The sequence below is a fragment of the Megasphaera sp. UBA4382 genome, assembly GCF_002391155.1.
GTDB classification, from domain to species: domain Bacteria; phylum Bacillota; class Negativicutes; order Veillonellales; family Megasphaeraceae; genus Megasphaera; species Megasphaera hexanoica.
Genome location: NZ_DGRS01000080.1, coordinates 1 through 92,241, shown reverse-complemented (window position 1 = coordinate 92,241; position 92,241 = coordinate 1). Strand labels below are relative to the sequence as shown.

Sequence of the window (92,241 nt, the reverse complement as noted above, 5' to 3'; positions counted from 1 at the left end):
GGAATCTGATGGCCCCACCAGAGCTGGCGGCTGATGCACCAGTCATGAACATTTTCCATCCAGTGATTGTATGTCTTGCTGAACCGTTCAGGAATGAACCGCGTCTTTCCTTCAGCGACGGCATCGATAGCGGCTTTGGTCAGTGGTCCCATCTTGACAAACCACTGTTTCGTCGAAAACGGTTCGACAATCGTCTTGCAGCGGGAGCAATGACCGACAGAGTGGGTCAGCGGTTCAATGTGATCGAGGAGGCCCAGTTCCTGCAAGTCAGCAACAACGGCTTTGCGGCATTCTTCCCGGGTCATACCATCGTATTTAGCTCCGGCTTTATCGTTCATCGTGCCATCGAGATTCATGATCATGATTGATTCGAGGTGATGGCGTTCGCCCATGGCAAAGTCATTGGGGTCGTGGGCCGGTGTAATTTTTACGGCACCCGTACCAAAACCGATATCAACATAATCATCGGCAATGACTTCGACTTCGCGGTTTACCAGCGGTACGATGACTTTTTTGCCGACGTATTTTTTCATGCGGTCGTCTTCCGGGTTGACGGCAACGGCCGTATCGCCCATAATCGTTTCCGGACGGGTCGTGGCAATCATGATGTAATCATCTTCACCGACGACAGGATATTTGACATACCAGAGGCTGCCCTGAACATCCGAATGGTCTACTTCGATATCAGACAATGCCGTATTGCAATGAGGGCACCAGTTGGTGATACGCTGTCCCTGGTAAATGAGGCCTTTTTCATATAAGGTGCAGAATACTTCACGAACGGCACGGGCACATACGGGATCCATCGTGAAGCGTTTGCGGCTCCAGTCACAGGATGAACCGAGACGGCGTACCTGTTTTTCAATGCGGCTGCCATATTTTTCTTTCCAGGCCCAGACCCGTTTCAGGAATTCTTCACGGCCGATATCATAGCGCGTCTTTCCTTCTTCTTTGGCCAGCTGCTGTTCTACTTTGACCTGGGTAGCAATGCCGGCATGGTCTGTTCCAGGGATCCAGGCAACATTGTAGCCTTCCATGCGTTTGAAACGGACGAGGATATCCTGCAACGTATTATCCAGTGCGTGGCCCATGTGAAGCTGCCCCGTAACATTAGGCGGTGGCATGACGATGCTGAATGGCTTTTTGCTCTTATCGGCATCCTGATGAAAATAGCCATTTTTTTCCCAGAAATCATACCAGGACATTTCAATGTCATTCGGTGAATAAGCTCCTAATTCTTCCTTATTCCATTTCATTTGTCTGTTCCCTCCAAAAAGTAAATAAAAAAAGCGCTCTTTCGTCCACTCTTAGGACGAAAGGCGCTTAGTTCTTCCGCGGTACCACCTAAATTGCCGCTCCACGCGGCCTCTTTATAAAACAGATAACGCCTGTCAGACGGGCAGGCCTTTCCTCCTGCCGGCTCACGGGTGACCCGCGATACTCTCTGCCAATGCTCTTTCACCTGTACGGCATCTCTCTGACGCAGATACAAACCGCTTCTTCCGCTCATCGCTTTTATGTTGGTAATAATTGTAGCAACTTTACCCATACCTGTCAAGGGATTTACTATACCTTTCCCTCTTTGAACAAGGTCATCATTTCCATGGTCAGGCTGACCTTTTCTACATCTTCCGGTACTTCATCCCGACTGATCCAGCGGGCAGTTGCCAGTTCTTCGTGATCTACACGCAGCGTATCTTCTCCGTCAAGGTCGCAGAAAAATCCGAACAGGAGCGTGTCGGTGAAACACCAGGGCTGGCTTTTATAGAACCGCAGATTTTTGACGCGGATTCCCACTTCCTCCATGACTTCCCGGTGAACTGTCTCCTCGATGGTTTCTCCAATTTCAGCAAATCCTGCGATGAGAGCCATATTCGTATATTCCCGGCCGGCATAGGTCGATACGAGGATCTTATTTTCATGGCGGACGGCCACGATGACCGCCGGATTGATACGGGGATAATTCATAATACCGCAGGATGGGCAATACAACATCCGCTCTTTTTTGCTATGCTGCAACGGCTGCCCGCAGCATCCGCATAACTGATGATGGCGGTACCATCCGGCCAGTGACAGACCGGTGACAGAAGCAAATGCCAGGTGCCGTGGTGCCGCATACCGCATATAGTGGATAGGCACATAGGCATATCCTTCTGGAGCTGGCAGAGTACGCCGGGCCAGGAAAAACTGCCTGTCGTCGATGGCAAACAGCCAGATAAAATTATCGGCCTTCCAGCCGGAAAAATCAGAAGCTGCCGGCAGAGTAAAGCTGTTTCCATCCTGCCGTATGAGAACACTTTTTTTATCATAGGACAAGATAAGGGCATTTTCTTCTATGAGAGCAGGCGTAAATTCGTTGTGATACGTATGGGGATGGATATCCTGAATCATATAAACTCCTTACAATGGAAATGAGGCTGTCCGGTGGCAGCCTCTCTCCGTTTTATACTTTAATTTACAAATCTGAATATTATTTCGGTATATCTACATAAGTAGCACCCTGATTATCCGCTTTGAGAATATGACCAAAAGATTGGATGCCATACCCGGCAAAAGTAGAAATCATCGCCTCTTCTACCTCTCTTTCCCGTCCGGTTGCAAATGCGATGAGTGTCGAGCCGGAACCACTGATGGTAGAACCCAGGGCACCGGCAGCGATAGCCGCATCCAGTACGTCCTGGCCGTGGGGAATCAGCTGGATCCGATAGGGAACATGGAGCTTATCCTGCAGGCTGTATTTTAGATAGTCATACCGTTTCGTAAAGAAGGAGGACAAAAGGAAACTGACCCGGCTGACATTAAAAACAGCACTTTTATAGTCAATCGTATCGGGCAGCGCCTGTCTCGCTTCTTCTGTAGAAACTTCAATTTCCGGACTGACCGTGATAAAAGACAAATCATCTTCTACAGGCACTGAATTGGTGATAGCTTTGTCATGGACAATGATAGACGATGTCAGTCCTCCATATGTTGCAGGCGCCACGTTATCGGGATGGCCTTCCATCGAATTGGCAATGATCAGTATATCTTCTTTGGTCAATTTCCGCCCTGTCAGGGCATCTCCTGCCATGATTCCGCCGACGAGGGCTGCCGAGCTGCTTCCCAGCCCGCGTGCCGGCGGGATGCGGTTAATCAGCGTCAGATGACCGGCCGGCAGCGGCTGTCCATTCCGTTTTGCCACGTATGCCATGGCTTCCGATACCAGATTTTCTGCGGGATCGGTCGGGATTTCATTCTGACCCATACCCTTGATTTCGATGGTTATCGCTTCCGCTCCCGGCCGTTCTTCAAACAGTATTTCATTATACAGGGTCAGAGCGATGCCGACGGCATCAAACCCGGAACCCATATTGGCCGATGTGGCCGGAATTTTTACATGTACTTTCTTGGTCATAAACAGCACCTCTAAATTTCAATGACTCTGATTGCATTGGCAACGCGGCGGACGCAGGAAAGAGATGTCACCTTTTTCAGTGAATCCCGCACCAGCCCATCGGCTGATGCATCGATAAGAATTACAATTTCGGCAATTTCCTTCGTTTCATCTTTCTGGATTAGAGAACGGATACTAATACGATTTTCAGCAAATATGCCAGAGATACTGGACAAGACGCCCGGTGCATTATCGACGATCATGCGCAGATAATAAGGAGCGCGGATAGAGCGTGGATCCGTCAGTTTCGTGTCATGCCAGACATATTTCCGTTTTCCTGTCACGGTAAGGTTAAAATGAAGAATGACATTCATGACATCGCTGACAACCGCACTGGCAGTCGGAAAAGCACCGGCTCCCTGTCCGTAAAACATGACATCACCGACGCAGTTGCCCCGTACATATACTGCATTATAGGCTCCGCCGACATTGGCCAGCGGATGGCTTCTGGGTATAAAGGCGGGGTGGACATTGAGGGAAATCCCATCGTCGTTCTGCTGTGCAATAGCCAGCAGTTTAACGACATAGCCCATTTCCGATGCATGTTCAATATCCTCATGGGTGATTTTCTCAATGCCTTCGACAGAGACATCGCGGAAAGTAACGGCAGAATGGAATCCCAATGTTGCCAGAATAGCGATTTTCCGGGCCGCATCATATCCACTGACATCATTAGTCGGATCGGCTTCGGCATACCCTTTTTCCTGGGCTTCCTTAAGAGCGGTTTCATAGGACAGGCCCCGTTCCGTCATATTAGTCAGGATATAGTTTGTCGTTCCATTCATGATGCCGATGATGCGTTCGATACGATTACTGTTGAGCGACGAATACATGGGACGGATAACGGGGATGCCGCCGGCTACACTGGCTTCAAACTGGAAATCGACATTGTTTTCCTGACTGAGTTTCAAAAGAGGAATCCCATAATCAGCAATTAGGTCCTTATTGGCACTGACTACGCTCTTCCCGCGCTTAAAGCACTGTTCGATGCATTCTTTTGCAAAATCAGCACTTCCCATAACTTCCACTACGATTTCTATTTCATCATCATTGATAATATCGTTGAAATCGGTAGTAAGAGCAATGGTATCCGGCAAATCCATCTGTTCATATTTCGGTAAATCACGGATGAGTATCCGTTTAATGCTGATATGCGTCTCCAGCTGTTCCTCAATGAGCTGGCCGTTGCGGCTCAATAAATCGACAACGCCTTTACCAACGGTACCGCAGCCTAACAATGCAATTGCAACGTGTTTCATACAGCCCCTCCTTAGGCCTGCCCGATGATATCGACTTTGCTGACTCCCGGCAGTTTATCTAATTTTTTCATTAATTCATCGGCAGAAATATTCATGTTCTTCGTTTCAATGGAAATACTGACATCAGCCATTCCCTGCAGGGGAATCCCCTGATTGATAGTCAGGATGCTGCCGTTGCTGGCTGCGACTGTATGCAGCACCTGGGAAAGTTCGCCCGGTTTATCAAAGATCAGAAGCGATAAGGTAACAATTTTTCCCTGTGTTACGTCGTGGAAAGGGAAAACATAATCTTTATATTTATAGTACGCACTGCGGCTTAAATCCATCATCTTTACCGCTTCATTGATGGTACGGCTCTGATGGTGCTTTAAGATTTCTTTGACGCGGATTGTCTTTTTAATAGCTTCTGGCAGGATATCTTCCCGGACCAGATAGAAGTTATGGTTCGTGTCCTTTTTCATCGTTCATCCCTCCCTAAAAAATAAGAAAACGTCGTCATCAATCCTGGCAGAAGTTTTGTCTTCGGCCGCCAGTTCAGTGTCTGCACAGCCTTTCCATTATCGAGTACGGACCGGTAAATATCGCCGTGCCGTGCGTCTTCATAGATTACGTCAGACCGTATCTGGGCAAAATACATCAATATTTCTTTCAAGGCATTGATGGTCGTTTCGATTTTCGTACTGATATTGTAAATGCCGCTGGGAACGCCGGCATCCATGGCAGCCATGCTGGCAGCCGCCGCATCCTTGACGTAAATAAAATCCCGTGACTGATTCCCATCGCCATAGATGGTCATAGCAGTTCCCGAGGCCAATGCCCGGGAAAACAGACTGACTACACCGGCTTCCCGGCTGCTTTCCTGCCGTTCGCCATACACATTGGCGTAGCGAAGGACGGCATACGGAAGGCCATACATACGGTAATACAAAGCGGCATATACTTCTCCTGCCGCCTTGGTCAGTCCGTAAAAAGATTGTGGCTGTACCGGTATCGTTTCATCAGCCAGTCCTGTTTCCTGATTTCCGTATACAGCGGCTGATGAAGAAAGAAGTATTTTCTTTACGTCATGTCTGCAGCAGTGTTCTAACACATTAATCAGTCCCAGTACATTGACATCGGCATCTTCCCGGGGATGGAGCATGGAATAAGATACCTGCGTCTGGGCAGCTTCATGAAACACTACATCAAAAACCGTTCCGGCAAACAGACGGTCCAGGGCTTCCGTATCACGGATGTCTCCCTGACAGAACCGGGCTGCTTTGTGGATATACTCTTTCCTTCCACTGTTCAGATTATCAAATACCGTTACATCATGACCGGCTTCTATTAAGGTGTCAACGAGGTGTGAACCGATGAAACCGGCACCGCCTGTAACCAATATATTCAATACATACCACTCCCTGTTCCGGTAGATTACGGCAGATTGCCGTAATGGATGAGTTCAATATGACGTTCTTCAATGAGCTTACGGATGCCCGGTGAAACAATAGCAGCCAATTCATCCTGCCAATGATATCCCCAATGGAATATCTGGCTCAAAACAGCCGTATGGCAGCCGGGATGCATCATCACTTCATGCACGCCAAAAGGCATCTGGCCAATGATATACCGCAGATTCGTTTCATTCATATTTCCGCCATCAGCCATGCCCCAGAAATAATCCGGCATGGTAAATCCGAGATTGCGCGCATCGCGACGGGCCTTCCTCGAAAAAAAAGTCAGCCCATCCCGGCCCAGGGCACGGACCGGATTTGCTGTCCACAACTTGAAGAAATACGATTCGTCAGGGATACGCAGCCGGTGAAGCCCATATTTTTTCATCAGGGCCTGTACGATCACCCAGACCTGGGGTAATACGTGCAGGTGCTGGTGGCTGTCCACATGGGTAATAGTAAGTCCCTGAGACATGATTTTTTCCATCTGCGCATCCAGTTCACGATACAGCTCCTGATATTGAATCTGGCCAGTATATATCCGTTTCATAAATTCGCCATAACTATCGGGGAATAGCCCCCGCCCATCGACAAGACTTGGGACTTCCTGCGGTGATAAAACCGGTGACAGGCCTCCGACCAGACAGAGGTGGATACCAATTCCCAGGCCCGGCCTTTTTTTTGCAACCGTTACGGCTTCAGGAAAAGCCGGACCGGATGCCAGAAGGGATGTGCTCCTCAGGATACCTGTATCAAAGCCTATGGCTACAGCTCGGTTCACTTCCTGATGGATGCCGAAATCATCTGCATTGATAATTAATCTATTCATAATCAGAATCGCCTTTTTTGAACTCATTCATTATTATACACGGACAATTGTTTATTTGCAAGAGACAACTTGTTTTTCTCTGAGAGACGCTTCAGGAAACGAACAGTTCAGTCTGCCAGCTCTTCATACTTTTTCCCGCCGTAACGCTGCCAGGCGGCTTCCAGAACACGGCGCTGCCACTCTTTCAGCGGAATACCTGTCTTTACGGCTGCAGCCCGGCAATCATCGTATTCTGCAGAAATATTGGTCACTATATCACCGGACCAGCAGATTTTACAATGAATCGTTTCGCCTGACACCGTCACCGTCTGTATAGACCGCCTGCAGGCGATGCGGCTGACAGGAAAGTAGCGGACACCTACAGAAGTCGTTTCTTTAAAAATAAGATCGGCTGCCTTTTCCAGGAGTTCTTCCCGGCATAACACGCAGAGCATGGACGCCATCCGGCATTTTTTCATGAGCATCGGCATGGCCCACACATCATTGACGCCCAGGTCCAGAAGACGGCGGAAAATGTATTCCATATTCTGGGGATTCATGTCGTCTATATTTGCTTCCATCTGCCATAGCGTTTCCATACGTGTCACCTCATCCGGTTCAATATATCTGCCAGACGGCCGGCACCGAACCCGTTATCGATATTGACGACAGAGACACCGGCTGCACAACTGTTGAGCATGGCCAGCAGAGCAGACAGTCCATGGAAATTGGCACCGTAACCGATACTGGTCGGTACGGCTATGACGGGCTGGCTCACCAGACCGCCGACGACGCTGGCCAGAGCACCTTCCATACCGGCGACAACGATGACCACGTTGGCTTTGCGTATGTCATCCGCCCGGCTGAGCAGACGGTGAATACCGGCGACTCCCACGTCGTAAATGCGCATGACTTTATTTCCCATGATTTCAGCCGTAAGAGCGGCTTCTTCTGAAACAGGGATATCACTCGTACCGGCAGTTACAACAGCAATGGTCCTGTCGCCATTGACGATGGTCGTGTCCTTGCGCTGATAAACCATGCGTGCCAGGTCATCATACTGTACATCGGGAAAATCGGGGAGCAGCCGTTCATACACTTCTTTAGACGCCCGCGTGCCAATGATGTTATCATACTTCTTCATTAAGAGTGTTAAAATCGTGACGGACTGTTCTACAGTCTTTCCGGCACAATATACGACTTCCGGAAAACCGCACCGTTCCTGACGCGCCAGATCGATATGGGCAAACCCAAGATCTGCCGTCTGCGCTGTATGAGAACTGTCTTTTTCCGCCAGGGCGGCCTGTGCTGCTTCTAGCGAGAGTGTTCCCTTTTTATACTCTTCCAAAATACTGGTTATATCCATACGGCATTACTCCTTAAATCCATTGATTTCCCATGCTTTATACAGGATGATGCCTGCCGAGAGCGATAGGTTGAGTGATTCGGTATCCTGTTTCATCGGTATCGTAATCAGGGCATCACATTGCTGCTGCAACTCGTGGGACAGGCCATTTCCTTCATTTCCAAAAGCTAAAATAACTGGTTTGTCGTACGGCGCATCGGTATACCGCACCGTTCCCATAGGGGCTGTCCCCAACAGGAGGCGTCCACTTTTCTTACGAAAGGCCATCAGGTCGTCCAGGGTGACGTGCTGTATGACCGGGACCTTGAATATAGCACCCATGGCACTGCGGATTGCCTTGTCATTGTACACATCGACACTGTCCTCGCTCAAAAGGACGGCAGCCCCATTGCTGGCCGCGGCCGTACGCAGAATCGTACCCAGATTACCCGGATCCTGGATATCTTCCAGATAGAGGACGGGCCGGTCAGCCTTCAGTGTATCCAGCGCCTGGAGCGTATATGGAAAAAGCGGCAGCATAGCCGCCATTCCCTGTGGATTTCCCGTATCTTTTATTTTATCATACACGCTGTCAGTTACATGAAAAAATGTCCATCCCAATGTTTCGCCCCGGGACAGGAATGTATCAAATCCTTCATGATGCATTCCCTTTTCTGTAACAAAGCAGATGCCATCCATGACACCTACCTGGATGGCGTCTGACAATAAGCGGAATCCCTCTGCCAAAAACCGGCTTTGTTCCTGCCGTCCTTTTTTCTTTTTAAGTGAATGGGCCATCCTGACCCACTGGTTCTCCCGTGAAGTTATTTCTTTCATCGTCTTCTCCCTGCATCCTGATAAATACAATCCACAGTCCGGGCCCGCCGGCCCTCTTATGTCTTAACGCAAAAAGAGACTGTCGTACAAAGTATTTCTCTTCGTATGACCGTCTCTTGTAGTCTGACTTACGGCATTACTGTTTACTATTATCCTGACGATTGGACTGAAGAAGGCTTTCCCGGTTCTGGCGGATACTGGTCAGCGTCTTTTCCAATGTCGATTCTACATACTTCAGTACGTCGCCGGCATACGTAATAGAACTGCTCTTGAGTTCATCAGAGGACTTCGTAGCACTCATGACAATCTGATTGGCATGTTCCTGCGCCTGCCGTACCAGTTCGCTTTCTTCCGTCAGTTTGGCAATGTAATCTTTGGCCTGGGCAACCATGCTGTCAGCATGACGCTGGGCATCGGCAATAATTTTATCCTTTTCAGCGAGAACTTTTTTTGATTCATCTAATTCCGCCGGCATGGATGCTTTCAAATCATCGATAATCTGGAGAAGTTCTTCCTCTTCGATCATCTTTTTGTTCGTAAAGGGCATCTTTGACGCATTCAGTACTAAACTTTCCAAATCTTCCAACAACTTATCAGAGTTCATGTTGTCCACCCCTATACCTTATATTTATCTTTAAATTTAGTTTTCAAGCGTTGTTCTACATAATCCGGCACCATGCCGTCCAGCTTGCCTCCAAAGCAGGCCAGTTCCCGGATTCCCGTAGAACTTACATACGAATATTTTGTATTGGCCATGATGAATACCGTTTCAATAGCCGGTTCGATCTGTTTCATGAGAAGAGCCCGCTGAAACTCATATTCAAAATCACTGAGTGCCCGGAGCCCGCGGATGATAATCGTAGCCCCATGAGACATGGCATATTCATTGAGCAGGCCTTCAGCACTGGCCACTTCAATATTCGGAATATGTTTAGTCGTTTCCCGCAGCATTTCTTCCCGTTCAGCCATCGTAAAGACAGGCTGTTTCGTCGGATTGCTGAAGACGGCAACAATCAGCTTGTCAACCAGTTTGCTGCCTCGTTCAAATATATCGATATGTCCGTTCGTCACGGGATCAAAACTGCCCGGACAGATTCCGATACGCACAATTATTCCCCTTCCTGACGGCGGCAGATAAAGCTGACGCGCGTTTCTTTTCCATAGGATTTTTCTCTGATAATGCTATACAACGGGTTCTCCGATATATCTTCATGACGGCTGTGCTCCATGATGACCAGGCCGTCAGCAGCCAGCAGCTGATATTGAAAGATAAAAGAAATTGTATCATTCACCAGATTTTTATCGTACGGCGGGTCGGCAAAAATATACTGGAACGTCCGTCCGCGCAACCGCGCCAGCGCACGCCCCATCTCCATACGCAGTACCTCATATTTCCCAGAAAAGCCGCACATCGCTGCGTTTTCCTGAATAAGGCGCTGGGTATAATGATCGATAAACACACAATGGGCAGCACCGCGGCTGAGGGCTTCCAGCCCGAGAGCGCCTGTTCCGGCAAAAATATCCAGTACGGATGCTCCTTCCAGGCCGTAATTAGTCAGAATATTAAACAAACTTTCCCGCGTACTGTCCAGTGTAGGCCGGGTCAGCATACCCTTGGGAGATTTCAATTGTCTGCCTCTGGCGCTTCCGCCTATGATTCTCACATCATCACCTGCTCGTACATGTTAATTATACACGTTTTTCCTTACATATCAAATATAAATCCTGAAACCGGAACAGTTATTTTTTGTGTATCCGTTCTACTTTCAATTCATTGCCATGAAGCAACCGCACGATATTGGCGCGGTGCCTGATAATGACAAACGCAGCTGCCAGAATACCGAATACTACGATTTCCAAAGGTTCATGGAACAAGTACATCGTCACCGGCACCAAAATCGCTGCTACAATAGAACCGAGAGAAACAATCCGCGAAAAAGCGACGACAATACACCAGACAGCAAAGACGATAAGTGTTTCCCACGGTGCCAGATAAAGAATGACTCCCAGGCCGGTGGCCACGCCTTTCCCTCCTTTGAATTTCATGAACAAAGAGCAAGAATGGCCCAGAATAGCCAGAAGGCCGCCGCCGATCATACATAATTCTATCTGATCCGGTGCCAGGAGGATTCCCGCCTGCTGGCCAAGCCAGACGCCGAGAATCCCTTTCGCCGTATCGAGGATAAGAACTGCCAGGCCGCCGGCTTTTCCCAGTACACGATAGGCATTGGTCGCGCCTGTATTATGACTTCCTTCAGTGCGGATATCGGTATGATAAAAGACATTGCCAATGACCAGGCCGCTCGGGAAGGAACCAGCGGCATAGGCCAGGAACAGACAGAGTATACCTTCTATCACGCGTCTTCATCTCCCTTTTTACCTCGCAGGATAAGACGGATAGGAGTTCCTTCAAAACCAAATGTTTCCCGCAGTTTGTTTTCCAGGAAACGGGTATAGGAAAAATGAATAAGCTGGGGATCATTAACGAATAAGACGAACGTAGGCGGTTCCACCGAAGCCTGGGTCATATAGTAAATCTTTAAGGGACGTCCGTTTTTAGCCGGTGCCGGATTAGTAAGCTGCGCGTCTTCGATGAGTTCATTGAGGACACTCGTCGAAACACGCATATGCTGCTGTTCCGATACGTACTGTACCAGATCGGCCAGACGGTTAACGCGCTGTTTGGTAAGGGCCGAAGCATATAGAATCGGGGCATACTGCATGAAGGCCAGTTCCCGGCGGATATCATCGGTATATTTCAGGCTGGTCTTGCTGTCTTTGGTCACCAGATCCCATTTGTTGACGACAATGATGCAGCCCTTGCCGGCTTCATGGATGTAACCGGCTATTTTCTTATCCTGCTCGGTTACGCCTTCTACGCCATCCAGTACGAGGACAGCTATATCGGAACGATCAACAGCCCGCAGTGCCCGTACCACACTATACCGTTCCACGGGCAGGTCGATTTTTCCCTTGCGCCGCATCCCTGCCGTATCGATGAGGATAAATTCATTTCCATTATAGGTCCAGTGTGTATCAATGGAATCGCGGGTCGTGCCGGGAATATTGCTGACGATGACCCGGTCCTGTCCCAACAGGGCATTGGTCAGGGAAGATTTTCCTACGTTCGGGCGGCCTACCAGTGCTACATGAATTGCATCTTCACTTTCTTCGTCAACAGGTACTTTTTTGATATATTTCAGCACTTCATCGAGAAGGTCACCGAGGTTCATGAGATTGACCGCAGAAATGCCGATAGGATCGCCCAACCCCAGATTATAAAATTCGTAAATGTTGATTTCCTGCTCTACACTATCGATTTTATTGACAGCCAGGATTACCGGCTTGCCACAGGAACGGAGAATATGGGCGATTTCCTCGTCCTGAGGCTGGATTCCCGTCTTTCCATCTACTACATAAATGATGACATCGGCTTCACGAATGGCAAGTTCAGCCTGATAGCGCATACTCGTAAAAAAGTGATTGTCCTGATCGACAAATTCAATGCCGCCCGTGTCAATCATGGTAAATTCCTGGCCCAGCCATTCAGCATCAAAATAAATGCGGTCTCTGGTGACGCCGGGGATGTCTTCGACAATGGAAATCCGTTTCTTTACGACGGCGTTGAACAGTGTCGATTTACCGACATTCGGCCGGCCTACAACGGCAACTAATGGTTTATACATAATTCTACTCCTTATTCTCCTGCCAATGATATAAAAGCTGCTTCAGTTCCGGCGCAAATTCACTGACGCCGACAGGTACGCCGGCCCGGGTTTCAAATTCACTAAGTGTCATATCGTCGAGAAAGATGTTTTCACCCTTGCGCAATGCCGTGCCGGGAATAATCAGGCCATCCCAGTCACCGGCCAGCTGCTGCCAGGCATGAAGCATATCCTGGGCTGTGAGGAGACCAGCCACATTAATCTGCCTGCCAAAATAGTGATTTTCTACGGGGACAACATTTACCTCCAGATTGGCAACCTGTACTTCCTGTACGAGCTGGCTGATAAAAGGAGCTGCCAGCGTGCCGGTCAGAAGAGCCAGCCGTTTCGGCTTGTCATAGGCCGTACGGACCTTGCCATCCCAGCTATGCCATTGTTGTTCAAACAGACGCAGCATCCCGATGCCATCTTCAATCTGTTCGTAGTTATCATAATACGCATTGTCCGGCAGCGGCATTCCGGCTTTCAGATAAAATTCGTCAGCCAGATAGACAAAGCTTCCCCTGCCTTCCCGGCGGCTGCGCTCTGTAAAAGGCCGGGAACGGTTTATAATGTCACGGGCTAGTTCCGGCGTAACCGGATTCAGAGGCATGCATTCAGAACGGAATTTCGTCATTCCCAGTGGCACGACAGCTATTCCCAGTACGTTAGGCCGGAGCGATTCCAGATCCCGTACGGTGCGGCTGAATTCTTCGCCATCATTATATCCCGGCACGAGGACGATCTGGCAGTACATATCAATGTCATGCCGCACCAGATTGCGGAGATGATCCATAATATCCTCTGTCCGTTCCTGCCGCATCATGCGCCGGCGGAGCATGCCATTCGTCGTGTGGACGGAAATATGGAGCGGTGACAGATGGTACTGGGTAATTCTCCGGAGATCTTCTTCAGACAGGTTAGATAAGGTAATGAAACTTCCCGTCAGGAAAGACATACGATAGTCGTCATCCTTGACATACAAAGATGGGCGCATCCCCTGGGGCATCTGCGCAATAAAGCAGAATATGCAATTGTTCCAGCACTGGCGTATATGGTCAAAAACGGCATTTTCCATAGTAATGCCCACGTCTTCGCCAAACCGCTTCTGAAAATAGCAGTCCCGCAGGCTGTCGCCGTTTTGTACGACCAGATGCACTTTTTCGTCAGCAAGGGCAAAATTCAGATCGATCAGGTCCTCTACAGGCTGGCCATTGACCGAAACGATAGTATCACCAGCTTTCAGACCTTCTTTCTGAGCCCGGCTGCCCTCCTGCACACTGGCTATGACTGCATGTAACGTATCCGACATATGTATATCCTTTCCTGAAACACCTTATGATCCATTCCTGTCCAAAAAAAAGGATAACCGGTACACGCCGGCTATCCTTTTTCCAGGAATACTTATTTATCTTCTACAGCGTCGCCAATTGTGGCCGATTCTTCCTGCTGATTTGCTGTTTCGAGATAATTGCGGACTTCCCGTTCTTCGTCATCTTTCTGCAGAGCGAGTACGCTGAGAGAAATCTTCTTCTTATCTGTATCAATACCGATGATCTTGACATTTAAAATATCGCCAATATTCAAAAGGTCTTTTACAGAAGCACCGCGTTTTTCCGTCAGTTCGGAAACGTGGAGGAGCCCCTGCAATTCCGGATCGATAGCGAGGATAGCACCGAAAGGCAGCAGCTTTTTGACTTCGCCCTTGACGACATCGCCAACTTCGAATTTTTCGATAGCGGCAATCCAGGGGTTCTTCTGCAGTGCTTTCAGGGACAGGGAAATACGATCGCGTTCTTTATCGAATTTCTGTACGAGGACCTGCAGTTTATCACCCTGTTTGAGTACGGCATCAACGGAGCTGATCCGTTTCCAGGAAATATCAGAAATGTGAAGCAGTCCTTCTACGCCACCGAGATCGATGAACGCACCATAAGGCATAATCTTGACGACCGTTCCTTCAAGGACAGCGCCTTCTTCAATGTGTTTCAGGGCTTCTTCGCGTTTTGCTTCCCGTTCTGCTTCAAGAACAGCTTTACGGGACAGGACAAGGCGGTTTTTATGTTCGTCAATATCGATGACTTTTACCTGGAATGTCTGGCCTACGAGATAGTCCAGCGATTTGACAAAGCGGATATCGCCCTGGGACAGGGGGATGAACCCGCGCAGAGATTTGATGGATACGACGAGGCCGGCTTTATTCGTTTCTTTACCGGTACATTCGACGAGCTGGTCATTTTCGAATGCTTCGCGTACTTCTTTCCAGTCTTCAACTTTCTTCATCTTGACGAGGGAAACGACAATCGCACCTTCTTCTTTGATGTTGTTGGCGATTTCAACAGTCAGTTCATCACCGACTTTGACAAAATCACTAGCTTTTTCCGGTGCCGGTACAGCCATTTCCTTTTTCGGCAGGATTGCTTCTGCTTTCGTGCCGATGGAAACATAGGCAGCATCATCGTTCACAGAAATAACCGTGCCTTTTACTACGTCGCCTTTCTTTGGATTTTCTTCATAATCATACTTGTCCAACAATTCTTCACTCATTACTTCTGTGGCTTCTGCTTGCAAATTTTCCATAATATTAACAACCTCCTGTATTATCCAATCCGGCGTGGAAGCGCCGGCTGTAATGCCTATATTTTTCATACCTTTGAACCAGGCCGTATCTAATTCAGCTGCTGTTTCAATATGGTATGTCGGGCAACCCTGTTCTCTGCACACCTGTGCAAGGCGACCGGTATTGGCACTGTTTTTCCCGCCAATCACGATCATCGCATCCATTTTCCCTGCCAGATCAATCGCCGCCTGCTGCCGCTGCTGCGTCGCCGTACATATTGTCATGTACACCGTAAGGTCCGGAATTTTATCTGCCAGTATCTGTTCAATGCGTTTAAATTGCTCCTGGGAAAAGGTCGTCTGTACGACCACCCCGGCCTGCTCCATAGGGGGCAGAGCCCGGGCCATTTCTTCCCTATCTAATATAATAGCACGATTTGCCCCCCATTGTGAAATACTAATTACTTCTGGATGGGCTTTTTCGCCAATAATTATAAGATTTTTTTCTTTTTCGATGATTTTTTTCGCATCCTGCTGTGCTTTTTTCACATGAGGACACGTCGCATCGACAACGTTGAGTCTTTTTTTCTCCGCTTCCCGGTACACATCAGGACCGACTCCATGGGAACGGATGAGAATCGTGTCTCCTTCCCGAAGTGATTCCAGAGAATCTACCGGTGATACTCCCCGTTCAGCCAGCCGGGCTACTACCTGGGGATTATGGATAATCGGCCCCAGTGTGTGAGTGCCGCTGGCGGCGGAAGACGCCATTTCTACGGCCCGGCGGACACCATAGCAGAAGCCGCAGGCATCAGCTACATATACATTCATGACATATTTTCTCCTCCGTGCTGATTGATGAGGTCCAGAATCCGGCTCCGGATATCTTCTGAAAACTCATGGATGATGTCCCGTTCTTTTTCTTTATCCTGCCGGCTTATAACGGGCGGCAGGACCGGATCACCGAATACGACCCGCACCGGCCCCATCTTGTGTGGAAGATGGCGGGAATTAATGATGGCCGTCGGCAGGACCGGGACTTGGGCGCGGATAGCAATGGCAGCCATGCCTTCATGGAATTTTCCCAGTTTTCCCTGGTCGCGGCTCGTTCCTTCCGGAAAGATACCCAATACCTCACCTTGCTTCAATACCCGCAGTGCTTCTATCAGCGCTTTGCGGTCCACACGGCCCCGGTGAACGGGAAAAGTACCGACATACCTCAGGAACCAGCCCATGAACGGATTATGAAATAGCTCTTCCTTCGCCATAAAGTGAATCAGATGATGGCGCATCGCCGTCCCTACCAGAGGCGGGTCAAAATAACTGGCATGGTTCGATGCCACAATAAATGCGCCCTTTTCCGGGATATGACCTTCTCCCACGACCTGCATTCCCAGCCAGGTATAGGTGACCAGATTAAAGAGAAATCGGATAATAGCATAGAAAAAATTTTTCATCGCTCCGCTTCCTTACTGTTTTTCTTCAATCATACGGCAGATACAGTCTGCCGTTTCTTCCAGTGTAAGGTCACTGTTATCTACCAGCACGGCATCATCAGCCCGTTTCAGGGGGCTGACAGCCCGGTGTGAATCCATATCGTCGCGAGCAGCAATGCTGGCTTCAATGGCTTCCAGTGTTTCCGTACTGCCTTTTTCCTTTAACTCCAGAAACCGCCGTCTGGCCCGCGCCGTAACCGACGCCGTCAGATAAATTTTGAGATCGGCCCGGGGCAGGACTACTGTGCCAATATCGCGGCCGTCTAAAATGACACCTCCGCCTTTTGCCATATCTCTCTGCAATTGTACCAGTTTTGTACGCACCACTGCAAGGGCTGCTACCTGTGAAACATGAGACGATATAAAAGGCGTGCGGATTTCTTCCGTTATGTCCTGTCCGTCTGCATATACGCGGCATACCTCTTCACCCGGTTCCAGACGGATCTGTATGGAGCCGGTCAGCTGCTGCACTGCTTTTTCATCTCGTATATTGATATGCCGTTCCAGCATGGCCCAGGTAAAAGCGCGATACATGGCTCCGGTATCAATATACAGATAGTGTAACCTATTTGCTACCATTTTCGCAACACTGCTTTTTCCTGCACCGGCCGGCCCGTCGATAGCAACCGTAATTTTTCTCATTGATCAGCTTCCTCCTCTGCTGCAGAACAGCCGGCCACATACCCCGTCGAAAAGGCTGCCTGCAAGTTATATCCTCCCGTAAAAGCGTCGATGTCAATCACTTCACCGGCGAAATAAAGACCCTGGACTTTTTTAGATTCCATCGTTCCAGGATTAATTTCCCGTACAGATACGCCGCCGGCCGTCACAATGGCTTCTTCAATGGGGCGGGTACCTGTCAGAGTCAGAGAAAAGGCCTGGAGCACTGTCGCCAGGTCCTGGCGCTGGGTACGGGTAATCTGATTGATCAATGTCTGTTCCGGAATTTCTGCCTGTTCGAGCACATATGGGATGAGGCGTCGTGGCAGGAGATCCTGCAGACCATTACCAGCCTGCTTGCGCAGATACTTCTGAAAATCCCGCTGGATCCGGGAGTCAAGTGTTTCCGCTGTCAGGGCCGGCTTCAGGTTAATGCGCAGCTGCATGGGGAATTCCCATTTCGGTTTGTGCGCCGCCTGGCTGCTCAGCATGAGGATGACCGGCCCGGAAACGCCCGTATGGGTAAACAGCATTTCACCAAACTGGCTCGCCAGCTTTTTCCCATGTTTCCATAACGAAACATCGACATTCCGCAGAGACAATCCCGCAAGATCCCTTACCCACGTTTCTTCTGTCGTAAACGGAATCAGGGACGGCTTTAAGGGAGTTACGGTATGTCCCAGTTTTTTGGCAAAGTGGAATCCATCGCCGCTGGAACCGGTAACGGGATACGAAAGACCGCCTGTCGTAATGATACAGGCATCCGCCATATAACTTCCCTGTTCTGTCCGGACGGAAAAGCCCCCGTCCGTATGGTTCACAGTCAGTACACCTTCATTCAGGTGAAGTTCCACATGCTGTTTCTGCAGGCGATGATACAGGAGTTTACGCACTTCAATAGCGCTGTCGGAACGGGGGAAGACACGGCCGCCCCTTTCTTCTTTCGTAGTCAGCCCCCATTGATGCACACACCGGAGGAGGTCTTCATTACTGAAAGCACGGTAGGCACTGAAAAGAAATTTCCCATGTCCTGGCGTCCGGGCAATGAAATCTGTCATAGGCGCCGTATTCGTCAGATTGCAGCGGCCCTTGCCAGTAATCCCCATCTTTTTTCCTACAATATCATTTTTTTCAAAAAGCTGCACCCCGGCCCCTCTGGAAGAGGCCGCCAAGGCAGCAAAGATACCTGCTGCGCCTGCACCGACAACTATAACCTGTTTCATCGCTATTAACACCTTATTTATACTTGTATAATTCCTTTATTTCCTCTGCTGTAAGAGACCGGTAAGATCCCCGCTTGACCCCGCTCAATGTCAGGAACGCATACTGGACACGCCGGAGATTATGTACTTTAAAGCCAAAGTGTTCAAACATACGGCGTACCTGACGGTTCCGGCCTTCATGAATAGTAATTTCCACATTCGTGATGCCCGTATGATTATCGTATCCATTATAGCAGACGATAGCCGGTGCTGTCATGCCATCTTCTAATTCCACACCATCAGCCAGCTGCTGGAGTACCGTATCGGCGATATGCCCTTTAATTTTCACTTCATACGTCTTATCGACGAGCTTGCTGGGGTGCATGAGGATATTAGCCAGTTCCCCGTCATTTGTCATGAGCAGCAGCCCTTCTGTATTCTGGTCCAGACGGCCTACGGGATAAATCCGTTCGGTAATCTTCTTGAAATAATCCATGACGGTTTCGCGGCCCTGGTCATCATGGGCAGTCGTAATGACTCCTTTGGGCTTGTTGAACAGATAATACAATTTCTTTTCTGCTTCCAACCGTTTTCCATCTACCAGTATAATATCGGTTTCAGGGTCTGCCTTCGTTCCCAGTTCCCGGACGATAACGCCATTGACCCGCACGCGGCCATCGAGAATCATCTGTTCCGATGCCCGCCGCGAGGCGACGCCACAGTTACTCATTACTTTTTGTAAGCGTTCCTTCATGTTCTGCCTCCGTAGATACGTTCTCTTTCACTGTCTCTATTGTCTCCCCATCTGTTTCCTGATCCTGCAATAATTCTTTCGGTACCTGCCGGGCCAGATCAGACAGGGAATCCATGCCGATGCATTCCAGAAAATAAGCGCTGGTACCGTATATAATAGGCCGTCCCGGCGTATCTTTCCGCCCCAGATCACGGATCAGCCCCTGTTGCAGCAGTGACGCTACCAGGCGTTCTGAGGAAACGCCCCGTATTTTTTCAATATCAGCCCGGGTCACAGGCTGCCTGAAGGCAACGATTGCCAGCACTTCCAGCGCCATAGGAGATAATTCGGTTGTCGTCTTATGGACCCACTGCAATTCATCATGCAGTTCCGGACGTGTAACCAGCTGATATCCGCCAGCCACCTGGATGAGAGTCAGGCCGCGTTTTTCATCCCGCAGAATAGCTGCCAGCGTACGAGCAGTCTGCTCTGCCTTGTCTTTGCCCCAGCCGGTATGGGCACACAAATCCGGCAGGCTCAATGGCTGGCCACTGAGAAACAGCAGCGCTTCCAGCACCGCCGTCGGTTCATGATGCTCCATGCGGGATATATCGCAGGGATGCTGCATTTCCATCCTCTCCTTCTGACAGCGTACAGCACCGGCCGATTTTCAGCAATTCCAACACAGCTAAAAAGACAACAATCAGTTCCGTCCGCGTACGGCAGCTCTGAAAAATCCGCCGCACAGGGACAGGCCGCAGTGCCTGGTGCAGTACATATTCTACGCGCTGCATACATTCGCTGACACTGTATATTTCCTGCTGCAAATGAATTTCCACCGTCTTTTTACCGGGAAGAGCCTCATAGACCGCCTGAAAAGCTGCATAGAGTGCTTTTTTATCAATATGGCCGGAAAACTGTTTCTCGAACGGCATCGGTGTCCGCTCCCGGCTTTCCATCAGTTGTCTCTTATCCCATAAATCAGCTACGACAGAAGCAATCTGCTTCATCCGTTTATATTCTACCAGCTGCCGGATGAGGACTTCCTGCGGATCTTCTTCCTCTTCTTCCCGTCTAGGCGGTTTAGGAAGCAGGAGCCGGGATTTTATCTGCAACAGCGTAGCTGCCATGACAAAAAATTTGCTGGCATAATTGACATCGAATGTATCGATCTGCCGGACATATTCATTGAACTGGTCCGTAATCGTGACGATGGGGATATTATAAATATCGACCTTGTTTTTTTCAATCAAATACAGCAGCAGGTCCAGAGGACCTTCAAAATCCGATACTTTGTATCGATATTCTTCCATAAATACCGCCAATCCCGTCATGAAAGAACACTCATAAAGCATAATTACAAAAAAGGCTTGGATTTACATCCAAACCTTTAAGTTGCCAGAGCCATCAGCCGAAACCCATTATGCTCAGTGCAATGTGTTGTTTAAATGGTGCCGGGGACCGGAATCGAACCGGTACGGATATTTCTATCCGACGGATTTTAAGTCCGTTGCGTCTGCCAGTTCCGCCACCTCGGCATGACGTAAAAAGAAAATTATGGAGGCGGCACCCAGAATCGAACTGGGGATGAAGGTTTTGCAGACCTCTGCCTTACCGCTTGGCTATGCCGCCATAATATGGAGCGGAAAACGAGACTCGAACTCGCGACCCCCACCTTGGCAAGGTGATGCTCTACCACTGAGCTACTTCCGCTTATAATTGGTGCTCAGGGACGGAATTGAACCGCCGACACGGGGATTTTCAGTCCCCTGCTCTACCGACTGAGCTACCTGAGCAAATATGGCGACCTCGATCGGATTTGAACCGACGATCTTCGCCGTGACAGGGCGACATGTTAAACCGCTACACCACGAGGCCGTTTCATATATCCAAGGCTTAGTGCCTCGAACGAAAACAATTATACCATGTGCATTGTGGTTTGGCAAGTCTTTTTTCAAAAAACTTTTTAAATCAGTCCGTTTCTAAAAAAATACCCCCGCCGGCAGCGGCGGGGGCTGTATTTCCTCTTATTTTGCATAATCAATCATCCGGGTTTCCCGGATGACTACCACTTTAATCTGTCCCGGATATTCCAGTTCTGCTTCAATACGTTTCACAATGTTGTGAACGAGGAGCACACAATCGGCTTCATCCAGTTTTTCAGGCTTGACCATTACGCGGATTTCGCGGCCAGCCTGTATAGCAAAGCAATCTTCTACTCCATCGAAGGATTCGGCAATCTCTTCGAGTTTTGTGAGGCGCTTCAGATAATTTTCCAGTGTTTCCCGTCTTGCTCCCGGCCGTGCCGCCGAAACAGCATCAGCTGCCGAAACGAGGACGGCTTCTACGCTCTTCGGTTCTTCATCACCATGATGCGATGCAATGCAGTTGACTACCAGTTTTGATTCGCCATATTTCTTGGCAACTTCTGTGCCGATAGACACATGAGTTCCTTCCATTTCATGATCCAGCGCCTTGCCAATATCATGAATAAGGCCTGCCCGCTTAGCGAGGTTTTCATCGACGCCCAGTTCAGCTGCCATAACACCTGCCAACTGGGACACTTCAATGGAATGGCGCAGGACATTCTGTCCATAACTCGTACGGTACCGGAGACGGCCCAGTATTTTAACCAGTTCCGGATGCAGCCCATGTACACCCGTTTCATACGTCGCCTGTTCACCGGCTTCCCGTATTTTCTGGTTGACCTCTTTACGGGCTTTTTCTACCATTTCTTCTATCCGTGCCGGATGAATACGCCCATCAGCAATCAGCTTTTCCAGTGCAATGCGGGCTACTTCACGACGAATAGGATCAAAACAAGATAAGATAACGGCTTCCGGCGTATCGTCAATGATCAGGTCCACACCGGTCAGCGTTTCAATAGCCCGGATATTGCGGCCTTCACGGCCAATGATGCGGCCTTTCATTTCATCATTCGGCAGTGCTACGACAGAGACGGTCGTTTCGGCTACATGGTCAGCAGCGCAGCGCTGAATAGCTGTAGAAATGATTTCGCGGGCTTTTCCTTCCGCTTCTTCCTTAGCTTGTTCTTCCAGGCTTTTGATGAGCATCGCCGTTTCATGCTTAACTTCCGTTTTTACGTTGTTCAGCAAGAGTTCCTTGGCTTCATCATAGGTAAGGCTGGAAATACGTTCCAGTTCTTCCATCTGCTGGCTGTGCAGCAACTCAATCTTTTCCTGTGTCCTGGTGATTTCTTCTTCTTTGCGCTGCAAAGCTTCATCGCGTTTTTCCATGGAATCGGATTTCTTATCCAGATGTTCTTCCTTCTGCAACAGGCGTCGTTCCATGCGCTGCAATTCATTTCTGCGTTCCTTATTTTCCCGTTCCGCATCACTGCGCAGCTTATGGACCTCTTCCTTTCCTTCGAGGACCAATTCCTTTTTCCGTGATTCTGCATTCTGCCGTGCCGTAGAGATAATGCGTTCCGCTTCTACTTCCGCCTTGCCAATTTTGCCTTCGGCAATTTTCATGCGGTAAAAATAGCCCGTCCCGACACCAATGATTCCACAAGCTACGGCTGCAGCAATGATAGCTAACATATTCAGTTTTCACCCCCTTTTCACCATAAAAAGCCGAACATGCGTCCGGCTTTTTATATGTGTAATTATTTCATTTACATCATTTTCAAAAAACCTGCAATTATGCAAAATATATGACCAGTATAGAAAACCGGCTCTTATAATTGTAAATTTTTTTTATACTGATGTCAAGGTAAACTCATAGACCATATGAATAATTTATACGCCAGCCAATAGCATAATGACCACGTTTTACCAGCCAAAGCCACTGAGGATTTCCCTGATGACAGAGGGAGAAAAACCACGGTACTGAAGAAACCGGGCAATCTTGCGCGGCTCTGTTCCTTCTTTGAAACGCCGGGATACCAGTTGTTCCGCCACGGTCATTTCATCGACGCAGGGTGTGTTCTCCGGCACTGGCAGCTGCCGCTTCTGCAACCGGCTGACAATGTAGCGGTGGCCGTATTGTCCTTTACGGGCATAGTAAGCATACACGGCCTCTGCCAGGCGCTGGTCGTCCACAAAATGTTCCTGCCGCAGTGTCTCCAGAACGTCGTCAATGACTTCATTTCCCGTGCCACGGACCTGCAGTTTGCGGCGCAGTTCGCCTTCACTGAGAAAACGGATATTCAGCAGCCGCAGTGCCCTGGCATAGGCTTCATTATAATCCATTATCAGGCTTCTCCGGAAGGTTCTGCCAGGCTTTCAGCCGCGCCGGCTTCTTCTGCTTCATGGACTTCTTCGACGACAGCATCGAATTTTTCTGGTTCTGCCGCCAGTGTATCGCGGATGATATGTTCCACTTCGTCGGCGATTTCAGGATGATCTTTCAAGAACAGTTTGACATTTTCCTTCCCCTGTCCCAGTCGTTCGCCCTTGTAGGAATACCAGGTCCCGCTTTTTTCGATAATGTCCATTGATGTCCCCAGGTCGAGGATAGTCCCTTCCCGGGAAATCCCCGTCCCGTACATAATATCGAATTCACAGTTGCGGAATGGCGGCGCCACCTTATTTTTGACGACTTTTACCCGTGCACGGTTGCCAATGACTTCACCGCCCTGCTTGATGGCTTCCCCCTTGCGGATTTCCATGCGGATAGAAGCATAGAATTTGAGTGCCCGGCCGCCGGTCGTCGTTTCAGGATTGCCAAACATGACGCCGACTTTTTCACGGAGCTGGTTAATGAAAATAACGATAGCCTTGGATTTTGAAATAATACCCGTCAATTTACGCAGGGCCTGGCTCATGAGGCGCGCCTGAAGGCCCACGTGGGAATCGCCCATTTCTCCTTCAATTTCGGCTTTAGGTACCAGGGCTGCGACAGAGTCCACGACGATAATATCGACGGCACCGCTGCGTACGAGTTCTTCCGTGATTTCCAGGGCCTGTTCCCCGTTATCCGGCTGGGAAACGAGCAGATTGGCCGTATCGACGCCAAGATGACGGGCATATACCGGATCGAGCGCATGTTCCGCATCGATAAACGCGGCAATGCCGCCTCCTTTTTGTGCCGAGGCAATGGCATGGAGAGCCAGCGTCGTTTTCCCGGAAGATTCCGGTCCATAAATTTCGATGACCCTGCCGCGGGGATATCCTCCGACACCGACAGCCAGATCGACGGCAAGGGACCCCGATGAAATTACTTCGATATTCATTTTGTCCGCTATGTCGCCAAGGCGCATGATAGCTCCTTTGCCAAAATCTTTTTCAATTTTGCGCATAGCATTTTCCAGTGCTGTTTGTTTTTCTTCCATAGTCTACTCCTGTTCTGTATGTTCCAAAAGATATTGAACGGCATAATAGACAGCCCGTGTCGCGGCACGGCGCTTTACTTCTGTCCGGTCGCCGGGATAGATATCCTTATGGGTTACGGTCCCCCGCGGACCGGAAATCCCCGTATAGACCAGGCCAACAGGTTTTTCTCTGCTGCCGCCGGATGGACCGGCAATTCCCGTCGTGCTGATGGCCAGATCCGAACCATATAACCGGCGGCTGCCATCGGCCATTTCAGCAGCCGTCTGGGAGCTGACTTCCGTATAGGCAGCCAGCGTATCCGCCGATACACCGAGAATGTGTTCCTTCATGGCATTGCAATACGTGCCAGCCGACCCAAGAAAATAAGCCGAGCTGCCGGCGACGTCGGTGATAAGGGATCCTACAAGGCCTCCCGTACAGGACTCTGCCGCGCTGACCGTCATTTTTTTTTCTTTCAGGATCCGTCCCAGAAGGGCTGCCATCGTTTCCTGATTATAGGTTACAGCGGCCCGGTGGAGCCGTTTCTGCAATTCCTGCCGAACGGGTTCCATCAATGCCCGCGCTTCTTCTTCCGTCTGTGCCCTGGCCGTTATCCGTACTTCCACAAAACCGGGCCGTGCATACATGGCCAGTGTCGGATTGGACTGCCCTTTAATAAGATCCATCAGCTTGTCTTCAATAAAGGCCTCTCCCATATCATATATTTTCATATACAATGACTCGATGTGTCCCTGGGAACCGAATGTCCGGATCAGATACGGCTTCAGGCGGTGTTCGTACATCCAGCGCATTTCCAGCGGCGGCCCAGGAAGATGGACCAGCAGTTTTTCTCCTTTTTTCAGGGCCGTTCCCGGAGCTGTTCCGGCACCATTGGAAAAAACGACAGCGCCTTCCGGTATCATAGCCTGCCGTTTCTGATTTTCCGTCAACTCCCGGTCCGGGTGATGAGCCGTAACCCACTCCCCGATAGCTTCCGCAATTTCTTCATGATACACGAGGGGGACCCCCATTACCCTGGCACCGATGATTTTTGTCATATCGCCCTGTGTCGGGCCAAGACCGCCTGTCGTTATAACGATATCAGCCCGTTGCAGAGCCGTGCGCAGTACCCCTTCCATGCGTTCCGGATTATCACCGACTGTCGTATGATATATGACAGAATACCCAAGAGCATTCAGTTCCCGCGAAAGGTAGCGGGAATTTTCATTGACGATTTCACCCAGGAGAAGTTCCGAGCCCGTCGTCACCACTTCGACAAACATAGTGTCACCTCATCATTCAGCCCGTTCGGCTACCAAATCGTAGGCAAATCCCTGGGAAATCCGCACGGGAATCATATCTCCCGGCTGTACGCCTTCGGCGTTTTCCAGATACGTCAGACCATCTACATCGGGAGCCTGAATTTCAATACGCCCCACAGCCTGACAGATTCCCTGTTCCTCTTCCACCCGTTCGACGAGCATCGTATGAAGGGAACCTTCCAGTTCCTGATTGCGATGTTCCGACACTTTTGCCTGGATAGCCATGAGCTGATGATAACGTTCCTCTTTGACTTCTTCAGGAATCTGATTATCCATCCGGGCTGCCGGCGTCCCGTCTTCACGGCTGTAGGTAAAGACGCCTACATCATCGAATTCCGTTTCTCTGACGAAATCGCAAAGCTGGCGGAACTCTTCTTCTGTTTCACCGGGAAAACCTACAATGAACGTGGACCGCAATGTCAGTTTACGGCCATGACTGCATAACTTTTTCATGAGACGGCGCACATCTTCTTCCGAATCGCGGCGGTTCATGCGTTCCAGCACAGACTGGGAAATATGCTGCAGCGGCAGATCGACATACGGGCAGATTTTATCTTCCTTGACGATCAGTTCCATCAGTTCGTCTGTAAAGTAATGCGGATAGAGATAAAACAGGCGAATCCAGCGGATGCCATCTATTTTTACAAGGCGGCGCAACAGTTCCGGCAGCAGGGAATGACCGGCCAGATCGACGCCATAACTAGTCGTATCCTGTGCAATGAGATTGATTTCTTTCACTCCGTCATCAGCCAGCTGCCGGACTTCTGCCACGACCGAATCGACAGGACGGCTGTATAAGCGTCCCCGGACATGGGGAATGATGCAGAAGGAACAACCGTTATTGCAGCCTTCCCCGATCTTGACGTAAGCACTGTAAGATGGCGTCGTACGCAGCCGGCTCGTATTCTGATTATACAAATGGCTGACATTATCCATGAAACAGGCTTTTCTTCCTTTTTTGACAGTATCGATGGCATCCCAGATCCGGTCCCATGACCCCGTTCCCAGCAGGGCATCGATTTCAGGCATTTCCTTCATCAGTTCTTCTTTATACTGCTGGCTGAGACAGCCTGTTACAATCAGTATCTGACAACGGCCTTCTGTCTTATATCTGGCTGCCTGGAGAATCGTATCAATTGATTCCTGCTTTGCTTTTTCAATAAACGTGCACGTATTTACGATGATGATATCCGCCTCTTCAAGGTCATCGGTGATTTCCATATGGCGGTCCCGCAAAATGCCCAGCATCACTTCTGTATCAATGAGATTTTTTGAACAACCCAGACTGACAAATCCTATTTTTTCCATGTAACTTATGGTTCCTTTCCAAATCGAATAGTTTTAATCCACCAATCCTGTACATTTTTCCGTCCCTGATCCGTATACAATTTGCGGACAGGGAAAAGCACAGGATACCGGTTGCGTCCATCTAATTCTTTCGGCAGCACATCGCTAGCTGTCGTCAAAAACAGTGTATTCTGATGCAGCAGTGCCAGGGCGCTCCGCGACAGCAGCCAGTCGGCAAAGACGGGAGCCAGTTCCGTATCGGTACACCATTTCGTCGTTCCCCTGCCGTACAGCCAGTAGGATGTCCCATTCTGGGGATACAGCATGACAACCGGCGCTTTATCCCGCAGGAACTGACGGACAGTCATAGCACTGGCAACACCCATATCGGCTTCACCGGCAGCAACGCGGCGCACGATGGGAGACATCGTCTTGGCATACGATGCAATATGAGGCTGCAGAGCCTTAAAGTACCGGCTGGCTTCTGCTGTCCCTGCAATTTCTACATACGAACAGAGAAAGTCTCCTGCCATATCCGTCGCTGCCAAATCGGGAAAAGCCAGGACCATATTCGGATCAGTCAGCAGATCATCCCAGGTTTCCAGTTCACTGCCACGGCGTTCGTAATATGCCTTGCTCACGACGAAAACCATAGGATCATACCAGGCACCTGTCCAATATCCATCTGCATCTTTAAACGAATAGGGAACGCTTTCCGTAGCCAGTGACGCATAGGGAACGAATATCGAGGCCTGTTGCAAATCCTTCAATACCGGTTCGGAAGCAATGACCATGTCCGGCCCGGCATCAGACGCTGCATCGTCAGCCAGCGACTGCAGTTCACTATCGGTACGCGTTTCAATCTGTACGCGCAGTCCCGTATCTCTGTAAAACTTCCTGGCCAGAGCACTGTTGACGTCGGCCGGCATATCGGAATACACGACAAGATGCCGTTCGGCCCGGTATGCATCCTGTGCTTTCTCTTCCTGTTGTTTTTCCAGTAATATATTGCTGAATCCGAGCACAGCCAGTACAAACAGTACAATAGCCAGTGTCGGTACATATTTTTTCATGAAATCACCTGAATCCATGGCGCTGCCGGTCTTGAAGCGTTCTGCCCTTCCGCCCCGGGTTTCCGGGCCGGCGGTTCCCTGCCCTTCCCGCAGTCTTTTCCATCCGCGCTTTTCCCGGCCGGCGGGGCGGAATCAGGCAGTGACTGCCATAGCCGATAAGATCCCGCCGTCCGGCTATGCACAGCGCCTTGTAGACAATATCATAATTGGCCGGATTCTTGTACTGCATCAGAGCCCGCTGCATCTGTTTTTCTTCCGGCCGCCGGGCTACGTAAACTTTTTCCCCCGTCAGTGGATTCATGCCCGTGTAATACATAGCCGTCGAGAGACTCCCCGGAGTAGGGATGAAATCCTGTACCTGTTCCGGCTGCATATGCATATCCCGCAAAAATTCCGCCAATGTAATGGCGTCGGCCAGAGTACAGCCCGGATGGCTGGACATAAAATATGGCACCAGGTACTGCTTTTTTCCCAATTTCCGGTTGGCTTCGTCAAACCATTTCTTAAACGTCAGAAAGGCATGTACATCAGCCTTTCCCATTAAATCGGTCACATGCTTTACGACATGCTCCGGTGCCACTTTCAGCTGTCCGCTGACGTGATACCGGCATAATTCTTCTACAAATTTCTTATTGTGATCCGCTAAAAGATAATCGTAGCGCAGTCCAGAGCGGACAAACACCTTTTTGACGCGGGGAATGCGGCGGATTTCCTGTAATAACTTCAAATAATCGTCATGTGACGTGTCCAGATTGGGACAGATTTCACTGCCGATACAATGGCGGTCTTTGCATACTCCGGCCGTCAGTTGCTTTTTACAGGCCGGATGGCGGAAATTAGCCGTCGGACCGCCTACATCATGGATATAACCTTTAAAACCGGGAAGGTGTGTCATATGCACGGCCTCCCGGATCAGAGATTCATGGCTGCGGTTCTGGACAATCGGTCCCTGATGACTGGTAATAGCGCAAAAATGACAATGTCCAAAGCATCCCCTGTGGCTGGTCAGGCTGAACTGCACTTCATGCAGGGCCGGCACACCGCCACAATCATCATAATCGGGATGCCAGCGCCGTGTAAAGGGCAGTTCATAGACGGCGTCCATTTCTTCTGTCGTAAGTGGCAGAGCCGGCGGCGTCTGAACGACATACCGGTTTTCCGACGGCTGGATAATCGTCCGGCCATAGAAAGGATCCTGTTCCTCATACTGTATTTTAAAGGCCCGGGCAAAGGCTTTTTTATCTGCCTTCACCTCCTCATAGGATGGACAAAGTACAGTTTTTTCCGATATAGGCGGCCGGCTGGTCACATAGCAGATGCCCCGGATATGATACATCTCCGCCACGTTTTTCCCCTCAGCCAGGGCATCGGCAATTTCTACGACAGAGTGTTCCCCCATGCCATAGCTCAGGATATCGGCTTTGCTGTCCAGCAATATGGAATGACGTACTTTATCCGACCAGTAATCGTAGTGGGCAAACCGTCGCAGACTGGCCTCAATGCCTCCGATAATGATGGGGACATCTTTATAAGCCTCGCGCATCCTGTTGGCATATACGATGGTAGCCCGTTCAGGTCGTTTCCCGGCTATACCGCCCGGTGAATAATTATCGGTGCTGCGAAATTTTTTTGCCGCTGTTTTTTCATTGAGCATGGAATCGAGATTGCCCGCCGTAATCAGCGCTCCCAGCCGGGGCCGTCCCAGTGCCTTGAATGGTTCTGCACTATGCCAGTCCGGTTGGGAAATGATGCCTACGCGATACCCGCGGCTCTCCAGTACCCTGCCGATAACAGCAGCGGCGAAACCGGGATGATCCACATAGGCATCGCCATTGATATATACAAAATCCAATTGATTCCAGCCGCGCCGTTCCATATCGGCCCTGCTGGTCACCAGAAATTCCTCGTTCATATATTGCCTCTTTTACAAAAGTAACCAGATAATGAGCAGCAGAAATAAAATAATTCCCGACAAAATGGTTATCCCCTGCCACTTGCTCTGACGGTTCCGTTCCTTCTGCCGCTTTTCCCTTTCTGCCCGTTCCGGGCTCTGTGCCACAGGACGCACTTCCGGCCTGGGTTTCCTCGCCAGGACCTCTTCTTTATACGCTGTGACCAGTCCGGCTCCATCCAGTCCCAGATATTCCGCATACGTCCGGATAAATCCCTTGACAAATACGGCACCAGGGATGACATCAAAATCTTCCTTTTCCAGGGCATCCAGATAGCCTTCTTTTATATTGACAGCATCGGACACTTCTTTCAGCGTACGCCCCTGCTGTTCCCTTTCCTGTTGTAATACTCTGCCGATAGAAGACAAAGAACCGCCTCCTTATATGAATATGCCCATGCATACATAGTTAATTATATACTATTCCCCGGAAAAATGATATCACGTGTCTTTATGGAAGAATTTTGCCTGTACTTCCGCCGGTGACATGATGATTTCCCGCGGTTTCTTATTTCCTTCATTCGGCCCGACAATTCCCATGGCTTCCATTGTATCAATCATGCGGGCCGCCCGGGTAAATCCGACACGGAAACGCCGCTGCAGCATGGAAGAAGATGCCTGTCCCGTTTCCAGGACCATGTCGATGGCCTGGGGCATCAGCTCATCTTCAAAAAATCCGGCCGTATCTCCACTGCTTTCACCGGCGGACTGCTGAATGGATTCATCGTATTTCGGTTCTGTCGTGTTCTGATTTTTTATGAACGTAACGAGCTGTTCGATTTCCGCATCCGAGATAAATGCCCCCTGTACGCGGATGGGTTTGGGGGCACCCGTCGGAAAATAAAACATATCGCCGTTGCCAATCAGCTTTTCGGCACCACCCATATCCAGGATAGTACGGGAGTCGGTCTGGCTGGAAACGCGGAAAGCAATGCGGCTCGGAATATTAGCCTTAATGAGGCCGGTAATGACATCAACAGAAGGACGCTGCGTAGCCAGTACCAAGTGCATACCGCAGGCACGGGCCTTCTGCGCCAGACGACAGATAGAATCTTCTACATCACTGGAGGCCGCCATCATGAGATCGGCCATTTCGTCAATGATAATGACGACATATGGCATGGCTTCATCAGGATACTTTTCATTGAAGCTTTTGATATCCCGGGCAAATCCCTGGGAGAACCGCTTATAACGATCATCCATTTCCCGTACAGCCCAGCGCAGCGCATTAGCTGCTTTTTTAGGATCGGTAACGACAGGAGTCATCAAATGGGGAATGCCATTGTATACGGATAATTCGACAACCTTCGGGTCAATCAGTACCAATTTGACATCTTCCGGCCGTTGCTTAAACAGGATACTGGCAATAAACGTGTTGATGCAGACACTCTTGCCGGACCCGGTCGTACCGGCGACCAGAAGATGAGGCATCTTGGTCAGATCGGCAATGACTGGATTCCCGGCAATATCCTTGCCCAGGCTTACAGGCACGCCGCTGGCAGCATTTTTAAATTCATCTGTATCGAGGACATCGCGCAGATTGACCCCCGTACGGGTCTTATTCGGCACTTCAATGCCCACGGCAGCCTTCCCGGGAATAGGCGCTTCGATAAAAACTTGTGTCGCCGCCAGATTCAGGGCAATGTCATCGGCCAGACCGACAATCCGGCTCACGCGCACCCCAGCTGCCGGTTCCAGTTCATAACGGGTGACAGAAGGGCCCTGACTGGCATTCGTCACTTTGGCTTCAATGTTGAAACTTTTCAGTGTTTCCTGCAAAATGACGGCATTCTGACGGGCTTCTTCACTCAGTCCTTCTGCCAGGGGTTTTCCCGGTTTGAGCAGGCTCACCGGCGGCAGGCGGTATGTATTTTCTCCTTTGGCCACCGGTACGGCCGAATGCCCCTGGGGCGCCACATCGACGGCCGTAGACTGGGCATCGATTTCGACTGGCTTCAAGTCGGCCAGTTCTTCCTGCAGTACATCCCGGACAGGCTGTTCCATCGGCTGTCCTTCTTCCTGCTGTTTCTCCGTATCTGGCAGTCCGTCATCATAGTCGTCATCCTGTCGTCCTTCCGGCGGCAGCACGGCCGGAGCCGCCGAAACAGGTGATATATCCAGTTCTTCTGTCAGATCTGGTATACATTCTTCGTTTTCTAGTAATCCATCTCTTTTTTCCGATGTAAAATCCACACGCGGGCCGTGAAGCAGACTATCTTCCTCACGGGATTCCAAAGCCGGCACCGGTTCTGCCTCTGCCACGGGAACGTCCCTGTCAGTCCGGGCCGTTCCTACCGCTTCCGCCTGTTCTTCCTGCTCTTCTTTTTCCAGATCAAAGATATGATGATGTTCATGCCACTGCTGCATAGAACGGGATGCTTCCTGCAATCCCTCTACGGCCTTATCGGATACGCGGGACACCTCTTCTGATGCCTTGTCCGAAACGATGGCTACGGGGCGGGAAATAGACCATTTTTTCCATACGAGCAGAGTCACTATCCCTAAGGCCACAACGACCAGAACGGCGCCAAATTCGCCGAGAAAGGAACGCAGCAGCGAGGCGACGGCAGCACCGGCCGCACCGCCTCCGACGCGCAGCATGGCCGGCATGAATTCTGCCCCCTGGGGAATAAATAACAGGTGGATAAGGCCCAGGAACAACACAAAGAGTACCGTACCTGCCAGCCAGTTCTTCGTAAGGGGCCAGGCCTTGCGTAAAATGATATATTTCAACCCCAGAATCACCATAGACAGGGTAAAAACAATCCGTCCGATGCCAAATATATAGGACAGGATACCATCAATACTATGGCCTGCACTGCCTGTATCAATACCGACAATACCAACGGTCATAAAAATACCGCAGCACAAAAGGACGATGCCAATAATCTCATATTTCAGCAGCGACGGTTCTGTATCCTTTTTTTTCGTTGTACGGCGTACACCCTTTCCCGATGCCTTACGGGGCCGGGATTTTGTCACGCGTCTTGTTTTCCCTTGTGCCAAACCTTTCACCTTCCAAACCATATATGCATTCTGACTTATTTATCACAGCTACGGCGTTTATGCCATTTTTCCGCCATGACATCTTCTTTTCCGTGATTCGTTGCTTCATAATACTGCCGGTCTTTGAGTGGATCCGGCAGATACTGCTGCCGTACCCAGCCACCGGGATAATCATGGGGATATTTATACCCCGCTCCATGTCCCAGAGAAGAAGCTCCCTGATAATGAGCATCGCGGAGCCATGCCGGGATTTCTCCACATCCGCCCCGCCGCACATCATGCAATGCCCGGTCTATCGCCATATAAGCGCTATTGCTCTTGGGCGCGCAGGATACGTAAATGACAGCTTCTGACAAAATAATCCGTCCTTCCGGCCAGCCGACAAGTTCTACCGCCTGGGCAGCCGCGTTGGCTACTACTAGTGCCTGCGGGTCTGCCAGGCCTACGTCTTCAGCCGCACAGATGACCAGACGCCGGGCAATAAAAGAAGGCTGTTCTCCCGCTTCTATCATGCGGGCCAGATAATGAAGGGCCGCATCGGGGTCAGAACCGCGCATGCTCTTGATAAAGGCAGAAATCGTATCATAATGGGCATCACCTTGTTTGTCATACGTATACAGTGCATGACCCATAACTTTTTCTACCGTCTCTTTTTTTAGTCTGCCACCTTCGGGAACGAGCATACAGGCCTGTTCCAGGAGATTCAGTCCGGCCCGGGCATCGCAGTCTGCCCCATCCGCCAGAAGCTGTAAGACACCTGCATCAGCCTGTATATGCAGACTGCCCAGGCCCTTTTCCTGGTCCGTCAGAGCCCGCATCAATATCCTGGCAATATCCTCTCTGCCCAAAGGTGAAAACGTGAGGACACGCAGACGCGACAAAAGCGGCCGGTTCACTTCGAAATACGGGTTTTCTGTCGTAGCCCCGATAAGAATGACCGTGCCGTCTTCTACATATGGCAAAAGCACGTCCTGCTGGCTTTTATTGAAGCGGTGTATTTCATCAATGAAAAGGATAGTCCGCTTCTGATACATCTGTATGGCATCTCTGGCTTCCTGTATGACCTTGCGCAATTCAGCCGTCCCCGCCGTAACGGCATTGACTTTGACAAACCGGCTATGCGTCGCCTGAGCTATCACATGGGCCAGCGTCGTTTTTCCAACACCGGAAGGCCCGTAAAAGAGAAGACTGGGCAGCGTATCTTTTTCAATCATGGCCCGGAGGAAACTGCCCGGGCCGATCAGCGTATCCTGCCCGCAGATTTCATCCAGTGTTTCCGGCCGCATACGCACGGCAAGAGGGGCCAGGAGAGACTGCTGTTCTTCCGCTGCCAGAGAAAATAAATCGTCTCCGTTCATTTGTTCTCACCTGCTGTAAATAGAAAGCCGCCAAGATAACTTAGCGGCACTCAATCTTCACAATGAATTATACAGAAAAAGAAGCCCCACCATGCCGTTTATAAACCAAGTTTTGAGCCTGCCTGAGCAGGTGGGTGTCCTCCTATGGAGTTCGACAGTCCAGTGAAGGCATTGCCTGGCAGCCATAGAGCCCGGACTCCCAATGTAAAAGATGTTGGTTCAAAACACGAGATCATTTTACGAACACAGTAGGGTTTTCTCTTGCATTTAGTATAATCAAATACATAGAAAAAATCAAGACTTGACATATAATTTACCATGTATCTGACTAAAACGGGTGCATGATACGGATTACTAATTGAATATTCCGTTGTTTCTCCGTATAATGTTACTTGATATTTCTTTTATAGAAAGGATTGTATCATGAGGAAAAAATATTTCTTTTTTGATATCGACCGTACCCTGGGACTTGATATATCACAAATCATCCCGGCAGATACGGTATACTGTCTGAACCGCCTGCGCCAGCTCGGACACAGTGTAGCTATTGCTACGGGCAGATTACAATGTGATGGCTTCCGTACAGCCAGTCGGTATGGAATCACATCGCTCGTCAGTGATGGTGGCAATAGTCTCACCATAGATAATACGCTCATAGAAATGAATGGTCTGCCCATCGCCAACTGCCGGGCCCTTCTCCACGAACTGGAACGGCGCCATCTTCCCTGGGCCGTCTTTACAGACAATACAATGGTCCGGCATACGCCATATGAATCGTTCCGCCATCTTGGACAGTCGCAATTATTCCAAACCGATGTAACTCCTGTGGACATCGATTCCCTGACGACGATTTATAAAATCGTCCACGTCCGTCCGGCAGCAGGTGATCCGCCTCTGGATACATATGGTCTCTCCCGGCTTCCGTACATTACCAATACGTATCTCGTGGAACCGACCGATAAAGGTGCCGGTATCCGCCGGTTCATGGAACACGCCGGAGCTCCCCTGGAAGACGTAGTCGTATTCGGCGACGGCCTCAACGACATCGCCATGTTTGTATCACCCTTCTTCCGCATCGCTATGGGAAATGCCCGTCCCCAGCTCAAGGAACGGGCCGATTATATTACCGATGACAATGACAAGGGCGGCATATTCCATGCCTGCCGCAGGTTTGGCTGGATATAAATGGACGAATCCCCAAAAAATTGGCATACGAAGCCTGACTTGCTTCGTATGCCAATTTTTTCATCTATAACCTGCCATCGGATAAAGAATTGCCGGAAAAATCCCTTCTGGCCAGATTATCCTCTGGCAGCCATTTCACCACTTGCTACCTTTTCTTTATAGCGTTTTGTCCATTTCCAACGGTTGTGAAGCCAGAACCAGTCTTCCGGATATTTCCGGATCCGTTCTTCCAGCCGGTCATTTAATGCCTGCGTCGTCGCATAGACGATGCGTTCCTTTTCTTCTTTGGACAGGCGGTGATCCGCCGTATACGGCCGGATGGGCGGCAACACGTCTATGACGTGATGATAAGGTCTGTCTTCATGAATAAACGTAGAAATAATCGGATAATTTTTGATTCCTGCCATTTTAGCCGGTCCGTCAGCCGTCAGCGTATCACGGCCGAACAACCGGACCATAATGCCTGTGTATCCCGGATCCTGATCCATCAAGAGACCGATATAATGGCCATTTTGGAGAAAACGCACCATATCGCGGATTCCCGTCTTGTACGTGACATGCTGTTTCATCATTGCCCGGTATTCGTTGATAAAAGCATCGGCGCTGTGACTGTTCTGCTGTTGGGCCACGGAAATAAGCGGATAACCGTTCATGGCAAGAACCGCTCCCAATAATTCCCAGTTTCCCGCGTGAGAAGCCATGAAAACGGCGCCTTCACCGCTTTCTTTCAGCTCGTCCAGATATTCCTTCCCATGCCAGGTAATCTTCTTATCCAATATTTCTTTCGTATAAATCGGATAGGATAACACCTCGATGATCATAGGTCCAAAGCGGCAGCTGCTCGCCTTGGCAATCTCCATGGCTCTTTCCGGATCATCGGTAATGCCACAATCCAATATCTGCTGCTGAGCCAGCCGCTTTCTTTTTCGGGGGACAAAGGTCCAGAAGAACCAGCCCAGGAAATGTCCCAGCGCACGCCGCACGCCTTCGGGCAGATGGCATATGATCCAGCTTAGTATTTTCATAAATGTATACATAGGCTGCCTCTTATTCAGCTGTCTTTTTTTCTAATTCAGCAATTTTCTTTTCCAGCTGTTTGATTTTTTTCGCCATGTCCGGCAAGTGTTTCAAATATACCTGGGACCGTTTCCATTCCATATGAGGCTGCATCGGATATCCGGCATAGACCTGGTTGCCTTCCGCATTGCCGGTTATCCCGGTCTTTCCCGCAAAAACAGCATTGTCTCCGATGGTAATATGGCCTGTACAGCCCACCTGGCCGGCAAAGATGCAGTGATTACCCGCCTTGGTACTGCCGGCAATCCCTACCTGGGCTATGATGAAGCAGTCTTCCCCGATTTCCACATTATGGCCGAGATGGACAAGATTGTCTATTTTAGTACCCCGTTTGACAACGGTGCTGTCAAGAGTTCCATTATCGATGCACGTACAGGCCCCGATTTCTACGTCATCGCCGATTTTGACATTGCCAATCTGGGGAATGCGCGTATGACGGCCTTCGTTTGTAGCAAAGCCAAAACCTTCACCGCCGATAACCGCATGGGCACGGACGACAAGACGATCTCCGAGCTGGCAGTTTTCGTGGATGACAGCACCGGGATAAATGACGGCATCGTCACCGATAGAGACATTATCGCCAATGAAAACATAGGGATAAATGACGCAGTTCTTTCCTATGCTGACATTCCTGCCAATGACAGCATAGGCCATGACAGCGGCATTGTCCCCCAGGACAGCACTGTCATCTACGATGGCCGTAGGATGAATGCCCCGGGCCACGGTCTGCCGGGGATGGAAGAGCACCAGGAGCTGGGAAAAAGCCAGGCGCGGATTTTTTACCAGTACGAGTGTATTATCCCCGGCCGGGACTTCTTTTTCCACAATGACGGCACCGGCATGAACCTGAGGCAGATATTCCGTATATGGATCTACTGCAAAGGTGATATCCTCCAGACCTGCTTCCTGCAGCCCCTTGATATCTTCAATTTCCCGCGTGCCATCACCGATCACCGTACCGCCCAGTATGGCGGCCAACTCCTGTACTGTCTTCTTCAACATAGTCAACCCCTTTATTGTAATTTCGCAATCAAATCATCGGTTACATCGACGCCGCCGTTGGGAACGACTTCCTTATAGACGATGATGCCGACGTTTTTATCCTTGGCGATATCCCCTAATTTGCTCTGGATATCGGTCATGAACTGACGCTGCATACTGGCTGCGTATATCTGCTTTTCCTGTAATGCCTGCTGCTGTTTCTTCTGGAAATCTTCCGCTGACATGGACTGCTGGGCCTGCTGCAGTTCGGCATCGAGAGATTTGCTCTTTTCTTCTATCTTCTGTTGATACTGCTGTACGGCCGGTGCTTCTTTCTGTACGCGGCTCATATCTACATAGCCTACTTTATCTTCACTACCGCAGCCGCTGAGTACGGCAACTGCCGCTATCATGCATAAAACAGCAGCCAATCGTTTACCTATCCGTTTCATTCGTATAATGCCTCCTGTTATGCCAGCTTGACAATGATATCATCGGTCACATCCAGCGCCGTGCCGATGCCTTCGTATTCAGAGAATATGATATCGATTCCCTGTTCTTCCGCAACGGCCGCCGCTTTATCCCGGATATCTGCCAGGATGGCTTCTTTCTGATCCTTCATTTCTTTTTCTTTCGCTTCAAGTTTCTCTTTCCAGGCCGCATTCCAGACAGCCGGTTCCGGACGCTTCCCAAAAGAATCCATTTGTTTCGTGAACAATTCCCGACTGGATTGCTGCCGGGCCGCCAGTTCATCTTTTACCTGAAGCGCATATGCCTGCAGTTCTTTCTGTGCTTTTTCCTTATCGGGAGCCATGGCAGCGGCAATATCCGCCGCTGCAGCCGCGTCCGTCTGATGGTCGCCGCCGTTTTTGCGCAACAGTGCCTGCAGTTCCTGTTCTGCTGCCTTACGTTCCGACGGAGACAGGGCCAATGCAGCCAGTTTCAGCCGGAGATTGACGATCTTCAGATTTTCTTCATCAGAAAGGGCCGGCTGTGTCTGCCGGCGTTCCCGGATCAGAGTCTGATACCGCTGCTCCAATGCCGCATTCAATTCATTCTGTTTAATGGCCACCCGGGCCTGTAATTCCTGATCCAGAGCCGCTGATGACAACGCATCGGTCATAGAAAAGTCTTTCGCCGCCTGCCCCTGGGATGCGGCCTGCTTCGAGTAATGCCACTGTTCAAACTGATACTGGGCTACCATCGCATTATATTCCAGTTCCAGGCGATGGTACTGGCTGTACGAGGGATGGCTCATCATGATGTGTTCTACATCGGCGCAGGCAATAACCGGCCCTTTTTCTGTAACAGGCACAGCCGGCGTCCGGCTGTGCATCATCCAGAAAGCCACAGCCAGGCAAAAGGCCAGCACTACGGCGCCAGCAGCTGCCGCATAATTACGCTTCATGGCAATATCCTTACTTGGACTGGGATTCACTCAGTTTCTTGGAAACCTGTTCTGTAATATCCTGACCACCATAGAGAACGGCCCGTTTATCGACGACAAGGCTCAGGCCTTTCGTGCTGGCAACGCTGCCGACGGCTTCATCGACTTTATCTTTGACGCCCTTATAGATGTCTTCTTGTTTTTTCGTCATTTCTTCCTGAATCTGCTGATAGAGCTGACTCTTCTGTTCATCGGTCATACCCTGGGACTGTTCTTCAAATTTTTTCTTGGCATCTTCCGAGGCCTGCTGCATTTCTTTCTGTGCATTGGCTACATCCTGATTATCGGGCGGAATGACCTTGCTCATATCGACGACGCCGATATTGCTGGACGGCGCCGCACTGACGGGATTGCCCATCTGCATGACGGCAATGCCGGCAACACTCAGTACAAAAATCGCTGCAATGACAGCGGAAAAAATCTTGACATTCTTTTTCTTACCCATTTCTGACATCATAGTAACATTACTCCTTTGCAATTCCTTATAAATAGCCAATAACCCGCAGCCACGTATCGTGGCCGGAAATGATATATTCCAAACCGACGTATTCATGGAGACGGTACAAGAGTCCCGCCTCTTCATCATGGTTTGTCAGATCTTTATCGAACCGGAAAGACCAGCGGCCCCCTAATTCCTGCCGCAGCCAAAGATGATGTCTGTCATCCTGGCTTTCAAAATTATATCCCATCCAAGTTCCCTTTCGGGGCTGATACCCGTAACCGGGAATGAAGTTCCAGGCTACAGAAGCAGGCATGAATTCCACGTCTGTATACAACTCATGGTGTTTGCCGATTTTTCTGCCCACATGGGCCCGCAGGACCGTATTATCTTCTTTATCATGATAGGCATCACTGTCCCTGCTGACGTCTATGTAGGCCTGTGCGCGGACATCGTAAAAATCCGTTTCCGATTTTAAATGGATATCTATATTTTCAGCAACGGAAAGACTGGGAAGGACGCGCAGCTTATATTTCTTTATGACCCACTGGTCATTCAGATGCTGCTGCAAATCACGCTCTACATCGCGCTGATGGCGGCGCACAAATGCAACAGGCAGGCCATTCAGGCCTGCATAACGGTCTTCCATATGCTTGCGCGTACTGAGAAAGATGATCTTGGGCAGGTTTTCCGCATCGACGCGGACGTTGACATTGCGCACAACGGGAAGTACCGGCAGAAAATACACTTCTACCGTCGTATCCGCGCCGGGCGTAATGACAATGTGCGGATAAAATTCTGGAAGTTCTGTCTCCAGTTCCGTCTCCATAACAGCCTTGACCGTGCCATTTGCCCAGTCCAGAGCATCGACGGGAAGACCGGTCAGGAGATTTTCAATAAAAGCCGAAACGCCGGTCAGGTCCCTGCCAGCCATTTCTTGTCCCAATGTCGGAAGAGATCCATAGTCAAAGCGGACATGTACCCGGCGTATGGTACTTCCCCAGGGGCGGATCTGCACAGACAGCATCGTTTCCGGTCCCGGCACGAGTTCGATATGTTCGACCGTATACCCTATGAGCACGCGGTCCGTAATGTCGTAAACCATGCGGGTATACTCATCCTGCCGGTTCAGCACGGCCTGGTCATCGGCACCGAGGAACACGTGGTTCCCAATTGTCTCAATGCTGGCACATATCCTCTTCTCGACAAGAGGCGGTATGGCCTCTCCCAGAGAAGAGACGCGTACCGCCACATGAGTTACGGGTGCCGCTATGGCACTACCTAGACTAGCACAGACAAAGAGAATCGTCAATAAACAAGTGCGAAACACGACGTATCCCACCTATCGTCTGCATACATCAGAACTTACCACCAAAGCTGAAGTGGAACTTGCCGCCATCGTCGCCGACGCCGTAATCCAGGCGGATAGGCCCGATTGGCGTCGTGATGCGGAATCCGAGACCGGTGGAAACGTGGATACTGTCATCGTTCTGATACCAGGGGATATTTTCCGTTCCATCCCAGGCAGAACCGGCATCGACAAAGAAGACGCCTTGGATTTTCTTGGCAATCGGATAGCGGTATTCTACCGTCGCCGCATACATCTTGTTGCCACGGAATTCATCGTCTTCATAGCCACGCAGGTTATCGGCGCCGCCCAAAGTGAAGAGGTCATAGTACGGCATATCGCCGTTGGCATAGCCGCCCATAAAGCGCAGGGCAATGACATGCTTGCGGCCTACTTTGTAGTACAGACGGTTTTCAAAAGTCAGTTTATAGTAATCGAAGTCACCGCCCAGGCCATGACCGGCAATAGCTGCCGTGTAGGAAATCCTCTTGCCACGGGTCGGATCATAGACATTATCACGGTTATCGAAGACGTGGGACCAGGTCAGGCTGTTCGTCCGGCCAAAGTTCTTGCCCTCGTAATCCATACCTTTAAAGTCATATCCTTTATTACGAGAATCGTCTGCTCCCCCTTTATAGTAGAATCCACTGTTCCATTCATCGTATTTCGTCCGTTTCGTTTCCAACGTAACGTAATCGCTGACGTATTCGCTGCGGACGCGGCCATAGGTCAGGTTGAAGCCTTTTGTTTCCCGGTCGTAATCGGCAACGGAATTGCCTTTTTCATCGTAATCTTCGTAATCGTATTCCCGGTTGAACAGGCTGAAGCCGATAGAATCGCCATGGTCATTGAGCCACGGATGGGTGTAGGAGAACGTGTAATTGTGATTGGAATCAGTTTCACCGCCAAATTCCCAGTTAATGGCTACCTTGTCACCAGTACCGCGGAAATTGCTTTCCGAAAGCCCCAACAGGCCTACCATACCGTTCGACTGGGAATAACCGCCGCCAATGGAAATCTGGCCGGTCTTGGCTTCGACGACGTCGATTTCCATGATGACGTCGTTGGGATTCTTTTTGCCCGGCAGCATGCGGACGTTAATATCTTCAAAGTACCCCGTATTGTAAATCCGTTCCACACTGCGGCTGGCGGCGGCACGGTTAAACACATCGCCTTTCTTCATGCGTACTTCCCGGGTCACAACACGGGATTTGGTCTTGGTATTACCGCGGACGACGACATCTTCCAGATGGCATTCCGTAATGCCGATATGAAGGATACCCTTGCTGTCCAGCGTCGCATTGGATACATGGCTGTACATATAACCGTCTTTCGCATAGAGGTTATTGATGTTGGCTACGTCTTTACTGATGATGGTACTGTTCAGCGGTGAACCCGGTACGAACTGGATCATCTGCTGGAGCGCTTCCGTCTTATAGACTTTATTGCCGGTAATTTCTACACCGTTGATGACGGGATTGAGCTGTACGGCATAATTCAGGGCCACCCCTTCCGGCACGTTGGTAAAGGAAGGATGGACCGTCGAGAAAAGACCGGTAGAACCGATGACATTGACATCATGGCGGACATAATCGGCACTGACCGTATCACCGACGCGCATGGCTAATTTCGGCAGCAGGTAGGCTTCAATGGCCGGGTCCGGTACAGGGCCAACGCTTACTGCCGTCGTCACTTTATTGGCATAAGGAGCGATGGATTCATCGGTGACAACATTACCATAGGGCATGGTGCTTTCCTGCCCTGGCTCCAGTACCGCCATAGGATACTTGGGAATCGTCGTATCGATTTGTACGTCACCGAGGCCGGCCATGTACGGCACAGAGGCTCCGGGGAGGCCTTCTTCTTTAGCCGATTCTGCTGTACCGACCGTCCCCTGTTCGTATCCCGTATTGCCGCTGATGACGGACTTTGCCACCTGGCTCTTCCGTTCCTGTTCGGCCTGTTCAATTTTTTCTACCTGTTCTTTTTCAGCCGGCTTGCGTACGTCTTCCGGCTTTTCCCCCTTGGCAATGGCTGCCAGTTCTTCATCCGTTTCGTACCCCGTAAGGCCGGATTTTGCATTCTTCATGACGGCTTCTGTCTCCGGCGTTGAAGCACTGGTCACTACCGTATTGAGTGCCATAGGCTTTCCTTCGTCTTTTGCGGTCATGTCTGAAGCGGATACCTTTTTTTCTACGGTCTGTCCGGGATCTGCATCATAGCCTGTTGCCGTGTCTGCAGCCCATACGGGACTTGTCACCATAGCACTGGTAATCATCATCAATAAAAATTTCTTATTCCGTGTTATCATAAGACCCTCCGTTGTCATTTCTTGGTTTCCGCACCGCGCAAACTATGACGCGCATCTTGTACGGCAGCCTGTATCTGCCGGTCCGATAAAACCTTTTTTTGTACAGGCTGTGTATATGGTACAGTCGCAGGTGGCGGTTCCGTTCTTTCCGTCTCCTGTCCTGTTTCCCCCTGTTGTACTGCCGGCAATACACCGGTATCATCTGTACTTGCAGGAACCGGTTGCACCGCCGGTATTTCTTCTACTGCCCTGTCTTCTGCCGTTACGATTGATTCCGGCTCAGCTGCAGGTTGTGAATCCGGCGCTGTCATCGTCGTCCGTGACGTATCCGCTGCCGTTTCGCCGCGGACAGGCCGGGTAAAATCAGCTGGCGGCCCTTCCGGACGTGTAAACTGCCAGATGCCCAGAGCCAGCGCCAAAGCAGTCAGGACTGCCGCCAGCCGGCGGATTTTACAGCCCATACCATGGTTTTTTCGAAGATTTTTCATCTCCGCTTCTGCCAGCATGAGATTCAGTTCCCCACGGACATCAGCTTTATTGTCAAAAGACTTTTCAGCCCGTTCCAGCCAGGCTCTGGCAGAACGGACACGCTCGGCCCGTTCATTATCTGATTTTGCCATACTGCGCAAGCTCCTTTCCCAGCATGTTTATAAAATCCTGAAAAAGACAGCCTCAACAAACAAGTAAATATGGGAAGAAGCCTATATCTATCTTGGAAATACTCATCGTTTCTCCCGTATTCTCCCGTTTATACCATATTTTCTTTTTTACTTCTCTTTGTTGTCATGAATAAACCGGCTCAGCATGCCTCTCACACGGCGGATTCCCCGTTTCTGCAGCCGGTATACATAAGGCAGGCTGACAGACAGGTCCTCGGCCAGGGATTTTTGCTGCTGATCTTTGAGATAGACGCCTTCCACGACGATCTGTTCCTTCTGAGGCAGACGCTGTAATGTCTGGGCTACGTGTTCAAACAGAATCTGCCGGCCTGTCCGGTCTGCCAGATCCTCCGCCCCGTCTGGCAACTGATCCCGCAGGGTAACGCCGTTTTCATCGGGTTCGTCGAGAGACAGGGAAGACCGTTTATTTTCCTTTTGGAGAAAATCCAGGATTTCCCCACGGATACGATGGACGGCAAAAATAGGAAAGGCCACATTGCGCCCGTAATCATACCGTTCCACCGCTTCAATCAGTCCCAGCGTTCCTTCCTGCAGGGCGTCCTGCAGAATATCCCCGGAAATGTGCCAACGCATCGCTTCCCGGAAAACCAGCGGCTGGTACTGTTCAATGAGCTGCCGCCGGCTCTCCTGGTCCCCCCGGTCTTTATATGCGCGCCAGAGTTCTCTTTCTTCTTCCGGAGCCAGAAGTTTTATCTGTTGTAATTCTTTTAAATATGTCTCCAGCAACTTCTGTCCCCCCTAATAGAAGCTGTATTTATACATGCCGCCAATAAAGGAATCATCTGCCGATTTCCAAGCGGCCACACCAAACTTACTTCCCAAATTATACTGCATACCTATGCGGTTGTCATCATGATTGAGGCCAAAAGCAGCTGTCAGCATGAAATCATTGAACAAATACTTGCCCATTTCTATATTATAATAATTATTTTCCACATCAGCTGTCTTGCTGTTGTAATCCAGTGACCCTGTCGTAATGTTGAGCATATCTAGATTCAGTGCCTTTTCCAGCGCCTGTGTAATCCCCAGACTGTTGAGCGTCATGCGGATGCCGCTCCCTATAAGTGTATTGACATCTTCACTATTAAGGGAACTGTCTTTTTTGCCACTGCTGTTCCTGAGCGTAATCAGGGAAAGAATCTGGGCCTTCGTAAGCGGCGGATTGGATCGCAGCATCAGGTCCATCGCATCGGCAGGACCGCGCAGATTGAGCAGGACATTGTACTGACCGACACGGGTATGACCTTCCACGTCCAGATAGGGGAGGAATGTATCGGGCTGATTAAATTCAGCTTTTGCCCGGGATACACGGAAATTCGTATCCAAATAGTGAATAGTCCCTCGGGAAGCTTCAAAGCCGCCCGTTCCATGGGGATGAGCCAGCGTGCCGCCAAAATGAGCCTTGCCATGCACCATCAGGTCGTAAAGCGCCCCATTATACAGCCGCACATCATCTCCCAGTGCGACCGTAATGTCGAGAGCGGCATCAAAATTGCTTTCCGTATCACTCAGGCTCAGGGGCAGATCCAGTGTCGTATCATCTATCGTAATAGTTCCAGACAGCAATGGCATGCCATCACCGGGCGAGACAGTCAGGTTTCCCGTCAGCGGTCCGGTAAAATACGGACAGACGACTCCCAGATGATCGAGTGCAAGCAATCCTTTGTACGACGTGACTTCCCATCCCCGCCAGGATGCATCTGCCTGTACCTGCAATTTTCCCGGATTTTTCGCCTTTGCCTTATCCATAACGGCAGAACCGGAAAACGCTGCTTTGCGTCCCGTAAATTGAAGCTGCCCCGTAATCCGTGTCAGCGGATTACGCACGGTCCGGATGGACAAAGAACCGTCATCGACACTCAACGTACCGTATACCTGTGGATCCGCAGCCGTACCTTTTAACTGCAGCGAACCATTCAGTCCACCCTGGGCTTCAGTAATAAGAGGCGTGACAAAAGTCAGTATATCCAGGCCGGCATGATCCAGTTTTACCATAACGTCCATAGATTCGTCTGTTTTTTCACCGGTCAGAGCCGCTACGGGAATCGTCCCGGAGGCGCTCGCCTTATACGGATCCTTCAGGATATATGCCTGATGGATCTTAATCATGCGGTCCCGCAGATTGAGCAGGGCATACATGCCAGTAAAGGAAATGCCATTGACCATGCCACTTCCGAGCTGCAGAGACACATCAGCACTGGGATGATCTCCTGTCCCGCTCAGATTAGCTGCAAAATCGACAGGCGCATCAATCTGGACATTCGTCTGTCCCGTTACCGCCGCCAACAGCCGGGCCGGGAAATGGTGGGCAGCAATCTGCATCTGTACCGGCCCATGAAGGGCATACGATCCCTGGGCAGCCAGCACGGCATCGCCGGACTTCAGGGTAAGTTCATGAATCTGTACGGCATTGTTTTCGTATTGGACATCAATACGGGCAGGTTCTACAGCTGCATCATCAATATATCCCTGGGTCAGAGTCCCGGTCAGACGTGCCCGGGGATCATCGGTTGTCCCATCGATAGCCAGCTGCCCTTCCAGACGCCCCTGTATGGACTGCAAGGGTGCTCCCGACAGTTTCAGGATACTGCCCAGATCCGCAGCCTGCACGCGGGCCCGCGCCATAATCCAGCCATTCGCCGGATTATACCCGCCACGCAGTTCATAAGTCCCTCCGTTCTGTTTAAAATGAAAATCGGTCAACCGGAAAATACCGCCGTAATAACCGAGGTTGCCCTGTATATCATCGAGGGCTATGCCATTAAAGGTCAGTGAGTCTGACTGGAGAGACCCTTCAAAGACAGGATTGTCCATCGTACCGCCAAGATGCCCTCTGACATTCATGATACCGGAACGCTGAGGCCCTTTTTGCGGTACCAGGCGGGCAATATCGAGATGGCTGCCGTCCAGGGTCAGATTCATATGCTGTCCCAGGTAACCGGCGACGCGGATAGATGCATCATAGGCTGTAATATCGCCGTTGGTGATATAGACAGTGCCATCCCGCAATGTATAATCGGCACTGACATTTTTGTACAAATAGCCATAAGCAGAGCCACTGGTCAGATGGAACGATCCCTGTGCCGAAGGCTGATCGAGACTGCCCGTCACGGTAATCGTATTATCGGCCCAGCCTGTAAGAGGAATATCTCCCCGTCCCAATGCTGGCAGCAGCCGTTCCAGACGCATATGCTGTGTCACAACCTGCAGATTCACCTGCCGGGTATCCAGATCAGCCATACCACTGGCTCTATGAGTCCCATCGTTGTAACGCCACACGACAGACGGTATCAGAATACGGCTTCCACTACCGGAAAGAGAGCCGTCGATACTATCAAAGTCCATCCCCTGTATACTGCCGTCGCGGGCATGGAAAATCAAATTCCAGTCCGGTCCGGAACCATATAGGTGTCCGGCAGCAGAAAAGGTGCCGGTCATAGGTACTGCTGCATATGCAGATGCCATATCAAGTGGCAGATTGTCTGCTGTAAAGGAAAGATCCGTCCGGGGCCCCTCCGTATCATACACGCCATGGACCCGGACTGTTCCTCCCTGCACGGAAGCAGTCAGCCCTGACAGAGACAGCAATCCATCAGCATAGATAAAGTCACCTTCCGCCTGATCTGCCTCGATGCCATTATAGGAAAAACCTGCCGCGCTGGCATGACCGGAAGCCTGGACTGTCCCCTGATTCTGATTGCCCGAAACGGTCAGGGAAGCCGACACCGTGCCCAGAACCGAAACAGGCAGCTGGCTTATTTCTTCGAGGTGGATGGAATCAGCATCGAGAGAGGCCTGAAAATCACCACTGGACAGGTTGTATGTTCCCGAACCTTCCAGATGGCCTCCAGCTGCATCAGCAGACAGATGGGATATATCAGCCTGACTGCCATCGCAAGAAAAGACAACTTCGCCATGATACAGTGTCGTTCCATCATAGGTCAGTTCTGGTACAGTCAGTGTTCCACTGCCGCGTATTTCACTGGCCGTTCCCCAGACGCTGCCCTTAAAGGCAGCCGTACCAGAAATGCCAGCTGGCAGCTTATCGGCAAAAGCAGCAAGATCGGCGCCGGGTACATCCACATCCAGATTGAATACAGGAACATCCCCATTGATGCGTACTTCACCTGAGGCGCTGATATCCTGTCCATTAATGCGGCCTTTCAGCCGGTCAATCCGGACGTTTTGTGAATTCAGCCGCACCGTTCCGCTGACCTGGTCATAGGAAAGGCCCGATGCCGTACCGGACAGATTATCTACAGAAGCCGTTCCCGACAGAGAATCCCCATTATGCGAGCGGGCATAACGGACCCGTATATCACGGAGCGCACCTTCTTCTACAGTCACATCCGTTCCAGACGGAATGAACGATGATGCATAAGATGCTTTAACAGCATCGCCACGAAGCAGGACATCGAATTCCCGCGATGAAGTATAATGACCGGAAGCCGTCAGCTTTTCTCCATCGACATACAGCGTCATATCTCCATAGATAGCCGGGTAGGACGTAAAATCGAGAGTCCCGTCACCCCCGCTGCCCGTAATCAGCGTGCCATCGGCCAGCCGTGCCCTGACAGCTCCATCGTGAAACCGCACAATTGCCCGGAATCCACTGTCCGCCTTTTCCTTCGATGTCTTAATAAGCGTCGCAACATTCCACGTATTATCAGACGGTTTCTGCCACACATGGACAACCGGCTGGAAAATATCCACCGTCTCTATAGCCGCAGCCGGATTACCATCAGGAAGGGATGCCACTATTTTCCAGGGATTGACAAAAATCTGTATATCCGAACCAGAAAGCACAGTACGTCCCTGCGTATCCCGGATAACCGGGTCCTGCAGCCTGACTCGGCCGGACAACGAAACATCCATAGCACTAAAGGTTAGTGTTCCGTTTATTTTATCATTCACTGTACTCGTCACTGTCTCAGAGAGTTTTTGCATCAATGCCGGCTTTTCCATCCACAGGGAAAAGAGTGCGGCAAAGAGGAATACAAAGACTGCACCGGATACAAGCCATTTTTTTCGCACGGTCGTCCTCCATTCCTATAAAAAAAGAAGAGAGAATCATAGGATTACAATTCTCTCTTCATTGTACATAAGCTATTCATTAAAATCAAGAAACAGATAGAAAGATTCAGTTTCCTTTTTTTTAACTTACTTTAAATTGTAACAAAAGGAGGTTCCCATCATTTCCCTGTCAGGGACGGATGGATGACACCGGAGCGGACATCGACGCCCATTGCCTGTTCCAGTTTGGCAATACCGACATTATAATCATACAATGCCTGGATATGGTTGACCTGGGCTTCGTTGAGGCTCAGCTGGGCATCGAGGACATCCAGGTTGATGCCAACACCAGCCTGATAGCGGATGTTCTGGATACGGTAATTTTCCTTCGCCTGATCGACGACAGCCGTCGTTTCTTCTACGCGCTGTGCCGCACTGCGGATATTGAGGTATGCCTGCTTGACTTCCAGCTGGACCGATTCCCGTGCCTTCTGTTCTGTTTCCCGGGCGGAAAGGAGTGTTTCCCTTGCTTTCTTGATTTTGGCATTAGTCGCGCCGCCATCCCATAAGCTCCAGGAAACGCCGCCACTTACACTCCAGTTATGATCATCAATACCGGGGAAATCATCATCCGACCAGCCACGGCCGGCACCGACAGATACGGTCGGCCTGTTGCCAGCCTGGGCAATACCAATACTGTTTTCTGCTTCCTGTACGGCAACGGCTGCCTGGAGGACTTCCGGACGATATTTCATGGCATAGTCAATGGCTTCCTGAAGGGAAATATCATACGTATCAAAAGGCAGCTGATGATCGGCCAGATTCAGTTTGGTCTGCAACGGCAGGCCGAGGATGTTATTCAGGTTTGATTCAGCAATAGCGACATTATTATCTGCCGTTACGGCCGTCGTCTTGGAGTTGGCCAGTGATACATTAGAAGACAAGACATCTACTTTCGCCTTGGTACCTACATTGTACTGGGCTGTTACATTATCTAAATGTCCCTGCAGATTATCGACGGCTTCATGGTATACATCACGCAGTTCCTGGTAAGCCAGAAGGGCATAATACCCTTCTACGGCAGAATACTTCGTCGCCTGCTGGACGCGGAGCATCTCTTCCTGGGCATTAGTCTTCCCCAACTTGGCATTGGCAATTTCGTTTTCTACCAGTCCGCCCGTATACAACGGGATGCTGACACTAAAACTGTTTTTAAAACTATTACCGATGACATCTCGTCCCATATTTTGTGACATAGCTCTGGCCCCACTCCAGGTATAGCCCACCTGGGGCATCTTGCCGGCCTTGGCTATGGCGATATCAAAGTCAGAACTGTTCAGGGCATAATGGGCCACCTTGATATCCCGGTTGTAATCGAGAGCCATCTGCACCGTTTTGGGCAGTGTCAGATCGACAGCCTGGTCGGAAGCGACCCGGCCGACGACAATGACGGGATCCGCTTCTCCTCTGGCAGCAGCTCTTTTAGCACTGGCTTCCATATCGGAACGGATTTTTTGTGCCAGCTCTTCCCGCAGCTGCGGTGTCACATCGGACGCACCGATAGCTCCTGCCGGGGTCACAGCAGCCTGGTTCTTTACCGTACGTGCTGCCTTTTTGCCGGTCCGGGAAACCTTCTGGCCAGCCATATTCCGGGCAGAATCAGTAACAGCTGCCTGTCCCAGATCGACGGGAACAACGGCTTCTTCTGCTGCCCATGCAGACACCGTCCCCAAGGTTGAAATCATCAGGGCAACAACAATTTTTTTATACAAGTTTTTGTCCATTACGGGTACCCCCATTGATCGAATTGCTATCTATTGCAGAATGTCTTTTAAAAGACATAGTCAATACCATAATAATTGCCACCGTCACTGCGGTTCATGGGCCGCGTGAACTGGCCAAAAAGAAACATGTTGTCTGTCAGGCGGTATTTCGCTTTCAAACGATACCGCCAGTCATCGGGATCATACCCCTCCAGGCTGAGTTGGAACGGTTTATCCTGAAAAAAATCCAGCCCCATTCCGAGCTCGCCGCGGATGAGGCCGGCCCGGACATCAAATCGGGGATGTCTGAACCCATACTGCAAATCCAGTTTCGTACCGTTACCTATATTCTCAGCCCCGAGAAGCCCGAATGTATGGTTCCGGTACACCTTAAAATTTACAGCGGCACCTGTTTCATTTTTACTCTCATTATATAAGACACTGGCATCGCCTTCTGTTTTGAATCCGCTTCCCCCACCGAGAACTTTATTTAGTTTCCCCGATATTTCCGCAGTATTATGAAGCGTTTTCTGCAAATCTTTCTGGCTCTGCTCATCAGTCGTAATTTTCTGTACGGCCAGCGCTGTCTGCTCAAAACTATCCGTAATGCGCTTCATATTAGCCGCCGTATCGCGGACGTTAGCCGAAATAGCTCCATCGCTGTTCATAGCAGCCAGCTGGGCCGCAGCGGCATCCAGAGAAGCTGTTACCGACGCCATATGTGCTGTCATTTCCTGGATATTGCCGGCATTGGCATCCATCAGGCCATTGACCCGTCCGGTTATGCCTTCTATATTCTGAAATGTCCCGCGCATCGCTTTTTGCGTGTCCGGGTGTCCGATGACGCTATTAATGTTATTAATCATATCATTGGCACTGGCCACCAACTTACCTGTACTTTCCATCATATCATCCATGGTCTTGCCGTCATTGCCGTTCAGATATTCCCCGTCAGCGATGAGCTGTGTCGAATCCTTGCCCGGCGTAATGGAAATAATCTTTTCCCCCAGCAGGCCGTCCGTCGTTATTGCCAGTTTCGATCCTTTAGGAATTTCCGTACCCTTATCGATCTTCATGGCAACGTCTACGCCGTTTTTAGAAGGAGTCACATCGGTAACTTTACCGACATGAACACCGACATAGCGGACTGAATTTCCCTTCTGCAAGCCATTGGCATCGCGGAATACGGCATGAATAACGTAGCCTGGTTTGCCAAATATTTCTGCATGAGCCAGATTGATGACCACATAGGTAAAGACCAGTACGCCAATAATGGTTACCAGGCCGACTTTTGCTTCTGCACTCCATTTCATGGCGCACACCTCCCCTCCTGACGCATCAGACCACCGTTGATAAATCGTTGAATGTGTTCATCCGGCGAATCCCGGAACGTATCCTTGTCTGCAATAAGCCGGAAAACGCCGTTTTCCAGATAAGCCAGCCGGTCTGCAACGAAGAAAGCCGATTCCATATCATGGGTAACGATAACAGATGTCGTATGAAGCTGGCTTTGTGTCGTCACAATCAGCCTGTTGATATCCATACTGCGCAGCGGATCCAGACCTGCCGTCGGTTCATCATACAATATGACCCGGGGCTCCAGTGCAATGGCCCGTGCCAGACTGACTCTTTTTTTCATGCCGCCCGACAAATCGTTCGGCATCATATCTTCTACGTGATCCAGCCCGACGAGATGTAATTTTTCCCGGACAATTTTCCGGATTTCTTCTTCCGGGAGTTTACGATGCTGCCGGAGGCCAAATGCCACATTCTCCCCGACACTCATGGAATCAAATAAGGCTGAATACTGAAAAACCATGCCCATGTGGAGCCGTACCTGATCCATCTCATCTTCCGTAAAACCTGTAATATCCTGACCGTCTATAAAAATATGACCGCCTGACGGTTTCTGAAGACCGATAATCAGACGAAGTATGGTACTCTTGCCTGAACCACTGGCACCCAGTATCCCCAGTGTTTCTCCATCGCGGATATCCAGATTGATGTGATTCAGAATGACCCGTGATCCATACGCCACGGTAATATCCTGTAAACGGATCATATGCCAGACTCCTAATACAAAATAATAGACAGCAGATAATTGCAGATAAAAATAAAAATAATCGATGTAACGACCGAACGCGTTGTCGCCTGTCCGACTCCTTCTGCCCCGCTTTTGGCCGTCATGCCTTCATGACAGGCCACAAGGGCGATGATGCCTCCAAAGAACATGGCTTTAATAAGGCCGTAAACAACGTCGGATACTTCCGTAAACATTTCAATGGAGTTCATGTACGTAAAATGTGTCAGGCCGGCGCTGAGAATCGCGACAGCATATCCACCGGCCGTGCCGATGATATACCCATAAAAGGCCAGCAGCGGTACCATAGTGATACAGGCGGCAAAGCGGGGTACGACCAGATAAGCAACGGGATTGACGGCCATGCACCGCAGGGCATCAATCTGCTCCGTAACTTTCATAGTTCCCAGTTCGGCTGTCATGGCTGCCCCTACACGGCCGGCTACGACAACGCCGGTCAGAATCGGCCCCAGTTCGCGGCCCATAGCGACAGACATAATGCCTCCCAATGTAGACTGGGCACCATAGCGCAACAGGATATCGACAATCTGCAACGTCATGACCATGCCGGCAAACAGCAAAGTCAGGCTGACAATTGGCAGGGAATTGACACCGAGATGAGCCATCTGGGCAATCGTAAGCTTCCGTTGTATTTTAGGCAGCTGACGCAGCGTTTCCAGGAATAAGAGGGACAGCACGCCTACTTTTTCAAAAATATGCAGTGTAAACGATCCTATCCGTTCTAATATTCCCTGCACAGGCGCACCTCCTCTTTTTCAGTCAGCGTACGTATTGTTACTATACCATTAATGTGGGGAGCCTGCTACACGCGGGCTGCCAATTGTTAGAAAACTGTGAGAAAACTCAGATTTCCTTTTCAGTTTTCTACAAGTATGATAATACCATGTTATGCATCAAATATCAAGGTTGAACGTGTTCAAATATCATTTTTATTACGCTGAATGAACAAGAAAAGCAGCTGCATGTCTTATACACAGTACAGCTGCTTTTCTGTTCATCGGGAAAGGAAAATGCTTTTCTTATCTTCTCCTGATGACTTATCTTTATCCTGATTATTCCCCTTATCCTGTTCTACCGTCTTATCACTGTGCTCCGCTGTCTGGGCAGCATCTTCCGTTTCGGCACTCATGACAGCCTTGCCGGAACGCAATGTGTGATGACCGGCCAGGAATTTATCCCGTTTTTCCGGACTGACGATTTTAATGGTAATCTGGCCGTCACCTTTTACGATATACGGTGTTGGCAGTGACGATTTTTTGTCCTCATCGTTGTCTTCATGTAGTCCTTTTTTCTTGGGCTGAAGCACATCTTTCGGATTTTCCCGGGGTTCTTTGGCCTGCAGTTTGACTTTGGCCGTCTTCTTGCTGTCATCATCGATCATGCTGACGTTCTGGTCAAGGATTTCAATGACCAGATCATTATTGGCATCTTCCTTTTCTATAGCCTTTTTCAGATCAGCAAAATCTTTATAATGACGCAGCCGATCAATAATTTCATCGGTCAGATTATAGCGCTGTTTTTCAATCAGATAGGGCAGGGGAATAACGCCACCGCCACGTACTTCCAGCACCATATCGCCATACGGCTGGTCCTTGGGAACGGTAAAAGTCATGGTTTTGACTTCATCAGCCCCCCGGTAGGGATGAAGAGTAATTTTGAAATAAATCGTATCACCCGGACTGGCCACTACCGGTGCTGCCGTGGCATCAATGATCCGTGCCTGCTTACGCGCCTGGGAATAATCGGCATTGACCGTAATATCCAGAACGGGATAATCGATGAATTCGTTATGCTTTAAAATGTCGAGGACATTATATAATTCATCAATACTCTTTTCATTGATATTATCTTCCGAATAGTACATATTGTGCCGGGTAATATCCTTGTCCCGGCCATTGGATGACCGGATTGTATAATTCAGGGTCACCGTACCGCCGCCCATACGATCTATGGTCTTATTGGCCGTATTATACACGGTCGTCGCGGCCAGGACCGGTGTCAGTTCATTATCTTCTACGATTTTGACCCGTTTCAAGTTGGCTGCCGCCGTGTCAAGGTCACGTACGTGAATGACGACGGGGATTCCCGGTGCCAGTCGGTAATTCCCGGCAATGCCGGCACCGCGGTCCTGGTCAATCCGTCCGATTTCCGCTCCTACCGATCCAAGCTTGAACGAACTGGCCATATTATTGACAATCGTAAAAATATAGGCATTATGCATGAAATAATTAATACTGCCCTTTTTCAGGAAGGGATGACCAAAGGCGACGATATGATCTTTATCGACATAGGTAACCGTCCCGATAGCACCGAGTTTCATATCGCCATTGACGAACGCAGCCGCCACGGAACTTCCCGCTTCCAGGGGCATCGCCTGGCTGTCTTCTGCCGCCGTAGCCGTATCGACGGGCATAAACTGGTACTGGGGCAGTTTATTCTTCATCCAGTCCATCGATGCCATATCGAATCCGCTGGCCATAAGTGGTGTATTGACGGGAATCAATGACGATTCCCGGGCGTTAAATGGCCGGATTTCTTCCCGCACGGGCACATTCCAGAGCTTGACCATATCTTCTATCGGGGTGATCATACCCACTTTGGAATTGGTAAAAGACCAGCCATATGCAACTGCCCCCAGCAGTCTGCCATCGACGTACACGGGGCTGCCGCTCATTCCCTGGGCGATACCGCCGGTCTGTTCGATGAGCGGACCGGAAAAGCGAGCCAGGATCAGGTCACCAGAAGGGCCGCTGTTTTTCATGACACCCAGGATTTCTACAGGAAATGTTTCGATTTGCGTACCTCTGGCTACGGTCTTGGCATATCCCGTCATCCCCGGCCGGACATCACTGACAGGCATAAATTGTTCTGCATATACAGAAAAGGAAACGGCACAACAGAGAACCGCCAAACAGGCTTTTCCCGCCAGGTGCCGTAATTTACGTAATCGTTTCATAATCTCCTTCTTATTTTTCTTCTACTACAACGACGACCGTACCCGGGGCTACTGTCCCGCCCGTTTTGACTTTTACTTCCTTGACGGTGCCGCTGCTATCTGCCCGGGCAGCCGCCATGGGACCAGCCAGGGAATCAACGGTCAGGAGGACATCGCCTTCACGGACATCAGTTCCCACAGAAACGACACTGGCCACGGTACCTCCGATAACGGCCGTATAAGGAATATCTGCAGCCAGTACAGGTGCTGCCATTAGTGTACTCATAATGCACAGGGGAAGCAGTACTGTTTTCTTCAGTAACATGACACTCACTCCTTTATAAATCATCAAAGCTATCTTTCAGGCGGCTCATTTCATTCAGCGATTTTCCAGCCCCGTTTGCTACGCACAATAACGGATCATCACAGAGAAACGCTGCCATGCCCGTAGTCTGGGAAATCAGCCGGTCCATGCCATCCAGCAGGAGACCGCCTCCGGTGAGGACGATGCCATGGTCGGCAATATCGGCGGCCAGTTCGGGAGGCGTTTTTTCCAGGATGGTGACAATAGCACGCAATATGGATTCAATCGGTTCTGACAGTGCTTTTCGTATTTCCTGGGAATCGATATCGACCATGGCCGGGAGCCCCGTTTCCGTACTGCGTCCCCGCACATCGGCAGTCAGCTGCCGCCCGTCCGGCAGAGCTGTACCGATGAGGATTTTCAGCTCTTCTGCCGTATGCTGGCCGATGGTAATATGCTTGATTTTTTCAAGATAGCGGATAATGGCTTCATCAAAAGTATTGCTGCCAATACGCAGAGATTCGCTGATAACGATTCCGCTCAGACTGAGTACAGCCACGTCGGTCGTGCCGCCGCCCATATCGACCACCATGGATCCATTGGAACTGGCTACATCCAGTCCGGCCCCGATAGCAGCGGCCAGCGGTTCTTCCATGACGACGGTTTTACGAGCACCGGCCTGCATAGCCGCTTCGATAACGGCTCTTTTTTCTACATTAGTCGCTCCTGAAGGAACACAGATAATGATCCGCGGTTTAAAAAACAAGGATTTGCCAATAGCTCTGCGGATAAAATACCGCAGCATGTATTCGGTCGCATCGTAATCAGCAATGACGCCCCGGCTGAGGGGGTGATACGCCTGAATATGCTTTGGTGTCCGCCCCAGCATGGCCTGCGCTTCTTTGCCAATAGCTACGACACGATGACTGTTCGTATCAAGGGCAATGACAGCCGGTTCATTGACGACAATACCTTTTTTCCTGACGTATACAATGATATTGGTCGTACCCAGATCAATGGCAATATCACTGCCAAACCAGTTTGCCAGGAAAAAAGAATGGGATGAATGACCCGCTTTAGCCGGCGTTCCTTTTTTTCGCTTCTTTTTTTTAGTCAATATTGACCCGAACAATGTCTGCACCTAACCTTTGTAACTTCTGGACCAGGTTATCATACCCCCGGTCTATATGATATAAATATCCGACTTTTGTTTCCCCTTCTGCTACCAGGCCAGCCAATACCAGTGCTGCACCGGCGCGCAGATCCGTCGCATTGACATCAGCCCCTTTGAGATGCGGGACGCCTTCGACGATGGCACTGCGGCCTTCTATGCGGATTTTGGCTCCCATGCGCTTGAATTCATCGACATGCATAAAGCGGTTTTCAAATACCGTTTCCGTAATGACACTTGTTCCCTGGCAAATAGTCGTAAGTGCCATGAACTGGGCCTGCATATCCGTAGGAAATCCCGGATACGGCAGTGTCTTGATATCGGCCGGCCGCAACGGTTTATGGCCAATGACGCGGATGCCGTCTATATCTTCTTCGACCGTGGCCCCTACTTCTTTCAGCTTGGCTACGAGAGGCTTAAGATGTTCCGACAGCGCATTTTCCACATATACATTGCCGCCGGTCATAGCGGCCCCTACCATAAACGTGCCCGCTTCAATGCGGTCGGGAATAACCGAATGATTTGCCCCGTGCAATTCTTTTACCCCTTCGATACGGATGACATTGGTGCCGGCGCCGCGGATATTGGCTCCCATACTGTTCAGATAGGTAGCCAGATCGACGATTTCCGGTTCTTCAGCCGCATTTTCCAGTATCGTACGGCCTTCGGCCAGGGATGCCGCCATTAAGACGTTTTCTGTCGCACCGACACTGGGGAAATCCAGATAGATTTGGGCCCCCTTCAGGCCATTTTCCACACTGGCTTCGATATCCCCATTTTCCAGGTTAATGACTGCCCCCATGGCTTCAAAGGCCTTCAGATGCAGGTCAATCGGCCGGGCGCCGATGGAACAGCCCCCGGGCAGAGAAATTTTAGCATGTCCTTTGCGTGCCAGCAGTGGTCCCATGACGAGGAACGAAGCGCGCATGCGCCGCACGAGGTCGTACGGCGCCGATGTGGAAGTCAGATGACTGGCATCGATGACCAGCGTACCCGCCTGGGACTGGTCTATGTGTACGCCCAATGAAGTAATAACTTCACAAACCGTATGAACATCGTCGAGTTTCGGTATTTCTGTAAGTACACTTTGTGTCGTCCCCAGCATGGATGCGACAATAATAGGCAGCACAGCATTTTTAGCTCCGCTGACGCGAACAGTCCCTTCTAAGGGTTTTCCACCATGAATAACAAGTTTCTCCAATTCTGGTGCCTCCTAAACAGATTGCAAGTATATAGACGTGACAGCCGGGCAGGCCATCTATTTTTAGTTGATTCACTATCAAAATATTGTATCATAAAAGGAATAAATCTGAAAGGGGGGATATGCAGACTGTTTATAAAACCTGTCTTTATCGTATATACCTGTCTCCTGCAGCACATCAGCTCAGGCCGGCTGCCTTTGATTAAGACAGTCTGACACCTGAGCTGATCAGATATAACTGCTCTATCCTATAGCACGGGGATTGTCATTTTTCTATTTCTGTACTACTTTCTTACACTCCAGTGGGAAGAAGCGTTGAGCCGGTGTACCGTATCAATGAAGCGGATGGTACCTGTCTTGTAACGCATGACGACTGACATCGTGCGGGCGCCACCCCCAAAATACCGCACGCCCTGCATAAGCGGCGTAGGCGTTACTGCCGTAGCGGCAAAGAAACAGTCATCTCCCCGCACCAGATCCGATAGCGTCAGGATCCGCTTGAAATCATGGATTCCCAGCTCTTCTCCCTTCTGCCGCTCCCGTTCCGTATACGGTATGAGACGGGCCTGCATATCGCCGCCCAGGCAGCGCAGAGCCGCCGCAGCCAGCACGCCTTCACGGGCACCGCCAATACCCATCAGTACATGCGTACCCGAGCCTTCAATAGCCGCATCAGCCGCTGCTGTCACATCACCATCATGAATCAGGCGGATGCGGGCCCCGGCAATCCGGCATTCACGAATCAGGTCCTGATGGCGCTGCCGGTCGAGGATGGCTACGGTCACATCGTCAATGCTCCGTTCCAGACCTTCGGCAATATGGCGCAGATTTTCCTGTACGGACTGATTCAGATCGATACGACCCAGGGCACGCGGGCCGACACAGATTTTTTCCATATACATATCGGGAACGCGCAGAATATCTCCCCGGCCGGCCATGGCCAGTACGGATACGGCACCTGGCTGTCCCTGCGCGACCAGCCGCTGTCCGTCCAGTGACGCTACGGCGATGTCAACAGGAACCGTTCCCCTGCCGATTTCTTCTCCGTCAAACAACACCTGCCCGTCGGCCATATATCCTTCACCAATGACGACGTGGCCATTAACCGGCGCAGCAGTCAGTTCCTGATGCATCCCCGCCACTGCCAGGTGATGAGCTGCCCCGCCATCGCCAATTCCCATCATACGTCCGGCCCGCACGGCTGCTTCTTCCGTAGCCCGTACTAATTCCAGTGTCAATACTCTATCCATCCCTCATCCCTCCTATGCGAAGAAATCACTGTATCCAAATACACAGCACACGTTTTTATATTATAATAAATAATTCGACAAATATCGGGAAAATTCCTGCCGGCCCGTGACGTTGAAAGTAAGCGTCACGACGAAAAAAACTGCCTCATGAAGCACAGGCTGCTTCATGAGGCAGTTTCCGGTCACGGCATCAGAGCCCGGCCACCGGCCGTCTTTTGAAATTATTTCTGCTTAGTGATGACATCACAATGCATGTATGGGCGAAGCACTTCCGGAACGACAACAGAGCCATCGGCCTGCTGATAGTTTTCCAGAATAGCTGCAACTGTACGGCCTACGGCCAGGCCGGAACCATTCAGAGTATGGACGTATTCCGGTTTTGCTTTTGGCGAACGGCGGAAGCGGATGTTGGCGCGCCGTGCCTGGAAATCTTCCGTATTAGAGCAGGAAGAAATTTCGCGGTATTTGCCCTGGGCCGGGAACCACACTTCCACGTCGTAAGTCTTGGCAGCGGAGAAACCGATATCGCCGGTACACAACGTAACGACATGATAGGGCAGACCCAGTGCTTTCAGGATATCTTCTGCGTTATTGGTCAGTTTTTCCAATTCATCATAACTTGTTTCCGGTGTCGTATACTTAACCATTTCAACTTTATGGAACTGATGCTGGCGGATGAGGCCCCGCGTATCACGACCGGCAGAACCAGCTTCGGCACGGAAACACGGCGTCAGTGCCGTGAAATATACAGGCAGCTTGGCCCCATCGATGATTTCACCGCGGTAATAGTTGGTCAGGGGAACTTCGGCCGTTGGGATCATGTACATTTCTTCCCCTTCTACATTCAGGCGGTACATATCTTCATAGAATTTCGGCAACTGGCCTGTACCCGTCATGGATTCACGATTTACGATATACGGCGGGATGACTTCTGTATAGCCGTCTTTCTGTGTATGCTGGTCCAGCATGAAATTATAGACGGCCCGTTCCAACCGTGCACCGGCACCGATATAATAGTAGAAACGCGCACCTGTAACTTTGGCAGCTCGTTCCGAATCGAGGATGCCCAGGTTTTCCCCTACATCCCAGTGATTGAGCGGCTGGAAATCAAAGGTCGGCAGCTGTCCCCATTTGCGGACTTCCGGATTTTCACTGTCATCCTTGCCGACGGGAACAGAGGGATGGCACATGTTCGGTATCATGAGCTGAATGGAAAGCATATCAGCTTCCACTTTCTTTACCTCTTTATCGAGAGCATCGATATCATCACCGAGTTTTTTCATAGCGGCGATTTTATCGTCAGCATTTTCCTTATTCCGTTTCAGCTGGCTGATTTCCTTCGTGACCGTATTGCGTTCATTCTTCATGGCTTCGACGCGCTGCAGCAGATCACGGCGCTGTCCGTCCAGAACAACAAAGGCATCGACATCGGCCGCTTTCGTATGACGGTTCTTGATGTTTTCCTTAACTTCTTCCGCATGTTCACGGATAAATTTCGTATCTAACATGGTAATCTTCTTCCTTCCTGTATAGTCATCCTATTCATTATACACGTTAAAGTCCTTTTTGTTCAATACCGCTGTACAGATACCCCATATGATTCGTGGAATTGAGCAACACGAGACGCCATACGCCATTCTGGTATTCCAGGACATTGATGCATGTATTATCCTGTTTGATTTGCCAGAAATGACTCATATCGAGACCGAGAAGGTCACAGATGATGGCCTTATTGACGGCATCATGGGCTGCGACGAGAACCGTTTTGCCGTCGTATTTCCGGGCATAGTCGTCGAAGGCACTGCGGGCGCGGCGCCGTACATCGTCCAGATTTTCGCCGCCAGCACCCGGCATGGTCACTTTTTCCGGCTGTGTGTGCCAGAGATGGAATGCTTCGGGATACTGGGCTTCGATTTCATCAGCCAGCCGGCCTTCCCAGTCTCCGTGATTGATTTCCAGCAGCCGGTCATCTTTGGCAACGGGGAGATGATGAAGTTCAGCACAGAAAGAACAGGTCTGATAAGACCGTTCCAACGGACTGGAAATACACAGGTCGATGGGAATATGGCGCAGTCCTTCGGCCAGCATGTGTCCCTGCTCTAATCCCCGCGGACTGAGATGGGTATCTTCCTGCCCCTGATAGCGCCCTTCTATATTCCATTCCGTTTCTCCATGGCGTACAAGTATAATGCGTATCATGAGTGCCCTCCTTAGTGGGTATCGACATGAATGAGTTTCATGTCCAGAATTCCTTCAATGCCGCGCAATTTCAGCATAATATCATTAGGGATATCATCCTGCACGGCAATAGCCATAATATTCGTTCCTTCTTTGGTCATCTTGGCCAGCTGCATCCCCGTAATATTAATATGAGCCTGTCCCAGAATAGTAGAAATCTGCCCGATCATATTCGGCTGATCGATGTGAGGCGCCAGGAGCAGGTATCCTTCGGGCGTGAAATCCAGGCGATATTCATCAATCTGCACGATTTTCGCTTCCTGATGATTGAATAACGTCCCCACCAGTGAATGTTCCCCCTTATTCGTCTTGATAGTAACGGTGACGGAATCTGTAAAATATCCCTTGTCCTGTGTCTTAATTTCTTTGACCGAAATATGACGCGTCCGTGCTACATCAGGAGCATTGACAAAATTGACCGATTCCTGCAGAATCGGGTTCAATGCTCCTTTGAGAACCGCTGTCGTCAAAAGGCCTGTTTCCGTCTTGGCCAGTTCGCCCGAATATTCCACCCGGATTTCTTTCATAGGCCCTTCGGACAGATAGACGCCGATAATGCCCATGCGTTCCATAAGGTCGAAATACGGCTGGATGGTGAGATATACATTTTTAGGCAGTGGCGCCATATTGACTGCCGTCGGTACCGGTTCTCCATTGAGAGCGGCAATGACCCCTTCCGCCACGTCTACAGAAACACCGATCTGCGCTTCTACTGTCGAAGCACCAAGATGCGGCGTGATGACCACGTTGTCCAATCCCTTGAAGGGATTGATATCTTCTGTAAGCGGTTCCGTCGGAAATACATCGATAGCAGCGCCGGCTACATGACCGCTCTTGATGGCATCGGCCAGGGCATTGATATCCAGCACGGCCCCACGAGACACATTGATGACCCGCACGCCGTCTTTCATCTTGGCGATTTCTTCTGCGCCGATCATGCCCCGTGTCTCTTTCGTCAGCGGAGTATGCATCGTAATATAATCGGAACGTTTGAGCAGCGTATCAAGATCGACCGGTTCCACGCCGAGCTGTTCAAACCGTTCGTCCGGAATATACGGGTCATATCCGATGGTGTGCATTTCCATGGCCTGCATCCGCTTGGCAATACGCGAGCCGATACGGCCGACGCCGATGATGCCGATGGTCTTATTCTGAAGCTGGATACCCGTAAACCGTTCCCGGTCCCATTCGCCAGCCATAAGCGAATTATGTGCCTGCGGAATATGACGGGTAATCGCCATAATCATGGCACAGGTGTGTTCCGTTGCGGCAATCGTATTGGCCGTCGGCGCATTGACGACGATGATGCCCCGGGCAGTTGCCGCCTTGATATCAATACTGTCAACACCGACACCGGCCCGGCCGATGACTTTCAGTTTCTTGCCGGCGGCAATGACCTTTGCCGTAACGTGCGTCATAGACCGTGTCACCATGCCATCGTATTCACCGATGCAGTCGATCAGTCCCTGTTCATCGAGATTCGTTTTGACATCCACTTCATACCCATGCCGACGGAGCAGTTCTACCCCTTTTTCCGATACGTCATCGCTTACGAGAATTTTCATTGTATATACCCTCCTTGGTCTGATACCATAACCCCAATATAGTTAATGTTGTTTTCTGAATTCATCCATGAAATCAGCCAGTGCCTGGCAGGCTTCTTCCGTGACGGCATTGTAAATCGAAGCCCGGCAGCCCCCCAACGACCGGTGACCCTTGATACCTATGAGATTCTGACTGGCCCCGGCAGCAACGAATTCTTTTTCCAGATCTGCATTGCCTAGATTGAACGTAACATTCATAAGACTGCGCGAATCTTTCGTTGCATGCCCTGTATAAAAGCCCTGGCTACGATCGATTGCATCATAGACAATGGCCGCTTTTTTTTCATTGCGTTTCTGTATGGCCTGCAGTCCACCCTGATTTTCAATCCAGTGCAACACACGGTTGACAAAATAAATACAAAATACAGGCGGCGTATTATACGTCGAGTCGTGTTCTACAAACGTGCGATACGAAAGCATGGCCGGCAGATCTTCCCGTGCTTTCTGCAGCATGTCATCTTTTATGATGCCGACGACCACGCCTGCCGGGCCGACATTTTTCTGTACGCCCGCATAGATATAATCGAATTGGCTTACATCTACGGGGCGTGAGAGAAAATCACTGGACATATCGCAGATCAGCGGCACATCCACGTGAGGAAAGGTCTTCCATTCCGTGCCGTGAATCGTGTTATTGCTGGTCATATAGACGTAGTCCGTCCCATCTTTTACCGTAAAGGTGCTTTCATCGGGAATATAGGAAAAATGGTCTTCCTTGCTGGAAGCGACTTCATAGACTTCTCCGTAATACGATGCCGCTTTCATCGCTTTATCTGACCAGACGCCCGTATTCAGATATCCTCCCCGCGTCTTCAGGAAGTTAGCACCATGCATGAGAAACTGCATGCTGCCGCCGCCCTGCATAAAAATGACATGATACCCTTCAGGAATATGCATCAGCCGTTTCAGGACAGCTATGGTATCATCCTGCATATCCTGATATGCCGCACTGCGGTGACTGATTTCTACAATACTCATACCCGTATGGTTAAAATCGAGAAATTCTGCCTGGACTTCTTTCAATACATCCAACGGCATGGCCGAAGGCCCGGCATTAAAATTGTACACTCGTTCCAAAATAATCACTCCTTACGGCAATGGAAAAAGACATAAAAGGAGAAGCTCTCTCTTTGGGACGAGCTTCTCCTTTCTCGCGGTACCACCCAATTTGCCGCCGGCTGGAAAACAAAAAACTCCCGTCCCACTCAAGGGACGGGAGTCTGAATCCCGCGTTGCCACCCAACTTGCCATACGGCCAACTCTGACCGCTGTACCGGGCGGACCCGTCAAATTCGTCATTTGCAGCTCCAGAGCGGAACGCCCTGCCAGTCTGCTGCCTCACACCATCCGGCAGCTCTCTGAAAGCCTGTACAGTTTGCTTCTCTATCATCGCCTCTGTGAAATTGAGTCCATTATAAACACAAACGCCCTGCCTGTCAAGACATTTTTCATCTAAACATGCACTTCCCCAACGTATGCATCACACCGGCCACCGGTCTCCTGGCTGGTGTTTTCTTCTTTAAACTCACAGCCCAGAGTCTGATGCCGGCTATTGGGAAGCATCATCAATAGCACTTACTCCAGCCACAGTTTTTGCACGTATTGCAGCCCCCTTCGAAGACCAGGGGTTCACCGCACTGGGGGCAGAAAATATTTTCGGCCCGTACCTTGTCCCGCGCCCGCGGTTTAACCGGTTTTACCTTCTTCGGCTTTTCATTGCCGGCATGAAGCTCATTCTGTACCTCATTGTACATATCAAGGAGGGCATTGCCTACTGCCATGGGGCAGCAGGATCCCTTGCTCGTATCGCCCCGGGTAGAACGGCGGACCGAATAGCTCGGGCAGTTCCCCGTCGAATTGAGCTGGTCAATGATAGTATAAATATCAATCCCTGCCCGGGCACTGATAGAAATCATGCGGGACAGGCCAATCATGAAATTATTGCAACCGCCTGTCGATCCTTTGCTGAGATACGTTTCCAGCAAAGCGCCTGTTTCCGTATCAAAAAACGCAATACAATGGAGACTGCCGCAGCCCGTAACCAGTTTACGCTTCTTGCCGATGACATCATCATCGATAGCAACGATTTCACCACGTCCTAATCCGTCTCCGGCAACGGGCACTGTTTTTTCATCGACGTGAGTCGTAAGGATGCCCGCCCGTTTACAGCCATCACGGAAAATCGTCACGCCTTTACAGCCGCTTTCATAGGCCAGCAGGTACAGGCGTTCTGTATCTTCTACTGTAAAGCTGTTGGGCACATTGACGGTAGAACTGATAGACGCATCGATATGTTCCTGCCAGGCCGCCTGCATGGCAATCCGTTCCTGATAGGGAAGAGTCAGCGCCGTGACAAAATAATCCGGAAGCTGTCCATCATCGGTCAGATGATGTTCTTTCATATAAGCTTCTACAATAGGCGTATAGACTTTATAATACACATCTGAACCGTGGAGCGATTCCGTTTTCCGTTCATAATAATTAGCGTAAATCGGTTCGATGCCACCAGAAATCCCCAGCATCGTCGAAAGCGTTCCCGTAGGGGCAATAGTCAGGAGCTGGGAATTGCGCAGTCCGTACTGGCGGACCAGTGCCGCCGTTTCTTCTGTCGTGTTGGCCTGGAAATAAGGCGTATTCATGATTTCTTCCACATGACACATATCGTATGCGCCCCGCTCGCTGGCAAGCTGTGCCGAGGCAGCAATAGCCGTATCAGCCATGGCAAAGCCTATTTCATGGCAAAATGCCACGGCTTCGGGACTGCCATAAGTCAGACCCATCTTAATCAGCATGTCGCCCAGGCCCATGATTCCCAGACCAATCTGGCGCCACTGCTGTACACTGTCGCGCTGTTCCTGAAGGGGATGCAGGGGCAGTCCTTCTTCCAGCACGTCATTGAGGGCCCGGACGGCAATAGTGACACACCGTTTGAATTCCGTAAAGTCAAACGCCGCATCGGGCGTAAACGGGTGCTGGACAAACTGAGCCAGATTCATACTGCCCAAGAGACAGGATCCGCCCGCCGGCAGCGGTTCTTCCGCACAGGGATTGACACCGGAAAAAGAAAATTCCTTCGTATTGGCCAGCAGGTTCCAGTTCCGGATGCGGTCCCAGAACAGAGCCCCCGGTTCTGCATAGTCCCAGTTCGTTTCTGCCAGCAAGTGAAAGACATCGGCGGCCTGGACCATCGTTTCGATAGTCTGCCCCGTTTCCTGACGCGTAAAATGAAGGCGGAACGTCTTATGTTCTTTTACGGCCTGCATAAATTCATCGCTTAGACGGACGGATATATTGGCTTTGGTCACTTTATTCAAATCGGTTTTCAATTTGATGAAATCAATGACATCGGGATGGCTGCAGTCAATCGAAATCATGAGGGCGCCACGGCGGCCATTCTGTCCAATCAGTTCCGTAACCAGCGAATACAGGGTCATAAAGGAGATGGAACCGCTCGTTTCCTTCGCTGCGTTATTGATGCGCGCGCCTTTCGGACTGAGACTGGAAATATCGATGCCACAGCCGCCGCCATAGCTGTAAGTCCGGGCCAGTTTGCCTGCCCGGTCAAAAATGCTTTCAATATTGTCCTCTGGCGGCATCATGACATAACAGTTGGACAGGGTGATTTTTTTCCCTTCGTATTCCAACCCCCTGTTGGCCAGGATGCGCCCGCCGAACAGGAATTTCTGCTGCTGCAGCAATTCTGCCACTTCCGCATCATGCCCACTGACGCGATCCAGCCAGTGATCAAAATTTTCCCCATTATTACAGTACTTATTTTTCCAGATGTCGAGGCCAAGCTGATTGTCCGCGCCAAGCCATTCTTTTTCATCCATAACGATTCCTCCATAGAACGCCGCAAAGATCCGATATATTGTCATTCGTTGGTAATTTGCATACCATATGTAGTATGCAAAAATCTGACTCTATGATACCAGAGCCCCCGCCGACCGTCAAGACAAAAAGAAAATATATACCATACTGTTCATAGGACACTGGCCACGTCTTTTCTGCCAGTCAGTCACACATTTTCTTCCAAAAAATCTGTCACGGTCCGCACATATTCCCGGCGGTCTGTTTCAATAGCGGCCGCATGGGGCGAATCACGGAACACATGAAGATATTTATGTCCGCTGCCACACTGGTCGTACAGGCTCTGCGCCGTTTTGACCGGTACCAGCGTATCGGCACTGCCATGAAGGAACAGGACCGGTACTTTTATAAAGTGCACGGCATGGGCCGGTTCGATGGAAGAGACGAGCTTATGTGTATGAACGAGCATCGCTGCCTGGAAAAAAGGGTCGAGCAGATCATAACCGAGTACGAGGTTTTTATCTCCTGTCCAGTCCATCAGCTTTTCTCTGCCCATAGAAATGATATTTCCATAGGAACTGTCGGCAATGACAAAAGCCACCTGCTGCTGACGGTCACTGCCGGCATACAACAACGCCATAGCCGCCCCCAGGGAAATGCCGTGCAGGCCGATGACAGCCTGAGGATCTTTTCTGCGGAGCCACTGCATCCACATTTCCATATCCTCCGGTTCGGACAACCCCCAATCGGTATGGGCTCCTTCACTTTCTCCATGGCCCCGCTGGTCAATGAGCAGGACATTATATCCCAGGTTCTGATATATGGGAACATACCCAAGACACATGGAACGGTTCTGATACAGGCCATGGAGAAGGATAACCGTTTTATGAGAATGACTGGTGCTGGCAATGTAGGTTCCCCGTAAAATGGTCCCATCCGGGGCATTGACACGGACAGCTTCCCATTGCCGTTCTTTCTCCAGGACGCGTATGGGCGCTACATGCCGTGAATTATTCCGTATTCCCAGAATCTGGTCCCAGGGGGCTTCACGGAATTCATTATATGCCAGATTGCCCGCATAGGCACCGGCTGCAGTGGCGAGTACGATAAGGACAGCTGCCAGGCCGGCTATCCCTTTTAGTATACTGCGTATCATGAGTCATTCCTCCTTCTGACGACAGAGGCATCGCCCCTCCGTTATGGCCTTTATCATACGCCATGGAGTTCACTTCAGGTCAAGGACATGTCGTCAAAAAAGGCGCAGACTCAGCTGCGCACTTCTTCCCGCAATACCACCTGATTGCAGCCATCGACCTCTGATAACTGCACCGAAATATCTTCATGACGCGACGTAGGAACATTTTTCCCTACATAATCAGCCCGGATAGGAAGTTCCCTGTGTCCCCGGTCCACCAGGACCGCCAGTTCGATAAAACGGGGCCGCCCCAGTTCCATGATGGCGTTAAGGGCCGAACGCACGGTCCGACCTGTAAACAGGACATCATCGACGAGGACAATCGTCCTGCCATCGGCATCGAACCGGTTCTGTCCGCTGCTGACCGTATTGATACTGTTCTTGCGGTGATCATCCCGGTACGCGGAAATATCAAGATCATAGACGGGAACGGGAATTCCTTCAATAGCAGCCAGTTCCACCGCCAGCCGCTTGGCCAGCGGAACGCCCCGCGTATGGATTCCGACGAGGAGCATATTATCCAGGCCCTTATTGCGTTCAATGATTTCATGAGCTATGCGGCGGATGGCCCGGCTCATAGCCTTTTCGTCCATTAAAATCGTCTTTACCTTCCACATGGATATTCCCTCACTTTAACGACGTTCCGCCTGCTGCAGGCAGGCCATAAAATCAGCCGGTGCCGGTGCTTCAAAATGCATAGTCTCTCCCGTAACCGGATGAACCAGATCCAGACAATGAGAATGCAGTGCCTGCCCTTCAATGGGAAAATGGTCTTTTTTAAATCCATACAACGGGTCATTGACTACGGGATGATGGATATATGCCATGTGGACACGGATCTGATGAGTCCGCCCCGTTTCCAATTTGCATTCTACCCATGTATAATCTCCAAACCGTTTCAATACCCGGAAATGGGTCACCGCTTCCCGGCCGCCTTTAACGATTACGGCCATCTTAATCCGGTCTTTGGGATGACGCCCGATAGGCGCATCGATAGTCCCCCGTTCTTCTACGATATTGCCATGAACGAGTGCCCAGTATGTCCGGTGTGCCGTATGAGCTTTGATTTGCTCTGCCAGTCCACGATGTGCTTCATCCGTCTTGGCCGCTACCATGACACCAGACGTGTCCTTATCCAGCCGGTGTACGATACCCGGCCGGATGACGCCGTTAATACCGGATAATTCCCCTTTGCAATGGAACAGGAGCGCATTGACCAGCGTCCCATCCGGATTGCCCGCTGCCGGATGCACAACCATGCCCCGGGCTTTATTGACGACGATGATATGGGAATCTTCGTAAAGAATATCGAGGGGAATATCCTGCGGCTCTGCTTTCAGTTCTTCCTGAACGACTAGCCGCACTGCTATGGCGTCACCGGGACAGAGGCGGTAATTCGGTTTGACCGGCCGACCATTGACGGTCCCGTCTCCGTCTTCAATAAGCTGGCGGGAAAAGCTGCGGGAAAGAGAAAGTTCTTTCGACAAATAGGCATCAAACCGCTTACCCGCATCAGCAGCCGATGCTTCCAACAACCGTGTTTCCATGAGTTCCTCCGTCAATCTGAATGATGAGTCCAGCAATACCACAATAACACAGCCACTCCGGCAACGATACCTATATCTGCCACATTAAAGACAGGCCAGATACGGAAATCAAAGAAATCAGTGACTGCCCCCCGTAAAAACCGGTCCAGGGCATTTCCCAGGGCACCGCCCAACAGCAGGCCGGCGCCTGTATACACCCAGCCGTTTTGAGGCAGTTTTTTCCGGAACAGGCCATACAGCACAAATAACAACAGGGCAATAGCGAGAAAAACCCAGCGCTGATTTTCTAAAATGCCAAAAGCTGCCCCTTTATTCAATATATACGTAATATGAAAAAATCCCGGCAGAACCGGAATCGATTCGTGAAGTTCCATGCACTGGCGGATCCATACTTTGCTGCCCTGATCTAACAGGGTTACCAGCAGTGCAATAGCAAAAACGTACACAAACACCCTCCTGCCGCAAAACTGCAGGCAATATATAAAATCTGACCGACATTATCCTATCATAGAAATGTCCCGCTAGCAAGAAGCGGCTTTCCGGCTTCGCTCCTCCCCCGTACAGAAAAAGACCGCCGCACATGGGCGCGGCGGTCTTTTAAACGAGCTATCGGCTTATTCAGCGGAGATAGCACCGGTCGGACATACGGATTCGCAAGAACCGCAGTCGATGCAAGCGTCAGTAACAACGTACTTCGTTTCGCCTTCTTCGATAGCACCGGTCGGGCAAGCGCCTGCGCAGGAACCGCATTTTACGCATTCATCAGAAATTACATGCATGTTTTTCACCTCCAGAAAATTATGAGCAGGGAGTAACTCCCTTCATCTCGTCCATTATTACACGAATGATTTAAAATGTCAATCAAGACCGTAACAGTGCAGTTTCCTGCCATTTCGGACAGATTAAGCCTGGCAGGCATTTAAAAATTTTTTCTGCTTATTTCGCTCATATGTAGAAAAAGAACCGGCGAGGGGAGCCGGTTCTCTTCTGGTAAAGCATCATCGGGGGAAGACGATACTTTATGGTCAAAGATATAAGATAGGGGTGTTCGAGGGGTATATGAACAACTTATATCTTCAACAAGTCGTAGATTCTTTCTACATATATATAATACCAAGTATTTTTTAAAAGTAAATGAAAATAAGATTAAAATTAGATTAAATTTTACTTTTTTTATTTCCTATTCTAATTGTAAACATTCTATATATGAGTTAATGTCAAATTATAGTACAAAAAGCGGCATATGTAATGTATAATATAGAAAGCAGAGATGTTCGCCTGAAAGGAGCTGATAGAATGAGCGGAAGATCTCATATATTAATCGTTGAAGATGAAAAACAAATCGCCCGCTTCATCCAGATGGAGCTGGAGCATGAAGGATATGAGTGTGATATCGAATATAATGGCACCAAGGCCATGGAACGCATCGGCCAGAACCATTTCGACCTCATCCTGCTAGATATCATGCTGCCCGATGTAGACGGTCTGACACTGTGTCAGCGTACGCGGGAAATCTCCAATGTCCCCATCATGTTCCTGTCAGCCAAAGACGATGTGGAAACCAAAGTCGCCGGCCTCGACATGGGTGGTAATGATTATCTGACCAAGCCTTTCAACAGTAAAGAACTACTAGCCCGCATCCGCGTCCTGCTCCGCGACCGAAACACAGACAAATCGTCAGAAAACTTCCTCCATCTCCAGGATATGACTCTGTATCTGGATCGCCATGAGGTGGAAGTTGCCGGCCGCAAACTACTATTGACGAAAAAGGAATTTGAACTGCTCACGTATCTCCTGCGCAACAAAAACATCGTCCTGACGCGGGAAAAAATACTGGAAGAAGTCTGGGGGTATGACTATGCCGGTGACACCAACGTCGTCGATGTATATATCCGGTATATCCGCGGTAAAATAGGGCAGACAGACAGCAAAAAATATATTCATACCGTACGTGGGGTAGGTTATGTGGCAAAAGATTAAAGAAAAAATACACCGGCTGCCGCTATTTACACTGCCGCTTTTTGCAAAAATGGTACTCCTCTATTCGTTTATCGTCTTCATCATCCTGCTCATCGTGTCGGTCATCACCGTCACGAGTGTGCATTTTATCATGGGGCGTTCCATTGAACGGGATTTATACTCCAGCGCCCAGTCGGCTATGGAATATCTCGATAAGAGCGGACAGATTGACTCTTCAGTCTTTACCCGGTCCAACCTTCAGCCGTTTGTCAATCTCCAGGTATATGATGCTGCCGGCCGGTTGATTCTGGATAACGGACCGGCTCATACCATCAAAAATCTGAGTGACCGGTACATTGATGATACAGTCCGGAGCAATAACGAAATACCCCTTCCCGAATCCATTCAGGGAAACGAAACGAGTTCCTATGCCTATTATAAAAAATGGTACAGTGCCGACAATAAACTGTACTATCTCCGCTTTTCCCGCGTGCCCGACAAGGAAAATGCTTTTATATCCTTATTATCCAAGCAGCTCGTCGCTTCCGTGCTTGTCAGTCTGATTCTGACCATCTTTTCCGGTATGTATCTCATGCGCAAGTCCCTGGCTCCCCTGAAGCTGATCAATGAAACGTTGAAAAGTATTGAAGTCCACAAACTGAGCCAGCGTATCGTCATTCCGAAAGAAGCGGAAAACGGCATCGAAATCCATAACCTGGCCCAATCTATCAACCAGGCGCTGGACCGCATTGAATACGGATACAAGCAGCAGCAGCAATTCATCAGCAATGCATCACATGAGCTTCGCACTCCCCTTACCGTCATCAGCGGCTATATCAATCTCCTGGACCGCTGGGGAAAAGAAGACCCGAAAGTCCTCGATGAAAGCATTCAGGCTATCCAGGCTGAAACGGAATATATGCGCCAGCTCATCGAGCGGCTCCTGTTTTTTGCCCGTTCGACGACAGGTACCCTGGAAGCACATTTCATGGTCATCGACGCATCGGAATTACTGGAAGAAGTGTATAACGGCGTTCTGCTCATTGCCGAAGAGCGGGAAATTCTCCTCGGCCGCAACGATAAGGCTTCCATCTACGCCGAACCGGGCAGTGTCAAGCAGATGCTCCGTATCTTTATCGACAACGCCATAAAATATACACCGTCCGGCGGCTATATCTATTTATCCTGCGAAGCCGATGAAAAGCAGGTATGTTTTAAAGTCCAGGATACGGGTATCGGAATTCCCAAAAAAGATCTGGAACGGGTCTTTGAACGATTCTACCGGGTTGATTCCTCTCGTACCAAAGAAACGGGAGGTTCCGGTCTGGGCCTTTCTATCGCCAAATACATTGCCAAGGGAAACAATGCCCGTCTGGAATTGACCAGTGAGCTCCATAAAGGAACGACGGTAACGGCTATCTTTCCCCGTCATTATGAAACGAAAAAAGACACTGATAAATAATTTTCATCCTGACAATCAGCAGGGGCTGTCTTAAAAAGGCAGCCCCTGCTATTTATATATGACCTTATAAAATTTCTATTTCTTTATACTGCGGCCGGATCAGCCATTCTCCTTTACTGTTCAGGATGCCCCAGACATCACCTGACTTGACGGCACTGACACCATGGCGGAAGGACGAAACGACCTTTATTCCCCCTTCAGGAGCCGTATATACCGTCTTCCCTTCCGCATCAATAATTTCGTACTTCTTACCTATCTGACACCAGGCATAGGGCTCCGCCAGATACGGCACGATTTTCACCGTTTCCTGCCAGTAGTGAACTACCTGACCTGTTTCCTGGTTTACCAGGAAACACTGATTCCCCCGCTTCAGAAACATACGGTCAGCCCCTAAAAAATCAACCTTTTCGTATTGGAAAGGAAGGATTTGTCGTCCATCAGACAGGCTGAATACGCCTAGTCCACCTGATTCTTTATCTTTTAATGACACCATGCCATTCCAGTCATCCATCATTCCTGGCCCTACTTCGTACCGGCCTGGTTCAATGATATACTTTCCATCTCTGCCGACAAAGGCCAATAGTCCCTTATCTTTGACAAATGTTCCCCAGGCTGTCATAGGATAAACTTCATCTAACCGGCTGTCGATAACTATCCGGCCGGTCCGGTCAATATATCCCCGTTTCACGCCGTCATAGGTCAGCGGTTCTATTTCGCCACCATAATAACCACGGTTTACGGCTGAGCCGACGAGCGCTCCTGCCAGGAGTCCCCAGTTAAAATGGTTGATTTTACGCTGGTATTCCGCTAGTCCGTCATGATACGGGAATATCTTGTCATAGGGCACGGCAAATAGTTCCTTACCGGAGCGGTCAATGGCAATCTTACGGCCATTTTCATCCCGTACAAAGGCAATGCCTTCGCTAAAAGGTGTCAGAATTTCCTTATATACCGGCTCAGACACCACGATACCATTGGCGTCACGGATACCATACCGGCCTTTTTCCTGAAAAAATACGGGCCCACCGCTTTCGTTTTCTGATACTGGCAAGGTCACGGCAGTCCCCGTCTTATCAATATAAGCTGTTTTATTCCCTTTTACCGATAAAAAAACGCCCTGCCCGGCATAAGATAACTTCTTATACGACGCTGGCAGTAAAACCGTACCATCCGTTCCTAACAGGCCCCATTTTCCATTTTCTTTATAGCGGGCCAGAACGCCCTGTTCATAATTGAGGCTGTATTCATTGCGTATGTTTTCCCGTAAAGACTGCACAGGAGCAGGCAGTTTATTTTTCGCTATATAGGGAAAAAGGACAGCCCCTGTGCCCGAAGCAGATGGCGTATGTATACTTACATCGGAATGGGTGATCGTGCGACTGCTTTTTTCATGGGTCTCTTCCACTGTCACCGTCGATGATGACGACTCCCTGTGCATCCAGGTATAGCTTTCTGCAGGGCGCTCCGCTGCTTGGGCGGGCGACAGCAGTCCGCTGCTGATACTGGCCATGATGGCAGCCGCTATGAGTGTTTTATTCAGTTGTATAGTCATAAACTCTCCTCTCTGTTCAAAACTAATAAAATATAGTGAAAATGCCTGTCATAATTACAACAACCAGTATATCAACAATTTTTCTTTTAATAAAGACCGGACATAGTGTTAACCTATACCAAAACAGGCATACGGATATTGTCTACCCGTATGCCTGAAACACATTTAGTATCTATTAAGCCATCTTATCAGAAATTCCAGCGGATGCCGGCATCCCAAGACCAGTCTTTATGGAACTGGCCGCCACTGCTCCGTTCTACGTCCGCATAGAATTGGGTCGCCGTTCCGATCTGTGCCGATGCACCCAGACCGTATTCAAACCACGTGTCGCCGTAATCCCGGTTCAGGAACAAATCCCCTTCATCATCGCTGAGGTGTACCTGTCCAGAACCGCCGAATTCATGGTACCAGTTAGCCTTGAAGAAAACCTGTGCCCTGCTGCTTTCGTATCCGGCCCGGAGTCCGGCCCGGCCGACGGCGCTGCGGATATCCTGTTCATCGACGGTTACACCATTTCCCATAGACCATGATGCCTCGCTCAGCCAGCCAAGAGTGCCTTGTACCTGGGGTTCGACGAACCAGCCATGTCCCAGCTTTTTTTTGTATCCGTATTCTGCTCCAAAGGAAAGGCCCGTATTATCGCCGTGGCCGCTGATGCCATCATGGGCAATCAGTTTATTGGTCAGCCGGTGCAGACGCAAGGCCAGATCGAGATAGGTCCCGTCTTTGCGGATCCGCGTATCATACCATCCCAGAGCGTAGCTGTTCGTATCGCTGCGACTGCCAAAATAAGCCCCCCTGCCTTCCGTATAGCCAAAGCCGATTCCCTGATAGTGATCCTGTGTATCGCTGTGGCCTGCCAGCTGGTCATAGCCTACTTCATAGGTCGTATACCGGTCTTCAAAGGGGAACTGTCCGTTGCGGCGGATGGATGTCCCTTTTACCCGGGCCCAGATGCCTTCCTGCCCAGGTTCTCCTTTACGCAGGTCACCCATGCGGCGGAAGAGTGTGTCCTGTTCTGTGCGCCAGATATGGTAATTAATCCCATCGGCTCCCATGATGCCCCGCACCGTATGGGTATACTTACCATGGTCATCAGTGGGCAGTTTCTTAAAGCCTTTAATGTACCAGTCGGTGTTATATCCGTCCGTCACATCGTCTCCCCGGCCCGTTTCATGCGTATCCAGGAGAGTACGGTGAAAGAACAGCCGGTCCTCCGTATCGGACACATAAAAACTTCCCTGTTCATCGCCCACACTGGCCAGAACAGAGCCGATAGCGCCATCAGTCCAGATGCCGTTCACGGCATGGAGCTGCAGTTCTGTCTTCCCCGTGTGAGAGCCTTTGACATAGAGACGGTCATTCTGTGTCGTATTGCCTTCATGACCCATATAGACAGTGGCTCCATCCCCGGCGAAATTCCCTGTATACAGGCTCTGGTCAGTTGTATTCTGATTCAGATGGATAATCCCCTTATCGGCCTGAAGTCTGGTAACTTTGGAATCGCCATCCAGATTCCAGACGGCACCGTCGTTGAGATGAAGGGTAATCCCTGCATCAGAACTGATGCCATAATCGAGATTTTCATCCTCTATGGTTCCATCCAGCAGGGACCCGTTTCCCTGAAGGTACGCTTCCAGAGAACTGCCAGCATCGGCTGTCAGAACTCCGTCGATACTCCCGGTGCTGCCATCATGGCCGATAGTAACGGAACCGCCTCCGGAAGACCGGGCCGCATAGGTGCTGCCGTTGGCGGAAAGATCGTAGCTGCTGGCATCGAGAGTAATGGGAGCCTTTTGGGAAACGGACCAGATTTCTCCATTCACCACGGCATTTTCCGTGGCATTGTCTCCTATGGTCACGGGCATGGCATTGGCCTGTACAGCCCGCATGCCGCTGGCCGGGTCGATGAGGAGGTTCTGGCCCTGGAGATTCACGGCATTGGTGCTATCCCCCAATGCCCAGATGCCGCCGTCAATTTGAAGCAGATTTGTCCCGTCATGGCCCAGGTTCACAGCACCACCAGTGGTCAGGATCAGGTTCTGATTTTTATTGGTTCCTTCATAGATATGGATGATATCGCCATCCACGGAATATCCTCCATCGAGGCCTACCAGCCGGCCGTCAATGCTGACATTGGAATCAGCTTCCCCGATGACCAGGGCATTATCCGCTGCACTCTGGATTACCAAAGCATCGTGAGTGTTGCTGTCCGGGTCCGTGGAAGTGCCGTCCTCATTGGTCTTCACCGTGGTACCCAGGGTCCCGCTGTCGGGAGCCGCCCCGTCGGTGATGGTGATGTTCTTCCCCATCACATCCATACAGGAAACGCCGTTGATCAGCAGCCGCCCTTTTATGGCAATGGAATCGGACGTGCTTCCTTCAGGAGTCGTCCGGCCAATTTCCACAGATTTACTGCTGGCATTGGCATAAAGAGCCGTATGACCGGCATTATCGAGGAGGACATTCTTACCGCCTACATACAGGACCGTATCCACGCCCGTGACGATTTCCCCGTTCACCGTGGTCTGGGCTGTATCTTCATCGCCTATCTGGATGTAGGAACTGCCCCGGTCAGTAAGGGAAAAGGCATTCTTATTATTTTCGAAATCTCCTTTCAGGCCATTTACCGTAACGGCCTTGCTGCCCCGTAGTACGAAGGCATTGGATCCGTTGGTGAGAATATGGCCGTTTACTGTAGTCGTTTCCGTAGTGTCATCATTGCCAGACCAGAACCGGGAATCCGTAAGATCCAGTGCCACGGCATTATACAAATCGCTGTAGGGATTATCACTGAAGGAAGGGGTCTTGGACGCATTGAAGACCAGATTCTTTCCGTTGAACCAGGCCAGTTCATCCTGATCAGAGGTCCCTGTCACGGCCACGGAACCATTGACCTTTATATCGGTTCCATTGCCACCGGCATAAAGTTTCCCTGTGCCAGTTTCTCCATTACCACCGTAAGCAAGACGGATGGCGCTGGTATCATAGGAATCTTCATTCAGGGCATTTCCGATGGTCAGTTTGCTGGCTGCTTTCAGATTGAGTTCCGCTGCCCCGTTGAACTGAATTCCAGAAGCCAGATTGATTTCATCGGCATCCATGTTCACGTCACAGTCCGTCACGTGAAGGGACCGGTGGAAGTAACTACCATCCGCATCCGGAGTCAGGGTAATGGTCTTCCCCGTAAGAGAGGCGGTCCCACTGTTGTCTACCTGAAGTTCCTGTGCTTTGATGTCGCCCTTATTTCCATTTGGATTTTCTGCAATAAGGGTCAGGCTGGCATCTTTCCCCGTGGCATGGAGCAGCCCATCCGAAGAGATATTAGCGGCCTTCACCTTGACGCTGCCATCACTGGTCACGGAGAAATCCCCGGAAGCATCCACATTTCCGGCAGCAGTCACATCGATTCTGGCATGGCCCCCCACAGCGGCCAGAGCAGCATTGCGGTCCCAGGGACTGGAAGTCTGGCCATATTCCCCCAATTTCACATTTCCCCCGGCATTCACCGTGACGGAGGCAAAGGGAGCAGAGCTGGGAAGGTAGGATCCGGTCATGACCAGTCCGTTTTTGGCAGTCACATTGCCCCGGGCGTTGAAGGTCACCTGGGCATTGGATTCAGAAGCCTTAGTATTTCCAATGGACAGATTGTTCCCGGAAACAGTGATGGTATTCAATTGTGTTTCTCCCGTGGAAGCAGCCTGGGTCCCACCTACTCCGAATTCATCGATGGTGATGTCCCCGGCATTGGCGTTACCGATATTCACCGTACTGGAGCCGGATACGCCGAGAGACTGGATATGAAGGTCCCCGGTCATATATTGTGTTCCCAGGTTAATGGTACTGCCGTTAGCAGCATTGATTCCCTGGCTGCCGGTAATAGAGATAGTCCTGCCATCCATATTCACCGTCCCCCCTGCACTCTGTCCCCATGGCTGCATGGCATTGACGGTTGCCGCCGAAAGACTGTCCGTAACGGCATTTCCGGCTGTAATGAGACCGCCCGTGTTGAACCCGCCCGTAAAAGAAATGTTTTTCCCGAGGACCGTAGCATCCCCGCCATTGCCTCCCCCGTAGTCTTCAATGATCACCTGATTCGTGGCATCCGTTCCGACCGTCACCTTATCCTGATTCCAGCCCTGAAGATGCTTTACCGTAATGTGATTCCCTTCTGTGGCATCTCCGCTCCATTTATTCACATAATCATAAGTTCTGCCCGTATCCTGTGCGGAAGGATCTGCCGCCAGGGATACGCTCCCTGACAGGCTCAGACACACGAGCAGAGCTAATATGGCCTGTTTTTGACAGGTGCAGTTTCTTTTTCTGTCCTTGTAATAACGATTTGTTTTCATATTGTATCTCCTTTCAGCCCGTTCTTGCCGGGCAAGGACAGTCTTGTTATTATTAAATTTTTATGCACATATTATTGATTATTAATAATAAATATTTATTGTCATATTACTATTATATCACGCCTGTCGGGCCATGCAATAAATCAGTCTGTTCCAGTAATATTATATACTTTACGCCTTATTATCGTTTTATGGCAAAATACTCTGAATGCAAAACAGGTCTGCTGCACCCGTAGGTACAACAGACCTGCTCAGACTGGCTATTCTATTGTTTTGCCGCTAATTGCTGAACCATGGCTTTTAATTCAGCGATTTCTTTATCTTGTTTTTCTACCTGGGCACGAAGGGTATCATTTTCCTGTAGTTTTTCATTCTGCTGTTCGACGATGGCCTTCAATTTCTGAATTTCTTTTGCCATCGCTACCCGCGATGTCGTCATGGTCGTACCTTTACCGATTCTCCAGGCTACACCGGCATTGAGCATGTTTTCCCCGCCGCCGAAACTGCCTCCGATGCTGACCATCGTATCTGCATTGGGACGGTAGAAGGCACCCAGTGCCGCTGCATTGGCATTTTTATAATGACCAAATCCGGCTGCAAAATCCCATTTTTCATCAGGATCGAATTCTAACGGATGCAGGGCCGCCAATGCCGATGCCCCGGCACCGACACGATTCATGCGGTTGCCCAGAGTATTGATGGCATTGGTAACGCCATTGACCACGCCGCCGAGCTGGCTCACATTCACCGCATCGGTGGGTTTCGTCCCCGCCGCCACATCATGGATCTGCTGGCCGCCCAGGGAGACGTTGCTGTTGCTGATTTCCACTGCATGGGTATTCTCCCCGTTGGCCGCGATCTTGATGCCGCTTCCGGTTACGGTGGTCCCAGCGGATCCGGCACTGTTATTGACGGTAAGGTCATCATTATTCAGGGTGCTATTGCCAGTCGTAACGCTGGTCAGCCCCGTCAGCTCCTTGGACAGCTTGATATCCATTCCGTCCCCATCGGCGTTCTTCACCACACCGATGTTGCCATCCGTGAGTTTCGTAGTATCCGCGCCACCGGACAGCTTCATGGATTCACCCAGGCCTCTGGAGACGGTTTCTCCATCATCCCCGGTAAAGTTCCGGCTGCCCAGCTTGCCGATTTCCGTCTTGGCAGCCTCACCGGCAAGGGTCTTCACATCGCCGATATTGGCCGCGTTGGTATTATCGCTGTCGTCCCCGTTGACGATACCGCTCGCCACGTTGGTGATGTTCTTGCTGCCTGCATCGATGCCACTGCTATTGATGGTTACTCCACCGGCCGTGAGAGAACCGTCAGTGCCAAGATCCACCTGGTTATTCAGCTTGATGTCGATGGACTTGCCATCTTCCGAAACAGCCGTAGTGATATTGCTGTCCCCATGGATACCGATGGTACTGCCAAGGTCGGCTTTCGCCGCTTTCGTGCCGTCTCCATCAGCTGTAAGGCCAAAGCCGCCGCCCTGAGCCGACTGGGTGATACTGCCCTGCATCAGTTTCAGCTGTTCTTCCGTAGCCGCCCGGCCCTGGGTAGCAAAGTCCGGACCAATGGTGGTATTCTTCAAGCCCGTAATGCTGTCGATAGCCGTCAGATCCTTGGCCAGCTTGATGGCAAGGCCATCAGAAGAAGCGACGACGCCTACATTCTTCCCGTCAGACAGATCCGAGGTGCTGGACACACCGCCGGAGATCTTCACCGTGCTGTTCAGCGCCTGTCTGACAGTCCCTGCATCGCCGGCAAAAACAAGTCCATCATCCAGGGTGGCCACATCATGGGCTTTGCCGCTCTGATCCGTATAGGTCAGACGGGTCTGGTCCTGCTGGGCCAGGTTCTTAGCCCCTGTATGGACGGACACGGACGCCTTGGTTCCCGTCGTGGTTCCTGTCAGATCCAGATAGCCGGCGCCATTGTCCTGACGAAGAGCAGCAGCCTGGCTGCCGTTGTAGTTCAAGGTGACCCCTGTATCGCCAGTGATGTTCACTTCATCAGCAGCTGACGCCCCTTTGAACAGCATGCTGCCGTCCACACCGGTAATGGCGGTGCCATCTGTGTCAGTCCCTGCATGGGTACCCACTTCCAGGTGATCCTGAAGTTCTACGGAAATGTATTCATCTCCATTATTGTCCTTTTTCACTTTGGTCAGGATATTAGCCTTGCTGCGATCCCAGCCATCGCCATCACCACCGCCGGATACCTTGGGTGCATCGCCGAAGATCCGGATGGCGCCGCCCACTTTTTCGGTGATAGTGGCATCGGTGGCTTCTCCTTCCCCGCCGGCCGTAATGCTGAAGGTGGCTGCATTGACCGTATTCTGGACGGATTGGCTCACTTCATACAACTGGTCTTCCGTAGCCGCCCGGCCGGATACATAATCGGTCCCGGTCCAGTTGGTATTGGTGAGGCCAGTAACGTAATTGCCGGTTTCAGTTTTCTGGTTGATTTTCGTGGTGGTCGTCTGATATCCCACTTTCGTGCTGTCTGCCGTAAGGCTTCCCTGGCTTCCCAGGTTGATGTCTTTGGCCAGCGCTAAGGTCAGGCTGCCACTGGTGCCATCGGCATTTTCTGCAGCCACCACGCCGATATTCCCGGTAACCAGGTTCCCGTTGGTGTCTTTGGCCAGTTTTTCTTTGGCGGCACCGCCGGTGACAGCCAGCGTGCTCCCCAGAGTAATAGCTGCTGTACTGCCGTTGTCATCGCTGAACTTCAGGCCGTCACTCATGGTGGCTACCGTATGGATGGCATCATCCGTTCCATCTTTGTAAACAAGCCGTTTATCGCCCTTGGAAGTGGTATTGGTCAGATAGGGTTTTCCATCCATATACTGGCTTTCCACAATCAGGTTGGAATAGGTGTTGTCGCTGTTTGGTCCGTACAGGAGCAGCTGGCCCTGGATATTATTGCCGCTTTCGCCATAGCCCACCTGCATGGACCGGGCTTCCAGATCCTTGTCCAGTTCCACATAGAGGGCATTGTTCTTGTTGATGACCTTCACGTTGCGGCCGGAGTAATTGGCATCCTCATCGGTGCCTGTACCCAGGATGGATACGGTGCCGCCCAAATCAGCATGGAGGGCTGTCGTGTTGCCGGAACTGTCCGAAGGATTGCTGTTCCCCAGAAAGTTCAGGCCTTTGGCATCGGAGCTGTCCGTCGCCCCCTGGGCTGCTGCCTTTAGGTCACCAATGGTGGCCGCATGGTTCAAGGTATCTCCCGTGGCATCAGCCAATGCCGTATCGCCCAGGCCGCTCGCTACATTCACGATCTGGCTGCCCCCGTTGTCCAGACCGGTGGTGGTCAGAGACACCCTTCCACCCTCGGTGGAACCGGCCTTGGCAATGGTGATCCCCGTGCCGGTTACGGACGTGGTATTTCCTGCCGTATCCGTATAGGTGGCAGATGTGAGCTTCAGGTTTTTGCTGAGAGCCAGCTTGATGGCTGTATCCGTCGTATCAGCCGTGGTGGTCAGGTTCTCATCGCCGGCTGCCGTAATCTTGATGGTGCTTCCCAGGTCCTGCTTCACCTCTTTGCTGCCGGTGCTGTCCGCCACATCTGCCGTAAGGCCAAAGCCCCCGGTGGTCTTGCTCTTCAGGCTGGTGCTGACGCTGGCCAGCTGGTCTTCCGTAGCCGCCCGTCCAGAGACAGGCGTCCCGCTCCAGGTGGTGTTGTCCAGCCCGGTGAGATAGTCCCCGGTGGCAGAGCCGCTGGTCTGGTTCCCCAGGACCAGGTCATTCCCCAGGGAAATGGAAGTGAGGCCGGTCAGATTCTTGGCCAGCTTCAGCTTGAGGGTGCTGCCGGAAGCGGCAACCCCAATGTTGCTGCCGGAAGAAAGGTCAGAAGAGGAATCTTCGCCGCCTGTTACCGTCAGCGTATTATTCAAAAGTACGGATCCGGTGCCGCTGTCCCCGGAAAGCTGGATCCCATCATTTAAGGTGGCCAGGGTATAGAGAGTCTTGGCTGCCGTAGTTTCATCCTCTCCGGCACTGGCAGCCCAATACTGGAAGCGCGGCGAACCAGCCGCTGTACTGTTCAGGAATTTGGGCCCGCCGTAATTCTGGACCATGGCGGCAAAGTTCCCGCTGGCATCGCCCACGCGCAGGGACCCATCGGCGCCGTTCATGGTCAGGTAGGCGCCGCCCGTCCCGGTAGCGGTAACCATGCCATCCACGCCAGCAGCCGTATCCGTCTTCTCGGACCCGGCCGTCAGGCTGGTGGCGGTCAGGTTATCGTCCAGGAGCACCCGGATATCCCCTTTATCGCTGATGGTGGTGGTGATGTTGCTGGTATTGTAGGTATGGCCGTCCTGTTTCGTGCCCCCATAAATGCCGATGGTATCTCCCAGCTGGGCCGTATGGGTCAGGGAAGTGGCCCCGTCCGCCAGGGCGCTGGCCGTGAAGGTCAGTCCCTGTTCCAGGGCTGTTTTGCTGGCCAGGCCGGAAATGGTGATTTCCTTCCCTGTGGGATCGGTGGAGCTCGCTACCGTCAGGGTCACATCTCCGTTGTCGTCCACAGAATATTTCCCGTCGGAGCCAGTGGCGGAATTTTCCACCAGATGGTAATCCATGCTGGACAGGCCGGACAGATCCACTGCTACTGTTGAATTGTCATTTTTGGTCAGGGTCAGTGTGGCACTGGTGGAGGTAATCCCGTCATCGGCTTCCGTGACTTTCGTAGAAACACTGCCCCCGGTCACATAGTAGTCGTGGAGCCCGGAAACATTGACAGAATTGCCGTTTTTCTCATTCAGGGTCACTTTCAGCTGTCCCGGGTTGTTGGTATCATCCGCGGCCGCCCCGTCCGTCACATAGTTGTCGCTGGCCAGGGTACCGGTCTGTACTTCGGTAATGGCTTTCTGGAGCTGATCTTCCGTGGCCGCCCGGCCGCTGACGATGGAATTGGCGTCCCAGTTGGTATTCTGGAGCCCTGTAATGTAGAATCCCGTGCCGCTGTTGGCTCCGCCGCCGGCCTGGCTGCCCAGGTAAATGCCTCCGGTGTAGGTACCGTCGGTGCCACTGGTGCCGCCTACCCGGACCGTGGTAAATTCCACATTGGGAGTGGTAGCAATCTGGATATCCCCGTTTTGCGTAAGAGCGATGTTATCTCCTGCCACAAAGTTCAGGGTATTATCGGTGGGTGTAACAGTCTTCACATCCGTAGTACCGTTGATCTGGGCTTTCCAGCCGGCATTCACGGTGGAGGAAACGGCGGCCAGCTCATCTTCCGTGGCCGCCCGGCCGCTTACATAGGTGGGGTCCGCGGTGGTCCAGGAAGTATTGGTGAGACCGGTCAGATAGATGCCTGAAGAAACAGCGTTCCCCTTATTGTCCGTCAGAGACCAGGTGCTGTCAGAGCCATAATTTCCCAAATGGAGGCTGCCGATGGTCCCGTAGCCATTGATTCCATCCATGAACAGCAGGGTTCCCAGAGACAGGGTCCCGGCGGTGCCGTTCAGTACCGCATACCCATTGTCACCCAGCGTCAGGGTATCATTCAGGGCCACTTCATAATCCACGGTGCCATCCGTCTTGGTGGTCTTGGTGACCTTCGTATTGTTTTTGGTGCTGTCCTTGCTTACGGTGACCATCTGGCTGGCGATGGTCTTCACATCGCCGATGTTGGCGGCGTTATCTGCCGTTCCATAGACGGCTTTCCCGGCCGTATCCACACCGCTGGCACCGCTGGCGACACCGGTAATCTGTTTGCTGCCGCCGCTGATGCCGCTTGTGGTGATACTGGGGCCGCCGGTGAGGGAAAGTCCGCTGCCGTTCAGGGTGGAAGATCCTGTGGTCAGGGTACCGTTGGACCCCTCCAGGATCAGGGCCTTGCTCCCGGTTCCCACGGTCACTTTGTCCGCCGTCAGCTGGGTATCCATGGCAATGGTGATGTTCCCGCTGTCATCGATGGAAGTGGTCAGATTGTCCGTGGTATAGGTGTGACCGGATTGGGCATCATGGGCCTTGATGGACACCGTATCCCCCAGCGCCTTGTTCACTGCTTTGTAGCCCGTGGTGCTGGAAGCATCAGTGGTATTGGTAGTAAAGTTCAGCCCTTTGGCAATGGCTGCCGTATTGGCGGCAATATTTGTCTGGTTACTGCTTACGACGGAAGCCACGCTCTGGAGCTGGTCTTCCGTGGCCGCCCGGCCACTGACAGCCGTGGTGGTGCCTACGGTCCAGGTCTTGTTATCCAGACCGGTGACATAATTGCCTGTCTTCGTAGCATCACTGCCATCACTTTGACTGCCCATGACCACCGTGCCCGCTGTAATCGAGTTGAGTCCGGTGAGATTCTTGGCCAGCTGGATCTGAAGCTTTCCGTCACTGGCCGTGACGCCGATGTTATTGCCGGAGGCCAGATTGGAAGCGTTGGTCTCTCCACCAGAAACAGTCAGCGTATTGTCCAGCTTCACGGTGCCTGAACCTGTGTCGCCAGCCAGCTTCAGCCCATCATCCAGTGTCGCCACCGCATGTCTGGTGGTACCGTCCCCATCGATATACTGGAGCCGGTTGATATTGGTGCCACTTACATCATTGGTGCCATACCCCACTCCCAGGGAAGTCGCCACATACTTCGTACTATCGGAATTGGGCCCTACGATTTTCACAGAACCGGCATAACCCTGCACGGAATCGGTGGTGGCCTGACCGGCGGTGACACTGTCTACCCGGATGTTCTTGTCCAGGCCGATATTCAGTTTGGTGATGACCGTCTTCCCGTCATCGGCCGTTTCGCTGACCCCGGTGACCAGGATATTCTCTCCGGAATATTCCGTAGATGCCTTGGTACCACTGCCTTGGATCTGGAGGGTGCCGCCCTGGTTGGTGTGGACAGTGGTATCCGTATTGTTCCCCTGGAAATTCAAGCCTTCGCTTTCTACGGCTTTCAGCTGGGCCACGTTGACAGCGTCGGTGTCATTGGTGCCGGCGGCCAGATTGGTAATCTGACGGGAAACGGTGATGGCATTGCCCTTTTCATCCTTGGTATTGCCGCCCAGGGACATGGCCCCTGCCGTGGAGACCCAGGTGGTGGACGTATCACTGTCGCCAGCCAGATAGCCTTTGGCTCCTTTCGCCACATCAGCAATAGAATGGGCGCCTACAGCCACGCCGCCTTCCACATTGGCGACGGATGATACGCCCAGAGCCGTACCTTCATCCTGCACAGCCTTGGCATTATACCCATACGCAGAACTGCCGGTCTTGGTAGCCGAAGCCTGGAAACCTACAGCTACAGCAGCTCCATTGGTCGTAGAAGAAGTATCCGTATTGGCTGTCCCTGCATTGGCAAATACACCAAGGGCAACAGAAAAATTCCCTGCAGCTTTATTTTCTGTACCTACGGAAACAGACTCTGTTCCTGACGCCGTATTGTCATATCCTACCGCCAGAGCTCCCAGACCGCTGGCGGTGGAATTGATGCCCATGGAAGTGGCATAATCGCCGCTGGACTTGGTATTCACGCCGAAGGCCAGGGAATAGGTGCCGGTGGCGCCATCATTATAGTAGTTGGCCAGCGTATTTTCCGCAATGGTGGTGCCATTGGTTTTGGTACCGGTTTTGATGCTCAGGAAATGGCGGCCTGCCTGTTCCAGCTGGTCTTCCGTAGCCGCCCGTCCGGAGGCATATTTCCCCGGCGTCCAGGTGGTATTGGTGAGACCGGTGATGAAATTGCCGCTTTCCGTGGTACGGGTGGAGGAAAGGCTTGTAATATTGCCATTGCTGTCATAGACAGGAACGTAATAGGTATAGGTATAGCTGGGCTGCTTGCCAATGGTGATGGCCCCGATATTGGCCAGGCCTGCCGTGCCGTTCAGGGAAATATAATTGGCTGCATCGGTGCTGAGGCCGGCGGAAATGGTGCCTGCTGTGCCGTCAAGGACGACGGCCTTGCTGCCTGTGGTATCGGTGCTGTCCTGCAGGGTGACTTTCGGTTTCAGGCTGATGGTGGTGGTCTGAACCCCAGTGGTGCTGTCCGTAGATTCTTCTGCATGGACATTCTTTTCATCGCCTTTGACCTTGATCTGGTTCTTGGCCGTTGCCACCGCTTCTGCCTCGGCGTTCTTGAGCTGTTCCATGACCACCACATCGTGGTCATTGATGCCATCAGCTACATTGACGAGACGGTTGTAGGAATCCGAGTCAAAGGTAAGGGTACTAATGGTATGATCCCAGGGATCAGAAGCATAATACGTATCTCCCTTTACATGGCCAAAAGAAATCGTATTGGCTGTATTAGCCACTGCCTGATACCCGATGGCTGTTCCATAGGCCACATTGACAGCGGACTGGTAGCCAGCCGCAAACCCCTGCGTTGCAGCAGCACTGGTGCTCCCGCCGGCAATGCCCACGGAATACATCCCCTGCACAGCGGACATCATACCGCCCAGAGCCAGAGAGCTGTTGCCACCGGCTACATTGTAAGCACCTCCTACAATGGTAGACCAGTCACCGGTGGTTTTATTGGCCGTACCGCCACTGATGGTAGACTGGTTCCCGGCAGCCTCATTCTGATCGCCACCGGATACACTGGAGAATTCCCCGGTGGCCTTATTTTGCTTGCCACCGCTGATGCTGGATTTTTTCCCCGAAGCAATATTATCGCCACCGCCGCTGACACTGGAACTTTCTCCTGTGGCATGGTTCTTTGAGCCGCCGCTGACGCTAGAGTAGTTTCCATTTGCATGGTTGAGTTCCCCACCGCTGACCGTGGAATAATCCCCGGTAGCCTCCGCCTGGTCTTGTTTCCCTTCAGCATCGGTCACTGCGGTTTGACTGCCGCCAATTATTTTGTTGCCTGTTGCGGCAGATGCATTCATTCCCCCCAGAGGAAATAATAAAGCTGCCCCTAACCCTACAGCAGCCGTCGTCTTGCCCATAGCAGCGAAAAGATGGGTACTCTTCACTTTACCAGCCTGCTTGACAAATTCAGAAACGACCATATAACACTGCTTCGTCCGATTCCAGATTACTTTGTATACTCGATTCATCATAATCCCCCTTGTTATACAGCAAACAGTTTTATTTATTCGTAAATCAAACATATATATACAACATATGCAGGTAGCATACGCATTAATGTTATTGTACATGTTATCAATAAAAAATCAATATTATTTTTTCATTAAAACCAAGAATCTGCCATATATACTTATAATTTCATCATACTATAGATATATTGACCATTTTATTCCACAAATGACATGTAAAAAAATCTATCCGCTTCATGTTCTCTTTTTATTTCAAATCGAAATTATTTCTATTTCTGTTTTTATATTTATTCATATTTATAGCATAATAAATAGTTCAATACGTGTTAATAGATTCATTATTGACGATATTTTCTGCTTTTGTTATAATATACAAACATAAAAGAACATTAATTACCATATTTATTGTTTGTTTTTATTAATACAACAAGGAGGTGTGTAAAAATAGTACCGGTTCAACGCCGTCAGTGCATCATGGATGAATTGTATGCCCAGCAGGTCGTAACCGTGCAGGCACTGGCAGAAAAATTACAAGTCGCTCCCATGACCATACGCCGGGATTTACATCTATTAGAACAACAAGGGCTGATAAAAAAGAGTCATGGCGGAGCTGTCCTGGCGGAGTCTTCTGTACAGGAAGCGGCCTACCACAACCGCCAGCAAGTCCATCGGAAAGAAAAACAGCAGATAGCCGCTGCCGCACTGGCAAAAGTAGACGATGCCATGTGCCTCTATCTGGATGCAGGAACAACCAATTACGAGCTAGCTGTCCTCATAAGCGGGAAAAGGTGGAGTTCTCTTACCGTCGTTACGAATGATCTGGCTATCGCCCAGACACTGACACCGGCCCAGGGCATTACTGTCATACTGTTAGGAGGGAAAATAGATGCATCTTCCTGTGCCGTCTGCGGGCCTCTGGCTGCCCAGATGGTCGGGCAGTTTCATTTTGATATTTGTTTCCTGGGAACGCAGGCCATCACACCCGACTGGCATATCATGACAGCTAACGCCGAAAAAATTTCCATAAAAAAAATTTGTATGAATGTTTCGGACAAAGTCATCCTGCTGGCAGATCATTCAAAGTTCAGGAAGCATAAAATATATACCATTGCCAGTATTTTCGATATGGCTGCCATCATTAGTGATTATCTTCCCACCCGCCAGGAACAGGATATATTACAAAAACACGGTGTTACTTTTTATCATGTCTGAAGGAGGAAATACACATGCACGAATTTGTCATTCTGGCTGATGATTTTACCGGAGCCAACGACACAGGAGTACAGGTTGCCAAACGAGGACTCCCCGTTTCCGTCATACTCCGTGCCGAAGACATCCGACCGGGATCTGAAAGCATTGTCATTGATAGTGAAAGCCGCATTATCAGTGGAACCGATGCCTATAAACGGGTTTATGCCATGGCCTCAGCAGTAGAACAGACTGGCAGCTGCCGCTTTTTGTATAAAAAAGTGGATTCTACACTGCGCGGTAATATCACGGCAGAAATCAAAGCCGTCATTGCCGCCTGCCACCCGGATATTATCGTCTTTGCTCCATCGCTGCCATCACAGGGCCGGACCGTACAGGACGGACGCCTCCATGTACACGGCGTTCCTCTGATGGAAACGGAAATTGCCTGTGATCCCCGCAATCCGCTGAAAACAGATACGTTATCCGAACTACTCAGTCCCTGTCTGGATACGCCTATACATAGAGAAATACCAAAATCCGATTGGGAACCGGGCGGTTATATCTTTGATGCCAGAACGGATGACGACCTGTATGCCATTGCCCGTCAGGAACTGGCCCAGAAACAGAAGATTCTCTGGATTGGTTCGGCCGGCCTTGCCAATGCCCTTCTCCAGATCTGCTATGCCCCCTGTCCGGCCCTGGCTATCGTCGGCAGTGTCAGCACCCGCACGATGGAACAGCTGGCCTTTTGTCAGAAACAGGGCGCTGTCATCCACAAGCTTCCCATGGAGCAGCTCTATGAAGGGGCTTCCCTTGCACCGTATATTCACGCAGCCATTGCTTCCCTTGACGAAGGAACGGATGTCCTGGTTACGGCAGCGGCAACACGGGAAGACTATGAAACCTTTCTGGACTATGGAAAGGAACGCAGTATTTCTTCAGACGAACTGGCCGCATTTACCAAACGCATTCTCAGCCAGACCGCCATGGCTATCACTGCCCACAGTTCCCTTTGTGGGCTCTTTCTCACAGGCGGTGACACGGCCATCGCCGTCGTTGAACAACTCCAGGCCTGCGGATTCCAGATTGAACGGGAAATCCTTCCCGGATTTGTACAAGGGCGCCTTCTCGAAGGGGTCTGCCCACAGTTGCCTGTAGTGACCAAAGCCGGAGCCTTTGGAGCTGCACCGGATATATGGAAAGCACTTCAGTGTTTGAAAAAAATTCCCCGCAACGCATAGGCGGAGAAACAGGAGGAAATCATATGAATCAATTTGTCGGTATTACTATGGGGGATCCCGCCGGAATCGGCCCGGAAGTATCGTTGAAAGCCATTGACGCCAGGCCGGAATATCAGGAATCCGTCCTGATTTACGGAAGTTACGGCGTGCTTCAGTATTATCATCAGTTACTTCACCTCAAAACACCACTATCTGTCATTTCATCGCCATCCGAATTCCAGCCCGGCCATATCAATATTATTTCCGTCGTCGATCTGGAAATAGGAAAAGATATTGAAATCGGAAAAGTATCGCCCGTTGCTGGTGATGCTGCCTATCAGTACATTGCCCGCGCCATTCACGATGCAATGGAAGGTCAGATACAGGTCGTAACGACGGCACCACTTAATAAGGAAGCTCTGCATAAAGGAGGGCACAATTTTGACGGGCATACGGAAATTTTCGCTACCCTTACGGGGACGAAACACTATACGATGATGCTCTGGAGTCAGAATATGTCTGTCGTACACGTTTCTACTCACTGTTCTCTTCGTGAAGCCTGCGACCGTGCCAAAAAGGTACGTGTTCTGGAATGTATCCACCTCGCCCATAATGCCATGAAACGTCTGGGCCTGGACAATCCTCATATCGCTGTCGCCGGCCTCAATCCGCACAGTGGGGAACATGGGCTGTTTGGCCGGGAAGAAATAGAAGAAATCATCCCGGCTATCGGGGAAGCCCGGGCAGAAGGACTGTACGTTGACGGACCGGTACCGCCTGATACGGTCTTCCTGAAAGCGTATAAAGGAATATACGATATCGTCGTGGCCATGTACCATGACCAGGGTCACATCCCCATGAAAATGATGGCTTTCGATACGGGAGTCAACGTCACACTGGGACTGCCTATTATCCGTACTTCCGTAGACCACGGTACGGCCTTTGACATAGCCGGCAAGGGAATTGCCAAAGAAGACAGCATGTTCAGTGCCGTTGACCTGGGAATCCGCTTCGCTAAAGGAAGATTGCAGTCAGCGTCTATCCACTAGCAGGCAGCCATCTAATGAACAGGACACCAGCCGTATTGGGCTGGTGTCCTGTTTTCTTCACTTCCCACTAATCACGAACCATAAAAAAAAGCACTAGCATAAGCTAG

71 protein-coding genes, 5 tRNA genes and 1 other RNA gene are annotated in these 92,241 nt (G+C 50.7%); 6 read left to right on the top strand and 71 right to left on the bottom strand.

Going from position 1 to position 92,241, the window contains the following annotated elements:
* From valS to ssrS, 39 genes are all read right to left on the bottom strand, one after another.
* Positions 1 to 1,256: valine--tRNA ligase (valS, locus tag B4H10_RS09780; RefSeq protein WP_292018744.1), on the bottom strand; the 1,256-nt coding region annotated here is incomplete at its 3' end.
* Positions 1,257 to 1,566: 310 nt separating this feature from the next.
* Entirely contained in the window at positions 1,567 to 2,391 is an 825-nt protein-coding gene (gene nudC / locus B4H10_RS09775; protein WP_292018743.1) for an NAD(+) diphosphatase, read from the bottom strand.
* Positions 2,392 to 2,470: 79 nt separating this feature from the next.
* Positions 2,471 to 3,394: a homoserine kinase gene (thrB, locus tag B4H10_RS09770; protein ID WP_075581443.1), complete on the bottom strand. Its 924-nt coding sequence runs from the start codon at positions 3,392 to 3,394 to the stop codon at positions 2,471 to 2,473.
* Positions 3,395 to 3,405: 11 nt separating this feature from the next.
* Positions 3,406 to 4,692: a homoserine dehydrogenase gene (locus B4H10_RS09765; RefSeq protein ID WP_292018742.1), complete on the bottom strand. Its 1,287-nt coding sequence runs from the start codon at positions 4,690 to 4,692 to the stop codon at positions 3,406 to 3,408.
* An 11-nt stretch (positions 4,693 to 4,703) separates the two neighbouring features.
* Positions 4,704 to 5,153 (bottom strand): ACT domain-containing protein, encoded by a 450-nt coding sequence (locus B4H10_RS09760; protein WP_059075573.1) that lies wholly within the window; start codon positions 5,151 to 5,153, stop codon positions 4,704 to 4,706.
* Positions 5,150 to 6,079 carry an NAD-dependent epimerase/dehydratase family protein gene (locus B4H10_RS09755; protein WP_075581444.1) on the bottom strand — a complete coding sequence of 310 codons (930 nt, stop codon included), beginning with the start codon at positions 6,077 to 6,079 and terminating at the stop codon, positions 5,150 to 5,152. The genes B4H10_RS09760 and B4H10_RS09755 overlap by 4 nt, the downstream gene beginning before the upstream one ends.
* A gap of 26 nt (positions 6,080 to 6,105) precedes the next feature.
* Positions 6,106 to 6,954: a ChbG/HpnK family deacetylase gene (locus tag B4H10_RS09750; RefSeq protein WP_059075571.1), complete on the bottom strand. Its 849-nt coding sequence runs from the start codon at positions 6,952 to 6,954 to the stop codon at positions 6,106 to 6,108.
* Positions 6,955 to 7,061: 107 nt separating this feature from the next.
* The gene (gene larC / locus B4H10_RS09745; protein WP_075581446.1) at positions 7,062 to 7,532 is read right to left on the bottom strand and encodes a nickel insertion protein; all 471 of its coding nucleotides are present in this window, start codon (positions 7,530 to 7,532) and stop codon (positions 7,062 to 7,064) included.
* Positions 7,533 to 7,537: 5 nt separating this feature from the next.
* Entirely contained in the window at positions 7,538 to 8,299 is a 762-nt protein-coding gene (gene larB / locus B4H10_RS09740; protein WP_059075569.1) for a nickel pincer cofactor biosynthesis protein LarB, read from the bottom strand.
* A 6-nt stretch (positions 8,300 to 8,305) separates the two neighbouring features.
* A complete protein-coding gene (locus B4H10_RS09735; protein WP_059075568.1) occupies positions 8,306 to 9,115 on the bottom strand; it encodes a TrmH family RNA methyltransferase in 810 nt (269 codons plus the stop codon).
* A gap of 136 nt (positions 9,116 to 9,251) precedes the next feature.
* On the bottom strand, positions 9,252 to 9,719 hold the full coding sequence (locus B4H10_RS09730) for a hypothetical protein (protein ID WP_059075567.1): 468 nt from the start codon (positions 9,717 to 9,719) through the stop codon (positions 9,252 to 9,254).
* Positions 9,720 to 9,730: 11 nt separating this feature from the next.
* A complete protein-coding gene (gene coaD, locus B4H10_RS09725; protein ID WP_059075566.1) occupies positions 9,731 to 10,222 on the bottom strand; it encodes a pantetheine-phosphate adenylyltransferase in 492 nt (163 codons plus the stop codon).
* Positions 10,223 to 10,224: 2 nt separating this feature from the next.
* On the bottom strand, positions 10,225 to 10,779 hold the full coding sequence (gene rsmD / locus B4H10_RS09720) for a 16S rRNA (guanine(966)-N(2))-methyltransferase RsmD (protein WP_059075565.1): 555 nt from the start codon (positions 10,777 to 10,779) through the stop codon (positions 10,225 to 10,227).
* A 76-nt stretch (positions 10,780 to 10,855) separates the two neighbouring features.
* Entirely contained in the window at positions 10,856 to 11,473 is a 618-nt protein-coding gene (gene plsY, locus B4H10_RS09715) for a glycerol-3-phosphate 1-O-acyltransferase PlsY (protein WP_059075564.1), read from the bottom strand.
* On the bottom strand, positions 11,470 to 12,801 hold the full coding sequence (der, locus tag B4H10_RS09710) for a ribosome biogenesis GTPase Der (protein ID WP_059075563.1): 1,332 nt from the start codon (positions 12,799 to 12,801) through the stop codon (positions 11,470 to 11,472). Before der ends, plsY begins: the two co-directional genes overlap by 4 nt.
* Before the next feature lie 4 nt (positions 12,802 to 12,805).
* Entirely contained in the window at positions 12,806 to 14,131 is a 1,326-nt protein-coding gene (locus tag B4H10_RS09705; protein ID WP_292018741.1) for a DUF512 domain-containing protein, read from the bottom strand.
* A 92-nt stretch (positions 14,132 to 14,223) separates the two neighbouring features.
* Positions 14,224 to 16,209: a bifunctional 4-hydroxy-3-methylbut-2-enyl diphosphate reductase/30S ribosomal protein S1 gene (locus B4H10_RS09700; protein WP_075581450.1), complete on the bottom strand. Its 1,986-nt coding sequence runs from the start codon at positions 16,207 to 16,209 to the stop codon at positions 14,224 to 14,226.
* Positions 16,206 to 16,835 carry a lysophospholipid acyltransferase family protein gene (locus tag B4H10_RS09695; RefSeq protein WP_075581451.1) on the bottom strand — a complete coding sequence of 210 codons (630 nt, stop codon included), beginning with the start codon at positions 16,833 to 16,835 and terminating at the stop codon, positions 16,206 to 16,208. The genes B4H10_RS09700 and B4H10_RS09695 overlap by 4 nt, the downstream gene beginning before the upstream one ends.
* A 12-nt stretch (positions 16,836 to 16,847) precedes the next feature.
* On the bottom strand, positions 16,848 to 17,516 hold the full coding sequence (cmk, locus tag B4H10_RS09690) for a (d)CMP kinase (RefSeq protein ID WP_059075559.1): 669 nt from the start codon (positions 17,514 to 17,516) through the stop codon (positions 16,848 to 16,850).
* Positions 17,513 to 18,757, bottom strand: coding sequence for an NAD(P)/FAD-dependent oxidoreductase (locus B4H10_RS09685; RefSeq protein WP_292018740.1), 1,245 nt, complete (start codon positions 18,755 to 18,757; stop codon positions 17,513 to 17,515). Before B4H10_RS09685 ends, cmk begins: the two co-directional genes overlap by 4 nt.
* Before the next feature lie 13 nt (positions 18,758 to 18,770).
* Positions 18,771 to 19,490, bottom strand: a complete 720-nt coding sequence (locus B4H10_RS09680; RefSeq protein WP_075581453.1) for a pseudouridine synthase — start codon at positions 19,488 to 19,490, stop codon at positions 18,771 to 18,773.
* Positions 19,459 to 20,103, bottom strand: coding sequence for an SMC-Scp complex subunit ScpB (gene scpB / locus B4H10_RS09675; protein ID WP_083237050.1), 645 nt, complete (start codon positions 20,101 to 20,103; stop codon positions 19,459 to 19,461). The genes B4H10_RS09680 and scpB overlap by 32 nt, the downstream gene beginning before the upstream one ends.
* A complete protein-coding gene (locus B4H10_RS09670; protein WP_236699619.1) occupies positions 20,057 to 20,803 on the bottom strand; it encodes a segregation and condensation protein A in 747 nt (248 codons plus the stop codon). The genes scpB and B4H10_RS09670 overlap by 47 nt, the downstream gene beginning before the upstream one ends.
* Positions 20,804 to 20,918: 115 nt before the next feature.
* Positions 20,919 to 21,007: transfer RNA gene (locus tag B4H10_RS09665), tRNA-Leu, on the bottom strand.
* Positions 21,008 to 21,027: 20 nt separating this feature from the next.
* Positions 21,028 to 21,101: transfer RNA gene (locus tag B4H10_RS09660), tRNA-Cys, on the bottom strand.
* A 6-nt stretch (positions 21,102 to 21,107) separates the two neighbouring features.
* Positions 21,108 to 21,182 (bottom strand) — tRNA-Gly (locus B4H10_RS09655).
* 7 nt (positions 21,183 to 21,189) lie between these two features.
* Positions 21,190 to 21,265, bottom strand: a tRNA-Phe gene (locus B4H10_RS09650).
* A 5-nt stretch (positions 21,266 to 21,270) separates the two neighbouring features.
* Positions 21,271 to 21,347 (bottom strand) — tRNA-Asp (locus B4H10_RS09645).
* A 149-nt stretch (positions 21,348 to 21,496) separates the two neighbouring features.
* Complete coding sequence (gene rny, locus B4H10_RS09640; protein ID WP_113855099.1) at positions 21,497 to 23,032, bottom strand: ribonuclease Y; 1,536 nt, start codon at positions 23,030 to 23,032, stop codon at positions 21,497 to 21,499.
* A 231-nt stretch (positions 23,033 to 23,263) separates the two neighbouring features.
* On the bottom strand, positions 23,264 to 23,683 hold the full coding sequence (locus tag B4H10_RS09635) for a regulatory protein RecX (RefSeq protein WP_059075555.1): 420 nt from the start codon (positions 23,681 to 23,683) through the stop codon (positions 23,264 to 23,266).
* A 2-nt stretch (positions 23,684 to 23,685) separates the two neighbouring features.
* A complete protein-coding gene (gene recA, locus B4H10_RS09630) occupies positions 23,686 to 24,765 on the bottom strand; it encodes a recombinase RecA (RefSeq protein WP_075581456.1) in 1,080 nt (359 codons plus the stop codon).
* Positions 24,766 to 24,768: 3 nt separating this feature from the next.
* A complete protein-coding gene (locus tag B4H10_RS09625) occupies positions 24,769 to 26,028 on the bottom strand; it encodes a competence/damage-inducible protein A (RefSeq protein ID WP_059075553.1) in 1,260 nt (419 codons plus the stop codon).
* 12 nt (positions 26,029 to 26,040) lie between these two features.
* A complete protein-coding gene (rimO, locus tag B4H10_RS09620; protein ID WP_150824975.1) occupies positions 26,041 to 27,375 on the bottom strand; it encodes a 30S ribosomal protein S12 methylthiotransferase RimO in 1,335 nt (444 codons plus the stop codon).
* 5 nt (positions 27,376 to 27,380) lie between these two features.
* Entirely contained in the window at positions 27,381 to 28,427 is a 1,047-nt protein-coding gene (locus B4H10_RS09615) for an ABC transporter substrate-binding protein (protein ID WP_075581457.1), read from the bottom strand.
* 4 nt (positions 28,428 to 28,431) lie between these two features.
* Positions 28,432 to 30,339 carry a YgiQ family radical SAM protein gene (locus tag B4H10_RS09610; RefSeq protein ID WP_292018739.1) on the bottom strand — a complete coding sequence of 636 codons (1,908 nt, stop codon included), beginning with the start codon at positions 30,337 to 30,339 and terminating at the stop codon, positions 28,432 to 28,434.
* Positions 30,340 to 30,351: 12 nt separating this feature from the next.
* On the bottom strand, positions 30,352 to 30,747 hold the full coding sequence (locus B4H10_RS09605) for a helix-turn-helix domain-containing protein (RefSeq protein WP_292018738.1): 396 nt from the start codon (positions 30,745 to 30,747) through the stop codon (positions 30,352 to 30,354).
* 72 nt (positions 30,748 to 30,819) lie between these two features.
* Positions 30,820 to 33,384, bottom strand: coding sequence for an FtsK/SpoIIIE family DNA translocase (locus B4H10_RS09600; RefSeq protein WP_234995422.1), 2,565 nt, complete (start codon positions 33,382 to 33,384; stop codon positions 30,820 to 30,822).
* Between the two features lie 35 nt (positions 33,385 to 33,419).
* Complete coding sequence (locus B4H10_RS09595; RefSeq protein WP_292018737.1) at positions 33,420 to 34,742, bottom strand: replication-associated recombination protein A; 1,323 nt, start codon at positions 34,740 to 34,742, stop codon at positions 33,420 to 33,422.
* A gap of 79 nt (positions 34,743 to 34,821) precedes the next feature.
* A non-coding RNA gene (gene ssrS, locus B4H10_RS09590) (6S RNA) lies at positions 34,822 to 35,000 on the bottom strand.
* 165 nt (positions 35,001 to 35,165) lie between these two features.
* Here ssrS and B4H10_RS09585 point away from each other — a divergent pair.
* Complete coding sequence (locus B4H10_RS09585) at positions 35,166 to 35,927, top strand: HAD hydrolase family protein (protein ID WP_059075549.1); 762 nt, start codon at positions 35,166 to 35,168, stop codon at positions 35,925 to 35,927.
* 116 nt (positions 35,928 to 36,043) lie between these two features.
* On the opposite strand, the gene B4H10_RS09580 is transcribed toward B4H10_RS09585, so the two are convergent.
* The 29 genes from B4H10_RS09580 to B4H10_RS09440 all read right to left on the bottom strand — a co-directional run bounded on the left by B4H10_RS09580 (position 36,044) and on the right by B4H10_RS09440 (position 71,121).
* Positions 36,044 to 36,964: a lysophospholipid acyltransferase family protein gene (locus B4H10_RS09580; RefSeq protein ID WP_292018736.1), complete on the bottom strand. Its 921-nt coding sequence runs from the start codon at positions 36,962 to 36,964 to the stop codon at positions 36,044 to 36,046.
* Positions 36,965 to 36,974: 10 nt separating this feature from the next.
* On the bottom strand, positions 36,975 to 38,003 hold the full coding sequence (gene lpxD / locus B4H10_RS09575; protein ID WP_292017242.1) for a UDP-3-O-(3-hydroxymyristoyl)glucosamine N-acyltransferase: 1,029 nt from the start codon (positions 38,001 to 38,003) through the stop codon (positions 36,975 to 36,977).
* A 14-nt stretch (positions 38,004 to 38,017) separates the two neighbouring features.
* A complete protein-coding gene (locus tag B4H10_RS09570) occupies positions 38,018 to 38,437 on the bottom strand; it encodes an OmpH family outer membrane protein (protein WP_059075546.1) in 420 nt (139 codons plus the stop codon).
* Between the two features lie 17 nt (positions 38,438 to 38,454).
* The gene (locus B4H10_RS09565; protein WP_075581462.1) at positions 38,455 to 39,393 is read right to left on the bottom strand and encodes a hypothetical protein; all 939 of its coding nucleotides are present in this window, start codon (positions 39,391 to 39,393) and stop codon (positions 38,455 to 38,457) included.
* Between the two features lie 10 nt (positions 39,394 to 39,403).
* On the bottom strand, positions 39,404 to 39,889 hold the full coding sequence (locus tag B4H10_RS09560) for an OmpH family outer membrane protein (RefSeq protein ID WP_059075544.1): 486 nt from the start codon (positions 39,887 to 39,889) through the stop codon (positions 39,404 to 39,406).
* 25 nt (positions 39,890 to 39,914) lie between these two features.
* On the bottom strand, positions 39,915 to 41,201 hold the full coding sequence (locus B4H10_RS09555; protein WP_292018735.1) for a hypothetical protein: 1,287 nt from the start codon (positions 41,199 to 41,201) through the stop codon (positions 39,915 to 39,917).
* Between the two features lie 28 nt (positions 41,202 to 41,229).
* Complete coding sequence (locus B4H10_RS09550; protein ID WP_059075542.1) at positions 41,230 to 43,530, bottom strand: BamA/OMP85 family outer membrane protein; 2,301 nt, start codon at positions 43,528 to 43,530, stop codon at positions 41,230 to 41,232.
* A 14-nt stretch (positions 43,531 to 43,544) separates the two neighbouring features.
* Positions 43,545 to 44,150 (bottom strand): hypothetical protein, encoded by a 606-nt coding sequence (locus tag B4H10_RS09545; protein ID WP_292018734.1) that lies wholly within the window; start codon positions 44,148 to 44,150, stop codon positions 43,545 to 43,547.
* Positions 44,151 to 44,297: 147 nt separating this feature from the next.
* Positions 44,298 to 44,936 carry a sigma-70 family RNA polymerase sigma factor gene (locus B4H10_RS09540; RefSeq protein ID WP_150825001.1) on the bottom strand — a complete coding sequence of 213 codons (639 nt, stop codon included), beginning with the start codon at positions 44,934 to 44,936 and terminating at the stop codon, positions 44,298 to 44,300.
* A 12-nt stretch (positions 44,937 to 44,948) separates the two neighbouring features.
* Positions 44,949 to 49,244, bottom strand: coding sequence for a translocation/assembly module TamB domain-containing protein (locus tag B4H10_RS09535; protein WP_292018733.1), 4,296 nt, complete (start codon positions 49,242 to 49,244; stop codon positions 44,949 to 44,951).
* A 158-nt stretch (positions 49,245 to 49,402) separates the two neighbouring features.
* Complete coding sequence (locus tag B4H10_RS09530; protein WP_292018732.1) at positions 49,403 to 51,007, bottom strand: TolC family protein; 1,605 nt, start codon at positions 51,005 to 51,007, stop codon at positions 49,403 to 49,405.
* Positions 51,008 to 51,054: 47 nt separating this feature from the next.
* On the bottom strand, positions 51,055 to 52,299 hold the full coding sequence (locus tag B4H10_RS09525) for an MlaD family protein (RefSeq protein ID WP_292018731.1): 1,245 nt from the start codon (positions 52,297 to 52,299) through the stop codon (positions 51,055 to 51,057).
* Positions 52,296 to 53,048, bottom strand: coding sequence for an ABC transporter ATP-binding protein (locus B4H10_RS09520; protein ID WP_059075537.1), 753 nt, complete (start codon positions 53,046 to 53,048; stop codon positions 52,296 to 52,298). Before B4H10_RS09520 ends, B4H10_RS09525 begins: the two co-directional genes overlap by 4 nt.
* Positions 53,049 to 53,059: 11 nt before the next feature.
* Positions 53,060 to 53,824 carry an MlaE family ABC transporter permease gene (locus B4H10_RS09515; RefSeq protein WP_075581467.1) on the bottom strand — a complete coding sequence of 255 codons (765 nt, stop codon included), beginning with the start codon at positions 53,822 to 53,824 and terminating at the stop codon, positions 53,060 to 53,062.
* 257 nt (positions 53,825 to 54,081) lie between these two features.
* The gene (locus tag B4H10_RS09510; RefSeq protein WP_292018730.1) at positions 54,082 to 56,043 is read right to left on the bottom strand and encodes a SpoIVB peptidase S55 domain-containing protein; all 1,962 of its coding nucleotides are present in this window, start codon (positions 56,041 to 56,043) and stop codon (positions 54,082 to 54,084) included.
* Positions 56,044 to 56,053: 10 nt separating this feature from the next.
* Positions 56,054 to 56,347, bottom strand: coding sequence for a biotin/lipoyl-containing protein (locus B4H10_RS09505; protein ID WP_292018729.1), 294 nt, complete (start codon positions 56,345 to 56,347; stop codon positions 56,054 to 56,056).
* 13 nt (positions 56,348 to 56,360) lie between these two features.
* On the bottom strand, positions 56,361 to 57,443 hold the full coding sequence (locus tag B4H10_RS09500; protein WP_369814255.1) for a rod shape-determining protein: 1,083 nt from the start codon (positions 57,441 to 57,443) through the stop codon (positions 56,361 to 56,363).
* Positions 57,436 to 58,698, bottom strand: coding sequence for a UDP-N-acetylglucosamine 1-carboxyvinyltransferase (gene murA, locus B4H10_RS09495; RefSeq protein ID WP_292018728.1), 1,263 nt, complete (start codon positions 58,696 to 58,698; stop codon positions 57,436 to 57,438). The genes B4H10_RS09500 and murA overlap by 8 nt, the downstream gene beginning before the upstream one ends.
* 284 nt (positions 58,699 to 58,982) lie before the next feature.
* Complete coding sequence (gene glpX / locus B4H10_RS09490; protein WP_075581469.1) at positions 58,983 to 59,948, bottom strand: class II fructose-bisphosphatase; 966 nt, start codon at positions 59,946 to 59,948, stop codon at positions 58,983 to 58,985.
* A gap of 221 nt (positions 59,949 to 60,169) precedes the next feature.
* Complete coding sequence (serS, locus tag B4H10_RS09485; RefSeq protein ID WP_059075531.1) at positions 60,170 to 61,456, bottom strand: serine--tRNA ligase; 1,287 nt, start codon at positions 61,454 to 61,456, stop codon at positions 60,170 to 60,172.
* A gap of 46 nt (positions 61,457 to 61,502) precedes the next feature.
* Positions 61,503 to 62,147 carry a histidine phosphatase family protein gene (locus B4H10_RS09480; RefSeq protein WP_059075530.1) on the bottom strand — a complete coding sequence of 215 codons (645 nt, stop codon included), beginning with the start codon at positions 62,145 to 62,147 and terminating at the stop codon, positions 61,503 to 61,505.
* Positions 62,148 to 62,158: 11 nt separating this feature from the next.
* Positions 62,159 to 63,751 (bottom strand): phosphoglycerate dehydrogenase, encoded by a 1,593-nt coding sequence (serA, locus tag B4H10_RS09475; RefSeq protein ID WP_292018727.1) that lies wholly within the window; start codon positions 63,749 to 63,751, stop codon positions 62,159 to 62,161.
* Positions 63,752 to 63,793: 42 nt separating this feature from the next.
* Positions 63,794 to 64,867: a 3-phosphoserine/phosphohydroxythreonine transaminase gene (serC, locus tag B4H10_RS09470; protein WP_292018726.1), complete on the bottom strand. Its 1,074-nt coding sequence runs from the start codon at positions 64,865 to 64,867 to the stop codon at positions 63,794 to 63,796.
* 488 nt (positions 64,868 to 65,355) lie between these two features.
* Positions 65,356 to 67,623: an adenosylcobalamin-dependent ribonucleoside-diphosphate reductase gene (locus B4H10_RS09465; protein ID WP_059075527.1), complete on the bottom strand. Its 2,268-nt coding sequence runs from the start codon at positions 67,621 to 67,623 to the stop codon at positions 65,356 to 65,358.
* A 185-nt stretch (positions 67,624 to 67,808) separates the two neighbouring features.
* Entirely contained in the window at positions 67,809 to 68,756 is a 948-nt protein-coding gene (locus tag B4H10_RS09460; protein ID WP_075581473.1) for an alpha/beta hydrolase, read from the bottom strand.
* 110 nt (positions 68,757 to 68,866) lie between these two features.
* Positions 68,867 to 69,412 (bottom strand): bifunctional pyr operon transcriptional regulator/uracil phosphoribosyltransferase PyrR, encoded by a 546-nt coding sequence (gene pyrR, locus B4H10_RS09455; protein WP_059075525.1) that lies wholly within the window; start codon positions 69,410 to 69,412, stop codon positions 68,867 to 68,869.
* A 15-nt stretch (positions 69,413 to 69,427) separates the two neighbouring features.
* On the bottom strand, positions 69,428 to 70,342 hold the full coding sequence (locus B4H10_RS09450) for an RluA family pseudouridine synthase (protein ID WP_059075524.1): 915 nt from the start codon (positions 70,340 to 70,342) through the stop codon (positions 69,428 to 69,430).
* Between the two features lie 11 nt (positions 70,343 to 70,353).
* A complete protein-coding gene (gene lspA / locus B4H10_RS09445; RefSeq protein WP_292018725.1) occupies positions 70,354 to 70,788 on the bottom strand; it encodes a signal peptidase II in 435 nt (144 codons plus the stop codon).
* Between the two features lie 168 nt (positions 70,789 to 70,956).
* Entirely contained in the window at positions 70,957 to 71,121 is a 165-nt protein-coding gene (locus B4H10_RS09440; protein WP_059075522.1) for a DUF362 domain-containing protein, read from the bottom strand.
* A 517-nt stretch (positions 71,122 to 71,638) separates the two neighbouring features.
* Between B4H10_RS09440 and B4H10_RS09435 the strand changes: the two genes are divergently transcribed.
* Together B4H10_RS09435 and B4H10_RS09430 are read left to right on the top strand one after the other, a co-directional pair.
* A complete protein-coding gene (locus B4H10_RS09435) occupies positions 71,639 to 72,322 on the top strand; it encodes a response regulator transcription factor (RefSeq protein WP_059075521.1) in 684 nt (227 codons plus the stop codon).
* Entirely contained in the window at positions 72,306 to 73,763 is a 1,458-nt protein-coding gene (locus B4H10_RS09430) for a sensor histidine kinase (RefSeq protein ID WP_292018724.1), read from the top strand. Before B4H10_RS09435 ends, B4H10_RS09430 begins: the two co-directional genes overlap by 17 nt.
* Positions 73,764 to 73,827: 64 nt before the next feature.
* Here B4H10_RS09430 and B4H10_RS09425 read toward each other — a convergent pair whose 3' ends face one another.
* From B4H10_RS09425 to B4H10_RS09415, 3 genes are all read right to left on the bottom strand, one after another.
* Entirely contained in the window at positions 73,828 to 75,315 is a 1,488-nt protein-coding gene (locus B4H10_RS09425; protein ID WP_292018723.1) for a WG repeat-containing protein, read from the bottom strand.
* A gap of 188 nt (positions 75,316 to 75,503) precedes the next feature.
* Positions 75,504 to 79,667 carry an autotransporter outer membrane beta-barrel domain-containing protein gene (locus tag B4H10_RS09420; RefSeq protein ID WP_292018722.1) on the bottom strand — a complete coding sequence of 1,388 codons (4,164 nt, stop codon included), beginning with the start codon at positions 79,665 to 79,667 and terminating at the stop codon, positions 75,504 to 75,506.
* A 265-nt stretch (positions 79,668 to 79,932) separates the two neighbouring features.
* Complete coding sequence (locus tag B4H10_RS09415; RefSeq protein WP_292018721.1) at positions 79,933 to 88,677, bottom strand: ESPR-type extended signal peptide-containing protein; 8,745 nt, start codon at positions 88,675 to 88,677, stop codon at positions 79,933 to 79,935.
* A gap of 402 nt (positions 88,678 to 89,079) precedes the next feature.
* Here B4H10_RS09415 and B4H10_RS09410 point away from each other — a divergent pair, with 402 nt between their 5' ends.
* Genes B4H10_RS09410 through pdxA form a run of 3 tightly spaced genes read left to right on the top strand, consistent with a single transcriptional unit; the run spans position 89,080 to position 92,134 of the window.
* Positions 89,080 to 89,886, top strand: a complete 807-nt coding sequence (locus B4H10_RS09410) for a DeoR/GlpR family DNA-binding transcription regulator (RefSeq protein ID WP_292018720.1) — start codon at positions 89,080 to 89,082, stop codon at positions 89,884 to 89,886.
* A gap of 14 nt (positions 89,887 to 89,900) precedes the next feature.
* Entirely contained in the window at positions 89,901 to 91,106 is a 1,206-nt protein-coding gene (locus tag B4H10_RS09405) for a four-carbon acid sugar kinase family protein (RefSeq protein WP_292018719.1), read from the top strand.
* Positions 91,107 to 91,129: 23 nt separating this feature from the next.
* On the top strand, positions 91,130 to 92,134 hold the full coding sequence (pdxA, locus tag B4H10_RS09400; protein WP_075581481.1) for a 4-hydroxythreonine-4-phosphate dehydrogenase PdxA: 1,005 nt from the start codon (positions 91,130 to 91,132) through the stop codon (positions 92,132 to 92,134).
* Positions 92,135 to 92,241: the final 107 nt, after the last annotated feature.

Excerpts from the sequence above, each read along its gene's own strand:
- der (WP_059075563.1), bottom strand. The coding sequence starts at position 12,801 with ATGTATAAACCATTAGTTGCCGTTGTAGGCCGGCCGAATGTCGGTAAA.
- serS (WP_059075531.1), bottom strand. The coding sequence starts at position 61,456 with ATGTTAGATACGAAATTTATCCGTGAACATGCGGAAGAAGTTAAGGAA.
- larB (WP_059075569.1), bottom strand. The coding sequence starts at position 8,299 with ATGGATATAACCAGTATTTTGGAAGAGTATAAAAAGGGAACACTCTCG.
- B4H10_RS09595 (WP_292018737.1), bottom strand. The coding sequence starts at position 34,742 with ATGAACGGAGACGATTTATTTTCTCTGGCAGCGGAAGAACAGCAGTCT.
- B4H10_RS09520 (WP_059075537.1), bottom strand. The coding sequence starts at position 53,048 with ATGATCCGTTTACAGGATATTACCGTGGCGTATGGATCACGGGTCATT.
- B4H10_RS09610 (WP_292018739.1), bottom strand. The coding sequence starts at position 30,339 with ATGAACGAGGAATTTCTGGTGACCAGCAGGGCCGATATGGAACGGCGC.
- B4H10_RS09615 (WP_075581457.1), bottom strand. The coding sequence starts at position 28,427 with ATGAAAAAATATGTACCGACACTGGCTATTGTACTGTTTGTACTGGCT.
- rimO (WP_150824975.1), bottom strand. The coding sequence starts at position 27,375 with ATGGAAAAAATAGGATTTGTCAGTCTGGGTTGTTCAAAAAATCTCATT.
- B4H10_RS09625 (WP_059075553.1), bottom strand. The coding sequence starts at position 26,028 with ATGTTTGTCGAAGTGGTGACGACGGGCTCGGAACTTCTCCTGGGTGAA.
- B4H10_RS09670 (WP_236699619.1), bottom strand. The coding sequence starts at position 20,803 with ATGACGGGATTGGCGGTATTTATGGAAGAATATCGATACAAAGTATCG.
- pdxA (WP_075581481.1), top strand. The coding sequence starts at position 91,130 with ATGAATCAATTTGTCGGTATTACTATGGGGGATCCCGCCGGAATCGGC.
- recA (WP_075581456.1), bottom strand. The coding sequence starts at position 24,765 with ATGGAAGAAAAACAAACAGCACTGGAAAATGCTATGCGCAAAATTGAA.
- B4H10_RS09635 (WP_059075555.1), bottom strand. The coding sequence starts at position 23,683 with ATGGATTATAATGAAGCCTATGCCAGGGCACTGCGGCTGCTGAATATC.
- B4H10_RS09735 (WP_059075568.1), bottom strand. The coding sequence starts at position 9,115 with ATGAAAGAAATAACTTCACGGGAGAACCAGTGGGTCAGGATGGCCCAT.
- B4H10_RS09545 (WP_292018734.1), bottom strand. The coding sequence starts at position 44,150 with ATGGCAAAATCAGATAATGAACGGGCCGAGCGTGTCCGTTCTGCCAGA.
- serA (WP_292018727.1), bottom strand. The coding sequence starts at position 63,751 with ATGAAAATTCTCGTAAGCGATGACGTATCGGAAAAAGGGGTAGAACTG.
- B4H10_RS09580 (WP_292018736.1), bottom strand. The coding sequence starts at position 36,964 with ATGTATACATTTATGAAAATACTAAGCTGGATCATATGCCATCTGCCC.
- B4H10_RS09750 (WP_059075571.1), bottom strand. The coding sequence starts at position 6,954 with ATGAATAGATTAATTATCAATGCAGATGATTTCGGCATCCATCAGGAA.
- B4H10_RS09550 (WP_059075542.1), bottom strand. The coding sequence starts at position 43,530 with ATGATAACACGGAATAAGAAATTTTTATTGATGATGATTACCAGTGCT.
- B4H10_RS09680 (WP_075581453.1), bottom strand. The coding sequence starts at position 19,490 with ATGAAGGAACGCTTACAAAAAGTAATGAGTAACTGTGGCGTCGCCTCG.
- B4H10_RS09430 (WP_292018724.1), top strand. The coding sequence starts at position 72,306 with ATGTGGCAAAAGATTAAAGAAAAAATACACCGGCTGCCGCTATTTACA.
- rny (WP_113855099.1), bottom strand. The coding sequence starts at position 23,032 with ATGTTAGCTATCATTGCTGCAGCCGTAGCTTGTGGAATCATTGGTGTC.
- B4H10_RS09530 (WP_292018732.1), bottom strand. The coding sequence starts at position 51,007 with ATGGACAAAAACTTGTATAAAAAAATTGTTGTTGCCCTGATGATTTCA.
- B4H10_RS09450 (WP_059075524.1), bottom strand. The coding sequence starts at position 70,342 with ATGGAAACACGGTTGTTGGAAGCATCGGCTGCTGATGCGGGTAAGCGG.
- B4H10_RS09695 (WP_075581451.1), bottom strand. The coding sequence starts at position 16,835 with ATGAAAAATTTTTTCTATGCTATTATCCGATTTCTCTTTAATCTGGTC.
- B4H10_RS09560 (WP_059075544.1), bottom strand. The coding sequence starts at position 39,889 with ATGATGTCAGAAATGGGTAAGAAAAAGAATGTCAAGATTTTTTCCGCT.
- cmk (WP_059075559.1), bottom strand. The coding sequence starts at position 17,516 with ATGAGAAAAATTACGGTTGCTATCGACGGGCCGGCCGGTGCAGGAAAA.
- B4H10_RS09415 (WP_292018721.1), bottom strand. The coding sequence starts at position 88,677 with ATGATGAATCGAGTATACAAAGTAATCTGGAATCGGACGAAGCAGTGT.
- thrB (WP_075581443.1), bottom strand. The coding sequence starts at position 3,394 with ATGACCAAGAAAGTACATGTAAAAATTCCGGCCACATCGGCCAATATG.
- B4H10_RS09465 (WP_059075527.1), bottom strand. The coding sequence starts at position 67,623 with ATGGATGAAAAAGAATGGCTTGGCGCGGACAATCAGCTTGGCCTCGAC.
- B4H10_RS09405 (WP_292018719.1), top strand. The coding sequence starts at position 89,901 with ATGCACGAATTTGTCATTCTGGCTGATGATTTTACCGGAGCCAACGAC.
- B4H10_RS09565 (WP_075581462.1), bottom strand. The coding sequence starts at position 39,393 with ATGAAGCGTAATTATGCGGCAGCTGCTGGCGCCGTAGTGCTGGCCTTT.
- nudC (WP_292018743.1), bottom strand. The coding sequence starts at position 2,391 with ATGATTCAGGATATCCATCCCCATACGTATCACAACGAATTTACGCCT.
- larC (WP_075581446.1), bottom strand. The coding sequence starts at position 7,532 with ATGGAAACGCTATGGCAGATGGAAGCAAATATAGACGACATGAATCCC.
- B4H10_RS09425 (WP_292018723.1), bottom strand. The coding sequence starts at position 75,315 with ATGACTATACAACTGAATAAAACACTCATAGCGGCTGCCATCATGGCC.
- B4H10_RS09570 (WP_059075546.1), bottom strand. The coding sequence starts at position 38,437 with ATGAAACGGATAGGTAAACGATTGGCTGCTGTTTTATGCATGATAGCG.
- B4H10_RS09700 (WP_075581450.1), bottom strand. The coding sequence starts at position 16,209 with ATGAATGTATATGTAGCTGATGCCTGCGGCTTCTGCTATGGTGTCCGC.
- B4H10_RS09525 (WP_292018731.1), bottom strand. The coding sequence starts at position 52,299 with ATGAAATGGAGTGCAGAAGCAAAAGTCGGCCTGGTAACCATTATTGGC.
- glpX (WP_075581469.1), bottom strand. The coding sequence starts at position 59,948 with ATGGATAGAGTATTGACACTGGAATTAGTACGGGCTACGGAAGAAGCA.
- B4H10_RS09460 (WP_075581473.1), bottom strand. The coding sequence starts at position 68,756 with ATGATACGCAGTATACTAAAAGGGATAGCCGGCCTGGCAGCTGTCCTT.
- B4H10_RS09480 (WP_059075530.1), bottom strand. The coding sequence starts at position 62,147 with ATGATACGCATTATACTTGTACGCCATGGAGAAACGGAATGGAATATA.
- B4H10_RS09420 (WP_292018722.1), bottom strand. The coding sequence starts at position 79,667 with ATGAAAACAAATCGTTATTACAAGGACAGAAAAAGAAACTGCACCTGT.
- B4H10_RS09765 (WP_292018742.1), bottom strand. The coding sequence starts at position 4,692 with ATGAAACACGTTGCAATTGCATTGTTAGGCTGCGGTACCGTTGGTAAA.
- B4H10_RS09705 (WP_292018741.1), bottom strand. The coding sequence starts at position 14,131 with ATGTCGGATACGTTACATGCAGTCATAGCCAGTGTGCAGGAGGGCAGC.
- B4H10_RS09585 (WP_059075549.1), top strand. The coding sequence starts at position 35,166 with ATGAGGAAAAAATATTTCTTTTTTGATATCGACCGTACCCTGGGACTT.
- scpB (WP_083237050.1), bottom strand. The coding sequence starts at position 20,103 with ATGGAAATGCAGCATCCCTGCGATATATCCCGCATGGAGCATCATGAA.
- B4H10_RS09435 (WP_059075521.1), top strand. The coding sequence starts at position 71,639 with ATGAGCGGAAGATCTCATATATTAATCGTTGAAGATGAAAAACAAATC.
- B4H10_RS09440 (WP_059075522.1), bottom strand. The coding sequence starts at position 71,121 with ATGCATGTAATTTCTGATGAATGCGTAAAATGCGGTTCCTGCGCAGGC.
- B4H10_RS09760 (WP_059075573.1), bottom strand. The coding sequence starts at position 5,153 with ATGAAAAAGGACACGAACCATAACTTCTATCTGGTCCGGGAAGATATC.
- B4H10_RS09510 (WP_292018730.1), bottom strand. The coding sequence starts at position 56,043 with ATGAAACGATTACGTAAATTACGGCACCTGGCGGGAAAAGCCTGTTTG.
- pyrR (WP_059075525.1), bottom strand. The coding sequence starts at position 69,412 with ATGTGGAAGGTAAAGACGATTTTAATGGACGAAAAGGCTATGAGCCGG.
- B4H10_RS09505 (WP_292018729.1), bottom strand. The coding sequence starts at position 56,347 with ATGTTACTGAAGAAAACAGTACTGCTTCCCCTGTGCATTATGAGTACA.
- B4H10_RS09685 (WP_292018740.1), bottom strand. The coding sequence starts at position 18,757 with ATGAAACAGGTTATAGTTGTCGGTGCAGGCGCAGCAGGTATCTTTGCT.
- B4H10_RS09730 (WP_059075567.1), bottom strand. The coding sequence starts at position 9,719 with ATGAACTCTGATAAGTTGTTGGAAGATTTGGAAAGTTTAGTACTGAAT.